Consider the following 86720-nt stretch of genomic DNA (forward strand, 5'->3'; position numbering starts at 1 on the left):
TATACCGGAGCCAACCTGACCGCGAATCTCGGCACCGTCGAGGCCGTCAGCGCGATCGCCGCCGACCTCGGCGCCACGCCCGCTCAGCTCGCCCTCGCCTGGCTTCTCGCCCGAGGAACCGACATCGTTCCCATCCCCGGCAGTTCCCGCCGTACCCACCTGCATGACAACCTCGCCGCCATCGACCTCCGCCTGACCCCCGACGACCTGGCCCGCATCGACGCCGCCCTTCCCCCAGCGGGTGCCCGCGGCGACCGCTACGGCACGCACAGCATGACAATGATCGACCAGTGAAATGCTGCCCGACAGGCCGCGCGGCGCCGCATGACGAACATCGCGACGTCCTGTGTCGTGCGCCGCCGTCAAACCCCGGTCCTGCGCAGGAGGTGCCGGCGGTTCTGCTCGGCGTCACCGAGGGCGCAGCGTCGTTGCGCGGCCGTCGCCGGGAGCGGGTGGGCACCACGGTCTCGGCAAGCCAGTTGCGGCAGCGCCTGGTGGTGGCGGCCGGTCCCGGTGCTCTGGCGCACGATCGAGTGCGGGCAGGTTAGCAACCAGGTCGGATTTGGTTTCACTGTTCGGGAGTGCGCCAGTGCGTCGGCGTGGGCGACCCAGCCCCGCCGTGGAGGGCGGCGTGCGCATCCGCCTTTCGACCGACTCCACGACGGTGCCGGCTGCCCGAAGCTGCTCTCGGCCTGCCAGGGTGAGGTGGCTGGGCAAGGCTCTGCCGTGCGATGTGCTCGCCGGGCGGGCGACCAGTCCACGCAGCACCAGGTTCATGGACTGACGCGAGACGAACACGGCGCGCGCAAGCTCCGCGTTGGCGCAACAGTTTGCACGAAGGAAGCCAGCTCGCCGAGACGGCGCGATGCCGAGGCTTGGCTACTCGCAATGCCGAGCGCGCCACCGCCTATCGATCGCGCACGCGGAGATCAGGAGAATCCGCTGGAACCGGGTGCGCACCAGGGGTCAGCGCAGGTCCAGCTGGGCGAGCGGTGATTTCGCCCCACGCTCCTCGATGACTGTGACGGACGGCTCGACCAATGGCAAGTCCGGAGACGGCGCGCGGCCCGTACGGTGGCCGCGCTGCGTGTGCTTCATCGTCAAGGTGGGACCGCTGAGACCAGTAGCTGGGAAGCCTTGCTCACCGCGCGAGTTCTCCCGCGGTGGTCTGTCCAGCGGTTGGAGGTGTGTCGGTCCGCACCGTCTTGAGAGCCGTGCGACGGCGTGAACGCTCCGGCGGGCGGGTCCGCGTCCTTTTCGCGAGACTGGCTTTCTTCCGCGCCCGGACGTCCTCCCGGCGTGAAGAGTCCCGCCACTTCGTGAACCATGCCCTGTCACGTCAGCGGGCCTTGACCTGCCGTGGACGACACTTGCCGCAGCGCGCACTTCACCGCAGCCGATCTTGGCTCGCTGGCGCTGCGGCAGCACGAGGCAGAACAGCGACCATTCCGCACCCCGGACCGCTGGTGAGGCAACCACATGACCACGGTGCTGCCTGTCGCGGACAGTGAAAGATCCCCTAGGCGGCCAGTTCCCGCCCCGCTTGTGCCGCTGACGATGATCGGTTACGTGCGGTCCTCGGCTGGGATCTTCCGCGCCGTCTCGCATCGGGGTCTGTCCATTGAGGACATTATCGGCCAGTCCCGGCACCGCCGAAGCGGCGGCAGAACTCTCCGGCATCATGCGGCGGCTCGGTTTTCCGTTCACTCCTGGGCAGGAAGTGCCGTCGCTGCCCGGAGTCGCGTACTTCTCGGATAACCGCAGCGCGCGCCTTCCTGTTTGCCCGGAGAACATGAGTGCCTGCCGAGCCTGCTGATCAGAGGATTCGCCGCGCACCGGGAAATCGGTGCCGAACTCCGGGCCGACGCGGCAAGTCTGCATTACCGGCCACTGCTGCGAAACGGACTGACCGCATCGCCGTGTCCGGGCCGCGCCGAACGTATGCGTCATCGCGGCTCCGGCACGCTGTGCGCCCGCGCAGGTCCAGGACCTGCGCCCGGTCGCCGGACGTCGCGGCTCCGGCGCGGGCCGGATTCCAAGGAGCCGCAGTCGGCGAAAATGCCGATAGGGCGACGCGGGCCGGGGTGCGTGTAATCCAGTCCGTTTCGTCCGGCATTCCGGGCGGCACGGAGGCGGTTGGACGGGTGCTCTTGTGCGGACGCTGGCCGCCGGGTACCAGCGTCGCGGAACCGGGGCGCGCCGGGTGGAGTCCGCCGTGAATCGCGGTCTGGGGACCTGCGGATGCGAGTGCTGACGATGGTCGATCGGGCTTTCGGCGGGCAGGGGAGTGCGCCGGTTCCGGAGCCGCGCGACAGTACGGGCCGAGCCGGGTCGTCGGCGTGCCGTGGGCAACGGCTCGGGACAGCGTCAAGGTCCGGGCGGGCCGGAAGTCCTGGCCAGACGAAGGACGGTGGTGTGGTCCGGCGGCGTCTCTCAGACTGTCGGGGCGAGGTGAACCATGACAACGAAGGACGAACTCGCCGAAGCGCTGCAAGCCGGGCCGTTCTGCCGCGCCCTGTCCGCGGCCGCGCGCAGCCGCGGACTGAGTCTTCGCCAGTTGCAGTACCGGCTCGGTGCCAAGGGCGTCTCGCTCAGCGTCATGACGCTGAGCTACTGGCAGAGCGGGCGGAGCCTGCCGGAAAAGCCTGAATCGCTCCGGGCGGTAGGGCTGCTGGAGGACATACTCGCGCTGCGCCCGGGATGCCTGCTTCGGTTGCTCGGTCCTGGCCGGCCGCGGGGCCGTGGCGTCCGTTCGACGAAACCGGCCGACCGTCTTCACCGCGCATGGGGCTTCCCTGCCTTCCTGCCGTCGCTGCTCGCCCGGCTTCCCGGCGGCGTGGAAGATCCTGTTCGCAAAGTCGATCTGAGCGAGTCGTTGCACGTGACAGCGGACCGGTGCGTCCAGCGAATCGAGGTCCGGGAACTGGTCGAAGCGAGGCGCGACGGGACGCGCACGATGATTGTCGCGGCCCGGAGCCGGCCGGGCGCCCCGCTCCCGCTGATCTCGCGTGGCGATCAGTGCCGGCCGGGCACCGTCCTCACCCTCCTGGAAGAGGGCTTTTCCCTGACCGAACTGGTGCTGGCCAAGACGCTCGGGCGCGGTGAACGGCTCGCCATTTCCTATGTGCAGGAATACCCCCGGCCTGCCTTCGCCGACCGCCATCACCGCCGGATCGCCGAATCAGTCGCCCGTTACCGAGCCCGCTTCGTTTTCGCGTCCGGCGCGGAACCGCTCGCGTGCCGGACGTGGCGCTCCCGCACTCCCGAGGGAGCGACGACCGGCTGGATCGACGTGCGGCCCGACCTCCGGCGCACCGTCCGCCTGGCGCGGCGCAACGCGACTCCTGGAGTCCACGGCCTGCACTGGACCTGGGAATAGCTTATCTCTGTTTACGGAAGCTCTCCCGGAGGGGTTTCCCGGCCGATTGCGACCGGTTAGATTCCAGTCGCATTGTTCTCGCAGCGCGAATCCGATCCAGAGGAAGGCAGGCGGATGAGGAAAAGCAGTGCAGGAAGAGTCCTGGCCGCGGGCGTGATCGCCGGCGCCATGACCTGTCTCGCCGCATCGCCCGCGGTGTCCGCGAGCCGGGTCCCCAGCTACCAGACCTGGCTGACCGACGTGCACACGGCGATGCAGGGCGGCGCAGCGTACCTCGACGGCAGGATCGCGCAGGGCGGCGAGAAGCTGGCTGTGGTCACGGATATCGACAACACGGCCCTCGAAACCTATTACCGCCCTGGCGAACCGACCGCCGACGTGCTCTCTTTCATCAAGCACGCAAAAGAAAAAGGTGTCGCCGTGCTGGTGGCGAGCTACCGCAGCAGCGCCTCGGACGCCAAAGAAGCACTGGTCGACGCCGGCTACCCGGTGGACCGGGTCTGCGTCCGGAAAAGCTCGGAGAAGCACGCCACCGATACCAAGCAGCGCTGCCGCAAGGACTACGCCGCAGCCGGATACACCATCATCGCCAACGTCGGGAACCGCCCCGGCGATTTTACCGGAGGCAATTACGAGAAGGGCTTCAAGCTCCCCGACTACAACGAGCAGCTCTCATAGCGCTCGTCTGACTGGCGGCGGCGAAACCGCGCGGAGGAGTATAAATCGTGCAAAGATCACTCTTTTTCCGGGAAAAATGCTCGTCGGCTCCCGGTCCGTGGCGTGAGCGCGAGACAATGCTTCCGGAATCTTGCGGGCTGGTTTCGCGACGGTGGCCTCCTGAGCTGAGAAGGCCGGGTTCCAGCGCCTCTGGTCTTCGTCCTCCCGCGACTCGTGGTTTCTTCGCCCGGACAGGCGCCGTCCAGCGAAGGAATCGTTGAATAGGCCCAGCAATGACGAGCGCTGCTGGCTTGCTCGGAATGCTTCGGCGAAGCACGATGCTTTGTCCGGATCTGTCAAAAGTCCACCTGATTGAGGTAAACCGTACCTCATTCCTTTTCTGGCCGGCCTGGACGGCTCGACGCATCGCGGTCCGGGCTCAAGCGATCGTCACCTGCGGTCATGGCGGGACGGTCGCAGCTGGGTGCCCAGTGCGCCGCGGTCGAGGTTCAGGTCGGCCGCGGAATGCCCGCAGTGGTCGCAAAAGCTCCGTCAGCCGGTGTTCGATCGGCCGCAAGGCGAGTCCGGGCCGTTCCTGCTGCTCGCCGGTCAGCCCCGCCTGCCTAGGCGCGGCGCCTGATGTTCCATCAGCTTTCATCAGATCGCGCTCCGCCGGTTCCGCATACGGCCCGATATGTGTGGGCAGCGCGGCGGCCGCGTCGCGAATCGCAGTCGCCAGGAGGTGCTCGGCTTCGGGTGCCCTTCTCAATCCCTCGTCCGGCAGGTCGGGCAGTGTCGTGGCGCTCGAAGCACGCATTGGCGAACCGCGGGCAAGTGTCCATGCTGGCCACGACGATCCGCGCGTCCACGGTGAGCGGTGTCGTCGAGGTTTCCGGTCCGCGCTGCGGATGGCTGTTCGAGCCCGGTCGCTCCCCACCGGGCAAGCCGGAATGCGGCCCGACTGCGCGGCACCGCGCCGCCAGCTGAGCGACAAGGAGTACGTGTTGCCAGGCAACAGAAGGCCGCAGTCACCGGCGAACATTCGAAAACCCGGCACCGCAGTGCGGTAAGCGTGGAGCGCGAGTCGCCGAGCGTGGGAATCAACCGGCGAAGCTCCCATTCGCCAGGGATTCCAGCGGCTCAGTCGCCGCCAATCCCGACCGGAACACCCGAGCGGCCTGGTGATTAGGCCACGAGGCGTAGTCGCCGGGCGGCGGCCCTCGGTTGGGCCGAGGATGGACGGATGACGACGCGAGGAGGATCTCGCCGGGCTGGAATGATCGGGCTGCTGACCGGAGCATGGTTCGCGGCCTGCATGACGGTGCTGTCGGCGACGGTGTCGTTGCCGCAAGCCCCTTTCTGGGGCGCGACGCTGATCGGCATCGGAGCGGGCGCGGCGTTCGGCGCGCTGGCGGGACCGGCGTTCGCCCGGGCGGAGCGCGGGATGTGGCGGGCCGCCGGAGAGGAGCTGAACTGGCAGCAGTTCCGCGGCGCCGCGCGCGCCAGCCGCTCCGGGCGAGGGCCGGACGACCCCCGGCTGCGCGAAGCGGCCATTCGGCTGGGGGTCTACCGGCTGGCGCAGCACCGCCGCCAGCGCAAGAGCGCGCTGATCTCCTGCTGGTCGGCTGCCGGGTTCAGCGTGCTCGCTGCGGTCCTCGGCAATGGGCTCGCGGTGCTCAGCGCGGTCTGGTTCACCGGGCTCGCCATCATGTTCCTGCATGAGCGCACCAGGCTGGGCAAGGCCCTGCTGCGCCTGCGAGCGGCACCGAACGAGTGAAGGAGGACAACGTGAGATCCCGGACGTACTGGCTGTTCGCGCCCCCAGCACTCTTCTTGGTGCTGCTGCTCGGATTCACCGTCTTTTTCGGCGAGCCTTGGGACCAGGCCACACTCGGCAGTCTCACCGCAGCGATCGCGGTGCTCGTGATCTCCTTCGCGGCCGAGACGCTCACGCGTCGATCCCGCCGGAAGGGCTGACCGAACAGCTCCGGATTGCGGGGCCGCCGATCAGTCCCGGGTCGCTGGGACAGCCGAATCTCCAGCCCGCCCCGCGGGTTCAGGACACGACCCGACGTCCGCCAGCCGGTTCGCTTGCCCGTTCGCGCGGCCGCACAGCCGCGGGATTCGGCCGGTTGGCACGAAGACCGGCTGAATCTCAAGGAAGGTGGGATGGCCGCTGCGGCACATTCGCCAATCAGTCCAGGCTCGAGTCCGCACAATTCGATGGACCCGGCAGGCCGTTGTCGCCGTCGGCCGTGACTTGTTTGCCCGGCAGCACCTTTCCGACGCCACGTCCGAGGTGCTCTGGCGACGAAGACCAAGCTCTCGGCGACTCCGCAGCAGCAGCCCCGTCCGAAGACCGAGGCCGCAGCCTGCGCGCCGGTCGCGATCCGCAACCCGATCTCCATGGTCCGCCGACTGCCCACAGCCCGGTGCATCAGGAGAGAAGCCGCTACCCCAGCCTAACCGCCGCAATGCCACAGTGGATCTTCGTCGGCGTTGTAGGGTCCAGCAATTTCAACGGCCGTGCGGACATCCAGAACGTTCCTGACGGGAAGCAGACGAAGATGCGATCCGCACACCAGGAGGCCAGGCGCCCTTGCCCGGCACTGCTCGTCTCTGGCGGACCGATGGCCGAAGCCCATGTCGGGTCTCGTATCGCCGAATCCGTAGCGGGTGGGGCCGGATTCGCGCAGGCGTGCGGCGAGGAGGGTGAAGTCGCTGGAAACGATGCAGAAAGCCGTCGAAGCGGCCCGAGCAGAACGGGTCCATCGCGTCGATGACCGTCGCGGCGTCGGTGGCGTTTTTCCCGGTGGTGTAAGCGAACTGCTGGATCGACTGGGCGAGCAGGTGATCCTTCCAGCCTTTGAAGTTGGTGCCCGTAGGCGCGTTTGACATCTGCGGTGCCGTACTTGGCGACTTCGGCGAGCAGCCCTGCGACGTTCGAGGGGCGTGCGTTGTCCGCGTCGATCAGCACCGCGAGCCTGACCGCGTTCTCGCCGCGCCGCCGGGCCGAGCGGCCCTCCTCGCCCTGGTCCCATGGCCACGCCTTGACCTGGCAGCAGCAAGAGGAAGGGCGCTCATCATGGCCTCGTCGTGCCGGCGGCAAGGGGACTTTCGGGCTGGGGCGGACCTGCTTCTTCGCGTATGGTGCGCCGTCCGTGTGGCCCTCGATCGTCCTCAATGCCAGCGGTGGGGCGCGCCGAGGACGGCAGTGTGATTTGTTCGGGGAATCGGGCATCGGCTGAGGGGCCGTGGGCATGATGGCCGAACCGGGGGAGCGGAAGGACCGGTCTGCGGCGGTCGGGTTCGCCATTACTCCTGCGTTGCGATTGAGGAGCGTGACGAGGTGGTCGCTGCTCGGTTCCGGTGCCTCAGCCACGATGCGGTCCCGTTCGTCGTGCCCGTCCTGCGGAGTGAACTGCTTGACCAGCTCCCGGCGCATGATCTTCCCGGTCGACGTCGCGGGAAGCAGGTCGACCGGGAAGCGAACCAGGCGCGGGCGTTTGCCGGCGGCGAGGCGTTCACTGGCATAGGCGGGCAACTCCTCCTCCGTCGCCCCGGACCTCGTCGCCGACCGGGCCCGCCGCCGTCGCGACGGCCGGGTGCGCGGCCAGCACCCGCTCGATCTCGGCCGGGCAGACATGGTAACCGCCGGTGACGAGCATGTCCTTGCGCCGATCGACCACGAACACGTGCCCGGTTCCGTCCGTCGTGGCGATGTCGCCGGTGTGCGACCAGCCGTCCGGCTCGATCGCCTCCGCCGTCGCCTCGGCGTTGCCGTGGTAGCCGAGCATCACCCGGTGGACCGCGCACCATCAGCTCGCCCGGCTTCCCCGCGGGCGCGTCGTGTCCCACGTCGGCGATGCGGACGTTCAGCCCGGGGAGGGCCACGCCGATGGAGCCTGGCACCGGTTGCGCGTGGAGGGTGTGGGGGTGCCCCGCAGCTCGATCAGCGGGGCACCGGAGCGCGTTTGCCGGCGCTCGGTGGTGGACAGCGGGATCGTCTGACCGCCGACGGTGCAGCGGGTCAGCGAGGACAGGTCGGCCTCGTCCAGTTCGGGGCGGACAGGCAGCATCGGGTACATCGCCGGGATGCCTTCGGCCATCGTCGCGTGGTGCTCGGTGAGGAGCCGGAGGGCCTCGGCCGCGGCGAAGCGTTCCATCAGCACGACCGTGCCGCCGGCCAGGGAGGTCCCGTTGAGGGCGACGTCGCCCTAGACTAGGGGAGCGGGCAGCGCGGTGACCACGATGTCCCGTTCGTCGCGGCCGTGCATCGTCGAGGTCAGCGCGCGGCTGAGCAGAACCGCCTGATGGTTCTGGACCGCGCCTTCGGGTGGCCAGTCGTGCCCGAGGTGTAGCCGATCGTGCAGGGCGCGGTCGGATCGGCGGTGAAGGCGGTCGGTTCGCCCTCGGCCGCGAGAAGCTCGTCGAATCCGAGCGCGCCGTCCGCGCCTCGGCCGAAGGCGACTACGGCCCGCGGGGCCGGTAGATCGCGGCTCAGCTCGGCGACCCGCGGTGCTGGTGAACACGGCGGCTGCTCCGCAGACCCGCAGCTCGAACGCCAGTTCTGCCATGGTGAGCATGACGTTCGCCGGGCCGACGACTGCGCCGGCCGGGAGAGCTCCGCGGTAGGCGGCGATCCATTCCCGCCGGTTCTGGGAGTGCAGCGATACCGGCTGCCCGGGACGGACGCCGCGTGCGAGAAGGCCGGCGAGAGCGTCGAGTTCCGCGAAGCTCAGCGTCTTCGCCGGGTGATCAACGCGGCCTTGCCGCCGAATCGCGCGGCCGCGGCTCGCGGGATGTCACCTGGACCGTTCACGGGACCTCCTCGTCTCGGAGACGACCGGAGACCTGACCCGCGCGTCCGGCGGCACACCCGAACGGGTGGGCCGCTACAGCGTGCGCCCGCCTACCGTGAGCGGCGGATCGGTTCGTCTTGTCCCAGCCGGACATCCGCGCCGGAGACTTTTGTCCGCCTGCTCCATCGGCCGGCCGGGCACTGAGCGGCACTGTGACGAGGGCGACACACCATCAGTTCAAGGAGGAACGAATGGGCGAGGTTCTGGCAGAGGGCTACAACGTCTTCGATACGACGAAATCGCCGAGCGGGACGGTGAAATACCTGTCGTCGCCTGCCGAAGTGATCTCCCTGATCCAGTCCGGCAAGCTCAAGGACCACATCCTGCTCGTCCGCGGCGGCACGACGACCTTCCTCGCCCCCGCGCTGAGCATGGGTGCGATCGGCGTGATCACGATGTCGGGTGCGCCGGAGTCGCACCTGGGCATCCTCTCCCGGGAATTCCAGACGCCGTGCGTGATGACCGCGCACCTCACCGCCAGCGAGTCGCGGTACGTCGTCGGCAACACCGACGAGGCGCACTTCGAGGAGATCGCGAAGGAGCTCGACGGCCGCAAGGTCCGGCTGGACTGCAGCGACCACGAGACCGGCCGGATCATCGCCGACTGATCGCCATCGAAACCACTTCGCTTTCCTCGAAGGAGTCCATGCATGACGACCACTGAAGGCAGCAAGGCGACGTACAAGAAGCGCTACGAAGACGCCGACGACGGCCTCCGATTCCAGGAGCTGACCTACACCGGCAACTTCGTCGGCATGGAACCGGTCACCGACGGCATCCTCGGCGACAAGATGATGCGCGCCCGTGCCAAGAGCGGCGTGCTGGAGCGGGTGTCCAAAGAGGACGTCCTGCGCGCCGAGTTCACGATCGACGAGCTGAACGACCTCAACAACTACCTGGCCTGGAACATCTGGGACGTCCTGGTCATGCGCGCCACCGAAGGCGTCTCGGGGATGATTCCGCGTCAGGAGTACGAAATCCTGGCGTTCATGCACGAGTTCTACCGCTGGCCGGAACTCCTGCGGATGACCACCGACGAGGTCGGCGCGCAGGGGGTCATGGACATCGGAGCCACCGCCCGCCGCGAGATCGGCACGAAGGTCAACGCGGTGCACGACTGGGCCATCGGCGCGGTCGGTTTCGGAATGGGCCGCTGCGGCCTGCTCGCGCTGGAGGCGATCAAGCCCGACGAGTACATCGGCGAGTCCAACGAGATCCTCAAGTTCATGCAGCGCGTGCTGTGGGGCAAGCGGCAGGACGGCTACATCCTCAACTCGCAGGACCGCTACCGCTGCCGCATCCACGAAGCGGATTTCCTGGAGCAGATCACCTCGCAGAGCGAGCCGCTGGAAGCGGGCAGCCCGGCCCACTCGGCGTTCACGCAGTTCAACGCCGCGGCCGAACTGCTGTCCTTCCTGGACCACTACGACTGCCGGCTCGGGCTCGGCGACACCGGGCCCTACGAGCTGCCGGACGGCCGGTTGCTGATCCTGCGGGACCTGTTCGTCAACGAAGAGGTCTTCCACTGGAGCGACGTGTGCGAGGACGAGAAGCTCCCGCACTGCTACACCCTCGCCCTCACCATCGACCCGGAGAAGATGGGGCTCAACGAGATCCGGGTCAACGACATCTCGACGACGTTCACCCGGCCGAAGAACTACATCGAAGCCATCGTCGGGGGCGCGGTGTTCGCCCGCGAGAAGTGGAACACCCCGATGGGCGAGGTCTACCCGATCAAGATCGCCGACCTCGGCGACCACCTGACCCGGGTGCAGAACGCGACCCTGAAGCTGTACGCGAAGACGTCGAAGATGTGCCGTCGCGACCTGATCTGGAACGGTCAGTACGTCTACTACGTCGACATGATCCTCCCGCACCTGCGGCTGGCAGGCACCTACGAAAAGGCCTGCCGCGACTACGACCTGTGGGAGGTCGACCAGCGCGTCGCGAACTACTACTACGACATCACCAAGCGCGGCTTCGCCCAGGAGACGGTGCCCAGCAAGATCTTCTCCGGCGCCGGCTACCTGCCGTTCCCGGACGGCGCGGACGTGCGCCGATCGAAGTACCGCTGGCTCTGATCCCTTCCGTATCCGAGTGGACGGGGCCGGCGCGCCGGCCCCGTCCCCCTGGGCAAAGGACGCACATGACTGTGGCCGCTCTCGAAAAAACCGATTACGACGTTCTCAACACCATCACGCTGAAGAAGATGGCCACCCCCGCCGCCGTCGTGCGGGCAAGCGGCCGCGACACCGCCGAAGTCGAGACCGCGTTCGAGCGCCTCGCCGCGCAAGGTCTCGTGGCCGTGGCCTCGGGAGCGGCTCTGCCCACCGACGAGGCCGAGCCCGCGCTCCTCGACGCTGCGGCACGGATCTACGCTTCCGTCCGGACCGACCCGCTCGTCGGCTCGCTGGTCGAGAAATTCGAGACGGTGAACCGGCACTTCCTCAAGACGATGTCCTCGTGGCAGCTGATCGACGCCGGCGGCAAGAAGATCGCCAACACCCACACCGATTCGGCCTACGACGACAAGGTCGTCTTCCGGCTCGGCCGGCTGATCCAGCAACTGGTTCCGCTGCTCGACGCGCTCGCCGAGCACGACCGCCGGTTCGCGATGTACCAGCGCCGGTTCACCGCCGCCACTCACGCGGTCGACCGCGGCGAACACGAGCTCGTGTCCTCGCCCACCGCCGACTCGATCCACAACATCTGGTTCGAGTTCCACGAGGACCTGCTGCGCACGCTGGGCCGGGAACGCGCCGAATGAGCGGAAAGGCGGACCCGGTGCAGAACCCGCAGTTCACTCTCCGGTTCGACGAAGCCGACCCGGAGGCGGTCGACCGCCTCGGCGGCAAGGGCGCCGGCTTGGCGCGCATGGCCCAGCAGGGGTTGCGCGTCCCGCCGGGGTTCATCGTCGCCACGGACGCCTGCCGGAACTACCTTGAGGAAGACAGCATGCCGGCCGGCCTGCTGGACGAGGTCTACGCGCGGCTGGCCGAGCTCGAGGCCGCGACCGGCAAGACATTCGGCGCCGGCCCGACGCCGCTGCTGCTCTCGGTGCGCTCCGGGGCTCCGGTGTCGATGCCGGGGATGATGGACACCATCCTCAACCTCGGCGTGTGCCGCGACGCTGCGATCGCCCTGGCCGCGGCGACGGGCGATGTCCGGTTCGTGGCGGATCTGGTCGCGCGGTTCCACTCCATGTACGGGGAGATCGTCCTCGGCGCGTTCGGCGACGACACGTCGCTGGACGATCTCGTCGCGATCGAGGCGGCTGACGACCCTGGCGCGGTTTTCGACCGGGTGTGGGCGGCCTGCTCCGAGCGTCTGCTGGACGAAACCGGCGAGCGGGTCCCCGAAGATCCGCGGGAGCAGCTGGCCGGCGCGGTGCGGGCGGTGTTCGGTTCGTGGAACAACAGCCGGGCTCGCACCTACCGCGAGTTCCACCGGATCCCGCACGACATCGGCACGGCCGTCGTGGTCCAGTCGATGGTGTTCGGCACCATCAGCCAGGACTCGGGGTCGGGCGTGGTCTTCACCCGGGACCCGGCCACCGGCGAACCGGGTTTGTTCGGCGAGTACCTCGCCCACAGCCAGGGCGAGGACGTCGTCGCCGGAACGCGCACGCCTGATCCGGTCCGGGACGCGCTGCCGGCACCGGTGTTCGAAGAGCTGGAGCGAACCTGCTCGGCACTGGAAGGACAGCTCGGCGACGTCCTCGACATCGAATTCACCGTAGAACGGTCGACGCTGTACTTCCTGCAGGTCCGCAGCGCCAAGCGCACGGCCGAGGCCGCGGTGCGGATCGCCGCCGACTTTCTCGCCGACGGCTCCGTCTCGCCCGCGAAGGTCCTTTCGCGCGTCACCTCCGAGCACGTCCGGCAGGTGCAGCGGCCGGGCTTCGACACCGACGAGGTGGAACGGGCTCGGGCCGGCGGGAGGCTGCTGACGACCGGCACCGGTGCGTGCCCGGGCCAGATCAGCGGGAACCTCGTGCTCGATCCCGATCGAGCGAAGGCTGAGGCCGCGGCGGGCCGTGACGTCGTCCTCGCCCGCGCGGTGACCAGCCCGGCAGACCTGCACGGCATGATCGCCGCCCAGGGCATCGTGACCGCTACCGGCGGATCCACCAGTCACGCCGCCGTGGTCGCGCGGGCGTTGGGCAAGGTGTGCGTCGTGGGCGCCTCGGCGATGAAGATCGACTCGGCCGCCCGGACGGCCACCGTCGACGGACAGGTCCTGGCCGAGGGAGAGCCCGTTTCCCTCGACGGAGCCACCGGCGAGGTCTTCACCGGCGAGTTCACGCGCGGAACGCCCGCGGCGGCCAGTGGTGCCCTCGGCGCTCTGCTGGACGCCGCGAGCCGCCAGCTGACCGACGTCGCGGTCTTCGGCAAGGTAACGCTGCCCGGCGATGTCGAGACCGCGCTGTCGGCCGGCGCCCACGGACTGGTGACCGCCCTCGACGACGTCCTCGCCGCGACGGGCCACCTGGACGCGCTCGTCGAGGCGCTGATGCGGGACGGAGCAGCCGATGCCGACCGGTTCGGCTCGGTCGCCGACATCGTCGCCGCGGAGTTCACGCCGCTGCTGCGCGAGGCCGGCCGCGTCGAAGTCGGCGTACGCGCCATCGACCTGGTCTCCGACGAGTCCCGCGAGCTGATGCGGCAAACGGCCCTGACCAGCCGATACCCGGCCCTCGCGGTGCCACTGGGCATTCCGGCGCTGGTCGAGGCCCAGCTCGCCGGGCTTCGGCGGGCCATCCGCGACTCCGGGACGCCCGCGAAGGTCCACCTCGCGATCCGGCACGTCTCGGACCCGGCTGAAGTCGTCGCCCTGCACGAGATGAGTCCGCCGGACGAGAGCGGATTGCGCGTGGGGGCGTACCTCACCAGCCCGCGGGCGCTGGCGAACTTCGCCGGCATCGCCGCGGTGGGCGATCGGATCTGGCTGGAGCTGCGGGTGCTGCAGGCGGCGATGTTCGGCATCCCGGCCCGGCAGCTGCTCACGGCGGAGCCGCTGGACAGCTATGTCAAGCGCGGCATGCTGAGCACGGATCCGCGATCCGGGATCGACCCGTCGCTCGACACGGCGTTGACACCGCTCGCCGATCGCGGCAGCGGACTCGTGGGGGTCCGGCTGTCCGGAACGGTGTCGGAATCGCTGGTCGCCGGGCTTTACGGCAAAGGTTTCCGGCGGTTCGCCGTGGACGCCGGCGAGACCCGGCCGGCGCTGCTGGCCCTGGCCAAGGCCGCGGCAGCCGGGTGAGGGCGGACCGAACCCCGGGGCCGATCACCCCAGCGCTGTGCGGGTGATCGGCCCGGCCGCGGTGAGGTTCTGGGCGTACTGCCGCCGAGGATTCCGCCTGTCTCTTGCGCCGGTAGGGTGAAGCGCGTCGGGGAAACAGCCATCGCGGCCGCGGAGGAGCCGGTGCATCGCCGCTCGAAGACGGACCCTGCGAAGTCGCCAGCCCGCCGGCATCGATTGAGGTGTCGTGTTCGGCCGAGTGCGGATTGACCGCGCGGAGTGGCGGGTGATCCGGCCTGGCCGCCCTCGAAGCGGCGGTCGGGCCGGCCCGGGTCGAGGGCGCGGGACGGCCTGAGCGGTGACGACGAAGCCGGGAGTCTCGCTCGGCCGGAGCACTTCTGGCCGGCTGGACGGGGCGCTGAACCCGCCCGGGGCGCGATCAGGGTGCGGCGGTCTGCAGCAGGCCGGCCTTGAGGCGATCGATCACTGCGTCCGGGACGCCGCGGGTGCGTGCCCACCCCTTGGCGCCGTTGAACTGCTTGTCGAGGTGGTCGAGGAACGCCTGGATGGTGTTCTCGTCGGTCTGGTAGAGCTGGGGCGGCACCGCGGCCATGTGGTCGCGGTAGTAGGGCCATCGCCGGAACCGCTCGACGATGCGCGGCATGTTCTGCTGCGTCGTGAGGTAGTCGCGGACGATCTCCTCGCGCTGAACGCCGAGCAGCGACAGCACGAGGGCCGTGACGACACCGGTCCGGTCTTTGCCTGCCGCGCAGTGGAACACCGCGGGCCGGCCCGCCAGCGCGGCGAGGAACCGCACCACGTTCGTCAGCATCGCGCCGGAGGCCGTCAACGTCTGCAGGTAGAACTGAAGCGTCTGCTCCGCGGGGTCCAGGTCGGTCACCGGCGCGTCGCGCAGCGGGGCGTTGAGGTAGCAGACCGCCGCGCGGGCGAGGAGCCCGCGGCCCTGTTCGACGGCTTCGGCTCCGCCGCGCAAATCGACGATCAGCTCGACGCCGAGCACGTCGACCAGGTTGGCGGCGTCCTGCTCGGTCAGCGCCTGAAGGGTGTCGCTGCGAAACAGCGCACCGGCGCGGACTTTGTGTCCATCGCCGGTGCGCAGTCCGCCGAGATCGCGGAAGTTGTACGCGCCGGTCAAGCCGGGGGAGAGATCGAACGGCATGTCAAGCCCCTTCGCAGACTCGAACGATCGCAGCCAGAAGCTCGTCCGGCACCGCCGAGCTGATCGGGGCTGGAGCGGCGAGGGAAGCGACCGCCGTGCGACGACGCTGCCGGCGCGCCGGCACCGACGGCTGCGTCTGGTCCTTGCCGTCACAGCCGCACCCGCAACCTCCTGGCCGAGCTGGTGCTGCGGTTGTCGCGGGCAGCGCGCACGCGCCGACCGGCCCCGCCGCGGCGGCATCGCCGAGAAGGTGGGCGGAAAGCTCCTGTGGCCACAGCGCGACGAACTCGGCGCCCGCGGCGGTCAGTTCCTCGACACCGTGCATGCCCCAGGCGACTCCGACCGCGCGGATGCCCGCGGCCAGCGCGTCGCGTACGTCGCCCGCCGTATCGGTCACCAGCACAGTGGCGGCGGGGTCCGGGGGGAGCACCTTTCCGGTCTCGTCGTAGTCGGCCGAACACCGCCGGCCGAACCCGCTGCCCGCGTCGGCGAGGAAGGACGTGATCGCTGTGCGTTTGTCCGGGGCGACGTCGCCGCCGAAGACGTGAGCGAAGCAGTACGCCAGGCCGTTGTCGGTCAGCACGCGCCGGAGCACCTGCATGGCGTTCGACGACATCACCGCCAGCGTGCAGTGCCCGGCCAAGGTGCGCACGACGTCGGACACGCCCGGAACCAGCGGCGGAGCATAGTCCTCGCGCAGCAGGGCCAGGAACGCGTCGGTGACTGCCGCGGCGTGTGCCTGATTGCGGCAGATCCGGCGGATCGACTCGAACACATTGCCCTGGAACAGTTCGTAGTACCGCTGCGGACTGTCGACGCCGAGGTCGAACCGGTCGTTGATCCGGGAGAAGATCTCCCAGGACGCGGTTCTCGTCTGGACCAGCGTGCCGTCGAGGTCGAAGAGCACCGCCCGTACCGGGCGTGTCGGGGCTGCCATGATCAGGCCTTGTTGTAGGCGGCGCCGAGTTCGCCGAGGCCGATGAAGTCCATGATCTCGCCGTACCCGGTCGCTCCGTCGCAGGTCCAGCGGTGCAGGCTGTTGTGCCCGACGGTGCCCGGCCACGCCTGCCACGGGAACGTCGTCAGCGCTGAGCCGCGCAGTTCGAAGGTCTCGTCCCGGGAGTCGGTGACGCGCAGCTCGACGCGTTCGGGATAGAACCCGGAGCGCCACGTCGTCCCCTCGCCGGCCTTGAGGCCGTGGACCTCGCCGTGGTCGAGCACGTAGCCGTGGGTCAGCTGCAGCGGTCCGGGTGCGTCCGGGCCGGTGCCGGTGGTGAAGTCGAACAGCGCGTGCACGGCGAACTCGGGGGAGAAGTGCGCGTGCAGCCAGCTCAGCCGGGAGGTCTGCCGCTCGGCGCGGACGCCCCAGCTGTGGTCCATCGTGGACACGCAGTCGATGGGCAGCCGGTCGCCGCGCAGCGAGATCTCCCCTTCGACGCGGCCGGTGAGGTCGAAGTGCCCGGCGTAGGCGTGGCCCCAGGTGAGGTCCATGTCGCGGCCGGCGGCGAGCGGGTCCTGGCCGGGGTCGTTGATGTCGTAGGGCTCCATCAGCGCGGAGAACCGGAAGCGCAGGTCGAGCTGGGCGGCCGGGTCGGTGTAGGCGACGTCCCAGATCTGGTTGGGCTCGACGCAGTCGACGGTCAGGCCGTTGGCCAGCTCGTAGTGCAGCAGGTTGCCCGGTTTGGGCAGGGCCAGGTGCTCCCATGCGTCCCAGTAGTCGGCGGACCACGGCGTCGTCACGCGCTTGCTGTTGACCGACACTGTCGAACCGGCGACGCCGAGGGGCTCGCGGAAGAGGCCGTAGACGCCGATGTTCACCGGCGTCGCGGTGTCCTGGCCGGCGTAGAGGCCGAAGTAGTTGGTTTCGGCCCACAACGGGTCTTCGCTGGTCGGCGGGTGGAACTGTGCGTCTTCGGGACGGATCACCGGTGAACCCTCCTGGCCCTGGTGGTGCGGACAGTCGTGCCGAGCATCAAGAGCACCATCCCGTGCGGAACGCTCCCGGGCCAGGGAATGCGGAGACAGCGGGCCCCGGTGATGTTGTCCCGCGGGGATAGGGCCGCGACCACACTCTCGCTCTTACTGTCCTGGCTCACAGGCGGAGCGTTCACGTCGCGCCGCGATCCGCGCCAACGGAGGTGACCGGGCATGCAGCTCGCGACAGTGCTTGGTCAGGTCGTGGCGACCGTGAAGGAACCGAAGCTCGGCCTCTTCACGCTGCTGCTGGTGCAGGACGCTGTGGATGCCGATGTCACACAACCGGGCGGCGCGGTGTACGTGGCGGTCGACCAATCGGGTGCGGGAACCGGCGAGGTCGTGCTCGTCGCGCGTGGGGGCGCGGCCAGAGCCGCCGTCGGTCCCGACGTGCCCACGGACCGGGCAGTGGTGGCGATCGTCGACTCGGTCGTCCGCGCGGGAGAAGTCACGTACCAGAAGGCGTGACCGGAGCGAACACGGAAATCCAGGAGGAACGGATGGCTACAACGACGGCCGCCGGCGGCGGCGCGCCCGCGCTGCGCGGGGCGCTCGGCTTGATCGAAACCAAGGGCTTGGTCGGGGCGATCGAAGCCGCCGACGCGATGGTCAAGGCGGCCAACGTGCAGATTCTCGGCCACCGCGAAATCGGCGGCGGCCTGGTCACCGTGATGGTGCGCGGGGACGTCGGTGCGGTGAAGGCCGCCACCGACGCCGGCGCGGTCGCCGCGGGCAAGGCAGGCGAGGTCGTCTCGGTGCACGTGATCCCGCGTCCGCACGACGAGACCGAAGGGATCCTCGCGATCCTGACCCGCCCCAAGAGCTGAGAGGGGTCCGCCCATGACCGCCTCACTGGACGCCGACCTGGCCGGTCTGGCCGATGTCCGGGCCAAGGCCCGGGCCGCGCGACGCGCGTTCGACCAGCTTGAGGGCACCGACCAGGAGACCCTCGACCGTTACGTGCGGGCGATGGCGCTGGCCGGTACCGCAGCGGCCGAGGAACTGGCCAGGCTGGCTGTGGACGAGACCGGCTACGGGGTCTACGAGCACAAGATCTACAAGAACCGGTACAACACCGGATTCGTCGCCAAGTGGATGCTCGAGCGCCGCGCGGTCGGCGTGCTCTGGGTCGACGAGCCGTCGCGGGTGACCGCGGTCGGCGTGCCGATGGGGGTGATCGCCGGCATCATCCCGGTCACCAATCCCACCTCCACGGCGCTGTTCAAGAGCTTGGCCGCGGTCAAGTCCGGCAACGCGATCGTGCAAGCCCCGCACCCCCGCGCGGCCAAGTGCACGCTGCGTGCGGCCGAGATCATGGCCGAGGCCGCGGTCGCGGCCGGTGCTCCGGACGGGCTCGTCTCGTGTCTGGAGAACCCCACTCTCCCGGCCACCGCCGAGCTCATGAGCCGGCCGGAGATCGCTCTCGTGATGGCCACCGGCGGGCCTGGCATGGTCCGCGCGGCCTACTCCAGCGGAAAGCCGACCATCGCCGTCGGAGCGGGCAACGTGCCGGCCTATGTCGGAGCGAGCGCGGCCGACGTCGGCGAGGCCGCCGAAATGATCATCACGTCGAAGTCGTTCGACAACGGCACCGCGTGCGTGGCCGAGCAGTCGGTGGTGGTCGTCGAGGCCGTGGCGCCGGAGTTTTCCCGGGAGTTCCAGTCCCGGGGAGCGGTGTTCCTGGACGCCGGGCAGCAAGACGCGCTCGCTCGCGTCCTGTTCGACGAGCGCGGCGGGCTGCGGCCCGCCGCGGTCGGGCAGACCGCCGCCCGGCTCGCCGAGCTGGCCGGCTTCGGTGTGCCGGCCGGGACCCGGGTGCTGGCCGCACAGCTCGACAAGGTCGGCGAGGACGTTCTGCTCTCCCGCGAGATCCTGGGGCCGGTGCTGTCGGTCTACCGGGTCCGGGACGCCGCGGAGGGACGGCGGCGCTGCCGGGAGATCCTCGCGCTCGGCGGCGAAGGCCACACGTGCGCCGTCCACGCGCAAGATCCGGCCGAGATCGCGCCGTTCGGGACGCTGCCCGCGGGCCGGATCGTGATCAACACCCCGGCGTTGTTCGGCGGGATGGGCTACTCCACCGACGTCGACCCGTCCTTCCAGCTGGGCACCGGCACATGGAGCGGTTCGATCTGCTCGGACAACGTCACCCCGCTGCACCTGATCAACATCAAGCGGATCGCCCACGAGGTGCGCCCCTGGCGGACCGTGTACGACCCGGTGGAGCTGTGATGCCGGCGGTCGCCAACACCTCGGGCTCTGTGGTCGAGCTGCTGCGGGCGGGCGCGCGGTGTGCTGCCCGGCCGCCCGCGGAGGTCTCGGCGGACACCCTGCGGGTCGGTGTCGACCTCGGCACGGCGAGTTGCGTGCTCGTCGTGCTCGACGGCGACGACCAGCCGGTCTGGGTGGACAGCTACCCCTCCGGCGCGCTGCGCGACGGTGTCGTGGTCGATTTCGCCCGTGCCGCGGAGACGGTCCGGCGGTTGAAGGGCCGTGCCGAGGGAGTCCTCGGCACGGCGCTGACCTCGACCGCGACCGCGTACCCGCCGTGCATCCCCGAGAAGGACGCGAAGGCCTGCACCTACGTCTGCGAGGCCGCCGGATTCGAGGACGCGGTACTGGTGGACGAGGTCACGGCCGCCCAGCGGACCCTTGAGGTGTCCGACGGGGTGGTCGTCGACGTCGGCGGCGGATCGACCGGGACCGGGGTGTTCCGCGGCGGCGAGCTGGTCGCGCTCGACGACCGGGCCGGCGGCGGTCACCACCTCGACCTGATGCTCGCCGGCGCCCTGGCGGTCAGCGTCGAGGACGCCGAAGCGTACAAGCGGGAAAACCCGGAAAAGGCGCTGCCGATCCTCGTGCCCGGCCTGCAGCGGATCGCCGAATCGGTGCGGGCGATGACCGCAGGCGCCGAGGAACTCCCGCTGTACCTGGCGGGTGGCGCCCTGATGATCGCCGGCGCGGGAGACGTGCTGGCCAAGTACCTGGAAAGGCCGGTCATGACCTATCCGCACGCCCTGCTCATCACCCCGCTCGGGATCGCGAGGTCGGCGGCATGAGCGGGCCCACACTGCGCACGTACGCGTTCGTCGACCGGATGCAGCCGCAATGCGCGGCACACATCGCCGCCACCAGCCCCGGCGACGTCCCCCTGGCCGGAATGGCCGAGCTCTATATCGAGATGGCGCCGGGCAACGAGGTGTTCCGCGCCGCGGACATCGCGCTCAAAGCCGCCGGGGTGCGCCCGGCGCTGCAGATCATCGAGCGCGAGTTCGGGCTGCTGGAGATCCACTCGGAGCAGCAGGCCGAGGTTCTCGCGTCCGGCCAGGCGATCCTGGACGAGCTGGGCATGACCGAGTCCGACCGGATCAAGCCGGCGATCGCCTCCACGCAGTTCATCACCAACGTGCACCCCTACCAGGCTCAGCTGCTCAACAAGTGGCGCAAGGGCAGCATGCTGCTGCCCGGGCAGAGCCTGTTCGTCATGGAGGTCGCGCCGGCCGCCTACATCTCGGTCGCCGCCAACGAGGCGGAGAAGGCCGCGGCGATCACCGTCATCGAACTGCGCGCCGTCGGCCGGTTCGGCCGGATGTTCCTGTCCGGCAGCGAAAGCGAGGTGCAGACGGCCCGGGACGCGGCGGTCGCCGCGCTTGAGGACATGCACGGCAGGGAGGACAAGCGATGAAGGTCTGGGGAGCGGGCGACGTCGACGCCGCGAGCGCGGGCACCCTGCGGGTGGGGCAGCAGGACCTCGTGACCCCGCTCGCGCGGGAACGGGCTCGCGAGCTCGGGATCGACATCGTCCTGGCCGCGCCGAATCCACCGGCGCCGCCGGTGTCACCCCCACCGGCGGCTCCACCGTCCCGGAACGCACCGCCCGCCGCCCGCCCTCCCTCGGGCAGGGGATCGGTGCCGGCGATGCGGCCGCCGTCCGGCGCGCTGTTCCGTCGCGGCGCCCCGCTGCCGCAGGGCCTGGCCGCCGGCGGGGGAGGCACCGGCCGGGTGATCGTGGTCGGCGCCGGGCACGTCGGGATGATCACCGCGCTGCGGCTCGCCGGCGCGGACCTGTTCGACGAGATCGTGCTCGTGGACATCGACGAGGGCCGTGCGGCCGGCGTCGCGCTCGACCTGGCCCACACCGCCGCGCTCGGCTGCTTCGCCACGCGGGTGCGCGGGACGGGCGCCGTCGAGGACGCCGGTCCGGCCGATTACGTCGTGATCACCGCCGGTCGCCCGCGCCAGCCCGGCATGAGCCGCTCCGACCTGGTCAGCACGAACGCCGCCATCGTCGGCGATCTCGCCCAGCGAGTCGCGCGAACTTCGCCGGACGCGGTCATCGTCGTGGTCACCAACCCCCTCGACGAGATGACCCAGCACGCCTGGCGGTCTTCCGGCTTCCCGGCCGAACGCGTCGTCGGCATGGCCGGCGTCCTCGACACCGCTCGCTTCCAGGCGCTGTCCGCCCTCGCGGGCGCGGGCCGCGCGGACGGCATCGACGCCGTCGCGCTCGGGAGCCACGGCGAAGAGATGGTCATCCCGCTCTCGCAGGCACGCAGCGGTGCCCGGCCGCTGACCGAGCTGGTCGACCGCGCCGCCCTGGACGCGGTTGTCGACCGCTCGCGCGGCTCCGGAGCCGAAGTCGTCGGCCTGCTCAAGACCGGCAGCGCGTTCATGGCGCCGGGCATGTCGGCCGCCCGGATGGTGCTGGCGATGGCCCGCGACACCGGCGAGGTGATGCCCGCCGCCGTGCTGGCCGACGGCACTTACGGCATTCGCGATGTCTACGTCGGCCTGCCGGTCAGGCTCGGCCGCGGCGGAGTGCGGGAGATCGTCGAACTCGACCTGACGCCGGACGAGCTGAGCGCGCTGCGCGACGCCGCCACGCGGATCAAGGACCGGCTCCGCCAGCTCGCCGCGGTGTCCTGATGCGGGCCGTCGTCTACGCCGGGCTCGGCCGGGTCGAGGTCACCGACGTGCCCGATCCGGTCCTGAAGGACCCGGCCGACGCGATCGTGCAGGTCGAGCGTGCCGCGGTATGCGGCACCGACCTGCACCTGATCGCCGACGGCGAGCATCTTCCGGCTGGGTTCGTGCTCGGCCACGAGTTCACCGGCCGCGTCGTGGACGCCGGCGCGGGCGTGTCCGCACACCGTGTCGGCGACCGGGTGGCCGGCGGCGACTTCACCGCGTGCGGAACGTGCTGGTGGTGTCGTCGCGGCGACCATTGGGAGTGCCCGCGACGGCAGTTCTTCGGCACCGGGACCTCGTTCGGGCCGGAGCTGGCCGGAGCACAAGCCCAGCTGGTCCGCGTCCCCTTCGCTGACGCTGCGCTGCGTCCGGTTCCCGAAGAGATCAGTGCCGACGCCGCGGTCTTCCTCGGCGACACCCTCGCCACCGCGCACGCGGCGGTCCAGCGCGCCGGGCTGCGCCCGGGAGACACCACCGTGGTCGTCGGGGGCGGCCCGGTCGGGCAGCTGACCAGCCTCGCCGCGCAGGCATGCGGTGCCGGAACCGTGGTTCTCGTCGAACCCGTCGAAGCGCGACGCGCGGCCGCGGCCGCCGAGGGGGCGCTCACCGCGGCCCCGGAGAATGCCCGTGAACTGGTGGAACGGGTGACCGCGGGCCGGGGTGCCGACGTAGTCGTCGACGCCATCGGCGGCGCTCCCGGTCTCGACACCGCGTTCGGGCTCGTCCGCCGCCGGGGCACCATCGTCTCCGTCGGGCTGCCCGCGAAGAGCTGGCCCTTGCCGGCCGGCCAGGCGTTCGCCGACGAGCTGACCTTGCGGTTCGTCATCGGTGACTTCCTGCGAGACGGCGACGACATCCTCGCCCTCGTCCGGGCCGGCGCCATCGATCCCGCGGTGGTCGCCTCGGCGACGGTTCTCCTCGCCGACGCGCCCGACGCGTACCGGCAAATGGCCGAACGACGTACGCTCAAGGCATTGATCAGGCTGTAAAGCTTGGAGGTAACGGCAATGACGCCGTCACGTGCGGAGAAACGGATCGCCGTTGCCGACGCGACCGGCGCTCTCCGCGCTCTGCTGACCAAGCCCGCGACGACCAGTTCGCTCGCCGCCCCCGCCCTTGCCAAAGCAGCATCGGCCGCCCTCGGCGCGGACGTGGCGGTCATGACGGGCGACTGCCTGCTCGCCGGTCCCGCACCCGCCGGTCCGGGCGGGCAGCGGGTCGACTGCGCGAACGCCACCCTGCGCTGGTGCTCCCCGCAGCAGCCGTCGAGTGCGGTGACCACGCTGCTGCGCCAGGGTTGCGCCTGGCTGGCCGCCGCCCTGGCCATCGACGCGGTCCGGGAGCAAGCCCAGCAAGCCGGGGAGGAGATGAACGCCCTTCGCGACGTCGTCGGGCAGCTCCTCACGGTGCGCGACCTCGACCAGGTGCTGCTGTCGATCGCCGATCGCACCCTGCACCTGCTCGAATCCGACATCTGCGGGGTCATGCTCGTCGACGGCGACGAAGTCGCGATGAAGTCCTGCGTCGGCAACCGGGCCGTCGAGACGGCCCGGTTGCGCATGTCCCGCGGCCAAGGAGTCGCCGGCCTGGTTTTCCTCACCGGCGAACCGTCGAAGGTCGACGACTACCTGGCCGACGAGACGATCAGCCACGACTTCATGTCTTTGGCCGAGAAGGAGGAGACGCTCTCCGCCCTCGCTGTCCCGCTGCGTTTGCAGGGCGAGTTCATCGGCGTCCTCGAGGTGTGGCGCCGCCGCCCGTCGGTCTTCACCGACCGGGACGTGCAGCGCATGGTCACCCTCGCCGACTTCGTGACGATCACGATCGACAACGCCCGGCTGAACGACCGGCAGGCGAACGCCGTCGAACAGCTCAAGGAGACCCGGGACGCCCTTGAACGGCAGGTCTCGGTGCTGAAGCGCTCGTCCAGCCTGCAGCAGAAGCTGCTCGCGACCGTGCTCTCCGGCGTCGGTCTCCCGGCCATCGCCCGCACGGTCGCGACCGAGCTCGACTGCCGGATCGGCATCTACGGACCCGAAGGCAACCTTGTCGCCGCCTGCGGCGGCCGCAGCCTGACCAGCAAGCTGCCGGCGACCGCGGCCACCAGGACGACCCCGGGCCGCCACCGGGTAACGCTCACCGACGGCAGCACGGCCACGGCCTGGTTGCAGCCGATCTACGCCGACGGCGACCAGGTCGGTTCGGCCGCCATCATCCCGGCCGAGCATTCGGCCGAAATGATGGACGTCATCGTCGGCCAGGTCGCGATGGCGTGCTCTCTCACGCTGCTGCGCGAGCACGCCGCCAGCCGTGCCCGCGCCGAGGAACTCGAACAGCTGCTGTGGGACCTGCTCCAGGGGTCGGTCGAACACCGCATCGCCGCGCGAACTCGCGCCAAGCAGCTCAACGTCGCATTGCGCGGGCAGCTCCGCGTCCTCTACGGACGCATCGACAATCTGGAGGAAATCGCGGCCGAGAGCGGCTGGGACACCTCGCAAACGGACCGCGTCCGCCGTGAAGTGCTGCGGAGATTCCGCGCGGTCGACACCCATCACGTGGTCGCCCTGTCGGCATTGCGGGGAAACCTGATCACCGGCATCGCCGTGAACGTCGACCGGACCGCGGTCAAAGACCTGGTCGGCGAGCTCGCCACTGCCCTCCGAGGGGACTGGCCGGAGCTGCGCGCGACCTGGGGAGCGAGCCGGGCGCACGAAGACGTGGTCGATCTCCCGAGCGCTTTGAACGAGGCGAAGACCGCGCTGGCCGCGGCACGCCGCCTCGGTGGCGAGAACGCGTTTCTCTACGAAGAACTCGGTATCGTCCGGCTCCTGCTCGGCTCCGGCGACGACCCCGACCTGCAGACGTTCGTCGACGAACTCACGGGCCCGCTCGTCGCCTACGACCGCGAGAACAACGGCGCACTCGTACGCACGCTGCGGGCCTTCTTCGACGCGAACTGCTCTCAGCGAGTCGCCGCCGAGCGCCTGTTCGTCCACTACAAGACGCTGCGCTATCGCCTGGAGCAGATCAAGCAGCTCACCGGGCTCGACCTCGCCCGCCACGAGGACCGCGTGCGCGCCGACTTCGCGCTGCGCCTGCTGCAGGTCACCCGCCCGCTGGAGGACCCCGAAGACGCCGCCGCGGGCTAGGAGCCGAGCCCGGTCACGGCCTGGCCGATGACACCCTCGGTCTCGCCGTGCGGGCGCGGGATGACGTGCGAGGCGTACAGTTCGCCCACCGCTCCGGCGGCCGCGCTCCCAGCGTCGACAGCGGCCTTGACGGCACCCACGTCACCACGCACGAGCACGGCGACCTGCCCGTTGCGGAGTGTGCGGTAGCCCTCGAGTTCGACGTTGGCGCTCTTGACCATCGCGTCGGCCGCTTCGATCGCGCCGACCAGCCCCTTGGTCTCGATCAAACCCAGCGCGCCGGACCGCACGGTCTCTGCCATTTCGACTCCTCATCGCGTCGATGTTCCTGCCTTCACGGTAGAGACGCGGGCAGCGAGCCGCGTTGTCCCGGCCGGATAACTGACTCCCGCCGAATTGTCGGCACGAACGCATGCGGTAGTGGTGCTCGTCAGCGCGTTGCGGAGCCCCGCCTGGCGAGACTGCCCCGTCGGACGTATGTGAGGGGGTCCCTGAGGGACTCAGACTCCCTCAGGGACCCCCTCACATACCTCAGCGGGAGCGGAGCGAGCCACGCGACCCGGCGGTGCCGAAGAATTGCTGTGGGCGATCGATCGCGCTCCAGGCGTGCACTACCCGGTCCTGATCCCCAACCCGCGCGGCTTGGAGCGTTGAGGCTTCGCTCCTCGCAGTGCGGTTCGGCCACGCGGCCCCGAGCGGGTCCCGGACGTTGCCGGAAGCGGATGTAAACGGCCGTCCGGTCTGGTGGTTACGTGCCGAAACGTGCCGGTGATCTGAGCGGTGCCCGGCGGAAATGCGGTGTTTCTAGCGTCCTGCGTCGTGAACGCACGTCTGTATGCACACGCGGAGGTGCCCTGGGCTGACGGCGGAGTGGCGAGGCGAGAACCGATGCGCCCGCTGCTGCGCGAGGAACTGATGGACGGCCGGTTCTCGCCGCGGGAAGCGCTCGCGCGGCTGTCGGTGGAACGCCGGGACAGCGGATTTCGCGACCGTGCCGGAACTGTGCGTGCGGGTCGTTCCGGAGCCGCACGGCATCGAGCGGGCGATGGGAACCCGGATGTCCGGCAGGATCCGGAGATCCGATCCGCCGAGGTGGCGCACGGGCATCGGATGCGGCCGGTGGCACCAGATCCGGATCGTGCTGGACGAGGAGTTTCACGTCGCGCCAGCGCGGCCGCAGGGTGCGCAGGCACGTCGATGGCCGCTGGCGACGACCTCGCCCGCCGACGTCTTCTGAACCCGTCCTGTCGTTCGAGGAGCGCATGATCATGACTGTCGACGATGTCGCGGTAGGCAAGGAAAAACGGACTGGCCTCGGGGCGTCCAAGGAGACGCTGGAGGACTACACGCTGCGGTTCGCCCCTCGCACGTACCGGCGGTGGACTCCGGCGGTCGTCGGTGCTTCGGCACTGGGCGGGATCGCTTACCTGGCGGACTTTTCGATCGGCGCCGGCATCGGCCTGGCGCACGGCACCGCGAACGCGCTGCTGGCGATCGGGGTCGCCGCGGCGGTCATTTTCGTCACCGGGATCCCGCTGGCCTATTACGGCGCCCGCTACAACATCGACCTCGACCTGATCACCCGCGGGTCCGGATTCGGTTACTGCGGATCGGTGCTCACCAGCGTGATTTTCGCCAGTTTCACGTTCATCTTCTTCGCCACCGAAGGGTCCATCATGGCCCAGGGCCTGCGGTTCGCGGTGGGTCTTCCGCTGTGGCTGGGCTATCTGGTGTCCACTGTGGTCATCATCCCGCTGGTGGTCTACGGGATGAAGGCGCTGGCGAAGCTGCAGAGCTGGACCAATCCGCTCTGGCTGCTGCTGATGGTCGCGCCGCTGGTGTTCCTGATCGTCAAGGATCCCGGTTCGGTGCGGCGGTGGCTGTCGTTCGAGGGAACCGGCGGTTCCGGGGTGAACACGGCCGCGGTGCTGCTGGGCGCGGGCGTGTGCCTGTCGCTGATGGGCCAGATCGGCGAGCAGATCGACTACCTGCGGTTCATGCCGCCGCGCACCGCGGAGAACAAGCGGGCCTGGTGGGCTTCGGTGCTTCTGGCCGGGCCGGGCTGGGTCGTGTTCGGCGCGGTCAAGCAGGCGATCGGCGTGTTCATGGCGGTCTACGTCCTGGACGTAGCCGGCGCGGCGGCGGCGGTGGAGCCGATCGAGCAGTTCACCGGGGTGTTCAAGCAGCTGATGCCGCCGTGGCTGGTGGTGCCGCTGGCGCTGGTGCTGGTCGTGCTGAGCCAGGTGAAGATCAACGTCACCAACGCCTACTCCGGTTCGCTGGCCTGGACGAACTCCTTCACCCGGGTCGCCAGGCGATACCCGGGACGGCTGGTGTTCGTGTGCGTGAACCTGGCGTTCTCGCTGGTGCTGATGGAAGCGGACATGTTCAGCTTCCTCAACAGCGTCCTCAGCTTCTACGCCAACTGCGCGATGGCGTGGGTGGTCACCGTGGCCGCCGACATCGCGGTCAACAAATTCCTGCTGAAGCTCTCGCCGAAGCAGCCGGAGTTCCGGCGCGGCATGCTTTTCGCGGTCAATCCGGTCGGGGTGGTGTCGTTCCTGGCTTCGTCGATCCTGTCGATCGCCGTCTACTTCGGACTGTTCGGCGCGGCGTGGCGGCCGTACTCGCCGCTGGTGGCCGTCGTCGTCGCGGCGGTGCTGACGCCGCTCATGGCGATCGTGACCCGGGGACGGTTCTACTTGCGCCGCACCGACGACGGCATCGCCGCGCCGATGCTGGACGCCGAGGGCAACCCGAGCGGATCGCGCTACGACTGCGTGGTGTGCGGCGAATCCTACGAGCGGCCGGACATGGCCGCGAGCGCCGCAGGCGGCACGATCTGCTCCCTGTGCCTGAGCACCGACCGCGACGGCGTCCACGTCCTGCCCGCGCAGAACCGATGAAGGGAACGGAACCCGTATTCGACACCGCTCTGGTCACCAGCCGGGGCGGGATCGCCCGCTGTTCCTTCGCCGCAGTCTTCGAAGCGGAGGAGATGGAGGCGCTGCTCAACGCGCCGCGGGCTTCGCGGAGAAAAGCTCGCGGCACGACGGTGATCGGGATCATCCGTCGCGAGGTCCTCGACCACACCGACCTTGCCCAACTCAGGCGTTGCAACCACTGCCAGCGCCCGCGCGAGAACGGGCGGGTCTTCTGACGTGCATCCGGCGCGGTGGTCGTTCGCGCGCGGACCGGACGACAGCTGCGTTGTCCTGGCTCCCCGGTCCCTCCGGACGGGAAGCCTTCTCCGAACCCGGAGGGAAGACACCGTGCGGCGGTGTCAGCCCGGTCCCTCGCTCGCGGCGGCCAGCAACGGCACCACTACATCGCTGATCGGCGTCGGGACGCGGTGCGCCCTGCCTCGCCGGGAGACGACGCCGTTGCGGACGTCCCATTCGAGCGGCCGGTCCGCTTCCCGGTCGGCGAGGATGGAGGTGCCCAGGTCGGCCGGGTAGCCGTGGAAGCTTTCGAGGATCTCTCGCGGTACTTCGTCGCTCAGCACGGCGCCTTCGGCGCGGGCCACCGCGAGACATTCCCGCAGATATGCCAGCGACAGCCGGGAGATGTCGGCGCGGCCGAACATTCCGGCCCGGCGTCCGCTGAGGACCATCAGCCCCGCGACCGCGTTCTGCAGCAGTTTGCGCCACGCCACGGAAAGGAAGTCCGCGGCCAGTTCGATGGAGCACTGAGTGCCGCTCAGCGCTTCGCGAACGGTGCGGGACGCCGGTGCGTCCGGCAGGGTCAGGCGGGCCTCGCCGCGCAGCCGCACCGTGCCGTCGGGCTGGGCCTCGGCAGGGAACCACACGACAGCGGGCAGGACGGGACAACCAGGCACGAAGGGCGCCACGGCCGCTTCCTGTTCGACGCCGTTCTGCAGAACGCAGACGACCGTGTCGGGGCGGCACAGCGCCGCCAGCCAGGGGGCCGAGGCGCGGACTTGAGTCGATTTGACCGCCAGGAAGACAAGATCGACGGTGCCGGCGGCCTGGGCCGGGTCGGTGTGCACCGGGCCCGGCACGAGAACGCGGCCACGGTCGTCCCGCAGTTCGAGGGACGCCCGTGGCGTGCGGCCGCAGAGCTTCGGCGTGCGGCCCGCCTGATGCAGCGCGGCCGCGACGGTGGTGCCGATCGCGCCCGGGCCTACGATCGCGACTGCTGGGTGTCCGGAGGTATCCGTCGCTTCTGGACGGCCGGTCTGGGCCATGGCGGCCAGGCTACCCCGTCCGCGCGAACCTGGGATGCCGCGCGGGCCAAGGAAGAAGGAAACCGGGCACCGTCGGAGACCGCGGATTTCCTGTTTCACCGGCGATGGACCGGCGGCCGACGGTCCTGCGGCTCCGCGCTGATGCGCGGGCCTGGCAGGACACGAGCGGCCGAACTCGTCAGGGCCCAGCACGTTCTTCACTGCTTCGGTCCGGCGCTACGCCGGGTTCGACGAGATCCTCATGCCGGACTGCCGCTGCCCAAAGCAAGGTCCGCCGGTCTCGGGAGGTGTCACTGGAACAGGCACAGCGCTCCGCCACGGCCGGATTTCGCATCGCGCCGTATGTTCTCGGCAACGGTCACAGTCTGTGCTGCCGTGAGCAGCGGTTTGCTTCCGCGGTCCGGAACGCGACGCGGGCTCGGTTCGTCGCGCGTGCGATGCCCGGCGCGGCGGTCGACCGCGGCGACGCCTAGGGCGGCTCGCACCCGTCCGACCAGTCGAGGGATCGGGGCGGCCACGGAGACCGCCGCCGATGGTCATTCCTCGTCGGAGTACGCGGCACCCCTTCGGCGTACTTCCTGGAGGACCGCGGCGAGCCTGCCGGGCTGGTGAGCAGGTCACGGCCCGAGAACGCCAGGATCGCCCTGCCGGCACCGGTGGCGTGCGGGGGAAGGCGACCGCCGAGGCGGGTCATGGTGGGGACGGCTTTCGTGCCGGAGATTTTTTCGGTGCGCAGTGCTTCGGTGCCGTCCAGGGCGGTCAGCTGGATGTTTCCTGGGAGGTCGTGCAGGCAGGGGAGTCGCATTGGCGCGAGGCCAGGGCAGCGGCCGTCGTCGAGCCGTTCCAGCCCGACCCAGGCCCGGAGTTCGGCAATCAGGCGGCGGGCGGTCCGCTGCGCGTGGCCACCTCGGCGAGCGAGAGCGCCGGATGGGCGACGTCGAAGCAGGCTGGGAATTCTGCCGCTGAGCCCCAACCGGCGCTGGCCCCGTGCCGCGTTCAGGACCGCCGGGACGGAACAACCGGGCTCGACGGAGGAAGATCATGGAAGACCGGCTCGCGCTGCGGGAACCGACCGAGAACTGGGCGCTGTGGCGGGACGCCGGCGACTGGGTCTGGCACCCGGTCGAGGGCTGGATGACCGCGACGTGGTTCCAGGGCCCGGCGAAAGCAAGGCCGGCTTCGAGCGCGGGGCCGGCATTCTGCACTTCCTCGGCGGGCGCGCCGCCGACGTCCGCGGCGAGCGAGCCGTCGCCCAGACGAAGATGACGATCGACCAGCGGGCCATTGTGGACGGTGTCGAGGTCGACGTGGTCTGCACCGGGCGGTTCTACGACTTCTGCGCCCGGCGCGAAGGGGACTGGAAGATCGCGCGCCGTCAGCCGATCTGCGAGCAGGACCGGCTCGACCCCGAGCTGCTCGGCCGCTTCCCGGCTGGTTACCGTCACCTCGGCTGCCTGGAGGGTGCCGGGTGGCTGGCCGGTTCGGCCACCGCCGGCGGGCTACGCTGAAGGGGTTCCGTCGGCGACGTCCTGGCTGGCCGGACGACCCCGCCACGCAGTAGCGCGTCGGCCGCCTGGCTGCTGCGCCACCGGCGGTTCGTGCGCGCCCCGTACCGTGCCCGGCTCGGTTTCCTTCTCGGACACGTCGGCCGCGAGACCGGAGCCCGGGGCTATGCAGTGCTGGAGGTCATCGGGCATCCGGACCGGGACATCTACGTCGCGCAGTGGTACCGCAGCCTCGTCGCCGAGCCGTGGGTGCGGGTGGACAGCGGCGCTTCAGGGTTATGTGCGCAAGCATCCGGGCGCGTGGCGCGAGTTCAAGACGGTTCTCGAAAACGCTCCCGGCACGGCGAGCAGCGGCCATCGGCGCCGAGCCGCCGATGGCCGAGCTGCGCTTGGACGGTGCGGGATCGCGAAAGCGGCGCGGGGATCGCGGGCTCGGCCGCCGCGCAATGTCCGGCCCCGGCGCGGCTGGGAAGTCGTGGCCTCGAACGCGCCTCGGCTCCGCGCCCGCCGGGGTATCCGCTCGGCTTCCCAGAGCCTGGCCGCGACGCCGCGGAAGCGGTGGGCATTCTCCCTCGGCTGCGGAAACCCGGGGTTCCGGTAGCCTGACGAGTGCTGTTCACGAAGTGAACAGCCAGACCACCTTTACCGGCGGAGGCTTCGTGACCAAACCGACGCGGTCCCGCGAGACCCGCGCCGACCAGGCGGACATCCAGGCGGTGAGCCGGGTCAGCCAGATCCTGTCGCTGTTCGACCCGGCCACGCCCGAGGTCACCGCGGTCGAGGTCGCCGAACGGCTCGGGCTGAACCGCACCACGGCTTACCGCTACTGCACTTCCCTGGTCGCGGCGGGGCTTCTGGAGCGCAGTGCCGAGGGCGGCTACGCGCCCGGCGGCCTGCTGTTGCAGCTCGGAGCGTTCGCGATCGGCCACCGGCGCGTGGTGAACCTCGCGCCCCGGCACATGCAGGCGCTCTCGCGGGCGACACAGACCAGCGCGGTGCTGAGCCTCTGGGGGCTGACCGGGCCGGTGGTGTCGCGGGTCGAGGAAACGGTGTCCACGATCGTTGTCGTGTCCGTGCGGGTCGGCAGCCACTTGCCGCTCGACACCGCGCAGAGCAAGGTGTTCCTCGCCTATCACGCGGACCAGTTGTCGATGGAACGGCTGATCGGCACCCTGTCGGGCACAGCGCGCGACGAACTGCGCGCCGAGGTCGACCGGGTTCGCGAGGCAGGCTATTGCTCGGCGATGAGCACGCCGGGCATCGTCGCGGTGTCCGCGCCGGTTTTCGACGAGTACGGGATTTGCGCGACCCTGGCCATCGTCGGTCCCGACAACACGCTGTCGATGTCGGACGACGCGCCCGAACTGCGCGTCGTCGTCGACACCGCCCGAGAACTGACGCACGAGCTGGGCGGCCACTACCGGCCGGACGACCGCCAGCGCGCGGTATAAGGAAGCCAGGCAGGCGAGGGCGGCGGCACGAGATCGGCGTACTCGCGGGCCCCGGCGACCGCGCTGCCGACGAACTCGCCGAAGTCCTTTCCCGCGAGGCCTTCGCCGACGCCAGCGACCAGTTCGCGCAGCACCGCGGGCCCGCCGATCCACAGTGCGGTGACGACCTCGACCGCTTGCGCTCCCGACGCCAGGAACCGCAGCACGTCGGCGGCGGTCCGGGCGCCGTTGGTGCCGATCAGCGGCGCGGCCAAAGCCTGATAGGCCTTGCTGACCCAATACAAGCTCATCGGCAGGCAGCCGGGCGATCCCCACGCTCCCCACGAGCCGAGTGCCGGGCCGCCGTCCGCGGCGGGCAGAAAGCCGGGGTACCGGCCGACCAGCCCGACGGCGTCCGCCCCGGAGGAGCGCGCCGCGCGGGCCAGCGCGACGACGTCTGAGGCCTGTCCGGGCAGCTTCACGAACAGCGGCACGCCGACAGCGGCGCGGACCGTCCGCACCGCGTCGCGCACAGACTCCACGTCGGTCAGCTGACGCACTGCGCGGGCCTCGCGTCCGTGCGGGGCGCCGATGTTGAGTTCCACCGCGGGCACTACAGCCGTCATCGCCCGTCCGATCCGGGCGGCCTCGGCCGGATCGCCGAGGGTGATGCTGCCGAGCACTGGACATCCGCGAGGTGCGCCGCGGGCGACGGCGGCGGCCAGGGTTTCGAGCCAGCCGGCCAGCTCGACCTGCGCGAGCCCGGAACGGTTCAGCAGCCCGTCCCGTCGCTCGGGCGGGCCCGCGCGGACGTCCCCGTCCGGGGAGACGAACGCGTAGTCCGCGATGTCCAGCTGCCGCCGTGCGGCGGCGCTTTCGTTCACCGACTTCGCCACGACCGCTCCGGCGCCCGCGTCGATGCAGGCGATCAGCCCGTCGAGCGTCATGGTGAGTTCGGAGGAGCCGACCCACACGGGGTTGGCCGCGGCGAGTCCTCCGACCTCCATCAGGACAGTGCCGGGATCGTGCGGTCGTCGGCCATGTCGACGTCCTTGGTTTCCGGGCCGAGGAATCCGCCGAGGCTGATCAGCGCGCCGGCCACGACCAGCAGCACCGCCGGGGCCAGGTGCGCGGGCAGGACGCCGTCGAACTGCTGGAGGTAGAACTGGTAGAACGCGGGCGCGATGAGGGCGAGGCTGTAGCCGACGCCGTACCCGGTCGACCGGATGCTCGCGGGGAACCGCTCGGTCAGGTACGCCGCGATCGGCCCGAACGTGCCGACGGTGAACACCCCGATCACGACGCCGAAGCCGAGCGCGGCGCCGAAACCGCCGTGCGAGGTCATCAGCAGGGTGTAGGCCCCGGAGCCGAGCACGACCACCGCCAAGCCGTAGCCGATGTAGAACGGCCGCCGTCCGATGCGTTGCGACAGCAGGCCGAACAACGGATAGGAGAGCGCGGCGGAGGCGTTGATCACGAGCATGGTGAGCGTGACCTCCTTGCTGGACAGCATGAGATGCGCTTTCAGCTGCGCCGGCGTCACGGCGGCTTCCATGTTCGTCGCCAGCCAGGTGCCGGTCATCAGCACGAACACCTGGCCCAGCGCGCGCGGGTACTTGACCAGCAGCCGCACGAGCGGCAGCTTGTGCTTCTCTCCGGTCAGCTGGACCGGCGGTTCGTGCACCTGCTTGAGGTAGTAGCGGAACAGCACGACCGCCAGCAGCCCGCCCACCACGAACGGCACCCGCCAGCCCCATTGCACGTAAGCGCTGTGCAGCCCGGTCGCGGGCAGCAGCTCCAGCATCAGCAGGGTGAGCGCGGCGATCACCGCGTAGGCCGCGGGGGAGGTCGAGGTGATCACCGAGGCGTAGAGGCCGCGTTTGTGCTTCGGGCTCCACTCCATCGCCAGCGGCACCGCCGTGGTGTACTCGCCGCCGAGGAAGATCCCGTCGACGAACCGCAGCCCGATGAGCAGGCCGACCGACCACATCCCGATCTGCTCGTGTCCGGGCATGCAGGCGGTGAGCAGCGTGGTGACGCCGAACCCGCCGACCGCGACCAGCGTCGTCCGCTTGCGCCCGACAGTGTCGGCGAAGTGGCCGAAGATCACCGCTCCGAGCGGGCGGCCGATCAGCGTCGAGGCGAACACCAGCGACGCCAGCAGTGCCGTCGTGCTCGCGCTCAGATTCGCCGCCTGGAAGTACGCCGTCGCCGGAGCCAGCACGACGATCGGCAGGTAGATGTCGAACTGGTCGACGAAGTAGGCGAGCGTCCCGCCGCGGACGGCGGCGCGCACCTTGGCGCGGTCGGGACCGTGCGGAGCGCCGGCGGGGACGGCGGTTTCCGCGGAGCTGGGCGGTGTGGACATCGGCGTCCTCCGGGCGGCTCGATCATTTCGAACTTGAAGTTCACCAAGTGAACCCGAAAGCACTCTAAGTCGACGAGGTGCGGAGCACAAGCGTGGTCGCGGGCTTGACATCCGGTCTTATAGTGAACTTTGACTTCATAATGCGAACGAAAGGTGCCTCATGAGCCCGCGTCCCGCTGTCGCCGCCGTCCTCGACGGACTGGTCGACCTGCACGTCCACTCCGGCCCCAGCCCGTTCCCCCGGCGGTTCGACCACGTCGAGGCCGCCGCGGACGGCGCCCGGATCGGGATGCGCGCGATGGTCGCCAAGTCCCACCACCACAACACGCAGATGGATGTCCTGGCGATGAAGGGCAGGCTCGAAGGCGTCCGGGCCCAGGTCTTCGGCGGGATCGCGCTCAACAGCACGGTCGGCGGGCTCAACGTGCACGCCGTGCGGATGTGCCTGCGCATGGGCGGCAAGGTCGTGTGGTTCCCGACCATTTCGTCCGGCCGCCACATCGACTGCCACCCCGAGGACGGCGCCTTCCCGACCACCACGGTGCCGCTGACCCTGGAGCGGATCGACATCGTCGACGGCGACGGCCGGCTCAAGCCTGCCGCACTGGAGATCCTCGACGAGATCAAGGACCAGCAGGCGGTGCTCAACGGCGGCCACATGTACCCCGAGTACATCCGCACGCTGTTCCAGGAAGCGCACGAACGCGGTCTCAAGCGCATGGTGGTGAGCCACCCCGACTTCGTCATCGGAGCCGACCCCGAACTCTGCCGGGAGCTGATCGGGCTCGGCGCGTTCATCGAGCACGAGGTCGGCATGTACGACCCCGAAGGCACCCAGAAATGGGACCCGAAGCAGCTGCTGACCTGGATCGAGACGCTCGGCCCCGAGCACGTGGTGCTGGCCTCGGACTTCGGGCAGAAGGCGAACCCGAAGCCGGTCGACGCGTGGCTGCGGGTGAGCGAGGCGCTGCTCGACCTCGGCCTGCCGGAGAAAGACCTGCGTCGCGTGGTGCGCGACAACCCGGCGTACCTGCTGAACCTCGACGCCTGATCGGCGATCCCGAAGCCTCTCCAGCCGGAAGGACGATTCCGTGTACGACAAGGACGATCCACGCTCGGCCCTCGCGACCGCGGGCCGGCCGGACGCCGGCGCCGACATCGCCGCCGCCCAGTATCTCGACCTGACCGCGACGCCGATCGTGCGGGCGCAGAACGTCGTGCTCATCCACACCGACGCCCGCGAGGGCGACGACCTCGACAACGGTGCGCTCGAAGGCGAACTGGCCGTCGTCGTGACCGATGCCTCGCCCGCGTTCACGGTGTTCACCGACGCCGGAGCGACCACAGTGGACACTCCGGGCCTGGTCGTCGTTCCGCCCGGCGCGTCCCGGATCAGCGTGCACGGCGACGGCCCGCTGGTCCGCCTGGTCGAAGCGACCGAGCCCGCCTGGCGCGACCGGGCGGCCAATGCGGACGCGTACGCGAAGGACCACGAACGCGTCGCACTCCTGCGGCGGTGGCCGGAACCGGCGGACGGGCCGCGCGTCCGGGTGTACCCGTTGTCGGAGGTGCCGGACGACCCGAAACGGTTCGGCCGGATCTTCCGCACCCGCTCGTTCATGGTGAACTTCCTGCCGCGGCAGGACGGTCCGCGCGACCCGCATCGGCTCTCGCCCCATCACCACGACGACTTCGAACAGCTTTCCCTTGCCGTGCAAGGGGAGTACGTGCACCACATCCGCACGCCCTGGCTGCCCGACCGCACCGGCTGGCGGGAGGACGAGCACGTGCGGATCGGCAGTCCGTCGGTGACGATCATCCCGCCGCCGACCGTGCACACCTCCGAGGCCGCCGACCCGGGCGCGAACCAGCTGATCGACATTTTCAGCCCGCCGCGGCAGGACTTCTCGGAGAAACCGGGCTGGGTCCTGAACGCCGACGACTACCCGATGCCGTGAGCGCCGCGCGACGCGGGGGAGGCGGCCTGTTCGACCGCCCGGCCACCCCGGTGGGCACGTGGCTGAAGATCGCCTCCGGCGAGCCGGTCGAGATCATGGCGTTCGCCGGGTTCGATTTCGTCGTGGTCGACCTGGAGCACGCGCCGCTCGACCTGCAGACCGCGTACCGGCTGATCAACACGGCCGCCGCGCTGGGGATGACGCCGCTGGTGCGGGTGCCGGACAAGACGCCCTCGACGATCCAGAAGATCCTCGACGCGGGCGCGATGGGCATTCTCGTGCCGCACGTGGACACCGTCGAAGAAGCGGCCGCGGTCGGCCGTGCGTGCCGGTTCCCGCCGGACGGCGTCCGCGGCGCCGGCGGCACCAGCCGGGCCGGGGCGTGGGGACTGCGCCCGGCCCCGGAGTACCTCGCGGCCGGAAACGACGACGTGCTCTGCATCCCGCAGCTGGAAAGCGTGGAAGCGATCAAGGCGGCGCCCGGGATGCTCGCACTGGACACAGTGGACGCGGTGTTCGTCGGCGCGGCGGATCTCTCGATGTCGATGGGTTCCACGCCGTCCTCGCCGGAGGTGCTGGAACTGGTCGCGTCGGCGATCGAGGCCGCGCACGCCGCGGGGAAGCGGTGCGGCCTGGCCTTCGGCGGGGTCCCGGAACGGGCCGCGGCGGCTGTGCGGGACGGCTGCGACTTCGTCATGCTGAGCAACGACACGACGATGCTGGCCGAAGCCGCGCGCGGGCTCGTCGCCGGATTCCGGGAGGCGTGCGGGTGAGCCTCGTCCTGCCGCGCACCGCCCTGTCGATCTCCGAACCGGACAGCCTGGACCACGACGGGGTCGTGCGGTTCGTCCGCGCTCTTGAGGAATACGGCCACCGCATGGTCTGGCTCCCCGAGGTCGCCGGGCGCGAGGCGTTCACCACCGCGGCGCTGGTGCTGGCGCGGACGGACCGGCTGATCGTCGGGAACGGGGTCGCGCGGGCGCTGGAGCGCGTGCCGAAATCGGCGGGGTCCGCGGCGCGCGACCTCGCGGCCGGGTACCCCGGGCGCTACGTGCTCGGCCTCGGCGTCAGCGGCGCGGTCCGCGAGCGCGGCACCGGGCCGTTGCCGTTCCTGCGCGCTTACCTCGACGGGATCGACCAGGTCGCGGCCGACGTGCCGCGGGTCCTCGGCGCCTACTCGGAAGGGATCACGAAACTGGCGGCGAACCGGGCGGACGGGCTGATCACCTTCCTCGTCCCGCCGGAGCACACCCGGTGGGCACGGGAAACGGCCGGCCCGGACCTGTTCCTCTCGGTCGTCCAGTGGGCGGTCGCGGGGCGCGACCGGGCCGCGGCGCGGGACGTCGCCCGGGAACGGCTCGCGTACTACTTGAAACTGCCGCACCAGATCGCGAAACTGACCAGGCTGGGTTTCACCAGCGCCGATCTCGCCCCGCCCGGATCCGACCGGCTGGTCGACGCGCTCGTCGCCTGCGGAACCCCGGAGCAGATCCGGGAGTCCGCGCGGGCCCAGTACGACGCGGGCGCCACCCAGGTCGCGCTCACCCTCGTCGGCCCGCTCGACGACGCGAAACTCGCCGCTTATCGCGCGCTCGCAGAGGAGAATTGATGCACACGGCCGAAAAAGTCATCATCACCACGGCGATCACCGGCTCGGTGAACATCCCGTCCCAGAGTCCGTATCTGCCCTTGTCCGCCGACGAAGTGGCCGACGCGGCGGTCGAAGCCGTCGAGGCCGGGTCCGCCATCGTGCACCTGCACGCGCGCGAACCCGACGGGCGGCCCACCGCGGACCCGGAGGTGTTCGAGAAGATCGTCGGGCGCATCGCCGGGCAGACCGACGCCGTCGTCAACATCACCACCGGCGGCGCGTCGTCGATGACGATGGACGAGCGGCTGGCCGCCGCGCGCCGGTTGAAGCCCGAACTGGCGTCGATGAACATGGGGACGATGAACTTCGTCTACTCGGGGATCGCGGACAAGGTGGCCGAGTGGCGCCACGAGTGGGAAGAACCGTACGTGCGCAACACGTATTCGCATCCGTTCGTGAACACCTTCGACCGGATCGAGGACACGCTGCGCACCCTCGGCGAGGCTGGCACCCGCTTCGAGTACGAGTGCTACGACATCGGGCACCTGTACTCGTTGGCGTACTTCGCCGATCTCGGGCTGGCGAAGCCGCCGTTGCTGATCCAAGGCGTGTTCGGAGTGCTCGGAGGCATCGGCGCGGACCACGCGAACCTGGAGCACATGGTGCGCATCGCCGACAAGCTCTTCGGCGACGACTACTGTTTCTCGGCATTCGCGGCCGGACGGGACCAGATGGCGTTCGGCACGCACAGCGCGTGGCTCGGCGGCCATGTGCGGGTCGGGCTGGAGGACAGCCTGTGGATCGGCAAGGGGACACTGGCGCGGAGCAACGCCGAGCAGGTCCGCAAGATCCGGGCGGTCGTGGAGGATCTCGGCAAGCCGATCGCGAGCCCGGCTGACGCCCGTGCGCTGCTGGGGCTTCGAGGAGGCACGGCATGAGCCTGCTGACGGGGAAAGCGGTGCTGGTCGTCGGGGCCAGTTCGGGGATCGGCGCGGACGCCGCGCGCGTCTTCGCCGCCGACGGCGCCTCGGTGATGCTGGTGGCGCGCACGGCGGAACCCCTTGCGGCACTGGCGAAAGACCTCGCGGCCGACGGCCACGACGTCGGCTGGACGACCGGCGACGTCTCGTCCGCGGACAGCGTGGCCGGATTCGTCGCCGCGACGGTCGCGCGGTTCGGCAGGCTGGACGGTGCTTTCAACAACGCCGCGGCGGGCCAGGCGGGCAGGCTGGACGAAGTGTCCGAAGAGGACTTCGACCGCGTCATGGCGGTGAATGTCAAGGGAACGTGGCTGTGCCTGCGCGAGGAGGTCCGGGCGATGGAACCGCGAGCGGCGGGTTCGATCGTCAACGTGAGCAGCATCGGCGGGGTGCGCGGCAGTTCGGGCATGGGCGCGTACCAGGCGACGAAGCACGCGGTGATCGGGTTGACCCGCACTGCCGCGCACGATTTCGGCCCGCTCGGCATCCGGGTCAACGTGATCGCTCCCGGCCCGACGGAAACCCCGATGCTGGACGAACTCCGCCGGACGATGCCCGCCGGGGTGGCGGCGAGAATCGCGGCCACCCCGCTCCGCAAGGCCGGGACGGGCGCCGAGGTCGGCTCGGCGGCGGCGTTCCTGCTGAGCGACCGGGCGAGCCACCTCAGCGGCGTGGTGCTTCCGGTGGACGGCGGCTTCACCGCGTGACGGGCGGAGCCGGTCTTTCCCGGCCCGGCGGTAGGTCGACGGGGAGCTGAGGCACTGCACCAGTTCCCCGTCGATTCCCGAACCGTGCCTGGCACCGCTCGGCGGATCGCGTTTGCTTGCGTGGATCTCGTCCGTGCCGAGACCCGACGAGCAAGGCGGACACCGTGCTCACCGGCCAGCGGATCGCCGGCGGTCACGGCTCGGCGATGTCCAGGGTGACCTTGGACATCGGGCAGCTCATGCAGGTCAGGATGTAGCCGTCGGCTTTCTGTCGCGGCGTCAGGCAGTTCGGCCCGTTCATCGCGACCTCGCCGCCGCAGAGCTTGACCATGCAGTCGCCGCAGTTGCCGACCGTGCACGAGTACGGCATCGGCAGCCCCGCCGCGAGACCGGCGTCGAGGAGCGTCTGGCCGGGCTCGACCACCACGGAGCCGACCTGCTGCGTATCGTCCTTGACGACCATCTCCTGCGGCGCGGCGGCCGTGACCGTCGTGTCCGCCCCGCTGGTGTAGCGCTCTTGGTGCACGCGGTCGTCCGGGACACCGAGCCCGGTCAGGACGCCCTGGACGGTGTCCATCAGCGCCTCGGGCCCGCACACGTAATACCGGGCGTCCTCCGACTGGCCCAGCTCGGCGAACCAGCTCCGCACGCCAGCGGCATCGAGTCGCCCGCGCTCCTGTGTCAGAACATGCGTAACCGACAGCCGATCGGGGTTCTTCTTCTCCAGCCGGAGGAGTTCGTCGGCGAAGAGGACTTCCTGCTCGCTCCGGTTGCTGTAGAGCAGCGCGATCCGCCCGGCTGCCGGCGCCGCGAGCAGGGTGCGGATGATGCTCATCATCGGCGTCACGCCACTGCCCGCGGCGACCATGACGACCTCGTGCGCCGCCGCGGGATCGGCGTGGAACGCCCCGGACGGACCGCGCACCGACAGCCGGTCTCCGGCGCGCAGGTTCCGGTGGACGTGGGTCGAGAACAGACCGCCCTCGACCTGCTTGACCGTGATGTCCAGCCGCGCTGCCCCGGGCGCCGACGACGCCGAGTAGGCGCGCCGCACCGGTCGGCCGTCGATGGAGGTGACCAGCGTGAAGAATTGCCCGGGCCGGAAGTCGAAGGAACCCGGGCGCTCGGCGTCTTCCAGCACGAGGGTGACCGCGCTGGGCGTCTCCCGGCGCACCTCGGCGATCCGCACCTCCCGCAACGGGTTCGTCGCCGCGGGCTCGGCGGCGGGACGCTGCGGCGAGCCGACCTCGACGTCCTCGTAGCCCTCCTTCCGCAGCCCGGACCGGTAGGCACGGTTCATCACCAGCCGAAGCAGCCCGCTGATCCCAGGGATCCCCGTGACGACCTTGAGCACACGAGCGAGCAGGCCGTTTTCGGCCTTGGCCAGATTCGCGGCAAGGTGATCCCCCACCAGCGCCATCAGGTCCGGCACCGTGCCGCGCTCAAGGTGCGCGGCCGGGGTCCACGCCCGCGAGCGCGCTACGGCGTCGCTGGCGGTCACCTCGGCGTGCTCGACGTCGATGAGCAGCGCCGCGTGCGGGGGCGTCCCGCGCAGCGCCATCGTCTCCAGCAGCGCGGGATCGTCGGTGATCGAGCCCCGGCCGCTGACGTGCAGCACGCCGGACCGTCCCGGGACGAGCGCGGCGAACGAGAGCTGATCGTCCTGGAGAAGGTTGTGGAGGCTGTCGGCGCGCTTGTTGCCCTTGCGGTCCGGGATGACGAGCGTCCGGCCGTTGAGAATCCGCGCAACGGTCTCCCGGTCCCCGCGCGGACTGGTGTCGCTCCCGCCCGACTTGTCCCAAGTGGACAGAGCGAGGAACGGTGCCGCGGCGAGGAACTCGGCGACGCCAGGTCCGCGCAGCGGGCCCTCGCCCTCGACCTCGGGTGCCGGCGAAGCGGGAGCAGGAGGCTGCCACAGGCGGGAGCGGATGACGGCCTGCGCGCAGTGCACGTACGCCTCTTCGACGTCGACGAACGTCTCGGCGCCCTTGCGCTTGGCCACGGAACCGTTGACGCGCAACGTTTCCCCGACGCCCGGCAGGAGGAAAACGAACGACACCGGGCCGTGCGCCTCGCCATCGGGCAGGATGAACGAGATCCGCGTCGGCGAATGGATGCGCATGAAGCCCGGGGCGCCGCCGATGAACGTCGTGCGGCTGACACCGCCGGCGTCGCGGTAGCCGAAACCCGCGAGCGGGCAGTGCGCCAGGACCGTCTTGCAGCCCTCGTCGAGAGCGCTGATCTGCTTCAGCATGATCATCGACGGCGACTGCCCCAGGACCGCCTCGATCTCGTCGGCCGTCGTCATGCGGCGGAGTGTGCTCAACTGCATGGAAAATCCCTCCTCGGCCAGGCACCGCGCGGCGAACCGCCTCCAGGACAAGGGATCCGGGACGCTGGTCTGGGGCGTCGTCGTGGCTGAACCAGCGGACTCGGACGCCGGGCGGCACCAGCGCGTCGCGGACGTCGGCCGCGCTCGGCGCCTCCAGGCAGACCTCCGCGGTCACCGCCGCCGAGGGCGACGTGCGCGTGGCCCAGCGACTCGCGCAGGCGCGCCTTCGGGGTCACGAGACGCCACCCGGGTTCTTGTTTTCGCAGCTCATAGCACTATTATGAGTATTAGCTCAGTTATTGGCTACTCGCTTTTGCCGCCGTCGAGGAGGACCAGGATGCCGTCAGCGGACCGCCGCTTAGAGCCACGTCGCAAGCCCCGCCAGGTGCGCGCCGAACTCACGCGCGAGCGCATCCTCACCGCGGCTGCTCACGTTTTCGCCGAGCACGGCTACGCCGCCGGCACCACCAACCGCATCGCCGAGCGCGCCCGCATCTCCATCGGCTCGCTCTACCAGTATTTCCCGAACAAGGACGCCATCCTCGCCGAACTCCTGATCCAGCACATCGACCGCGGCGCCTGGACCGGCGCCGACGAGTTCGACCTCTCGCCCGGGACACTGGAGGCGACGGTCCGGGCGCTCATCCGCGACGCGATCGACAACCACAGCGACGATCCCCAGCTTCTCCGGGTGATGATCGAGGAGGCACCGGTCTCCCAGGAACTGCTCGACACGATCGACCGGCACGCGAAACTGCGCACGGCCCAGGTCCGCGACGTCCTCACCCGGCACCCCGACGTCCGCGTGGGCGCCCCCGACGTCGCCGCGGAGATCATCCTGTTCACCGTGGAGATGAACACGCACAAGTTCATGGCCGCCCCGCCGCGGAACATCCCGGTCGAGACGTTCGAGAACGAACTGGTCGCCATGGTGACCCGCTACCTGCGCGGGGATCGGTAGGGGCGCACCTCCGCCGCCAGCGTCTCCTCGTCGTCCCGGGCGAACTCCCGGAGTCCGGACGCCGCGCACCTGCGCACGATGACACTCCATTTTCGTGCCGGTGAGGCACCGGCCGAACACCGCGACGGGCACCGATGCGGGCGCTGGAGTTCATGGCCGCACGCAGCCTCGACCGGTACCTGACCATCGAGGACCTTCCGGTGCCAGACGACCGGCACGGCTGTCCGGGCTCGCCGCCAGGGCCGGGCACCCGTCGGCACCGAGGGCTTTCGAGCGCCCGGTGCCGCGTCGGCTGGCCGCGTGCCGGGCCCGGGTCCGTCCGGCCGGGACGCCTTTTCGCGCCGGTGTCAGCCGGGTCCCTCGCTCGCGGCCGCCGGGGACGGCTCCACCGCGTCGCTGATCGCCGTGTCGGCGGAGTCCGTCTCATTCGGCTCGTGCCGGGGTGAACCGCAGGAGGTTTCCCGGCGGATCGCGTGCTTCCACCGCGGCCGCCGCGAGTTCGTGGAGGCGACCCGCCGCGGCGAGCTTCCGGATGTCGTCGGCGGACGGCAGCACGAGTTCGACGCCGACGAGCAAGGCGTGATGGTCGGTCGCCCGGCCGCGAGGAACGTGGTTCCGAGCCGAAACCGAGCAATGCGCAGGAGAACGGCTCGGTCGCCTTGAGCTGGACGTGCCCCATCGCGGTCCCGGCCGGGAACCCGTCGAACGGGCTGCCCGGCGACCACGGGGCACCCGTCGTGTCCGCGCCATTCGGAGCGGCGCGGGCCAGATGACGTCGACGCAGCAGGAGGGCGCGACGACGTGGCCGGTCAGCCGGTACTGGTCGTTCCGGCTCCGGAAATGCCGGACGAGCCGGCGCCTGCGGCGCGAAGCGGCCCGGGCTCGCCGAGGCGGGCGCCGTCCGCCGCAACCCCGGCGGCTTCGTCGGCTCGTCCGGCGGCGGCGCTGGCTCCGTACCCTCATCTGAGCGGCGGCGGCGCGGCAGATGCCCGGAAGTCCGCTCTTGGGTGGACGAACGGAGCAGTCGCGGCGACAGGTTTCGGACAAAATGCGGATCGCTGCTGGACCGGATTCGACTCGTCTCCGCACACTCGGCCGACAGTGGGTTTCTTTCCCCCCGGCCTTGGAGGAGTTCCGATGCGTCGAAGAATCGCCCTCAGCCTCACCGGTGCCGCCGTTCTCGCGGCGAGCCTCGCCGCCGTCGTCGCCCCCGCCGCCCAGGCTTCGCCCGGACTGATCGCGGCCATGCAACGGGATCTGGGCCTCAGCGCCCACCAAGCGAAGACCCGGCTCGGACAAGAACTGACCGCGTCGAAGCAGCTGCCCGCCGCCCGGCAGGCCGCCGGCGCGGCGTTCGGCGGCGCCTGGTTCGACCCGGAGCTGGGCAAGCTGGTCGTCGGCGTGACCGACCCCGCCGTGGCCGACGCGGTTCACCGCACCGGCGCGGAAACCGTTCCGGCGCACGTCACCGCCGCGGCGCTCGACGCGGCGAAGACGGCCGTCGACAACGCCGCGAAGGCGAAGCGCGCCCCAGCCGAGGTCAGCGGCTGGCACGCGGATCCGCGCACCGGCAGTGTGGTCGTCACCCTCCAGCCCGGCGCGCACGGCGCGGACGTCGACGCCTTCCTCGCGCAAGCCCGCGAAGCAGGCCCGGTGACCCTCGCGACCGGCCCCCGGCCGCAGACGCTCTCGGCAGGAACCGTCGGCGGGGACCCCTACTACATCAACGGAAACACGCGCTGCTCCATCGGTTTCTCGGTGCAGGGCGGCTTCGTCAGCGCCGGGCACTGCGGTGGCGCCGGCAGTTCCGTCGCCGGCTGGGACAACTCGGCGATGGGCACGTTCGCCGGATCCTCCTTCCCCGGCAACGACTACTCCTACATCACCATCGGCAACGGCTGGTGGACCGCCCCCGTCGTGCTCGGCTGGGGCACGGTCAGCGACGTGATCGTCCGCGGCTCGGCGGTCGCGCCCGCCGGCTCGTCGATCTGCCGCTCCGGCTCGACCTCGCACTGGCACTGCGGGACCGTGCTGGGCCTGAACGAGACCATCAACTACGCCCAAGGCGCGGTCTACGAAGCGACGCACACCAACGCGTGCGCGGAACCCGGAGATTCCGGCGGCTCCTTCATCACCGGCGACCAAGCCCAGGGAGTCACCTCGGGCGGCTTCGGCAACTGCAGCTCCGGCGGCGAGACCTGGTTCCAGCCGGTCAACGAAATCCTGCAGACCTACCACCTGTCCCTCGTCACCGGCTGACCTCGCCGGTTCGTCCTGAGCAGGGTGCCGGCCTCGCCTCCGGCCGGCACCCTGATCCGGGCAGCGGTACCCAGTTTCGTCCCCCGGCCATCCGGTCGCGGCAGGCAAGCGCGCCTTCCCCGAACCGGGCAACTCAGGCGCCCGGGGACTTCTGAGGCACCGAGCCGATGACACCGGCCGAACCCCCCTCAACCGCATTCTCCGCCGAAGTCCGGCTGTCGAGCGCGGAGCTGTCTCGAAAGCGGTGAGGACCGGTTTCCAGCGCATGGGCGAGTTTGCGCACCGGCGGGAGCAGCCGGACAATTCTTCAGCTAAAACTGGACAGTTTTAGCTGAAGAGTTCTACGCTGGGGGTCATGGCCGAAGATCTTTCCGCGACCGCGGTCGAAGGTGCGCGCAGGCTGCGCGTGATGGTGGGCAGGCTGCGGCGGCGCATCAAGTCCGTGTCGGGCGACACCGGGGTGACGCCGTCGCAGATGGCGGTGCTGAGCAGGCTGATGCTGGCCGGCGAGGCGACGATGTCCGATCTCGCCGCGGCCGAGGGCGTCCGCCCGCAGTCGATGGCCGCCTGGCTCGCCGCGCTGGACGAGGGGGGCTGGCTCAAGCGCCGCCCGGATCCCGGCGACGGGCGCCGCCAGCTGATCTCCATCAGCGACGAGGGATTGCGGCGCGTCGACGACGACCGCCAGGTGCGCACCGAGTGGCTCGCGAACGCGCTGCAGGACCGTTACGACGACGAGGAGCGGCAGACGATCGTCCGGGCGCTGACGCTGCTGGAACGCTTGGTGGCGGAATGACCGCCGCCGCAGCCGCGGCGCCCGCGCGGTCCCGGTTCGACCGCGGGCTGATCGTGCCGATGATCCTCGGGGTCGTCCTCAATCCGGTCAACTCGTCGATGATCGCGATCGCGCTCGTGCCCATCGGCGCCGCGTTCGGCGCGCCGCCCGCGCAGACCGCGTGGCTGGTGTCGGGGTTGTACCTCGCGACCTCGGTCGGGCAGCCGGTGATGGGCAAGCTCGTCGACACCTACGGCGTCAAACCGCTCTACCTGGCCGGTGCGGCGCTCACCGGCGTCGCGGGCGTGCTCGGCACGTTCGCGCCGTCGCTGGGCGTGCTCGTCGCCGCCCGCGTGCTGCTCGGATTCGGGACGTGCGCGGGGTATCCGGCCGCGATGTCGCTCATCCGGCGCGAGGGCGAGCGCACCGGCGTGGACAAGCCGGCCGGCATCCTGACCGCGCTTTCCGTTGCGGGACAGACGATCGCGGTGCTGGGCCCGACGGCGGGCGGGCTGCTGATCGGGCTCGGCGGCTGGCGCGCGGTGTTCTCGGTGAACATGCCGCTGTCGCTCGCGTGCCTGGTGTTCGGCACGCTGTTGCTGCCGAAGGCCGAGCGGTCGCGGACGAAGGCGGCGCGGTTCGACGTGCCCGGCATGGTGTTGTTCGCCGGGATGCTGACGGCGTTGCTGCTGTTCCTGATGAACCCGCATGTCAAGGACCTGTGGGTGCTCGGAATCGCGCTCGTGGCGGGGGCGCTGTTCGCGTGGCGGGAGCTGCGTGTCGCCGAGCCGTTCATCGACCTGCGGCTGCTGGGCGGGAACGTGCCGGTGCTGCGCACCTTCCTGCGGACGTTCCTGGCCTACGTCGTGTCATACGCGTTCCTCTACGGCTACACGCAATGGCTGGAGGAGGGGCGCGGGCTGTCGGCGTCGGCGGCCGGTTTGGTGCTGCTGCCGACGTTCGGGTTCGCCATCGTCGTCACGACGCTGACGGGGCGGCGGCCCGAGGTATGGCGCAAGCTCGTGGTGAGCGGCGTGTTCCTGACAGTCTGTTGTGGACTGTTGCTGTTCCTCGACGGGAGCAGCCCGATCTGGCTGCTCGTCGTGGTGGGCATCGTTTCCGGGGTGCCGCAGGGGCTCACGAACCTGGCGAACCAGAACGCGCTGTACTTCCAGGCCGATCCCGCCCGCACCGGCGCGTACGCCGGGTTGCTGCGCACGTTCGTCTATCTGGGCGCGATCGTCGCGTCTTCGGCGAACGGCGCGTTCCTCACCCACGGTGCGGACACGCCGGGGCTGCGGAAACTGGCTGTGTTCATGATCGTCGTCGCCGCGCTCTTCCTGCTGGCGACGCTGCTCGACCGGCAACTGCGCCGGCTCGACGCCCGAATCGGCGAAGAACAACACGAAAGGAAAGACATTTCCATGGCACTGACTACCCTCGACGAGCGGACCGCGCTGGTTGTGATCGACCTGCAGCAGGGCATCGTGTCCGCGCCGACCGTGCCGCACTCCGGGCCCGAAGTGCTGGAGCGCTCCGTGCGGCTGGCCGAGGCCTTCCGGGCGCGCTCGCTGCCCGTGGTGCTGGTGCGGGCGACGATGGCGCCCGACCAGTCGGACTGGGCACCGGGCCGCACGGACACCCCGAGCAGGGGTGCTGCTTCCCGTCCGGAAGGCTGGGACCGGATCGTCGGCGAGCTGGGTCCGCGCGAGGGCGACATCGTCGTGACGAAGCGGAACTGGGGCGCGTTCTTCGGGACGGACCTTGACCTGCAACTGCGCCGCCGCAACGTGACGCAGATCGTGCTGACGGGCGTCGCGACGAGCGCCGGCGTCGAGTCGACGGCCCGCTCCGCGCACGAACACGGCTACCACGTGACGCTCGCGACGGACGCGATGTCCGACCTCGACGCCGACACGCACCACCACAGCATCACCAAGATTTTCCCCCGGCTGGGTGAAACCGCCACAACGGAGGAAATCCTGACAGAGCTGGAGAAAACAGCCGGGGCGTGACCGCCGCGGCTGCGCGGACTGTTTGTTCGGCTTCATAGGATCCCAGCTACGGGCTCATGCCCGGCGAACCCCGGCCACGATCCCTCGCGGATCGTGGCCGGGGTTCGCCGGTTTGCTCGCCACAGCGGCTTCTTCACCCAGGACAACCCCTGCCGCTGGCACCGCGCGCCGGATGCGCCCGCCGGTGATCCTCGAAGTTCGAGAACCGGAAGCGACGGGATCGTCGCCGGTCGCCAAGCCGTCGCCGCGAGGTCGGGCGGACTTGGCGGCGGAGGCCGTCGCGGGCGACGAGGAGCGCGATGTCCGGGCGCATCGCGCGCAGTACGCGAGCGGGTCCGGCGCAGAGTTCGACCAGTCGTTCCGCGGGGTCCGGGCAGTTCGCGGTCCTTCGGGTCGCGGGCGGCAGGCGTGCTCCTTTCTCCGGGTATCGGAGTAAGAGCGGTTCGGGACCTCCTGCGGCGCGGAGAGTGCCGATGTATGCCCATTCTGGCGAAATACCGTTATCGCCGGGATTGCAGGTATTCGCCCGGACTTCGGCGCCGCGACGCTCCGGGTCCGCACTCCCGGCGATGTCTGCCGGTAGGGTCCGTCCGGACGTGCAGAGCCGATCGAGCGCATGCGGCGGGAGAAGACACGGGTGAAGCAGAAAACGACCGCGCCGGAGAACCTCGCCAGGTCCTCGCGGCCGGTCCGCGACACTGTGCGGCTGGGTCTGGTCGTCGGTGCGCTGGGGGTGGTTTTCGGGGACATCGGCACCAGCCCGATTTATACGCTGCAGACGGTTTTCAACCCGGCGGACCCGCATCCGGTGCCGGTGAGCTCCGGCAACGTGTTCGGCGTGGTATCGCTCATTTTCTGGTCCGTGACCGTTGTCGTGACCGTGACCTATGTGCTGCTGGCGATGCGCGCGGACAACGACGGCGAGGGCGGGATCATGGCGCTGATCACCCTGCTGCGGAGATGGAGCGGCCGGCGGGGCAGGCGGGCCGCGGCGCTGCTCGCCGGGCTCGGCATCTTCGGCGCGGCGCTGTTCTTCGGCGACAGCATGATCACTCCGGCGATGTCGGTGCTGTCCGCGGTGGAGGGGCTCAAGGTCGTCGACGAGGGGTTCGACAGCTGGGTCGTGCCGATCACCGCGGTGATCACGGTGACGCTGTTCCTTTTCCAGCGGCGCGGCACGTCGGCAGTCGGCCGCGTGTTCGGACCGGTGATGATCCTGTGGTTCACCGTGCTCGGCGTGTGCGGCGTGACCGGAATCCTGCGGCACCCGGACATTCTCAAGGCGCTTTCGCCGACGTATGCGCTGGGCTTTCTGGCCGGCCATTTCGGCATCGCGTTCTTCGCGCTGGCCGCGGTCGTGCTGGCGATCACCGGAGCCGAGGCCCTGTATGCGGACATGGGGCATTTCGGGCGCCGGGCGATCACGCGCGGCTGGCTGGCGCTGGTGTTCCCGGCGTGCATGCTGAGCTATTTCGGCCAGGGCGCGCTGATCCTGGAGAACCCGGCCAATCTCAGCAGCCCGTTCTTCCTGCTCGTGCCTTCGTGGGCGCGCCTTCTCCTGGTCCTGCTGGCGACCGCCGCGACGGTGATCGCCTCCCAGGCCGTGATCACCGGGGCCTATTCGGTCGCCTCCCAGGCCGCGCAGCTCGGCTATCTGCCGCGACTGCGGATCGCGCACACCTCGGAGACCGAACGAGGGCAGATCTACGTGCCGTGGGTCAACTGGCTGCTGATGGTGTCGGTGCTGACCCTGATCTTCGCCTTCCGCAGCTCGGCGGCCCTCGCCTTCGCGTTCGGCATGGCGGTGACCGGCACGATCACCATCACCACGCTGCTGTTCTTCTACCTCGCGCGGGCCAAGTGGGGCACTCCGCGCTGGCTCATCGCGCTCGGCGCGATCCCGCTGCTGGTCGTCGACCTGCTGTTCGTCGGGGCCAATCTGACCAAACTCGTGCACGGCGCGTGGCTGCCGCTGCTGATCGGGCTGACCGTGTTCACCGTGATGACGACGTGGCGGCGGGGCCGCGAGATCGTCACCGCCGAACGCGCCCGCCGCGAGGGCGCGCTGCGGGAGTTCGTCGAGCGGCTTCGCGACGGCTCCGCGGCTTCGCAGCGGGTGCCCGGGACAGCCGTGTTCCTCCATCGCGGCGACGAGACGACCCCGATCGCGATGCGGGCCAACGCCGAGCACAACCACGTGCGGCACGAGCACGTCGTCATCCTGTCCCTCGAAACCGAGCCGGTGCCCCGGGTGCCCGCGGACGACCGGCTCGCGGTGGACGACCTCGGCTACGCCGACGACGGAATCACCCACGTGACAGCCCGGTACGGGTACATGGAGACCCCGGACGTCCCCGGCATGCTGGCGCGGCTCGATCCGGAAGCGACCGAAGGGCAGCTGCAGCTGGAGGAAGCGTCGTACTTCCTGTCCAAGATCGAGCTGCAGCGGGGCCCGGAGCCGACCATGGCGGACTGGCGCAAGCGGTTGTTCATCGCCACGTCCTACGTCGCCGCGGACGCCGCGGAGTACTTCAACCTGCCCAGGGACCGCACGGTGATCATGGGTTCCCGCATCGACGTCTAGCCGGGGAACGGGGGTGCCGCGGACTGGCCCGCGTTGTTGACGACGTCAAGCGCAGGCAGAACAAGGAAACGTGACGAGCGACCGGGCACGCCTGGATGGAGACTGACGAGCGCGAACGAATAGCGGAACCGCCGTCCCTCGCGCGGTTCGCGGTGCAGCGCACCATCCCGGCGCGCGACAACGGAGGGACAGGCGATGAGCGAACGCGGGCCCGGCCCGTTCACCGCAGACCTCGTCGACCAGCCCTGGCAATGGGAACAGGACCCCGGCACGCTCGTCGGCTACGGCCGACAGACCCCCCGACGCGAAGGATTCCAGCACCAGGCCCGCGGCACCGACGACCAGCTCCGCTTCACCGTCTACGACATCACCGCGCCCCCGCCGACCCCGGCCGGCACCACCGCGGTGCTGATCGACCACCACGTCCGCACCGGCGAATTCGTCATCCAGCTCGGCCCGGACCACTGCGGAAAGGCACCGACGCCACCCGGACTACGCCTTCCACCTCACCAACCCGCGCGGCGTCCACCTCGGCGTGCTCTCCCCGGCCAAAGCCGCCATCACTGCCTACGAACACGCTCGGCCAACCCGCCGACGAAACCCTGATGGACGCGATCCCCGAAGACTTCACCGGTCCCTCCGCGGTCCGGCATCTCGTCGATCCCGGGGCCTCCGGCGAGTAGCGACTTCCGATGAACGACATCAGGGACATCAGCCTTTCAGCGGTAAACGTTGCCTGGAGCCAATATTGGCACCAGCTCCCGAACTGGCGGCAGCGGAACCCGGCCGCGGTGCGGTATCCTGCTGATCCGGAGCAGCTGCCCGGGAGTGCGCCGCACATTCAGGTTGTGGTCGACATCGTCCCGGGACGCCGCAGCATAACCAGGCCTTTGTCGTCGTGACATTGGGCGCGGGGGAGTTGCTGTGCGGCGGGATCGCTGTGGCGTTCCCAGTCCTCGCGACGAACAAGGAGCCGGTGGATCGCGTCCTCGTCCATGGTCGCCAGCCGCGGCCAGTCGTCGAGGCCCAGATGCCGCATGGGTTTGCAGGCACCGTCGGTGGCGAGCGCGGCCCACGGAACATCTCGGCTGGAAAGCGGCGCACGAGGGCGTGGTGCGCGGCGTCGGGGTCGGCCTCGGCGATCCAGTAGCCGCCGTCCCGGTCGCGGCGGGCTGCTTGCTGGGTCTGGAGTTCGCGCAGGATCGTGCGATGGGCGTCGTCGAATCCGGAGCCTTCGGCGAGCCGCTGGCGGTAGCGCCGGCCGGGTGCGAGGTCGAGTGCGCTCAGCCGGTCGTCGGTGAGCGCGGCGTCGGGCAGGACGATGAGGTTGTCCCCGAGGATGAGGACGTCGATCCACCCGGCGTGTTCGCGCAGGAGGGTGACCGTGCTCGACGGCGGGAACTGTCGGGAGTTCGGCTTCTGACTCGCGTCCGAGCCAGTCGCGCAGGCTTCCGCCGAGTTCCTCGGCGTAGCGGGCGGGCGGCACCGGAACCGGCACGAACGCCGACACCCCGTCGAACTGGATCACGGCACGGGACGTGGCGAGCACTCGGTCATCGCCGTCGTGGGCCGGGGGCAGTTGGCTGACGATCGCCTTCATCGGGCTCGCCGCCCTGCTCGCTTGTCTCGATGTTCTCAACGGCGCGGCTGTGCGGTCCATTCGTCCGAGAGCGCCGAGTACAGAACGGAATCTCGCCAGGCACCGTTCGTGAACACATGATCGCGAAGGACGCCTTCACGAACGAACCCCCGGCGCTCGACCACGGTGTGCGATGCGGCGTTGTCGGGGCCGATGGCCGCGGTGACGCGGTGGAGGCCGAGCAGCCCGAACGCGAATTCGAGCATGGTCTGCACTGTGTCGGTGGCGTAGCCGTGCCCCCAGTATTCGGCTGCGACGGCGTATCCGAGCTTCGCGGCCCGGACGCCGGTCAGGCCGAGGCGGCAGAATCCGATGAGGCGGTCGTCGCCGAGCCTCGTCATGCCCAGGCAGTACTCGCTGCGGGGTTGCAGCTTCGCTCGCCCGACGGCATCGTCGATCATCGCCTGAGCGGCGGCTCTGCTTCTGCTGTCGAACGAACGCGGATTCGCCGTCGGAGGAACGGAACTCGCGCAAGCATGTCAGCGCACCGGAGAGGGAGACCGCGATGTCGAGATCGTCCTGGTTCGTGGTCACCGGGGAGCGCCAATCGTTGTGCGGTGAAGTGCCTGATCGAGTCTCCCCGTTCGTTGGCGGCCCGGCTCTCGGGGGCAACCTGCAGAAGATGCCGTTCAACATGGTGCACCGCGGCAACCGCTCCGTGCGTCCGTCGCGCTGTCGGCAGCGCCGTGACGGCTGTCAATGCTTCGGCGGCACCCTCGACTTCTCCGCGGTTGATGCGGGAGATGGCGAGCGCGCACCGGCCTCGTCGCCGAATGCCCGGTCGGCCTCGTCCGCGGCCTCGTAGGCGCCGACTCTGCCGCGACCGGTCCAGCGGGAACGGCCAGGGGGCGAGATGTCCGGACCAACGCCGTTCCTACTCCAGTACGGGGGCAGTTTCCTCCACACAACGTCGCTTCCCGACGGGACTGTCTGTTCGACGTCCGCTGGGGGTAAGGGCGCGCGACCTGCGCGAGATCGCCCAGTCGACTGAAAAGCGGACCTGACTGTTGTGGCAAATGCGAACCAGGGCAAGAATCTGGCCAGAACGGCCCGAACAGCCACTCAAATCAGGCCCTTCACACGATGGGAGCAAAGTCGTGAAGAAAACTCTCGTAACCCTCGTGACAACGTGCGGTGTCGCCGCCCTCTTGTTGACACTAAGCCCCACCGCGAATGCCACACCGAATCCTGCTGGTTACCGCAACGGAGAAATACTCCCCGTAAACCTCGACGGCTACATCGAATGCTATTGCAACTACGGTCCGACATGGCGATGGAAACCGGTTTTAGAATACGGATCTATATTTATTAACGACTGGGAGGCGAGGCTTGCCGATGTCATTGATTATGGCTACGTCTACCATAACGGAGTCAAGGTGAACCTGTATCAAAAGTAAAGAATCAAGGCTTGGCGAGCGGGTTGATCATGGTGCGGCGTGTTGCCGTGACGTGCGGACGGGCACTTGGCAGAGGGAAGGTGCCTAGTACTTGCTGATCTGGTCATGCTCTTGCTGGCTGGCGGCGTAGCCGGGTGCGCTGATGGAAGCAGCGGGCGCGGGCTTGGTATTGGCGTCGCCACCAGATCCAGTGCAGGTGGTGGGTCTTGGGTAGATGTCGGCGGGTGAGAACAGGCTTTTGATCTCGGCGACGGCGAGGGTGATCAGTCCGAGGTCTTGCGGTGGCTGGTCGCCGGGTGTGGTCGGCAGGGCCGGGGCGGCAGGCGTTTTGACAGATGGGTTTCTTTGCCAGGAGTTGATTTCCGGAAGACGTTAAACGGACGTGGTCGGATGGTCGCCTTCCCCGATTGGTCCCCCCGCGGGTTGAACCTGGTGGAAGGTTGGTTCGCGGAGGTGACCGACCGCAAACTGCGTCGCTCGGCCCGGTGCGGCGGCAGGGAACTGGAGATGACGTTGATGCCTTGGATCGCCGATGGAACGAGAACCCGAAACCGTTCGTGTGAGTCAAAACCGCCGGCGAAAGTCTGAATAGCCTGGCCCGCTGCTGTGCTCGGATAATCAAACGATCAACGAATCAGAGCACTAAGCGCTGTCTCGTAACCCGGTGGATGGCCGTGACGGCGGGTAGTTGATCATGTCCGTGTGCAGGTGATCTCGTCATCGAGCCCAGAGTGGATCCACCCGTTCACCGGGTTGCAGCCCGCCCGGTTCCGCAAGCTCGTGCGGGTGGTGGCCGTGCGCGGTGGTGAGGACATCGCCGACGGCCGCCCCGGCAGGCAGTGGGCATTGTGCCTGGCGGATCGGGTACTGCTCGTGGCGACCTGCTGGCGCACGAATCTCCGGATGCGCCAGATCGGACCGTTGTTCGGGGTTTCGCACTCCGCGGTGCACCGGGTCATCGACGCCCTCGGCCCGCTGCTGGCACTGGCCCCGGTCCGCCGCCGACGGGTTGATCAGATCGCGATCGTGGACGGCGCCCTCGTCCCGACCCGCGACCACCGACTGGCGGCACCGTCGAAGAACTACCGATACTCCGCCAACCTGCAGGTAGCCGTCGACGCCGACACGCGCCTGGTCATCGCCATCGGGGACCCGCTGCCGGGCAACCGCAACGACTGCACCGCCTGCCGCGATTCCGGCATCGAACAGAAACTCGCCGGCTGCCCGGTCCTGGCTGACGGCGGCTACCAAGGCAACCCGGCGGTGATCATGCCCTACCGCAAACGCCGCGACAGGCAACCGCTCAAAGCCTGGCAGGAAGACCTCAACACCACCCACCGCACGATCCGCGCCCGCGTCGAACACGCACTCGCCCGCATGAAGCTGTTCAGCATCCTGCGCGACTACCGCCGCGCCGCCAGCACACTCGGCGACACCGCATCCGCCATCGCCAACCTGCACAACATCATCCTCACCGGCTGACCACGCCATCACCGGCAAGCACTCCAAGATCAGTTACGAGACATCCCTTAGCTCATCTCAGCCAGCTTTGAGGCAGCGTCGAAATTCATGAGTGCTGACAGGCGAACAGGTATCTCGGCCGTCAACCTGTGAGGATGACCTTTCCATGGCGGTCGTACCTGCGGACGTGCTCCAGTGCTTGTCTGACCTCGTGGAGTCGGTAGGTTGCCGCGATTCGTGGTGTGAATCCCGTTGTGCCGAGTAGGCCGACGGCGTGTTCGGTGAGTTCCGCGCGGGCGTCGGCGGTGAGACGATCGAGGTGGCGGGGCAACCAGAATCCGCGGACGGTGATGTCGGCGAACACGAGTTCGTGCGGCGTGACGTTGATCGCGCCGCCGTCGAGCATCCCGTAGACGATTATCTGGCCACCGGGTCGGACGCAGCGGACCGCGGCGTTGCCGGTGCGCCCGCCCACGGCGTCGAGCGCGCCGTGCAGGCCGAGTCCGCCGGTCACCTCTCGCACTCGGTCGGCGAGCGACTCCGAGGCGAGGTTGACCACAGTTTCCGCGCCAGCGCGGGTGAGTGCGTCGGAGTGACGGGCGTTTCGGACCACGCATACGCAGCGGATACCGTTGCGGTGTGCGAGGTGGAGGATCATTCGCGACAGTGCCGACGCGGCAGCGGTGATCAGCAGCCATTGGCCGGGGCGCAACGCGAGCTGCCGGACCAGCAGGAGGGAAGTGAGGGGATTGATGGTGAGTTGGCAGGCGAGTTCGTCTGCCAGCCAGTCTGGTACTGGGATCGCCTCCTCCTCCGGCACGGCGATGTACTCCTGCCAGGTGCCGATCGCTGAGACCGCCACACGTTGACCCGCGCGCCGGCCCGCGGCCCTGGTCTCCTCGATCGTTCCGGCGCCCTCGAATCCCGGCACGGCGGGCAGGTCTGGCGCGCGCCCGTAGCGCCCTCGGATGAACAGCTCGTCGGACGGGTTGATCGGACGCGCCCGGAGCCTGACCAGGACCTCCCCGTCGTCAGGGTGTGGCCGGGGCCGGTCGACGACGGTGACCACGCACGGTGGTGGGCCGGTGCGGGTGAACACGACGCTGCGCATGGCGAGCTCAGCGCCGCGTCATCCGCGGCTGGCTGTATTCGATGTCGGCGGCCAGCACGGAACCGGAGTGCAGCATCTTGTTCGCGAGCACGAACGTTGCGCCGCCGTCGGTGACGGCCTCCCGGAGGTGCCCAATCGTCTTGGCACCGCCCGACGCGATGACGGGCAGCCTTGTGGCGCTGGCCATCGCACGAGTGAGGGCATGGTCGAAACCTCGTCCGGTACCCTCGCGGTCGGCGCCGTTGGCGAGAACCATGCCGACGCCGAGTTCGGACAGCGTGCGTCCGAATGACACGGCGTCGATGCCAGTGGAGGTCCTGCCGCCGTTGATGTAGGCCGTCCACCCCGGGCCGCCGTCCGAGGTTCTGGCGTTGACGGCGCCCATCATCCGCTTGGCACCGAATCGGCCGGCGGCCGCCGCGACGGTTCTCGGGTTGGTGACGACACTGGTGTTGACTGAGACTGCGGCGGCGCCGGCGTCCAGGAGCAGTCCGCAAGACTCAACGGAGGACAGGCGACCGTGGTCCAGTGACACGAAGACGTCCGCCGCCGTGGCGGCCACGCCGGTGATCACCTTCACCGCGTCGTCGAGCTGGTCCCACGGGTCGACGATGTCGAGGAAGACTTGTCGAGCGCCCGCTGAGACGTACGCCGAGACAACCTCGACCGGGTCGAGCGGGTCGGCGAGATCCGGGATGCCAGCGGGATCGGTGCAACGCCCCGTGCTGATGTCCACGCAGGGGACCAATTGGTTGAGCAGGCGCTGTGCACGGTTGACTGACACGGCAATCCTCCCGGTTCGATCGTGGTGCGGCGAGGCGGCGCAGGCGGGGACTGGCGGGTCGATGCGGCGAGCCGCTTCGACGGCGGGCCGGATCGTGTCCTCTCGGCCGCCCCAGCCAGCGGTGTAATGGCTGGCTCAGAAAACCGCCGGAGTGGGCGGCAGCGTGTGAAAGGCGCCCGTGGCCAAGACACGCCGGTGAGGTCGGGAACGATGGGTGCTGTGGCTCTTGAAGACATCGACGCCATATGTCGGCCCGTACCACATGGTCGCCTCTGACCGGCCGCGCCTGGCTGGTCAGGTTGGTGGTCGACCACGCCAGCCTGTCCCGACCCGTGCGCGCCCTTCGGCGTCGCCGGCGAAGTCGCGGAGGCAGGCCAACACGATCTGCGCGGCCAGCGTCCGCGCCGTTGCTGTCGATCAGCCGAAGAGGCTGGCTGGCAGCGCGTACAGCACGTGCTCCTTGGCCTCCGGATCCACCGGTCGGCGCTCGCCGATCTCGCCGAAAGGGACACCCCCCGGAAGGCGGCTCCGCCTCCCGGCGCGGGAACAGCCGCAGCGGCTCCCGCGCCGGGCCGTGCCCGATCGACGCGGGACGGCCGCGTCGGGCACCCAGCAACAGGGGAAGGGAATCCGGGTCCACCATCACGGTGTGGGACGAGCGGACGTCGACTTGGCGCCGCTCGCCGAAGCCCCGTTCGGTCAGCAGGGCTGCGTGCAAGGGCCAGCAGGCGGTGGCGATCTCCTGGGCGCCCAGGTCGAAGGTCCTGATCGAACCGTTGATCTGCCCGGCGACCGACGCGCGCGTTCCCGCCCACACGGTGGCGGGCCTCGACGAGGACCGCATCGCACTCCCCGTCGGCAAGCCATGCGGTGGCGCGGCCCGCCATTCCCGCTCCCGCGATGCCGACACGCATGATCGCCACCTCCGTCCTCAGATGATCGAGTGGCGCCTATGCCCAGGACTCGACCGCGGATCGCCAGACCTCTCCGATGTTCGCTTCCAGCAGCCGGGCTGAGAAGACCGCGTCGTCCGGGTCGTCACCGCGTTTGAGGCCGTCGTCCACAACGTCCAGCGCCAGGGACAGCAGCTCATCCTCCGCCGTTCCCTCGTAGTAGCTGATGACCTCCTCCGGCACCGTGAGGGAGGATTCTCGGATGCCTGCCACCAGCTTGAGGCAGTCCCGGAAATACACGGTCATGTCGGTGTGCATGGCCAGTGCCATGCAGGTCTGGCTGCCGCGCGCCGCGATCCACGACGCGCATCCGTTGAACGCGTGGATCCGCGGGTCGGGCACCCGTCGCCGCAGCTGGGCGTCGGTCAATCCGAGCGCGTGCGCGCAGGCTGTCAGCTTGGGCGTGGCGTTGGCGACGAGCTCGGCCAACCGGGTGAAGAGCTGGACAGCGGGCCGGTGGGGATACCTGGCCATTCCCATGCCGTAGAACACCAGCTCGGCCTCGTGCGCCTGGGCTTCGGAGAGGACGAGGCCGCGTAGGTGGTCTACGGTCAGGCGGCCCTTGGCCAACTCGTCCAGGACGGCGTTCCCTACCGGCTTCTCGGCTCGCAGCGCGCTGAGCCGGTCGACGAGTTCGGCCGCCTTCACTTGCGGGGTCATTGTGGTCCCTGCCTTTCGGGTACGGGTTTGATCTGGTCGTTCGCGGGATCGGAGCGCTCGGGGCCTGCGGGTGTGGCTGCCGTCGGGTCGCCGCTAAATGGCTTGAGGAGGTTCGCCGCGCTGAGCCCCGCTTGGCGACCCGGCCGCCGATTGGGATCTGCGACGCGATCGCTGTGCAGGGAAGACCTCGCGGCCTGCGGACGGCCGCCGTGGTGCGATCGCGGCCCCATCCGGCAGCGCATCGGCAGAAACCGGACCTCGCGACGCGGCCGGCGGCGGGGCAGGCCGCTGTGCTGGTGGGCTCGGTCCAGGCTTCGATGGAGCCCGTCCTCTGCCATGGTGTGGCCCGTCCTAGCCAGACGGCCGCCGAATGAAGCCCGATGTGTGGAAATAGTCCAGGTACAGGTCAAGGAGTTCGTCGGTGACCGGCGGGAACGCCACCGTGCTGCCGGCGAGCGCCCTTTCGCTGTTGGCGCGGCTGAAGCGGGGGAAGGCGTGGCGGATATGAAGGTCGTAGACGGTGGGGTGGGTTTTGCCGCGGTAGCCGGGAAAAAGGGGGAGGAACGGGGAGAACGGGTGCTCGGGATGCCGTTCAGCGAAGCGGGCGAACTCCTCCGCCCAGCGGCCATAGGGCAGCTCGCGGATATCGAAACCCGCGTGCCGAATCCGGTCGACCATCGTGGTCAGCAGCGCCGGGCGGGGGTTGGCGAGGTGGTACACCCTCAGGCGCGCCGCGGGGGGCGCCGTCGCGATGTGGATGACGGCGGCGGCCAGCCGGTCGACGGGGACGAGGTCGAGGGGCAGGTCGATATCAGGTGCGAGGCCGGTTTCGGCGATCATCTTGAACATCGCTGGGAGCGCGGTCGCGCTGTTCCAGGCTCCTGTGCCCAGGGCTCCCGCGATTTCGTGCGGGCGGTGGATCGACACAGGGATGCCCACCGACTCCGAAGCCCGCTGAAGAAGCCGCTCGGACACCCATTTGGTCTCCAGGTATCCCATGGAAAGGCGGTCAGGGTGTGGCAGGGGCAGGTCTTCGGTGATGTGCTGGACGCCGGAACTGCCGATGCCGGCGAGGACGCCGATAGTGGAGAGGTAGTGGATGGGTACGCGCCGACGCGCCGCGAGCTCGATCAGCCGCCTCGTCGTGGTCACATTGGCGGACTTGAGGCTTTCGTAGGGGTAGAGGAAGTTCACGTGCGCGGCCGCGTGCACGATCAGGTCCACACATCCCGCCAGTTCCGTGTGTGCCGACTCGCTCAGGCCCAGCCGCGGGTCGGCCAGGTTGGTTGGGAGGGCGCTGACCCGGGCTCCGGGGAATCGTGTTGTGTCTAGCCCGAAGCGGCGGAGGTTGTTCCTGATCCGCCGTCTGGCGTGAACTCTGTCGCGCGCTCTGACCGCGCAGTGGACATGGGCACGCGTCTCAGTCAGCAGCCGCTCCAGTAGGTACGCTCCGACGAAACCGGTCGCCCCGGTCAACAAGACGTGAGACGGGCCGCCCGGATCTGGGGGCGGAGCCGCTGGCGGCCCAGGACACGACAGTCCCAGCCGGGTTTCGCAGTCGAAGTCGACGGCAGGCGGGGAGTCCTGGCGGGTCCCGGCCTCAGCGGCCAGCGCACTGAAACCGCGCAGTGTCGGCCGGTCCAGCATGCCGCGCAGCAGCCCGCTCGCGTGCTCGACGGGGATCCCGAGCGCCGCCTGCGCCCGCAGGACCACCTGCGCGGCCAGCAAGGAGTCTCCGCCAAGTGCGAAGAAGTCGTCGCCGGGCCGTACGTCGGGGACCTTGAGGACATCACTCCACAGGGCGGCGATTGCCGCCATCTCGCCCGGGACGGGCACATCGGTGGCGGTGGAGCGCCGGGGGAGCCGCGTCGTGTCAAGCTTCCCGCGTGGGCTCAGCGGCAAACGGTCGAGCACGGTGATCGCTGCGGGAAGCAGGTGGTCCGGCAGCCGCGCGGCCATCTCGGCGCGGAGGTCGGACCCCGGGGGCATCGTGCCCCCAGCGTGACTCGGCGTCACGTAGGCGACCAGCCGTTTGTGCCCCCCGTCGGCCTCCGCCGTGGCGACTGCCTCGCCGACGGCGGGGTGGGCGCGCAGGGCCGCCTCGACCTCGGTCAGCTCGACGCGGAAACCCCGGATCTTGACCTGCCGGTCCCGTCGTCCGGTGAAGTCGAGAACGCCATCGGGGAGCACTTTGACGTAGTCACCTGTGCGGTAGAGAAGTGTCGGATAGTGGCCGTCGACTGTCTTGCGGACGAACTTCTCGGCGGTGAGGGCGGGGTCGCCGTAGTAGCCAAGCGCAAGCCCCTGTCCTCCGACATAGAGCTCCCCTGTCTCGCCGACGTCCGCGACAGTCCCGTCACTGCGCAGAACGACACACGAGGACCCGTTGATCGCCCGACCGATAGGCACGCTCGCGGCACCCTCGGGTACGTCCTCGATGAGATACGCGGTGGAGATCACCGTGTTCTCCGTTGGCCCGTAACCGTTGACCAGGCGGCCCGGGGCCCCTGTCCGCAGGACTCGCCTGCACATGTCAGGATCGAGCCTGTCACCGCCGACCACGACCTGCCCGACGCCCTCAAGCGTGCCCGGGTGGGTGCGCGCCAGCTGATGGAAAAGGGCCGTGGCTAAGAACAAGACCGTGATGCCAGTGCTGTTGATGAATTCGCGGAGCGCCGGTGGTGACAGGAGAGTCTCGGGACCGATCAGCACGGCGCGGGCGCCGTTGAGCAGCGCGGCCCAGATCTCGAAGGTCGACGCGTCGAATGCCAGGGGCGCCCCCGCCATCACCCTGTCGTCCGGATCGAAGGTGGCGTAGTCGGCGTCAATCACTAGGCGGAGGATGGCGCGATGAGGCACCAGAACGGGCTTCGCCCGGCCGGTCGAGCCTGAAGTGAACATGATGCATGCGGGATCGTCGCCCCCGGTCCGTACATCCTCGACACGGCTGACCGTCTCCGATGGCGGCGGCTGAGGCATCACCGCGCGCAGGCCTTTGATCCCGCACGTGACCTCCGCTGGCGCGATCACCACGCTCACGTCTGCGTCTTCGGCCATCCTCTGCAGCCGCTGGCGCGGACAGGCAGGGTCCAACGGCACGTAGACAGCGCCCGCGTACAAGACGCCGACCATAGCTACCAGGGCATCCAGAGACCGGGGGTGAAGTAACGCCACCCGATCCCCCGGCTCCACCCCTATCCGCCGGAGCCGCTCGGCGACGACTGCTGCCCGACGGGCGAGCTCACCGTATGTCAGGTAGTCAGCGCCGTCTTGTGCCGCTACTGCGCTGGGACGCGCCGCGGCCCATCGAACAAAGGATTCCACGACGCTACCGGCCCGCAAGCCGTCCGCTCCAAGGACTTGTCGAGCGTGTTCCGATCCTGCGCCCGGCCCGGTCAAAATCGATCTGCTCCCCATTTCCGTTCCCTTGCTGCTTTCCCGATCCTGTCGCTGACTTCGCGGAGTCCGCGGAAGTGCAGGCTGCATCTCGTAGAAATCCCGAACTTCACCGTATTTACCGTCCCTTTCCGGCTATGCTTGATGCCTGCGCCGCCGCAAGACCGCCGGACGGTGAAAATCTCGATCTTCGATCCTGCAATTGTCGATTCCCGGAAGGTGGTTTTCCAGGTGATTCGCTTCGCGAGAAGTTGATTATCTGAGGGCGTTAACCGGACGGGGGCCGGGTGGTTCCCGGGTCGCGCGCGTTGTCGCGGTGGCTACGTCGACCCGGTTGTCGCCTCAGGTCCGCCTTCCCGTCGTGCTGGCACGGCACGACGGGAAGGCGTTTTGCTGTTTCGAAACACTCATCGATCGCCTTCGCCGCGGGCTGCCGGGCGGACTCACGCGCCCAGTTTTTGTGTCGTCGCGCGGATCGTTCGCCTGCTCGCTAGGTTCGTCGACGAGCGTCCGCGACCGGTTCTCGTCGACCGTCCAGTCGACCTCGCCGGGGTCCTCCGTCCGTGTTCGGCGGTTAACGGCTCAATACCACCTTCAGCGCACCGGTTTCGGCTGCCCGTTCGAACAAGTCGTACGCCGCTTCCATTTCAGGCAACGCGAAGCGGTGGGTAACGAACTGGCTCGGATCCAGCCGGCCCGCGACCGACATCGCCAGCAGCGCGGGTGTGGTGGAGGTGTCGACCAGCCCTGTTGTGATGGTGATGTTGCGAGCCCACAGCTGTTGCAGGTGCAGCGCGGCGGACTCGCCATGCACGCCGATGTTGGCCACGCGGCCCCCCGGCCGCACCAGCCGGGTGCACAGTTCGAACGTCTCCGGGGCGCCGACGGCTTCGACTGCGACGTCCGCGCCGAGCCCGCCGGTCAACTCCGCGACAGCCGCGACCGGGTCGTCGGCGGCGCTGAGCGCGATGTCCGCACCGAACCGCTTGGCCGCCGCCAAGCGGCCCGACGACCGGCCGACCGCGATGATGAGGCCGGGGGTGAACAGCCGGGCGGTGGTGATCACCGCGAGCCCGATCGGGCCCGGCCCCACCACCACAACGGCTTGGCCCGGCTGCACTGCGCCGTTGCGCACCCCAGTTTCGAAGGCGGTGGGCAGGATGTCGGACATCATGACCGCATCCTCGTCGGTGACGCTGTCCGGCAGTACGTGCGTGGACCAATCGGCGAACGGAACCCGCACGTACTCGGCGTGCGTGCCGTCCACGCGGTGCCCCAGCATCCAGCCGCCGCCGCCCAGGCACTGACTGTAAATGCTTGCGCGGCAGTACCTGCACCGGCCGCATGCGCTGATGCACGACACCAGCACGCGGTGGCCCGGCTCGAGGCCGGTGACGGCCTGCCCGACCTGCTCCACGATCCCGACCGCCTCGTGTCCCAGCACCCGCCCGGGCTCGACCTGCGGCACGTCGCCCCGCAGGATGTGCAGGTCGGTGCCGCATATCGTCGTCGCCGTGATCCGCACGACGGCGTCGGTCGGATCGATCAAAGCCGCATCCGGGACCTCGGCCCACTCGCGCCTCCCGGAACCTCGGTACACCAGTGCTTTCATTAGCCCTCCGTGCTTTCGACCTTCTTTGCGGCTGCCCCGGGAACACAGTGCGCTTATCCGCTTCACGGGATAGAAAATGGCAGTATTGCGGAATTGATCATCGGCTGCTCCTGGGTGAGGCCAGCATCGAAAACCGGGACGGTGTCCGCGAGAAATCGTAATGGAGCGACCGAATTCGACATGTTGTTTACCGTCGGTCCGCGAGGTTTTCGACGTCTCGAACGGGGTGTGTCAACCGATCCTTGCATGAAGGCCGAGTACAGGTCGAGTTCCGCTGCGGCTGAATCTGTTTAACCTTGCGACGCGTTGACCGGACTGGCTGTCGCCGAATCCGGCGCGCCTCGCGCTTGATCGACTGGAGTGCCCGCTGACCGGAGGCATTGTTGAGATTTCGCCGACATCTCGGTTGCGTCCGGGTTCATTCGTTGGGTTCGAGCAGTCCGCGCTGTCGAGTCGCCCGGGAAGTCGAAGATTGGCCGACTCCGGGTGGCACCGGACCTTCGCCGTCGGGTGAACCCCGTTGCTCTCCGTGCCGGGCGGTGCGAGGGAGGAGATGCCGACTGGCGCGGACGCCGAGGCAGGGGCGACGAGGACTTCCGCTCCCCGAGCGACGTCTGTGCGTTCTGCCGTTACTTCATGGACTTGGTGAAGACGGGGCTGGACGGCAATACGAACCCGTACCGGATCGCCGACCTGCCCGCTTGCATGAAGGGCGAGCGCTATGAGTTCGTGAATGAGTACGGAACCGCAGTGCGAAAGCTGCTGGTGGCGGGTGTGCCCGCGCGGCTGCCTCGGGGTCTGTCCCGCACCGGCAGGTGCGGCGTCCGGGCCACGCCGGGCGAGCGGGATGTCGGAGCGCTGCGGTTCGCCGGGACAGGGGAGGTCGGGTTCGGTGATGGTCACGGCTGACCGCGATAAAGCCGTTCGATGCCCACCGTGGTCCCGCGATGTTGTTCCTGGGCCAGGGATCTCGCGAGGCGATCGGCCACCGTGCCCAGCCGGTGGCGAGGCCGCAGACGACCGGCGCGTCGCCCTGTTCGATGGCGACAGCGGGGCTCACGAAGTGTCCCGAGTGCTTGCAGCACCACCAGCCGTGCGCACCGCGTTGTGGGCGGTGAACTGTTCGGGTGCCAGATGACGGCTGGGCGCATAGGTTTCTCCGGAGGTGGATCAGCCGAGCGCGACGGTGTTCCAGCAGGAGTGCAGAGCGGACTCCACACGGCGCGAGGCATCGGTGATCGAGGAGATGTCTTCTCCTTGGTCGATCGCGTGCTCGATGATGTCGGCGCAGGTCCGGAGGATGTCGGGCGGGGCCTCGCGGTAGTGGCCGAGGTATTCGACGACGGCTTCCGGGGCGATTCCGGTGCGGTGCAGCGCGGTCGAGAGTTCGGCGCAGAACGCGCACCACACGATGAGGTCGTTGCGCAGGGCCGAGGCCGCGGCCCCGGCGTCCGCCTCGTCCGAGAGCCAGGTCAGGAAAGCGACGAAGTCGGCGGTGCCCGGGGGAATCGGATCCGGAGCGTCGATCGCCAGGGATTCGGCCGCGGCGCGCAAGAGCGGGCGGGCAGCTGCGACGATCTTCGCCACTTCGGCGAAGAGGGTGCCTGCCGGGGTGCCGTGAAAGCGGCGGCTCAGTCGCGTGAACGTGGCCACCTCCACGGGGTGCGAACTCAGTTCGGCCGCGATCAGCCGGTTCAGGTGTTCCCCGGCGAGCGCGTCGTCGCGGATCAGCGCGTACAGCGGGGCGGCGCGGATGAGGTCGGCGGTGTCCGGCTGGAGTCGCCTGACCAGTCTCGCGGTCTGGTCGCCCGCTGGCTCGGCGATGTCCGCGGCCGGGGACGTCGCGGACGGCGAGGGCGGGGTGAGGAATCCGGAGTCGGTGAAGTAGCCGAGGTACTTGTCGATGAGGTCCGCGTCGACGGGCGGGAGGTCGAGCCCGGCGCCGGCGGTGGCGCGTTCGGTGTTGGTCCGGCTGAATTCCGGGAAGGTCCCGGCGAAGTACATCTCCTTGACGGTGATCGGGGCGTCCGCGGCCCTGTCGTTGAACATCGGCATGAACGGGGTCATCGGGTGGTGCGGATCGGCCGCGGTCAACGCGGTGACGTGCGCGGTCCAGGCGTCGTAGGGAACGGTGCGGACCGGGTAGCCGAGCGCTCGCAGCCGGTCGACGAGCAGTCCCAGCCGGGCGTCGTGCGGGTTGGCGATGTTGTAGCTGCGGCCGTCGGGCTGTTGAGTGCGCAGAATGCCGACGATCGCGTCAGCGGTGTAGTCGACGGGCACGAAGTCCAGGGGCAGTTCGACGTCCGGGGCGAGGCCGGTCCCGGCGATGGTGCGGAACCACGCGCACATCAGGGTGTCGGTGTTCCAGATCCCGCGGTCGCGGGTGCCGGTGATCTCGTAGGGCCGGTAGACGCTGACGGGCATGCCGCGGCGGCCGGCGTTGTGGACCAGTTCCTCGGCGACCCATTTGGATTCGGCGTAGCCGAGCGAGATGCGTTCGGGGAAGTCCAGCGGCCGGTCTTCGGTCAGGTACCGGATGTCCGCGGTGCCGAACCCGACGAGCGAAATGATGGTGGAGACGTGGTGGAACGGCTTGAGACGACGCCGGGTCGCGAGTTCGAGCAGGGTCCGCACGCCGCCGACGTTGGTGGCGCTCAGCGCGGCGTAAGGGTACGCGAAGTTGATCAGCGATCCGTTGTGCAGGACCGCGTCGACGACATCGGCCAAGTGCTCGAACGCGGTGTGGTCCAGTCCGAGGCGGGGCAGGGAGATGTCTCCGACGACCGGGACCACATGGTCGCGGACCTTGTCGTAGTCCAGGCCGTAGCGGCGCATCCTGGCTGCCAGCCGGTGCCGCACGTGCGCCGCGTCGCGGGCCCGCACGAGACAGTGCACTTCGGAGACCCCGGCGGCGACGAGGCGGTCGAGAAGAAAGACGCCCAGGAAACCGGTGGAACCGGTCAGCAGTACCCGTGCGGGCGCCAGCGGGTCGCTCGGCTGCGGGGCGTCGAAACGCAGGCCTTCCGGCAGTGTCGCTTCGCGGCGGAAGTCGATCGCGTGCTGGGGCGGGGAGACCCGGATGCCGGACAGCGCGGCTCGGAGCCGTTCGCTGAACTGGGCCAGGGTGGCGTTGCCGAGCAGGGCGCGGATCAGCACTCCGGTATGGCGAGCGCTGAGCCCGGTTCGGCCCCCGGCCGCTGCCGCGACCTGCGCCGCTTGGAGCGACTGCCCGCCGAGCGCGAAGAAGTCGTCGGTGCGCTCGATCACGGGGACACCGAGGACCTGCCGCCAGACTTCGGCGACTGTGCTCTCGATGCCCTCCCTCGGTCCTTCGCCGGACATCGGCACAGTCCGCGCGTCGATCGTCGCTAGTGCCTCCCAGTCGATCTTGCCGTGGGTGTTCACTGGCATGGCGTCGATGACCCGGATCTCGCGGGGCACCATGAACACCGGCACCCGATCCCTGAGGTAGCGGCGCAGCACCATCGGAAGCGAGCGCTCTTCGTCGGCGTCGGTCGTGATCCAGCCGACCAGGTAGCCCTCGTGTCCTTCCTGGGCCAGTACGTCGACCGCGGCGGCCTTGACCCGCGGATGGCTGGCGAGGGCGAGTTCGATCTCCCGGAGTTCCACCCGGTATCCGCTCAGCTTGACCTGACGGTCGCGGCGTCCCCGGAACTCGATCACGCCGTCCGCCCGCCAGCGCGCCATGTCGCCCGTGCGATACAGCCGCCCGCTGCCGCCCGAGAACCGATCGGGGACGAACCGCTCCGCGGTCAGCTCGTCGAGGTGGAGGTACTCCAGGGCGAGGCCGTCACCGCCGACCCACAACTCGCCTTCCTCCCCGACGTCGGCGAGCGAACCGTCCTTCCGCACCACGTACGCGGTCGAGTTCGAGATCGGACGGCCGATGGGAACCGATTCCGCCTCCTGCGGCAACTCGTCGATCACGTACGCGGTGCACAGCACGGAACCCTCCGTCGGCCCGTAGCCGTCGATCAGTTGCCCTGGCCGCCCGTGCTCCAGCACCGCGCGCACCGCGGCCGGGCTGAGCGCGTCCCCGCCGGCAACGAGACAGCGCAGGGTACGGAACATCGAGGGGCGCTGCGCGGCCATCTGCTCGAAGAGCGCGGCCCCCAGCCACATCACGCTCACCTGCTCGCGGACCAGCAACGACCCGAGCGCCTCGGCCGAGAGCACCGTCTCGCGATCCGGCACCACCAGCCGAGCACCGTTGAGCAGCGCACCGAACAGTTCGAAAACCGATAGATCGAAGGTCAGGTTGACGGTCCCGCAGACAGTGTCGTCCGGGCCGAAACCGACCAGGTCGCTGTTCAGGACCAGCCGGGCGATGGCCCGGTGGGGGACGACCACTCCTTTGGGCCGACCCGTCGTTCCCGACGTGTACAGCACGTACGCGGGGTCTTCTCCGGAGACCTCGGGCATCGGCGGCGCAGGAGCGTCCGCGTCGATCTCGGCGATATCCACCACCGTCGTGCCAGACGGCAGCCGGCGCGTGCTGCCGGACGGGGCGATCACGACCTCGCACCCGGCGTCGGAGAGGATCGCCTCGGCCCGTTCCGCCGGGCTCTCCGGATCCACCGGAACGAATCGGCCTCCCGCCCGCAGAACCCCCAAAACGGCGAGATACCCGGACACCGAACGCCTCAGCATCACGGCCACCGAATCGCCCCTGCGCACCCCGGCGCCGGCGAGTGCCGCGGCCACGGCCCCCACCCGGCGGTGCAACTCGGAATAGGTGATGTCCTCGCCCGATTCGGGCGCCAGTGCCACGGTGCCCCCGCTGGCCAATGCTTGTTCTGCCAGCAGCTCGTGGGCGGGCTTCTGCGGGTAGTCGGTGGCAGTATCGTTCCATTCCCGAACTGATTCGAGATGGTGCTCGCGTTCGGTTCCCATGTCTCTCCTCCTCGTGATCGGGCCGACGTGGCACGGCCGTAGCCCCTGACTCGCAGCTGGCGCGAATTCGCGGATGCGGAACTGCTGTCGTCGTGAACGGCCGTGATCGCGTTACCTGGCTCGCCGGGTGGCGGATCCGGACACGAGCGGCGCGGTGGTGTGCGCTCCGGGGAGAACTTCTGCCGCGCACCGGGTAAAGCTTCCGCCCGCCCCTATTTCGAAGAACCGCCGGGAACCCGCTGGTGCCAGGGGTTTCAGTACCGTGACTATGTTGACCGGCGTCACGAAATTGTCGGCGATGCCTTCGACCGGATCGTCATCGCAGGCATAACAGCGTTGCCGCGCGGCGGAACAGACTGGGATGCGCGGGGCGCGCCGGGCCGTTCCCGCCGCTCGATGAAGAAACTCGTCGCGCAATGGCCGCAGTGCCGGGGTGTGTGCCTGGTAGGGCACCGGAAGCGGCGTTCGGAGTGGGCCGGGCAGCGCCATCAGCTTCGTTACCGCTTCGCTGGGACCGGTGACAACGACTTGAGCAGGCGTGTTCACCGAGGCGATGACCAGGCTCACCTGACTTGTGCGGGACAGGAGATCCCGTGTCGTCTCTTCGTCGGCGTGGACAAGCACCATGGTGCCGCGGCCGACTGCTTTCCGGTAGGTGTCGTTCAGGAGGCAGACCAGGCGGGTCGCTTCGGCGAGGTCGAAGGAACCGGCACAGGCCAGGGCCGCCGCTTCGCCGAGGCTCATCGCGACGATGGCATCCGGGATCACGTCGGCATCGGCGAGAAGACGGAACACAGACACGGAAGCGGCGAACTGCGCGAGCGTCGATGTCCCGTACGGCACCTGCTCAAGTGTTCGTTCGCCGAGGAGCAGGTCACGCAATGCGGAGCCGTGCGAGTAGCCGTGGCTGGCGCTGATTTCGCCGATCTCGTCGATGGTCGCGTCGACCGTCGAGGGGTTCGTGGGAAGATGTCGGTTCGTGCCGTCGAAAACGGTGCGGAGCGCTCCGCTCGGGTCGATGCCTTGGCCGGGGAACAGGAACACCGTGCCGTCGCCGGGAACCTGGGAAATGTCCGCGGTCACTGCTTCTGTGCGGATTCACGCCGCCATAACAGGACCAGACAGGGCTGCCCGTGCTGCGGTGCCGCGCGCAGTTCCAGCATGTCCCCGTCGAGGCGTGCTGCGCGGGTCAGTTCCTTTTCCTGCCACTGCGGAGAACTCGCCAGCGTCGTCCGATGGACTACCTGGTCGTCTCGCCACTCGAACCGGCCCGCGTAGCCGATGTATCCCTCGGTGCCGGCGAGCTGGGCGGACACGCAGCCTTCTTCGGTGTAGATCAGCTGTCCTCGGCAGGTTTCCCCGAGCGGACGGACGACTCGGCCGTCCTCCTCGGCGGTGAACGACAGCAGTCGCCAGGTGCCGAGTACTGCGGGGTTTGCCGTGCTCGATGCAGACGCGCTCATGCGATCACCTTTCACCGGTCGTTGTTTTTTGCGGTCGTCACCACCAGGTCGCGGCCAGCGCGCCGGCGGTCATGCCGCCGCCCGCGCCCGCGAACAGGATTTTCTCCCCGCTGCGGAGGGGGTTGGCACGGTTCATCTGGTACAGCGTCAACGGCATGGATCCGCACCCGGTGTTGCCGAACCGGTCGGCGGTGACGCCGACTTTGCCGGGATCGATGCCGAGTACGCCCGCGATGTCGTGCAGCAGCCGCACGTTGCCTTGGTGGAAGACGAACCGGTCGACCTCGTCCAGTCGCCATCCCGCCGCTTCGACGGTCTTCCTGGTGGCTTCCGGTACTTCGCGGAGGAACAGTTCGCGAACCTCGCGGCCGTTCATGCGCATCTTGGCGCGACCCGTCGTCGCCACGTCCGCGGTCACGACTTCGCGGGTGCCGCAGCCGAGAATACCGACCGCGTCGTGGTAATCGCCGAAAGCCGCCAATGACACCGCGCGCACGCCGTATCCCGGCGGGACCGGGCCGAGAATCACCGCGCCCGCTCCGTCGCCGAAGATCGCCGCCGTGCGGCGGTCTGAGGAATCGAGATATTTGCTGTACTGGTCGGCCCCCACCAGGAGCACGGTCGTGGCATCCGGCAGACAGCGGACAAGCCCGCAGCACAGTGCCATGCCGTACAGAAAGCCACCGCACGCCGCATTGATGTCGAACGCCGGAACAGGAGAAAGACCCAGCCTTCGCTGCAGGGCGGTGGCTGTGGGCGGCATGATCTGGTCCGGTGTCGAGGTCGCGACGATCAGCGCGCCGACGCGGCCGGTTGTCTGCTCCAGCGCGTCCCGCGCCGCCGGTTCGGCCATCGCCGAGGTGGACTGGCTCCTCGCGGCGTAGCGGCGCTGGATGATCCCGGTCCGTTCGGCGATCCATTCCGCGGTCGTCGCGGCCGGTCGCGCGATCTGTTCGTTGGTGACCACGTCCGGTGGCGTGTAGGCCCCGATACTGCGGATCCCAACGGAGGGCTCGTCGAGGCTGAGGTGCACAACTGCTCCTGGATAGGGTCGGCCGATTTCGCGTGACCGCGAGTGCGTCGCTGGGCAGTGCGGCGAACACGCGTTTACGCCGGCAGCGCTCGTCTTCGGTGATGCTGCGGAGTGTGGGTTCCTCCGTTATTTTCGCGGAACGGACTCGCCGTGTTCCGCGCAAGCTCCGTTTTCCTATTTTGGTGCTTGGCCATCCGCGCGGCAAGCCGTGCGGATGGCGGATGCGTTAAGCGGTGCGAGACGTTGACCGGCGGAATCGGAACCTGAGGGCCGCCGGTGATGATCGGTTCTCGAACAGCCGTCGGTGTGCGCCCGCGACGCCACGAGAAGGCGGGTCGAGCGGGTCATCCTCGTCCGGGCGTGAAGAGCAGGCCCGCAGTCGCCGGATTGGTTGACTTGTCCGGTACTGGGCCGCAAACCGCGGTGGTTGCCTGCGAAGGTAGGACCGAGTGAGCTCGCCGCTGCCGGTCGAACATGCCGGGATGCAGCGGCGAGTTGTGGCTGCTTATTGTGATAGGAGCTGCAGTGCGTGTGCGATCGCGCAAGTGTTTCTGCTGACGGCCGCATGAGAGCGCGCGGGAGGGCAGACCGGCGATACCCGCCTCGATCACGGCGGCGTGGCCGTGCCTGAAGCCCAGCATGCTTCCGGGACGGCCGGGTCGCCGTGGAACGTGTGCATGACACGAGTCCTTTTCTCCGGGGCGAACAGAGAAATGGAACGCGTTACCAGGAAACAACCGCGCTCACGCGGTGCGCATCACCATGACACGGCAGGTGTCCGCCCCGGAGCGAACTTGCCCGGACGGCGCAGCGAATTGAGTCGGAAACACCTGACCCAGGGCTACCTCAGAGGGGGCGGCACTGTACATGCCTTCGCGGTAAGGGGCAACGGGCAAGGTACTTTCATCTCGGGAACCTGTCCGAACGGTAGCGCGCCCCTGCTCCCTCTGGACCAACGGGCGCTGCGCTGGGTAGCGTCCCGGCAACGCATAAGGTCGCGTCACCGTCGAACGCTCGTCCCCTCGAATTGTCGGCGTGACGGCGAACTTTTCTTTCGAGCTTTTCCGGAGAAATACATGGCTCTCGTAACCGTCGACTCTCCCGCTCCGAACCTCGACGATTCGAGGGTCGCCCCGCTGCTCAGCTATCCGCTCCACGTGTCCGGTGAGGACACCGAGGGCGTCGGCTGGGTCTACACCGTCAGTTCGCGTTCGCTGCTGCACGACGCCTTCACCAGCATCAGTCTCAAACGGGCACTGGAGCAGAACGCCGACGCGGCCGCGGTGCGGCATCCCTACGTGGTCGGCCGCTGCGCGGTCGCGGGCGACGAGGACGTCGAGCGAGCGCTGGCCGCGGCGTCCGCGGCGGCCCCGGAATGGGCGCGCGTGCCGCTGGAGCGCCGGATGGAGCTGGGCGCTGCCTTCCGGAAGAAATTGCTGGAGCACGAGGACGAGTTCCTCGAACTGCTGGTCGCGGAAGGCCATCCCCGCGCGCTCGCCCGGTGGGAGCTGAGCTGCCTGCTGCAGGTGTACAGCGAGGAAAGCTGTTCGTGGTACCAGCGGAACATGTACGCCGAGTTCGGGCACGGCGGACGCCGTCTCGCCGTGCGGCGCAGGCCGGACGGCGTGGTCTGCCTCAACCCGCCGCAGAACGCGCCCGCACCGAGCGCCGCGCTGGCCGTGCTGATGGTGATGGCGGGTAACGCGGTGGTGGTTCGCGCGCCCAGGAGCATCGCGTTGAGCACCATGTACGTGTTGCGGGAGCTGGCCGTTCCGCTGCTCGCCGAAGCGGGGGCGCCACCGGGCACGCTCAACCTGGTCTGCGGGAACCCCGGCCGGATGCTGCGGCAGTGGGTGGACAGTCCGCTGGTGAACGACATCTTCTACATCGGAAGCGTCGAGGAGGGGCTGAAGCTCGAACAGGAGTGCGTGGCCAAGGGCAAGAAGCCGGTGCTGGAGCTGGCCGGGAACGACGGCGTGGTGGTGTGGGCGGACGCGAACCTGGAGCACGCGGCGGAGGCCGTCGCCGAATGCTTCTACGGCTCGGGCCAGATCTGCATGGTGCCCAACTACGTGGTGGCGCACCCGGCGATCGCCGGCGAGCTGATCGGGCTGGTCGCCGCACAGGCGGCCAGGATCAGGCCGGGGGATCCGGACGACGAGGACGTGCTGCTCTCCCCGGTGCGCCGCACCGAGAGCTTCTTCGCGCTTCTCGATCAGACGACGGGGCTCGGAAGCCGCCTGGTGTGCGGCGGCAACCGGATCGAAGCGGACGGCACCGCGTCCGGCACCGGGGTTTTCCTGGAACCCACCGTGGTCCGCGTGGACGGGCTCGCTCGCGCGCGCGAGCACGACGTGGTGCGCGAAGAGACCTTCTTCCCGTTGCTGCCGATCGTCGTCCCCGAACCGGAGCTCGGCGACGGCCTGCTGGACCACGTGCTGGATTTCGTCGACGCCAACGAATACGGGCTGCGCAACTCCTTGTGGACGCGTTCGGAGGACGTGGTGGACGCGTTCGTCGACGGAGTCGGCAACGGCGGGCTGCTCAAGGTGAACGACTCCCACATCGGTTTCCTGCCCTACCTGCCCAGCCACGGCGGCACCGGGCTCACCGGCGGGGCGTTCGGGGAGGCCAACTATCCGATGTTCCGGACCACGCACCTGCAGGGCGTGGGCATCGCCAACGGCGTCAGCCCGCAGCGCGAGATCCTCGGCAGGGTACTCGGTGGAGGTGACGGGGCGGAATGCGAACGGTCGCGCTGAACATCGTCTTCGGAGGAGCGCGGCTGGACGAGGCCTTCGACGCCGTGCTCCGCTGGGAGCTCCCCGCGCCCGAGACCGGGTCGAGCTGGGAGTGGAACGGCGGGACGGCGGAAGCCGCACCGGTGATCACCTCGGGTGTCCGGCCGCGCTGGCTCGACTTCCGCACGGGCAAGCTGCGCTGGAACGAGGAGATCCGGTCCCACCGCGAGGACGGGGAGATCCGGTTCGCGTTGACAGACGGCGACTTCGCGGAGTTCGCGGGACGCTGGGCGTTCCGGACCGACGGCGACGACGTGGCCGTCCGGTTCGAAGCCGGCTTCGATTTCGGCATCCCCAGCATGGAGTCCCTTTTGGACCCGATCGCGGCGACGGCTGTCACGGCGACCATTGCGCGCGCGGTGCTCGGCATGGTTCCGCGAGGACGCGTCGAAGACGACCCGGAGCAGGACCGATGACCCGGCGCGCGTGCGTGCTCGCCGGGATCGGGGCGTGGCTGCCGCCGGGGGTGGTGACCAACGCCGATATCGAAGTCCGGCTGGCCACTTCGGACGAGTGGATCCGCCGTCGCACCGGGATCCGGCAGCGCCATGCCGTCCAGGACGGGATGGCCGCGTCCGATCTTGCCGTCGAAGCGTGCGCACGGGCGTTGAAGTCCGCCGAGTTGTCGCAAGTGGACGCTGTCGTGCTCACCACCTCCACACCGGACCGGCCGCTGCCGGCCACCGCCCCAGCCGTGGCGGCCCGGCTGGGGCTCGGTCCGGTGCCCGCTTTCGACGTTTCCGCGGTGTGCAGCGGTTTCCTCTACGGCCTCGCCGTCGCATCCGGTCTTGTCGCGGCGGGCACGGCCGATCGCGTGCTGCTGGTCGGCAGCGAGGTGTACAGCTCGATCGTCGACCCGCTCGACCGCTCGACGGCCGTCCTCTTCGGCGACGGCGCCGCTGCCGCTGTGCTGCGGGCGGGTTCCGCGGACGAGCCGGGCGCGCTGGGCCCCGTGGTGCTGGGCAGTGACGGCGACTTCGGCGACCTGATCCGGATTCCCGCGGGCGGGTCCCGGCAACGCGCCCCTGCGGCACCCGGCGACGACTACTTCCAGATGGCGGGCAGCGAGGTGTTCCGGCACGCCGTGAACCGCATGTCCGAGGCCTCGCGGCAAGCCGTCGCCGCGGCCGGATGGCGGCTGGCCGACGTCGACAGGCTGGCCGCGCACCAGGCCAACGCGCGCATTCTCGGTGCGCTCGGCGCCGAACTCGGCCTGCCGCCCTGCCGCGTCCTGTCCAACATCGACGCGGTCGGCAACACCGGCTCGGCGTCGGTCCCGCTGCTGCTCGCGCAGGCCGCCGCGGACGGCGGAGTGGCACCGGGCCACCGCGTGCTGCTGACGGCTTTCGGCGGCGGACTTGCCTGGGGCGCCACGACCTTGACCTGGCCGGCGCTGCTCCCGTGCTGACCCACGATGCGAAGGGACCGATCGACATGTTCGAGGTACTGCGAGAAATTCTGGTCGGCAAGTTGAAGATCCCGCCGGCCGAGATCAGCCCCGGCGCGACACCGGACGGTGTCGATCTCGACTCGCTGGCCATCGTCGAGCTGTCCATGGTGCTGGAGAAGGAACTCGGCGTCGCGGTCAGCGAGGACGAGATCAAGCAGGCCGCCACGCTCGGCGACCTCGCCGAGCTGATGGCGCGGCGGAGCACGAAGGTCTGATGGGGACCGAGGTGGCGGTCACCGGCCTCGGCCTGGTGACTCCGGCCGGTATCGGTGTCGCGGCGAACTGGGCCGCGGTGTGCGCGGGGGAGCCGACCGCCGCGTGGGACGCGGCGGTCTCGCAGCTTTCCTGCCGGGTGCCCGGTTTCGACGCCGACGAGCTGTTGGGGCCGCGTCGCGCACTCCGCCTGGACCGGTTCGCCCAGTTCGCGCTCGTGGCGGCGGGGGAGGCGATCGCCGACGCCGGGTTGGACCCGGAAACCTGGGACGGCGCTCGCGTGGGTGTGGTACTCGGCTGCGCCGATGGCGGCCCGGGAACCGTGGAAGCGCAGCATCGGGTTTACCTCGGCGAAGGCGCGCACCGGGTGTCCCCGCTGCTGTTGCCGATGCAGTTGCCCAACATGCTGGCCGGGCAAGTGGCGATGCAGTTCGGCGCGCGGGGACCGAATCTCGTCGTGGCCACCGCGTGCGCTTCCGGTGCCACGGCGGTGGGTGTGGCGTGCGATCTGCTCGCACTCGATCGCTGCGACCTCGTGCTGGCCGGGGGCAGCGAGGCGATGCTGACGCCGTTGGCGGTGACCGGGTTCGCCAGGATGGGCGCGTTGTCGGAGCGGTTCGGCGAACCGCACCGGGCCTCCCGCCCGTTCGACGCGGACCGCGACGGGTTCGTAGCCGGGGAAGGCGCGGGTGTACTCGTGCTGGAGCGGTCCGCGGACGCGCGGGCGAGGGGTGCCACCGCGCACGCTCGCGTCCTCGGGCACGGGGCGAGCGCTGACGCGCACCACATCACCAAGCCCGAACCACGCGGACGCGGCGGCGAGGCCGCTGTGCTCGCCGCGCTGGCCGACGCCGGCGCCGGCCCGTGCGAAGTATCCCATGTCAACGCCCACGGAACGTCCACTCCGGCCAACGACCGCGCCGAAGCGGTCATGCTCGCCAGGACCCTGCCCCACCGGCCACTGGTGACTTCGACGAAGGGCGTGACGGGACATCTGCTCGGTGCCGCAGGCGCGGTCGAGGCCGTGTACGCGGTGCTCTCGACCGAGAACCGCATCGTCCCCCCGACTGCGAACCTGGAACGCCGGGATCCGGAGATCGACCTCGACGTGGCCACCGCGGCGACCCCCGTCAGGATCGAGCTGGCGCTCAGCAACTCCTTCGGTTTCGGCGGGCAGAACGCGGTGCTCGCGATAGCCCCGGCATAGGGAACGGAATCGAGGCCGATCATGTGGCCAACTTCGGGAAGCGACCGCGTGCGGAGCGGTCGATGCTGATCACATGATCGGGACAGCCGGGATCCTCCGCGAAAGCGGACTGTTCACCATCGGCACGGTCACCGCCCGATGCCGCCGGATCGCCGACCGCGCCGGGCACGGTCTCACCGCGTTGAAGTCCGTTCAACAGCTGCTGCAAACCCGCTCTGGTGCGCGATCTGGTTTCGTGGTGCTACCGGCACTTCGACACGATCGATGTCTTCACCCCCGGTTACGAGGCCGGCTACACGCTGGCCGCGGCCGGTGCCCCCGAACCGCACGTCCGTCTCCGCGGCGATGGCGCGCGCTTCCGCCAGCGTGCGCGTTTCGGAGGGATCTCAGACCGTGACGAGCTGGCGGCCGGGCTCACCGTGGAACTCGGCGCACCCCGCCGTCAGCACCTGGACGGCGTAAGCCAAGCGTGTCAAGTCCAGGTGCGTTTCCACGGAGCGAACCGAGGTGGCGATCCGCCACGCCTCGTTGCCGCGTGCGAGGAATTCGAGCGCCTGGCGCGGAGTGCGGCCGTACAGGTGTCCTGCAGCCCACTTGACATTCAGACGCCGATGCCCGGCATCGGAGTTCAGGATCGCAGCCCGCATCCTCCTCGAACTTCGCCAGCCTGGCTGCCTGCGCTGGCATCGCCCCCGCCACCCGCGCCTCGGGAACCGGCATCAAAGGCGAGCACCCCGCCCGCACCGGCAACCGCAGACTCTGTGAGTGTGTCGGTCGGCGGTTCCGGTCTGGTCAAACGCGCGTTCTTCCTTGCAGCCTTCGCCGCACCGTCCGAGCCCGCCAGCAGGGCTTACTACGACAGGAGGAGTGCCGAAGGCAAGAAACACAACGCCGCATCTGCCAGGCCCGCCGACGCTGCGACGTCTTGTTCGCCATGCTCCGCAACCACACCCACTACCGCCGCAGCGGTGCCTGTGGTGACCTCGTCGGCGCGCAGGACAGCCAGCAGTTCATCGAGTTTCGCCGGACGCGTCGAGCCGCTTTGGTGGCGGGTGCGGTGTGCCAGGCGTATCGCGGTGTCAATTCCACGGGCATGTCGCTGAGCTGCGCCGGGTCGATGTGGTGTTTCCAGTGGACGCGGAGCGGTGCGCCTGCTGTTTGCGACTTCGCGTGTCCGCGTGCGAGAACCGGGTAGTTCACCGGATCTCGGCCTACGTCGGCACCGTGGAAATGGGGGTCGGTGCGGGTTTCGACGGCGTGGGCGACCTCGCCGGAGAGGTTGACCGCGGCGTGCCCGCGGGGATGAGCATGGAGTCACCGGCGTTGTGCTGGAGTTCCTCGCCGTAAACGGTGGCCGCGGTTCCGGAGACCACGGTGACCACGATGTCGCTGGCGCGGTCGCGGTGCGCGTGCGTGCGGAGACGGGGGTTCATGGCGACGTAGCCGACGCCGAGGGAACGGCTGCCGCGCACCCCGGTGGTGATCGCGGGGCCCTGCGGGCCGGCATCCGGGACGAGGATGTGCGCGGAGACCGGGTAGGGACTGGATCGGTCATTATGAGCGGACTCCTTGTCGGGGAGGGAAAAAGAGCACGAGCGGGTCGGCACAATGTCGAGACGTGCGATTCCACGCTTCGACCGCGCAATCAGCGTTTCCTCGGCGGCAACGGGGATGGTTCCTGGTCTTGTGCCGAAGCGGGAGGTGATCTCGCGGCTCTTGGCCAACCGGTCCGTGGCGGATTCGAGAAGACAGGGCCGCATGCATCGCTCGCAGCTGTCCGTTTCGGGCTGCAGGTGCGCAGGCTCTGCACGGCGGACACGTTCACGGTCAAGCCGGGGCGCTTTGGTCGAGAGACGATCTGGCGGGATTGACCTGGCACGAGACGCCGCGCAGTGGCGAAGGAAACAGGATTGGGCCTGGCCCTGGTCCCCGACAGGACTGCCGGCATCCGTTCCCGGTGGCTTTTCGGATCTCGGCGGGGAATGCGTCGTCGGCGGGGTAAACCGTTTCTGGCCGCGTCACCGCATCGCGCGGCAGCTTTGCCGCCGCGACCGTGCGGACAGTCTTCCGTAATTGATCACCAGCAGGCAAGATCTGGTCACAGGCCAAGATCAACCTGTGAGGACCTCGGATAACGTGTACGACTTGCCCGATTTCGATCTCGCGCCTTACGAGGCGGACTTCGGTGAATCCGCTCCGGTGCGCCGGAGTTATTGCAGCTGGACCGACGCGGGGTGGCGTTCGCTGCTGGTGCAGTGCTTCGACCATGAAACCGAGGTCGAAGAACTTTCCCTGCCCGGAGTGGCGGACGTGCATCTGGTCCTGTGCGTGGCCGGGGAGGTTCTCATGTGGACTCGCGTCGGGGGAGGAACGGTCCGCAGGCGCTGGAATCCGGGGACGATGGAACTGCTGCTGCCGGGCCAGCCGGTCGTGCGCGGGTATCGGGCGAGCGGGCCGATGCGGACCATCCAGGTGCACATCCCGTCCGGGACCGTCGCGCGGGTCGTGGCGGAGCTGGGCGGGCCGCCCCCGGATTTCGAAGCGGTGGCCGACAGGGTGAGCAAGGGCGATCCGGTGGCGGAGCATCTCGTGCGCGCCTTGCCCGCGGCGAGCAGCGCGAACGAGGTGTACGCGGAGTCCGCCGCGACGTTTCTGGCGACGCATCTGCTCGCCCGGGGAGACCGGCTGCGCCCGCCCGGGCGCGAGCACCCCGCGGTCCGCGCGGCCACCGCCGTCATGCAGGACCGGCTGGCCGAGCCTCTGACGCTGGCCGAGATCGCCGAGGAGGCGCACCTGAGCGTCTACCACCTGATCCGGGTTTTCCGGGCGGCCACCGGCGAGACGCCGCACCGTTATCTCACCCGGCTTCGCATCGAGCGGGCGCGGAGGCTGCTGCGCGACAGCACCCTGACGATCGCGCAGATCGCCGAACGCAGTGGTTTCGGCAGCCCCGGATCGCTGTCGACGGCTTTCCTGGGCCAGATCGGCGTCCGGCCGTCGGAGTACCGCAATTCTTGATCGACGGCTCCGGCAATCCAGCGCATGTACGCAGCGTTCCGAGTCGCCTACGTTCAGCTCGTGCCTCGCAACCACGCCCGCACCTCGCGCCGTGATCCGGCGCCGGTGCCTGCCGCACCGGCCGCACCGCGGTCGGTGAGTGGTTGACGGGCTTCCCGCCCGGTTCTCCGCATCGTGCGGAGTCGTCGCTGGCCGGTTGTGATTCGTCCTGCCCGCCGGCGGCGGCCGGACAATGCCGAAAAAACATGCACGGAAAGGCTCGATGGCCGATGCCCTCGCTTGTCCACGCGGATTTTCGCGCGAGCGCGCAACCCGCGGATCCCTATTGCGCCGTCGGGCACGGCGGCAGTTTCTTCCACCGGGACGGCGCCCGGCCGGGCCCGGTTCCCGCGGAGGTGACCAGGTGAGGGACTGGCAGCTCGCTCCGGAACACGACTCGGCGCTTCCCGCTGCGACGGACGGGATTCTGCGGTGGCGGCCGTTCACCGGCAATTGTTCCCGGCTGGTCGAACGCGGCGAGCACCTGGCGTTCGCGGTATCGCCCGGGAACGGGTACTTCTCGGAAGACCGCCTCGTGCGGATGATCCGATGGGGATGCGCCCGGTTCCGCGCGGTGGACCTGCTCACCGCCGACGTGCCGATGGCGGCCTGCACCTACCTCGGACGGGGATACGACGAGGGACACGCGCGCAGAAGAGCCAAACGGGACGTGCGGCAGATGGAAAACCGGATCGCCCGGGCGCTGGCTCGCGCCGAACTCCAGGGCACGCCCGTGCGGGTCCGTTACCTGGACCACGCGGTCGGCCAGCCCGGTTACCGGCGGATTCGGGCCGGCCTCGCCCAGGCCCGGAGGGAGAACCCCGCGTTCGAAGCCACGTGCCGCCGCATGGTGCTCGACGTGCTCACCGCCCGCATGCCCGAAGGCTGGCAGCCCGATCCGGCGCAGCTGGCCGCCGGCGCGGAGTACCTGGACATCGAGCTGCCCTGGTTCGCCGACACCCCGGGCGTGCTGGGCGTGACGGAATCCGTGGTGGCCTACCGGGTGGTGCCCGCCTTCGCGCCCTACCTCTACCCGCCCGGCGGAGCCAGCCCCGACCACCAGGGATTCATGCTCGTCGACGCCCCGGACGAGGTCAGCCCGCCGGGCGAGGCGAAGCCGTCGTGCGGGATCGGCGAACCGTGATGGGCGCGGGGCGCGACCACGCGGTGGTGATCGGGGCGGGCATCGCCGGGTTGCTGGCGGCTCGGGTGCTGGCCGGTCATTTCGCCACGGTCACGCTCATCGAACGCGACCGGTTGCCCGACAGTCCCCGGTCCCGGCCGGGGACGCCGCAGGATCGCCATCCGCACGGCCTGCTGACCCGCGGAGCGGAGGCGCTCGAAAGCCTGTTTCCCGGATTGCGCGACGAACTGGCCGCCAACGGGGCACCGGTGATCGACTTCTGCCAGGACGTCCGTTTCCGGTTCCCCGCCGGGTCGCCGCGCAGCATGCCGTCGGGGATTCTGGCCCAGCCGGTCAGCAGGCCGTTGCTGGAGGACGTCCTGCGACGGCGGGTGCGCGCGCTGGGGCCGGTCGTCGTGCGATGCGGCTACCGGGTGACGGGATTGCTCACCGACGCCACCGGCAGGCAAGTGACCGGGATCCGCGCGGCAGTCCGGGAATCACGGCCGTCGGAGTGCGTCACAGTCGCCGCGGACCTCGTGGTCGACGCCAGCGGCCGTTCGTCGAAGCTGCCGGATTGGCTTGCCCGCCTTGGCTTTCCGGTGCCGCGCCGAAGCACAGTGGACCCGGGGATCGGTTACGCCACCCGCAGTTACGTGCCCGCGCCCGGTACCGCGCCCGGGGACCGGAACGTGGTGCAGATGCTGGCCGCCCCGCACGGCCGGCGCGGCTGCTTCGCCACCACTGTCGAGCACGGGCGGTTGCTCGTCGCTTTGCAGGCTGTCCACGAACGTCCCCCGCGTACCGACGCCGAGTTCGCTGCTTTCCTCGGCTCGCTGGACGGCGGCCTGGCCGAGGCCGTCGCCACCCGCAGCCCGCAGCCCTCGATCTTCCGCTACTCCCACGCGGTCAACCGACGCCTGCACTATCACCGCCTGCGCCGCTGGCCGGACGGGCTGCTCGCCCTCGGCGACGCGGTCTGCGCCTTCAACCCCGTCTACGGGCAAGGGATGGCCGTGGCGGCGGCGGAGGCCCAGTTGCTCGACGACCTGCTGGACCGCCGGGCCGGCCAGGCCGGGCTGGAGAAACGGTTCCAGCGCCGGCTGGGCAGTCTCACCCTGGGACCGTGGCTGCTGGCCACTGCCGCCGACCGCGGCTGGCAGCCCGGCCCGAAGCCCCTCGCGGCCCGCGCCGCGCTCTGGTACCTGCGGCGGCTGTACTTCCTCATCCCGCGCGTCCCCGCCGTTTTCCTCCGCTTCGCCAGGGTGATGACCATGGTCGCGGGTCCGGCGGCGTTGGCCCATCCCGCCGTGCTGTTGCGCGTCTTGCTCGACCGCCGCGCAGTCCCGGCCGGCTCCGGGGACTGTCGCGCGCCTGAACCGCTATCGAGTCCGAGGAGGCCGTCATGACCCGGGAGCACCGCGGGGCCGAGGAGCCGATGTACAGCGCGGATTCGGCGACCCGGCAGGTGATCGTGGAACCGTTCTGCGTGCTCGGCGGCTTCCGTGCGCTGTTCCTGCAAGCGCTGCACCCCCGGGCGGTCGCGGCGGTGACACAGAACAGCGGCTACCGGCAACGGCCGCTGGAACGTCTCGCCGCCCTCCGCCGCTACGTGCGAGACACCACCACCGGCACGGTCGCCGAGGCGCGCGCCGCCGGTGCCCGGGTCAGGGCCGCGCACTCGGCCCTGACCGCCTACGATCCGGTCACCGGCGAGGAATACCGCTTGGACACGCCATCCCTGCTGCGCTGGGTCCACGTCGTGGAAACAGAGTCCTATTTGGACGCCGCGCTTCGCTGCGGGCTGGAATTGAGCCCGCGGCGGGTCGACGCCTACTACGCCGAGCAAACCGCCCGCGCCGCGTTGGTCGGCCTCGACCCGGACAGCGTGCCCGACAGCGCATCGGCCGTGGCGAACTACTACGACGGCGTCCGCGCCGAACTGCACGTCACCAAAGAAGCCACCAGCGTCGCCGCGTACCTGCTCGCTCCGAAGCTCCCTCAGCCTTTCAACCTGCTCGTTCCGGCCCTGACGCCGGTCGCGCTCGCCGCCTACGCCATGCTGCCGCCGTGGGCTCGCGCCCTCTACGGCGTCGCCGGGCCGCCAGCCACCGACCACGTCCTCGACCGCGCGCTCGGCCTGGCCGGTCCCGTGGCCGCCGCCGTGCCGCCCGCGGTCTGGGACGCTCTGGCCCGGTTCCTGCCCGAACCCTCATGACGACCCCCGTCGCCGGCCTTCTGGCCGACCTCGCCGCCCGCACGGTCCGCTGTCTCGCCGAAGCAGTGGAACCGCTGCCCGAACCGGTGCTGGGCGCCGTCCGCCACCAACTCGGCCTCGATCGCGAAGGCCGGGCGGGGAAGGCTTTGCGCCCGGCCCTGGCCTTGCTCTGCGCGGACGGCTGCGGGGACCTCGACGCAGGGCTGCCCGCCGCCGTCGCAGTCGAACTGGTCCACAACGCCTCGCTCCTGCACGACGACATCATCGACCGCGACGAGACCCGGCGGCACCGGCCCGCCGCCTGGCGCGCCTGCGGCGTCGGCACCGCTGTCCTGGCCGGCGACGCCATGACCGCGCTCGCCCTGGAAACCCTCGCCCGCGTCCCCCGCCGCGCCGACCTCGCCCTGGCCTGCCTCGCCCGCACCCTGCACGACCTGGTCGCCGGCCAGGTCCTCGACGTCGCCTTCGAAACCCGCCAGCACGTCCCCACCGACCACTACACCGCCATGGCCACCGGCAAAACCGCCGTGCTCATGCAAGCCGCCTGCGAACTCGGAGCGCTGCTGGCCGGCGCCGGCGCCGGCCAGCTCGAAGCCCTCGGCGGCTTCGGCCGCCACCTCGGTATCGCCTTCCAGATCCTCGACGACTACCACGGCATCTGGAGCTCCTGCGCCGACACCGGCAAACCCGCCGCCTCCGACCTGCGCTCCCGCAAGAAAACCTTCCCCGTGACCGTCGCCCTCGCCGAAGCCACCGCGCCGGCGCGCCGGCTGCGGGCCCTCTACCGCCAACCCGCCGACCTCACCCCCGAACAAACCCAGCTCGCCGTCCAGCTCATCAGCCAGACGACCGCACGCGAAGCCACCCGCCGAGCCGTCGCGCACGCCCGCGCCACCGCCGTCCAGCGCCTCAACCTCTCCAACGCCAACCCCCGGGCCCGCCGCAATCTCCTCGACCTCGCCGATCACATCCTCGCCGATCCCGCACTGCGGACCGGAACCGGCGACGGTCGCGCGGCCGCGCCGGGGTCGGGCCCGCCGGGCGCGATGGCGGCCGAAAGCACCCCGTGCCACGCCGATCCGCAGAAGAAGACGCAGGAATGAAGTGCTGCCGGGCCGCCGCGGAAGCATCATCTTCAATCGGCGGCGCCCGTCAGGGGAATCGCTGGATGAATAATTCGATTGGCTCGTCAGAAACCGCGGCAAGGGCGTCCGTCGCGGTCGCGGTGCACTCCTCGGACGTCATGAGCAAGCTCGGCATGACGCGCCTCCTGGCGGCCGAACGTCGCTTCAAGCTGCTCACCGAGGCGTCCGAATTCGCGGCGGCCGACGTGATCTTGTTGATCGAGGAGTCCGTGCGCGGTGAAACTCTGGCACTGCCGGAACGGATTCGTGCCGCGTCACCGCTGAAGACACCCCCGCGGTGCGTGATCGTCGCCGACGACTGCCCGGAGAGCCTGCTGCTCCCCGCGATCGGGTGCGGTCTGGCCGCATTGCTGCCGCGCGGCGAAATCGACACCGGTGCCTTGATCCGGACGATCGCCGGAGTCAGCCGGGGCGCGGTCGACCTGCCCCCGCCGCTGCAGGCGTGCCTGCTCGCGGAGCTGGACCGGGTAGTCAACGAAGTGCTGAAACCGAGGGGCATCATGCTGAGCGGGGTTTCGGCACGCGAGCGTGAAGTGCTCCGGTTGCTGGCCGAGGGCTGCGACACCGACGAGATCGCTGCCGAACTCGTTTACTCGCGCAGCCTGATCAAGAACATCATCAGGGAGGTGATGGACCGCTATGGCCTCCGCAACCGCTCGCACGCGGTGGCGTACGCGATCCGGCGCGGAATCATCTGATTCCCCGGGCACGTCGGGTGCATCATGCCGCCCCGCCGGCGCCGCTGTTGCGCGGGCGGGGCCCTGGCGACCACAGGTTCCGTGCCGGGGAGCCGCGAAACGGCGACGGGGAGTGCCGACCCTCAGCTCACGAAGAGCCGGGCGAACTCTTCCACCTGCGCTGTGCTCGTGGGACCTTCGAAGTACACGATCAGTTCCTGCACGCCCGCCTCTTCGCAGGCGCGCCGCCTCTTGACCGCCTCCGTCGATCCGGCCAGACCGTCTTCCTGTCCTGAAACTCCAAGGTTCCACGGTTTTCTTCCGCATTCGAGAATCCGGGCCGGTGCCAAGGCGGGGCATGGCCATTCGTTGACCGTGCCGATGTCGCCGCGGCCTCGACGAGGGAGTCGTTCCTGACGGTGTTCCACGAGACGTTCCCCGTTGCCCTCGGCGTTCCCGGCACCTGCGAAGTTGCGTCGTGCAGATCTGGGTGACGGCCGGGACCGCGGGCTGCACGCAAAGAACTGAGGCGTGAGACAGGATCGTGACGGACATCAAGCAGCTGACTGTGCTCGGCACCGGAGTGCTAGGTTCGCAGATCGCTTACCAGGCTGCCTACAGCGGCTTCCGAGTATCCGCCTACGACATCGACCACGCGGTCATCGCCGAGGCGAAGGAGCGCTTCGCCGCCATCTACGAGCGGGGGCGACGGCTCTGAAGGCGAGGCACAGGCGGCGCTCGCTCGGATCGGGGCCTTCACCGACCTTGCTGCAGCGGTCTCGGACGCGGACCTCGTGATCGAAGCGGTTCCGGAGGTGCTGGAGATAGGCAGCAGAGCTTCGCGCGCCTGGCGCCGGCGAAGACGATCTTCGCCTCGAACTCCTCGACGCTGCCGTTGAGCGCGCTGAAGGACTTCACCGGCCGTGCGGCCCGGTTCGCCGGCCTGCACTTGGCGTACGAGGTGTGGAGGTTCATCATCGCCGAGGTGATGGCGACGACCGACGCGGATCCGGTTGTCGTGGACACGTTTCTCGCCTTCGCCGCCGGGATCGGGATGGTTCCGATCCGGAAGGAGAAGCCGAGGGGGACGCTGGTCTCTGTCCTCGGGCCGTCCCTCTGCGCCGTGCAGGACCTTGCTTTCGGCGGCTCTGCGGAGCTGGAGGTCATCGACGAGGTCCGGCGTCTCGGCACCGGCTTGCCGAGGGGGACTTTCGAGATCTTCGGCGTCGTCGGGCTGAGCGCGCCGTGCGGCATCGCGTGGCACGGCGACGAGGATCAGCAGCGGATCGCCGCGTGGTTCAAGGCGAGCTACCTCGGCCAGGGC

79 protein-coding genes and 5 pseudogenes (1 of these 84 running past the window's edge) are annotated in these 86720 nt (G+C 69.6%); 55 read left to right on the forward strand and 29 right to left on the reverse strand.

The features are described 5' to 3' along the window. The 7 genes from BM362_RS29060 to BM362_RS47680 all read left to right on the forward strand — a co-directional run. Positions 1-294: the end of an aldo/keto reductase gene (locus BM362_RS29060; protein WP_342029824.1), read on the forward strand. Its footprint begins 687 nt before the window's first position; 294 of the gene's 981 nt are visible here — the last part of the coding sequence; its start codon lies beyond the left edge, outside the window; the stop codon is at positions 292-294. Positions 295-2458: 2164 nt separating this feature from the next. Next, a complete protein-coding gene (locus BM362_RS29070; RefSeq protein WP_093575285.1) occupies positions 2459-3379 on the forward strand; it encodes a hypothetical protein in 921 nt (306 codons plus the stop codon). Positions 3380-3493: 114 nt separating this feature from the next. Next, on the forward strand, positions 3494-4057 hold the full coding sequence (locus tag BM362_RS29075; RefSeq protein ID WP_067592481.1) for an HAD family acid phosphatase: 564 nt from the start codon (positions 3494-3496) through the stop codon (positions 4055-4057). A gap of 771 nt (positions 4058-4828) precedes the next feature. Then, the gene (locus BM362_RS46970; RefSeq protein ID WP_143132503.1) at positions 4829-5023 is read left to right on the forward strand and encodes a hypothetical protein; all 195 of its coding nucleotides are present in this window, start codon (positions 4829-4831) and stop codon (positions 5021-5023) included. Between the two features lie 256 nt (positions 5024-5279). Continuing rightward, positions 5280-5813 carry a hypothetical protein gene (locus BM362_RS29080; RefSeq protein WP_143132504.1) on the forward strand — a complete coding sequence of 178 codons (534 nt, stop codon included), beginning with the start codon at positions 5280-5282 and terminating at the stop codon, positions 5811-5813. Positions 5814-5824: 11 nt separating this feature from the next. Then, complete coding sequence (locus BM362_RS29085) at positions 5825-6013, forward strand: hypothetical protein (protein WP_143132505.1); 189 nt, start codon at positions 5825-5827, stop codon at positions 6011-6013. A gap of 735 nt (positions 6014-6748) precedes the next feature. Continuing rightward, entirely contained in the window at positions 6749-6931 is a 183-nt protein-coding gene (locus tag BM362_RS47680) for a hypothetical protein (protein ID WP_157905109.1), read from the forward strand. 629 nt (positions 6932-7560) lie between these two features. Here BM362_RS47680 and BM362_RS48395 read toward each other — a convergent pair. The 3 genes and pseudogenes from BM362_RS48395 to BM362_RS50705 form a co-directional block, all read right to left on the reverse strand. Continuing rightward, positions 7561-7836 (reverse strand): AMP-binding protein, encoded by a 276-nt coding sequence (locus BM362_RS48395; protein WP_067592472.1) that lies wholly within the window; start codon positions 7834-7836, stop codon positions 7561-7563. 75 nt (positions 7837-7911) lie between these two features. After that, positions 7912-8229: pseudogene (locus BM362_RS48400) on the reverse strand (AMP-binding protein); the annotation flags it as partial. Positions 8230-8253: 24 nt separating this feature from the next. After that, positions 8254-8817, reverse strand: a complete 564-nt coding sequence (locus BM362_RS50705) for an AMP-binding protein (RefSeq protein ID WP_208865377.1) — start codon at positions 8815-8817, stop codon at positions 8254-8256. 272 nt (positions 8818-9089) lie between these two features. Here BM362_RS50705 and BM362_RS29100 point away from each other — a divergent pair, with 272 nt between their 5' ends. The 4 genes from BM362_RS29100 (at position 9090) to BM362_RS29115 (ending at position 14163) form a co-directional block, all read left to right on the forward strand. Next, complete coding sequence (locus BM362_RS29100) at positions 9090-9506, forward strand: PEP-utilizing enzyme (RefSeq protein WP_067592468.1); 417 nt, start codon at positions 9090-9092, stop codon at positions 9504-9506. Positions 9507-9548: 42 nt separating this feature from the next. Then, the gene (locus tag BM362_RS29105) at positions 9549-10979 is read left to right on the forward strand and encodes a hypothetical protein (protein WP_067592465.1); all 1431 of its coding nucleotides are present in this window, start codon (positions 9549-9551) and stop codon (positions 10977-10979) included. A 65-nt stretch (positions 10980-11044) separates the two neighbouring features. Beyond that, entirely contained in the window at positions 11045-11665 is a 621-nt protein-coding gene (locus BM362_RS29110) for a hypothetical protein (RefSeq protein WP_067592445.1), read from the forward strand. Beyond that, complete coding sequence (locus tag BM362_RS29115) at positions 11662-14163, forward strand: pyruvate, phosphate dikinase (RefSeq protein WP_093575287.1); 2502 nt, start codon at positions 11662-11664, stop codon at positions 14161-14163. Before BM362_RS29110 ends, BM362_RS29115 begins: the two co-directional genes overlap by 4 nt. 418 nt (positions 14164-14581) lie before the next feature. Here the strand turns inward: BM362_RS29115 and BM362_RS29120 are convergent, their stop codons facing one another. From BM362_RS29120 to BM362_RS29130, 3 genes are read right to left on the reverse strand one after another with little or no spacing between them, the layout of a single operon-like run. Next, positions 14582-15322 carry a tyrosine-protein phosphatase gene (locus BM362_RS29120; protein WP_093575288.1) on the reverse strand — a complete coding sequence of 247 codons (741 nt, stop codon included), beginning with the start codon at positions 15320-15322 and terminating at the stop codon, positions 14582-14584. A 1-nt stretch (position 15323) separates the two neighbouring features. Then, entirely contained in the window at positions 15324-16259 is a 936-nt protein-coding gene (locus BM362_RS29125) for an HAD family hydrolase (RefSeq protein ID WP_093575289.1), read from the reverse strand. A gap of 2 nt (positions 16260-16261) precedes the next feature. Further along, entirely contained in the window at positions 16262-17248 is a 987-nt protein-coding gene (locus BM362_RS29130; RefSeq protein ID WP_093575290.1) for a DUF7064 domain-containing protein, read from the reverse strand. Positions 17249-17470: 222 nt separating this feature from the next. Between BM362_RS29130 and BM362_RS29135 the strand changes: the two genes are divergently transcribed. The 8 genes from BM362_RS29135 to BM362_RS29170 are packed head-to-tail and all read left to right on the forward strand — an operon-like array spanning position 17471 to position 25410. After that, positions 17471-17764 carry a EutN/CcmL family microcompartment protein gene (locus BM362_RS29135; RefSeq protein WP_067592425.1) on the forward strand — a complete coding sequence of 98 codons (294 nt, stop codon included), beginning with the start codon at positions 17471-17473 and terminating at the stop codon, positions 17762-17764. A 32-nt stretch (positions 17765-17796) separates the two neighbouring features. Beyond that, positions 17797-18123, forward strand: coding sequence for a BMC domain-containing protein (locus BM362_RS29140; RefSeq protein WP_093575343.1), 327 nt, complete (start codon positions 17797-17799; stop codon positions 18121-18123). 13 nt (positions 18124-18136) lie between these two features. Continuing rightward, positions 18137-19525: an aldehyde dehydrogenase family protein gene (locus BM362_RS29145; protein WP_067592423.1), complete on the forward strand. Its 1389-nt coding sequence runs from the start codon at positions 18137-18139 to the stop codon at positions 19523-19525. After that, entirely contained in the window at positions 19525-20352 is an 828-nt protein-coding gene (eutJ, locus tag BM362_RS29150; RefSeq protein WP_093575291.1) for an ethanolamine utilization protein EutJ, read from the forward strand. Before BM362_RS29145 ends, eutJ begins: the two co-directional genes overlap by 1 nt. Continuing rightward, the gene (locus BM362_RS29155; RefSeq protein ID WP_067592421.1) at positions 20349-20978 is read left to right on the forward strand and encodes a BMC domain-containing protein; all 630 of its coding nucleotides are present in this window, start codon (positions 20349-20351) and stop codon (positions 20976-20978) included. The genes eutJ and BM362_RS29155 overlap by 4 nt, the downstream gene beginning before the upstream one ends. After that, on the forward strand, positions 20975-22219 hold the full coding sequence (locus BM362_RS29160) for a malate dehydrogenase (RefSeq protein WP_093575292.1): 1245 nt from the start codon (positions 20975-20977) through the stop codon (positions 22217-22219). Before BM362_RS29155 ends, BM362_RS29160 begins: the two co-directional genes overlap by 4 nt. Further along, complete coding sequence (locus BM362_RS29165; protein WP_067592418.1) at positions 22219-23250, forward strand: alcohol dehydrogenase catalytic domain-containing protein; 1032 nt, start codon at positions 22219-22221, stop codon at positions 23248-23250. The genes BM362_RS29160 and BM362_RS29165 overlap by 1 nt, the downstream gene beginning before the upstream one ends. An 18-nt stretch (positions 23251-23268) precedes the next feature. After that, positions 23269-25410 carry a helix-turn-helix domain-containing protein gene (locus BM362_RS29170; RefSeq protein WP_093575293.1) on the forward strand — a complete coding sequence of 714 codons (2142 nt, stop codon included), beginning with the start codon at positions 23269-23271 and terminating at the stop codon, positions 25408-25410. Here the strand turns inward: BM362_RS29170 and BM362_RS29175 are convergent. Beyond that, positions 25407-25712: a BMC domain-containing protein gene (locus tag BM362_RS29175; protein WP_067592412.1), complete on the reverse strand. Its 306-nt coding sequence runs from the start codon at positions 25710-25712 to the stop codon at positions 25407-25409. The genes BM362_RS29170 and BM362_RS29175 overlap by 4 nt on opposite strands. Before the next feature lie 689 nt (positions 25713-26401). Between BM362_RS29175 and BM362_RS29180 the strand changes: the two genes are divergently transcribed. The 3 genes from BM362_RS29180 to BM362_RS29190 are packed head-to-tail and all read left to right on the forward strand — an operon-like array spanning position 26402 to position 28570. Beyond that, positions 26402-26647 carry a hypothetical protein gene (locus BM362_RS29180; RefSeq protein WP_093575294.1) on the forward strand — a complete coding sequence of 82 codons (246 nt, stop codon included), beginning with the start codon at positions 26402-26404 and terminating at the stop codon, positions 26645-26647. A gap of 31 nt (positions 26648-26678) precedes the next feature. After that, positions 26679-28316 (forward strand): purine-cytosine permease family protein, encoded by a 1638-nt coding sequence (locus BM362_RS29185; protein WP_093575344.1) that lies wholly within the window; start codon positions 26679-26681, stop codon positions 28314-28316. Continuing rightward, complete coding sequence (locus BM362_RS29190; protein ID WP_093575295.1) at positions 28313-28570, forward strand: hypothetical protein; 258 nt, start codon at positions 28313-28315, stop codon at positions 28568-28570. Before BM362_RS29185 ends, BM362_RS29190 begins: the two co-directional genes overlap by 4 nt. 123 nt (positions 28571-28693) lie before the next feature. Here BM362_RS29190 and BM362_RS29195 read toward each other — a convergent pair whose 3' ends face one another. Together BM362_RS29195 and BM362_RS46975 are read right to left on the reverse strand one after the other, a co-directional pair. Next, positions 28694-29617: an oxidoreductase gene (locus tag BM362_RS29195; RefSeq protein ID WP_093575296.1), complete on the reverse strand. Its 924-nt coding sequence runs from the start codon at positions 29615-29617 to the stop codon at positions 28694-28696. 469 nt (positions 29618-30086) lie between these two features. Continuing rightward, positions 30087-30422: an IclR family transcriptional regulator domain-containing protein gene (locus BM362_RS46975; RefSeq protein ID WP_143132506.1), complete on the reverse strand. Its 336-nt coding sequence runs from the start codon at positions 30420-30422 to the stop codon at positions 30087-30089. Between the two features lie 340 nt (positions 30423-30762). Between BM362_RS46975 and BM362_RS29205 the strand changes: the two genes are divergently transcribed. From BM362_RS29205 to BM362_RS29215, 3 genes are all read left to right on the forward strand, one after another. Next, a complete protein-coding gene (locus BM362_RS29205) occupies positions 30763-31125 on the forward strand; it encodes a nuclear transport factor 2 family protein (RefSeq protein WP_067595654.1) in 363 nt (120 codons plus the stop codon). Positions 31126-31215: 90 nt separating this feature from the next. Next, a complete protein-coding gene (locus tag BM362_RS49390) occupies positions 31216-31728 on the forward strand; it encodes a hypothetical protein (protein WP_244287318.1) in 513 nt (170 codons plus the stop codon). Positions 31729-31781: 53 nt separating this feature from the next. Continuing rightward, on the forward strand, positions 31782-32573 hold the full coding sequence (locus BM362_RS29215) for an IclR family transcriptional regulator (RefSeq protein WP_067595668.1): 792 nt from the start codon (positions 31782-31784) through the stop codon (positions 32571-32573). Here the strand turns inward: BM362_RS29215 and BM362_RS29220 are convergent. Then, positions 32540-33559 carry a hypothetical protein gene (locus tag BM362_RS29220; RefSeq protein ID WP_093575298.1) on the reverse strand — a complete coding sequence of 340 codons (1020 nt, stop codon included), beginning with the start codon at positions 33557-33559 and terminating at the stop codon, positions 32540-32542. The genes BM362_RS29215 and BM362_RS29220 overlap by 34 nt on opposite strands. Then, a complete protein-coding gene (locus BM362_RS29225) occupies positions 33559-34920 on the reverse strand; it encodes an MFS transporter (protein ID WP_093575299.1) in 1362 nt (453 codons plus the stop codon). The genes BM362_RS29220 and BM362_RS29225 overlap by 1 nt, the downstream gene beginning before the upstream one ends. 160 nt (positions 34921-35080) lie before the next feature. On the opposite strand from BM362_RS29225, the gene BM362_RS29230 reads away from it, so the two are divergent. From BM362_RS29230 to BM362_RS29260, 6 genes are read left to right on the forward strand one after another with little or no spacing between them, the layout of a single operon-like run. Beyond that, positions 35081-35971, forward strand: a complete 891-nt coding sequence (locus BM362_RS29230) for a DUF6282 family protein (RefSeq protein ID WP_093575300.1) — start codon at positions 35081-35083, stop codon at positions 35969-35971. A gap of 40 nt (positions 35972-36011) precedes the next feature. Further along, the gene (locus BM362_RS29235) at positions 36012-36878 is read left to right on the forward strand and encodes a cupin domain-containing protein (RefSeq protein WP_093575301.1); all 867 of its coding nucleotides are present in this window, start codon (positions 36012-36014) and stop codon (positions 36876-36878) included. Beyond that, entirely contained in the window at positions 36875-37651 is a 777-nt protein-coding gene (locus BM362_RS29240; RefSeq protein WP_093575302.1) for an HpcH/HpaI aldolase family protein, read from the forward strand. The genes BM362_RS29235 and BM362_RS29240 overlap by 4 nt, the downstream gene beginning before the upstream one ends. After that, entirely contained in the window at positions 37648-38487 is an 840-nt protein-coding gene (locus tag BM362_RS46470; RefSeq protein WP_167545476.1) for an LLM class flavin-dependent oxidoreductase, read from the forward strand. The genes BM362_RS29240 and BM362_RS46470 overlap by 4 nt, the downstream gene beginning before the upstream one ends. Next, positions 38487-39407 carry a 3,5-dioxohexanoate:acetyl-CoA acetone transferase gene (gene kce / locus BM362_RS29255; protein ID WP_093575304.1) on the forward strand — a complete coding sequence of 307 codons (921 nt, stop codon included), beginning with the start codon at positions 38487-38489 and terminating at the stop codon, positions 39405-39407. The genes BM362_RS46470 and kce overlap by 1 nt, the downstream gene beginning before the upstream one ends. Then, positions 39404-40156, forward strand: a complete 753-nt coding sequence (locus tag BM362_RS29260; RefSeq protein WP_067595638.1) for an SDR family NAD(P)-dependent oxidoreductase — start codon at positions 39404-39406, stop codon at positions 40154-40156. The genes kce and BM362_RS29260 overlap by 4 nt, the downstream gene beginning before the upstream one ends. A 193-nt stretch (positions 40157-40349) precedes the next feature. On the opposite strand, the gene BM362_RS29265 is transcribed toward BM362_RS29260, so the two are convergent. Next, positions 40350-42464 (reverse strand): 2Fe-2S iron-sulfur cluster-binding protein, encoded by a 2115-nt coding sequence (locus BM362_RS29265; RefSeq protein ID WP_244287319.1) that lies wholly within the window; start codon positions 42462-42464, stop codon positions 40350-40352. Between the two features lie 361 nt (positions 42465-42825). Between BM362_RS29265 and BM362_RS29270 the strand changes: the two genes are divergently transcribed. Then, positions 42826-43449 carry a TetR/AcrR family transcriptional regulator gene (locus BM362_RS29270; RefSeq protein WP_067595634.1) on the forward strand — a complete coding sequence of 208 codons (624 nt, stop codon included), beginning with the start codon at positions 42826-42828 and terminating at the stop codon, positions 43447-43449. 423 nt (positions 43450-43872) lie between these two features. Here BM362_RS29270 and BM362_RS47685 read toward each other — a convergent pair whose 3' ends face one another. Beyond that, positions 43873-44025: a hypothetical protein gene (locus tag BM362_RS47685; RefSeq protein WP_157905167.1), complete on the reverse strand. Its 153-nt coding sequence runs from the start codon at positions 44023-44025 to the stop codon at positions 43873-43875. A gap of 561 nt (positions 44026-44586) precedes the next feature. On the opposite strand from BM362_RS47685, the gene BM362_RS29275 reads away from it, so the two are divergent. The 5 genes from BM362_RS29275 to BM362_RS29300 all read left to right on the forward strand — a co-directional run bounded on the left by BM362_RS29275 (position 44587) and on the right by BM362_RS29300 (position 51688). Then, the gene (locus BM362_RS29275; protein ID WP_093575306.1) at positions 44587-45708 is read left to right on the forward strand and encodes a S1 family peptidase; all 1122 of its coding nucleotides are present in this window, start codon (positions 44587-44589) and stop codon (positions 45706-45708) included. A 355-nt stretch (positions 45709-46063) separates the two neighbouring features. Beyond that, the gene (locus BM362_RS29280; protein WP_093575307.1) at positions 46064-46504 is read left to right on the forward strand and encodes a MarR family winged helix-turn-helix transcriptional regulator; all 441 of its coding nucleotides are present in this window, start codon (positions 46064-46066) and stop codon (positions 46502-46504) included. Then, positions 46501-48498 (forward strand): isochorismatase family protein, encoded by a 1998-nt coding sequence (locus BM362_RS29285; RefSeq protein ID WP_244287320.1) that lies wholly within the window; start codon positions 46501-46503, stop codon positions 48496-48498. Before BM362_RS29280 ends, BM362_RS29285 begins: the two co-directional genes overlap by 4 nt. Positions 48499-49135: 637 nt before the next feature. After that, positions 49136-51082 (forward strand): potassium transporter Kup, encoded by a 1947-nt coding sequence (locus tag BM362_RS29295; RefSeq protein ID WP_244287321.1) that lies wholly within the window; start codon positions 49136-49138, stop codon positions 51080-51082. A gap of 195 nt (positions 51083-51277) precedes the next feature. After that, positions 51278-51688 carry a hypothetical protein gene (locus BM362_RS29300; RefSeq protein ID WP_244287322.1) on the forward strand — a complete coding sequence of 137 codons (411 nt, stop codon included), beginning with the start codon at positions 51278-51280 and terminating at the stop codon, positions 51686-51688. A 235-nt stretch (positions 51689-51923) separates the two neighbouring features. On the opposite strand, the gene BM362_RS29305 is transcribed toward BM362_RS29300, so the two are convergent. From BM362_RS29305 to BM362_RS50710, 3 genes and pseudogenes are all read right to left on the reverse strand, one after another. Further along, entirely contained in the window at positions 51924-52121 is a 198-nt protein-coding gene (locus tag BM362_RS29305; RefSeq protein ID WP_093575310.1) for a hypothetical protein, read from the reverse strand. A gap of 596 nt (positions 52122-52717) precedes the next feature. Then, positions 52718-53122 carry a GNAT family N-acetyltransferase gene (locus BM362_RS48410; RefSeq protein ID WP_093575311.1) on the reverse strand — a complete coding sequence of 135 codons (405 nt, stop codon included), beginning with the start codon at positions 53120-53122 and terminating at the stop codon, positions 52718-52720. A gap of 1099 nt (positions 53123-54221) precedes the next feature. Next, a pseudogene (locus BM362_RS50710) lies at positions 54222-54436 on the reverse strand (IS701 family transposase); the annotation flags it as partial. Positions 54437-54820: 384 nt separating this feature from the next. On the opposite strand from BM362_RS50710, the gene BM362_RS29315 reads away from it, so the two are divergent. Next, positions 54821-55600, forward strand: a complete 780-nt coding sequence (locus tag BM362_RS29315) for a transposase family protein (protein ID WP_093575312.1) — start codon at positions 54821-54823, stop codon at positions 55598-55600. Positions 55601-55721: 121 nt separating this feature from the next. Here BM362_RS29315 and BM362_RS29320 read toward each other — a convergent pair whose 3' ends face one another. The 6 genes and pseudogenes from BM362_RS29320 to BM362_RS29340 form a co-directional block, all read right to left on the reverse strand. Continuing rightward, the gene (locus tag BM362_RS29320; protein WP_093575313.1) at positions 55722-56690 is read right to left on the reverse strand and encodes a zinc-dependent alcohol dehydrogenase family protein; all 969 of its coding nucleotides are present in this window, start codon (positions 56688-56690) and stop codon (positions 55722-55724) included. Positions 56691-56697: 7 nt separating this feature from the next. After that, positions 56698-57474, reverse strand: coding sequence for a HisA/HisF-related TIM barrel protein (locus tag BM362_RS29325; RefSeq protein WP_167545477.1), 777 nt, complete (start codon positions 57472-57474; stop codon positions 56698-56700). A gap of 779 nt (positions 57475-58253) precedes the next feature. Next, positions 58254-58388 (reverse strand): annotated as a pseudogene (locus tag BM362_RS50715) (NAD(P)-binding protein); the annotation flags it as partial. Between the two features lie 36 nt (positions 58389-58424). Next, complete coding sequence (locus tag BM362_RS29330; protein ID WP_067588570.1) at positions 58425-59087, reverse strand: hypothetical protein; 663 nt, start codon at positions 59085-59087, stop codon at positions 58425-58427. A 351-nt stretch (positions 59088-59438) separates the two neighbouring features. Then, a complete protein-coding gene (locus BM362_RS29335) occupies positions 59439-62573 on the reverse strand; it encodes an amino acid adenylation domain-containing protein (RefSeq protein ID WP_093575315.1) in 3135 nt (1044 codons plus the stop codon). A gap of 484 nt (positions 62574-63057) precedes the next feature. Further along, complete coding sequence (locus tag BM362_RS29340) at positions 63058-64095, reverse strand: alcohol dehydrogenase catalytic domain-containing protein (RefSeq protein WP_093575316.1); 1038 nt, start codon at positions 64093-64095, stop codon at positions 63058-63060. Between the two features lie 636 nt (positions 64096-64731). Between BM362_RS29340 and BM362_RS29345 the strand changes: the two genes are divergently transcribed. Beyond that, positions 64732-65004: a hypothetical protein gene (locus BM362_RS29345; protein WP_093575317.1), complete on the forward strand. Its 273-nt coding sequence runs from the start codon at positions 64732-64734 to the stop codon at positions 65002-65004. A 261-nt stretch (positions 65005-65265) separates the two neighbouring features. Here the strand turns inward: BM362_RS29345 and BM362_RS29350 are convergent, their stop codons facing one another. From BM362_RS29350 to BM362_RS29365, 4 genes are all read right to left on the reverse strand, one after another. Beyond that, the gene (locus tag BM362_RS29350) at positions 65266-69009 is read right to left on the reverse strand and encodes an amino acid adenylation domain-containing protein (protein ID WP_093575318.1); all 3744 of its coding nucleotides are present in this window, start codon (positions 69007-69009) and stop codon (positions 65266-65268) included. A gap of 111 nt (positions 69010-69120) precedes the next feature. After that, positions 69121-70092, reverse strand: a complete 972-nt coding sequence (locus tag BM362_RS29355) for an acyltransferase domain-containing protein (protein WP_167545479.1) — start codon at positions 70090-70092, stop codon at positions 69121-69123. After that, positions 70089-70472, reverse strand: a complete 384-nt coding sequence (locus BM362_RS29360) for a lipocalin-like domain-containing protein (RefSeq protein WP_067588561.1) — start codon at positions 70470-70472, stop codon at positions 70089-70091. Before BM362_RS29360 ends, BM362_RS29355 begins: the two co-directional genes overlap by 4 nt. A 37-nt stretch (positions 70473-70509) precedes the next feature. Continuing rightward, complete coding sequence (locus BM362_RS29365) at positions 70510-71505, reverse strand: 3-oxoacyl-ACP synthase III family protein (protein WP_167545480.1); 996 nt, start codon at positions 71503-71505, stop codon at positions 70510-70512. A 1076-nt stretch (positions 71506-72581) separates the two neighbouring features. Here BM362_RS29365 and BM362_RS29370 point away from each other — a divergent pair. The 6 genes and pseudogenes from BM362_RS29370 to BM362_RS50720 all read left to right on the forward strand — a co-directional run. Next, complete coding sequence (locus BM362_RS29370; protein ID WP_093575321.1) at positions 72582-74267, forward strand: aldehyde dehydrogenase family protein; 1686 nt, start codon at positions 72582-72584, stop codon at positions 74265-74267. Further along, positions 74249-74722: an SRPBCC family protein gene (locus tag BM362_RS29375; protein WP_093575322.1), complete on the forward strand. Its 474-nt coding sequence runs from the start codon at positions 74249-74251 to the stop codon at positions 74720-74722. Before BM362_RS29370 ends, BM362_RS29375 begins: the two co-directional genes overlap by 19 nt. After that, positions 74719-75714, forward strand: a complete 996-nt coding sequence (locus tag BM362_RS29380) for a beta-ketoacyl-ACP synthase III (RefSeq protein ID WP_093575323.1) — start codon at positions 74719-74721, stop codon at positions 75712-75714. Before BM362_RS29375 ends, BM362_RS29380 begins: the two co-directional genes overlap by 4 nt. 26 nt (positions 75715-75740) lie before the next feature. Next, positions 75741-75971, forward strand: coding sequence for an acyl carrier protein (locus tag BM362_RS29385; RefSeq protein WP_093575345.1), 231 nt, complete (start codon positions 75741-75743; stop codon positions 75969-75971). Beyond that, the gene (locus tag BM362_RS29390) at positions 75971-77176 is read left to right on the forward strand and encodes a beta-ketoacyl-[acyl-carrier-protein] synthase family protein (protein WP_198545492.1); all 1206 of its coding nucleotides are present in this window, start codon (positions 75971-75973) and stop codon (positions 77174-77176) included. Before BM362_RS29385 ends, BM362_RS29390 begins: the two co-directional genes overlap by 1 nt. Positions 77177-77373: 197 nt before the next feature. Further along, a pseudogene (locus BM362_RS50720) lies at positions 77374-77505 on the forward strand (hypothetical protein); the annotation flags it as partial. A 57-nt stretch (positions 77506-77562) separates the two neighbouring features. Here BM362_RS50720 and BM362_RS50725 read toward each other — a convergent pair. Continuing rightward, entirely contained in the window at positions 77563-77823 is a 261-nt protein-coding gene (locus tag BM362_RS50725) for a hypothetical protein (protein ID WP_067588547.1), read from the reverse strand. Positions 77824-77837: 14 nt separating this feature from the next. Between BM362_RS50725 and BM362_RS49395 the strand changes: the two are divergent. Next, positions 77838-78137, forward strand: a pseudogene (locus tag BM362_RS49395) (hypothetical protein); the annotation flags it as partial. A 250-nt stretch (positions 78138-78387) separates the two neighbouring features. Here BM362_RS49395 and BM362_RS29405 read toward each other — a convergent pair. After that, positions 78388-78783, reverse strand: a complete 396-nt coding sequence (locus tag BM362_RS29405) for a cupin domain-containing protein (RefSeq protein WP_143132509.1) — start codon at positions 78781-78783, stop codon at positions 78388-78390. 511 nt (positions 78784-79294) lie between these two features. Between BM362_RS29405 and BM362_RS29410 the strand changes: the two genes are divergently transcribed. The 6 genes from BM362_RS29410 (at position 79295) to BM362_RS29435 (ending at position 85417) form a co-directional block, all read left to right on the forward strand. Next, positions 79295-80194 (forward strand): helix-turn-helix domain-containing protein, encoded by a 900-nt coding sequence (locus BM362_RS29410; protein WP_232791855.1) that lies wholly within the window; start codon positions 79295-79297, stop codon positions 80192-80194. Between the two features lie 403 nt (positions 80195-80597). Next, positions 80598-81377 carry a tRNA-dependent cyclodipeptide synthase gene (locus tag BM362_RS29415; RefSeq protein WP_067588543.1) on the forward strand — a complete coding sequence of 260 codons (780 nt, stop codon included), beginning with the start codon at positions 80598-80600 and terminating at the stop codon, positions 81375-81377. Next, positions 81356-82765 (forward strand): NAD(P)/FAD-dependent oxidoreductase, encoded by a 1410-nt coding sequence (locus tag BM362_RS29420; protein ID WP_143132510.1) that lies wholly within the window; start codon positions 81356-81358, stop codon positions 82763-82765. The genes BM362_RS29415 and BM362_RS29420 overlap by 22 nt, the downstream gene beginning before the upstream one ends. Beyond that, complete coding sequence (locus tag BM362_RS29425) at positions 82762-83574, forward strand: oxygenase MpaB family protein (protein ID WP_067588541.1); 813 nt, start codon at positions 82762-82764, stop codon at positions 83572-83574. Before BM362_RS29420 ends, BM362_RS29425 begins: the two co-directional genes overlap by 4 nt. After that, positions 83571-84677 (forward strand): polyprenyl synthetase family protein, encoded by a 1107-nt coding sequence (locus tag BM362_RS29430; protein WP_067588539.1) that lies wholly within the window; start codon positions 83571-83573, stop codon positions 84675-84677. The genes BM362_RS29425 and BM362_RS29430 overlap by 4 nt, the downstream gene beginning before the upstream one ends. Then, complete coding sequence (locus BM362_RS29435; protein WP_232791854.1) at positions 84641-85417, forward strand: helix-turn-helix transcriptional regulator; 777 nt, start codon at positions 84641-84643, stop codon at positions 85415-85417. The genes BM362_RS29430 and BM362_RS29435 overlap by 37 nt, the downstream gene beginning before the upstream one ends. 122 nt (positions 85418-85539) lie before the next feature. Here the strand turns inward: BM362_RS29435 and BM362_RS48420 are convergent, their stop codons facing one another. Beyond that, complete coding sequence (locus BM362_RS48420) at positions 85540-85824, reverse strand: hypothetical protein (protein ID WP_208865371.1); 285 nt, start codon at positions 85822-85824, stop codon at positions 85540-85542. A 116-nt stretch (positions 85825-85940) separates the two neighbouring features. Between BM362_RS48420 and BM362_RS50050 the strand changes: the two genes are divergently transcribed. From BM362_RS50050 to BM362_RS50055, 3 genes are all read left to right on the forward strand, one after another. Next, positions 85941-86114 carry a 3-hydroxyacyl-CoA dehydrogenase NAD-binding domain-containing protein gene (locus BM362_RS50050; protein WP_280142748.1) on the forward strand — a complete coding sequence of 58 codons (174 nt, stop codon included), beginning with the start codon at positions 85941-85943 and terminating at the stop codon, positions 86112-86114. 28 nt (positions 86115-86142) lie between these two features. Beyond that, positions 86143-86295, forward strand: a complete 153-nt coding sequence (locus BM362_RS50730; RefSeq protein WP_425285736.1) for a hypothetical protein — start codon at positions 86143-86145, stop codon at positions 86293-86295. Beyond that, positions 86244-86720: 3-hydroxyacyl-CoA dehydrogenase NAD-binding domain-containing protein (locus tag BM362_RS50055; protein ID WP_280142750.1), on the forward strand; the 477-nt coding region annotated here is incomplete at its 3' end. The genes BM362_RS50730 and BM362_RS50055, both read left to right, overlap by 52 nt.

It is taken from the genome of Amycolatopsis rubida (assembly GCF_900115345.1).
Classification (GTDB): domain Bacteria; phylum Actinomycetota; class Actinomycetes; order Mycobacteriales; family Pseudonocardiaceae; genus Amycolatopsis; species Amycolatopsis rubida.

What these genes read in the sequence shown, in the direction of transcription:
- BM362_RS29260 (WP_067595638.1), top strand. Translation starts at nt 39,404, where the DNA reads ATGAGCCTGCTGACGGGGAAAGCGGTGCTGGTCGTCGGGGCCAGTTCG.
- BM362_RS29275 (WP_093575306.1), top strand. Translation starts at nt 44,587, where the DNA reads ATGCGTCGAAGAATCGCCCTCAGCCTCACCGGTGCCGCCGTTCTCGCG.
- eutJ (WP_093575291.1), top strand. Translation starts at nt 19,525, where the DNA reads ATGCCGGCGGTCGCCAACACCTCGGGCTCTGTGGTCGAGCTGCTGCGG.
- BM362_RS29305 (WP_093575310.1), bottom strand. Translation starts at nt 52,121, where the DNA reads ATGCGGCATCTGGGCCTCGACGACTGGCCGCGGCTGGCGACCATGGAC.
- BM362_RS29270 (WP_067595634.1), top strand. Translation starts at nt 42,826, where the DNA reads ATGCCGTCAGCGGACCGCCGCTTAGAGCCACGTCGCAAGCCCCGCCAG.
- BM362_RS29145 (WP_067592423.1), top strand. Translation starts at nt 18,137, where the DNA reads ATGACCGCCTCACTGGACGCCGACCTGGCCGGTCTGGCCGATGTCCGG.
- BM362_RS29105 (WP_067592465.1), top strand. Translation starts at nt 9,549, where the DNA reads ATGACGACCACTGAAGGCAGCAAGGCGACGTACAAGAAGCGCTACGAA.
- BM362_RS29320 (WP_093575313.1), bottom strand. Translation starts at nt 56,690, where the DNA reads ATGCGCAGCGTCGTGTTCACCCGCACCGGCCCACCACCGTGCGTGGTC.
- BM362_RS29125 (WP_093575289.1), bottom strand. Translation starts at nt 16,259, where the DNA reads ATGGCAGCCCCGACACGCCCGGTACGGGCGGTGCTCTTCGACCTCGAC.
- BM362_RS29280 (WP_093575307.1), top strand. Translation starts at nt 46,064, where the DNA reads ATGGCCGAAGATCTTTCCGCGACCGCGGTCGAAGGTGCGCGCAGGCTG.
- BM362_RS29335 (WP_093575315.1), bottom strand. Translation starts at nt 62,573, where the DNA reads ATGCAGCCTGCACTTCCGCGGACTCCGCGAAGTCAGCGACAGGATCGG.
- BM362_RS29115 (WP_093575287.1), top strand. Translation starts at nt 11,662, where the DNA reads ATGAGCGGAAAGGCGGACCCGGTGCAGAACCCGCAGTTCACTCTCCGG.
- BM362_RS29425 (WP_067588541.1), top strand. Translation starts at nt 82,762, where the DNA reads ATGACCCGGGAGCACCGCGGGGCCGAGGAGCCGATGTACAGCGCGGAT.
- BM362_RS29350 (WP_093575318.1), bottom strand. Translation starts at nt 69,009, where the DNA reads ATGGGAACCGAACGCGAGCACCATCTCGAATCAGTTCGGGAATGGAAC.
- BM362_RS29075 (WP_067592481.1), top strand. Translation starts at nt 3,494, where the DNA reads ATGAGGAAAAGCAGTGCAGGAAGAGTCCTGGCCGCGGGCGTGATCGCC.
- BM362_RS29100 (WP_067592468.1), top strand. Translation starts at nt 9,090, where the DNA reads ATGGGCGAGGTTCTGGCAGAGGGCTACAACGTCTTCGATACGACGAAA.
- BM362_RS29160 (WP_093575292.1), top strand. Translation starts at nt 20,975, where the DNA reads ATGAAGGTCTGGGGAGCGGGCGACGTCGACGCCGCGAGCGCGGGCACC.
- BM362_RS29385 (WP_093575345.1), top strand. Translation starts at nt 75,741, where the DNA reads ATGTTCGAGGTACTGCGAGAAATTCTGGTCGGCAAGTTGAAGATCCCG.
- BM362_RS29070 (WP_093575285.1), top strand. Translation starts at nt 2,459, where the DNA reads ATGACAACGAAGGACGAACTCGCCGAAGCGCTGCAAGCCGGGCCGTTC.
- BM362_RS46975 (WP_143132506.1), bottom strand. Translation starts at nt 30,422, where the DNA reads ATGCGACTCCCCTGCCTGCACGACCTCCCAGGAAACATCCAGCTGACC.
- BM362_RS29430 (WP_067588539.1), top strand. Translation starts at nt 83,571, where the DNA reads ATGACGACCCCCGTCGCCGGCCTTCTGGCCGACCTCGCCGCCCGCACG.
- BM362_RS29140 (WP_093575343.1), top strand. Translation starts at nt 17,797, where the DNA reads ATGGCTACAACGACGGCCGCCGGCGGCGGCGCGCCCGCGCTGCGCGGG.
- BM362_RS29225 (WP_093575299.1), bottom strand. Translation starts at nt 34,920, where the DNA reads ATGTCCACACCGCCCAGCTCCGCGGAAACCGCCGTCCCCGCCGGCGCT.
- BM362_RS50725 (WP_067588547.1), bottom strand. Translation starts at nt 77,823, where the DNA reads ATGCGGGCTGCGATCCTGAACTCCGATGCCGGGCATCGGCGTCTGAAT.
- BM362_RS29300 (WP_244287322.1), top strand. Translation starts at nt 51,278, where the DNA reads ATGAGCGAACGCGGGCCCGGCCCGTTCACCGCAGACCTCGTCGACCAG.
- BM362_RS29230 (WP_093575300.1), top strand. Translation starts at nt 35,081, where the DNA reads ATGAGCCCGCGTCCCGCTGTCGCCGCCGTCCTCGACGGACTGGTCGAC.
- BM362_RS29135 (WP_067592425.1), top strand. Translation starts at nt 17,471, where the DNA reads ATGCAGCTCGCGACAGTGCTTGGTCAGGTCGTGGCGACCGTGAAGGAA.
- BM362_RS29375 (WP_093575322.1), top strand. Translation starts at nt 74,249, where the DNA reads ATGCGAACGGTCGCGCTGAACATCGTCTTCGGAGGAGCGCGGCTGGAC.
- BM362_RS29185 (WP_093575344.1), top strand. Translation starts at nt 26,679, where the DNA reads ATGACTGTCGACGATGTCGCGGTAGGCAAGGAAAAACGGACTGGCCTC.
- BM362_RS29080 (WP_143132504.1), top strand. Translation starts at nt 5,280, where the DNA reads ATGACGACGCGAGGAGGATCTCGCCGGGCTGGAATGATCGGGCTGCTG.
- BM362_RS29110 (WP_067592445.1), top strand. Translation starts at nt 11,045, where the DNA reads ATGACTGTGGCCGCTCTCGAAAAAACCGATTACGACGTTCTCAACACC.
- BM362_RS29380 (WP_093575323.1), top strand. Translation starts at nt 74,719, where the DNA reads ATGACCCGGCGCGCGTGCGTGCTCGCCGGGATCGGGGCGTGGCTGCCG.
- BM362_RS29285 (WP_244287320.1), top strand. Translation starts at nt 46,501, where the DNA reads ATGACCGCCGCCGCAGCCGCGGCGCCCGCGCGGTCCCGGTTCGACCGC.
- BM362_RS29190 (WP_093575295.1), top strand. Translation starts at nt 28,313, where the DNA reads ATGAAGGGAACGGAACCCGTATTCGACACCGCTCTGGTCACCAGCCGG.
- BM362_RS29345 (WP_093575317.1), top strand. Translation starts at nt 64,732, where the DNA reads ATGGACTTGGTGAAGACGGGGCTGGACGGCAATACGAACCCGTACCGG.
- BM362_RS48410 (WP_093575311.1), bottom strand. Translation starts at nt 53,122, where the DNA reads ATGATCGACGATGCCGTCGGGCGAGCGAAGCTGCAACCCCGCAGCGAG.
- BM362_RS29175 (WP_067592412.1), bottom strand. Translation starts at nt 25,712, where the DNA reads ATGGCAGAGACCGTGCGGTCCGGCGCGCTGGGTTTGATCGAGACCAAG.
- BM362_RS29120 (WP_093575288.1), bottom strand. Translation starts at nt 15,322, where the DNA reads ATGCCGTTCGATCTCTCCCCCGGCTTGACCGGCGCGTACAACTTCCGC.
- BM362_RS29340 (WP_093575316.1), bottom strand. Translation starts at nt 64,095, where the DNA reads ATGAAAGCACTGGTGTACCGAGGTTCCGGGAGGCGCGAGTGGGCCGAG.
- kce (WP_093575304.1), top strand. Translation starts at nt 38,487, where the DNA reads ATGCACACGGCCGAAAAAGTCATCATCACCACGGCGATCACCGGCTCG.
- BM362_RS29390 (WP_198545492.1), top strand. Translation starts at nt 75,971, where the DNA reads ATGGGGACCGAGGTGGCGGTCACCGGCCTCGGCCTGGTGACTCCGGCC.
- BM362_RS29155 (WP_067592421.1), top strand. Translation starts at nt 20,349, where the DNA reads ATGAGCGGGCCCACACTGCGCACGTACGCGTTCGTCGACCGGATGCAG.
- BM362_RS29265 (WP_244287319.1), bottom strand. Translation starts at nt 42,464, where the DNA reads ATGACGACGGCCGACGAGATCGAGGCGGTCCTGGGGCAGTCGCCGTCG.
- BM362_RS29360 (WP_067588561.1), bottom strand. Translation starts at nt 70,472, where the DNA reads ATGAGCGCGTCTGCATCGAGCACGGCAAACCCCGCAGTACTCGGCACC.
- BM362_RS29165 (WP_067592418.1), top strand. Translation starts at nt 22,219, where the DNA reads ATGCGGGCCGTCGTCTACGCCGGGCTCGGCCGGGTCGAGGTCACCGAC.
- BM362_RS29220 (WP_093575298.1), bottom strand. Translation starts at nt 33,559, where the DNA reads ATGGAGGTCGGAGGACTCGCCGCGGCCAACCCCGTGTGGGTCGGCTCC.
- BM362_RS29170 (WP_093575293.1), top strand. Translation starts at nt 23,269, where the DNA reads ATGACGCCGTCACGTGCGGAGAAACGGATCGCCGTTGCCGACGCGACC.
- BM362_RS29370 (WP_093575321.1), top strand. Translation starts at nt 72,582, where the DNA reads ATGGCTCTCGTAACCGTCGACTCTCCCGCTCCGAACCTCGACGATTCG.
- BM362_RS29330 (WP_067588570.1), bottom strand. Translation starts at nt 59,087, where the DNA reads ATGACCCCGCAAGTGAAGGCGGCCGAACTCGTCGACCGGCTCAGCGCG.
- BM362_RS29195 (WP_093575296.1), bottom strand. Translation starts at nt 29,617, where the DNA reads ATGGCCCAGACCGGCCGTCCAGAAGCGACGGATACCTCCGGACACCCA.